The following is a 115,343-nucleotide window of genomic DNA, read 5'->3' on the forward strand; positions in this document are numbered from 1 at the left end:
CGGATTCTGCGCTGGATAAAGTCTTCCTCAGCGAAGCAGAAGCCATTGGCCTGCAGGCGTTAAAAGGTCACCGGGTGGTTGGCGGCATGCGTGCTTCTATTTACAATGCAATGCCGTTGGCCGGGGTGAAGACCTTAACCGACTTTATGGTCGACTTCGAACGTCGTCACGGTTAAGTCCGGCGCCTGCCGTGAGCAGGTAGCCTTCGCTGTTGTCCTTTTGCGTTAAAGCGGCTCCGGCATTATCCCGGGGCCGTTTCGTTTATCAGATTTTGGAGATTTTTGTTCACATGGTGGATTCCCTGACGTTACAACCGGTTGCCTTGGTCAATGGCACCGTCAACTTACCTGGCTCCAAGAGCGTGTCCAACCGTGCTCTGCTGCTGGCTGCGCTGGCGGAGGGGACGACGACGCTGACCAATCTGCTGGACAGCGATGACGTGCGCCATATGCTGAATGCGCTACAGGCATTAGGGGTGAGTTACCAACTGTCAGACGATCGTACCACCTGTACAGTCGAAGGTGTTGCCGGCCCGCTGGTGGCTAACCAACCGCTTGAGCTGTTCCTGGGCAATGCCGGCACCGCGATGCGCCCTTTGGCGGCGGCGCTGTGCCTGGGCAGCAATGATGTGGTGTTGACCGGCGAACCGCGGATGAAAGAGCGCCCAATCGGTCATCTGGTGGATGCCCTGCGTCAGGGTGGCGCGCAGATTGATTATCTGGAGCAGACCGATTACCCGCCATTGCGCCTGCGCGGTGGCTTCCAGGGCGGTGATGTGACCGTGGACGGCAGCGTATCCAGTCAGTTTCTGACCGCATTGCTGATGACGGCACCGCTGGCCAAACAGGACACCCATATCCATATCAAGGGCGAGCTGGTTTCCAAGCCGTACATTGATATCACCCTGCATCTGATGCGCACCTTCGGCGTTGAAGTCAGCCACGACAACTATCGCGTGTTCCACATTAGCGGTAGCCAAACCTATCGCTCACCGGGTGATTATCTGGTGGAAGGGGATGCCTCTTCCGCGTCTTATTTCCTGGCGGCGGCGGCGATTAAAGGCGGTACTGTCCGCGTTACCGGCATTGGTAAAAAAAGCGTTCAGGGCGACACCAAGTTTGCCGACGTGCTGGAAAAAATGGGCGCACGTATTACCTGGGGCGATGACTATATTGAATGCAGCCGCGGTGAACTGCGCGGTATCGACATGGACATGAACCATATTCCTGATGCGGCAATGACCATCGCAACCGCAGCCCTGTTTGCCGAAGGCCCGACCACCATCCGCAATATCTACAACTGGCGGGTCAAAGAGACCGATCGCCTGGCGGCGATGGCGACGGAGCTGCGTAAAGTGGGGGCTGAGGTGGATGAAGGGGAAGACTACATTCACGTGGTGCCACCGGCCAAGCTGAAATTTGCCGATATCGGCACCTATAATGATCACCGTATGGCGATGTGCTTCTCGCTGGTGGCGTTATCGGACACCCCAGTGACCATTCTCGATCCGAAATGTACCGCGAAAACCTTCCCGGATTACTTCGAACAGCTGGCGCGCATCAGTCAATTGGCATAATTCCGCAGTCAGATGCTTTTTTTAAGGCCCTTAATTGGGCCTTTATCGTTTTTAACGCCCGCAGGCTACGGGCGTCCACTATACTTTTGCGCGGACGTACGCTTATTTTCAACAACCAGACAGTTCCAGGGTAACAGTTAGTCGTTTGGCAGCGTATAATGCGCCACCGTGACTGCCCCGACTGGGCAGGCGGCAGGGACGCTTTTAATTATGCTTTCGCATTGTGCTGACGGCAGGTTATGTCCCTGTGAGGTTTTCTACCTGAAGGAGAGAGAAATGACGGCTACAGCTCCGGTGATAACCGTTGATGGACCAAGTGGCGCAGGCAAAGGTACTTTGTGTAAGGCGCTGGCCGAATCCCTTGGTTGGCGTTTGCTGGATTCCGGTGCGATCTATCGCGTACTGGCACTGGCGGCACTGCATCATCAGGTTGATATCACTTCTGAGGAGGCGCTGGTTCCCCTGGCCGCACATCTCGATGTTCGCTTTGTTGCCGAAGGTGGCAAACTGCAGGTGATTTTGGAAGGTGAGGATGTCAGCAATGAAATCCGCACTGAAACCGTCGGCAATACCGCTTCGCAGGCAGCGGCTTTTCCGCGCGTGCGTGAAGCCTTGTTGCGGCGCCAGCGTGCATTCCGCGAGGCCCCGGGCCTGATTGCCGATGGGCGCGACATGGGCACCGTGGTATTCCCCGATGCGCCGGTAAAAATTTTCCTGGATGCCAGTTCTGAAGAGCGTGCGCACCGCCGCATGCTACAGTTGCAGGAAAAGGGCTTTAATGTTAACTTTGAACGTCTTTTAGCCGAGATAAAGGAACGGGACGACCGTGACCGTAATCGGCCTATCGCGCCACTGGTGCCGGCCTCCGACGCCCTCGTGCTGGATTCAACCAGCATGTCGATCGACGAAGTCATCCAGCGTGCGCTGACATATGCACATGAAGTTTTAGCGTTGCCGCAGCAGTAAGCGCGGCGGCGTTATTGGCTTTTTGTCATATTTGTCATGGCAGTATCGAACTATATCGGGTAAAATTTTACCCCTGTAACCTAAACCCTGTCGGCATGGAGCCAATGGCGGGGTATGTGAAACAACCCCATTCGGCGGGATGCTAAATGGACGTTAAACTATAGAACCCTGAAGATTAAACATGACTGAATCTTTCGCTCAACTCTTTGAAGAATCCCTGAAAACAATCGAAACCCGTCCGGGTTCCATCGTTCGTGGCGTTGTAGTTGCTATCGACAAAGACGTAGTACTGGTTGACGCCGGTCTGAAATCTGAGTCTGCCATCCCGGCTGAGCAATTCAAAAACGCACAGGGCGAGCTGGAAATCCAGGTAGGCGACGAAGTTGATGTTGCGCTGGACGCTGTTGAAGATGGCTTCGGTGAAACTCTGCTGTCCCGTGAGAAAGCTAAGCGTCACGAAGCTTGGATCACGCTGGAAAAAGCTTACGAAGAAGCTGAAACTGTCGTCGGTGTTATCAACGGCAAAGTTAAGGGTGGCTTCACTGTAGAGCTGAACGGTATTCGTGCGTTCCTGCCAGGTTCCCTGGTTGACGTGCGTCCAGTACGTGACACTCTGCACCTGGAAGGCAAAGAGCTTGAGTTCAAAGTCATCAAGCTGGACCAGAAACGCAACAACGTTGTAGTTTCTCGCCGTGCAGTTATCGAATCAGAGAACAGCGCAGAACGTGATCAACTGCTGGAAAACCTGCAGGAAGGCATGGAAGTTAAAGGTATCGTTAAGAACCTCACTGACTACGGTGCATTCGTTGATCTGGGCGGCGTAGACGGCCTGCTGCACATCACTGATATGGCTTGGAAACGCGTTAAGCATCCGAGCGAAATCGTCAACGTTGGCGACGAAATCACTGTTAAAGTGCTGAAGTTCGACCGCGAGCGTACTCGTGTTTCCCTGGGCCTGAAGCAACTGGGCGAAGATCCATGGGTCGCTATCGCGAAACGTTACCCAGAAGGCACCAAGCTGACTGGTCGTGTAACCAACCTGACTGATTACGGCTGCTTCGTAGAAATCGAAGAAGGCGTTGAAGGCCTGGTACACGTTTCTGAAATGGATTGGACCAACAAAAACATCCATCCGTCCAAAGTTGTTAACGTGGGCGATGTAGTGGAAGTTATGGTTCTGGACATCGATGAAGAGCGTCGTCGTATCTCCCTGGGTCTGAAGCAGTGCAAAAACAACCCATGGCAGCAGTTTGCAGAAACCCACAACAAGGGCGACCGCGTTGAAGGTAAAATCAAGTCTATCACTGACTTCGGTATCTTCATCGGCCTGGACGGCGGCATCGACGGCCTGGTTCACCTGTCTGACATCTCCTGGAACGTTGCAGGCGAAGAAGCAGTTCGTGAATACAAGAAAGGCGACGAAATCGCAGCGGTTGTTCTGCAAGTTGACGCAGAGCGCGAGCGTATCTCCCTGGGCGTGAAGCAACTGGCTGAAGACCCGTTCAATAACTACCTGTCTATGAACAAGAAAGGTACTATTGTTACTGGTAAAGTCACTGCAGTTGACGCCAAAGGTGCTACAGTTGAATTAGCAGGCGGCGTAGAAGGTTACCTGCGTGCATCTGAAGCCTCTCGCGACCGCATTGAAGATGCAACTCTGGTTCTGAATGTGGGTGACGACGTTGAAGCTAAATTCACCGGCGTTGACCGTAAGAACCGCGTAGTAAGCCTGTCCGTACGTGCTAAGGACGAAGCTGACGAGAAAGACGCAATCGCTACTGTTAACAACAAACAGGAAGAGAGCAACTTCTCTAACGCTATGGCTGAAGCTTTCAAAGCGGCTAAAGGCGAGTAATGACGGGGGGCGGTTTTTTAATCGCCCCGATACGGTAGTTTAGCTGCAAAGCTTGGAGGAACTATGACCAAGTCTGAACTTATTGAAAGACTTGCTGGCCAGCAATCTCATGTACCGGCGAAAGCCGTTGAGGATGCAGTGAAAGAGATGCTAGAACATATGGCTGCTACGTTAGCCGATGGTGAACGCATTGAGATCCGCGGATTCGGCAGTTTTTCTCTTCACTACCGTGCTCCGCGTGTGGGTCGCAACCCGAAAACTGGTGATAAAGTTGAGTTGGACGGCAAGTACGTTCCTCACTTCAAGCCAGGCAAAGAGCTGCGTGACCGCGCCAATATCTATGGTTAGTCACTGACTTCCATAGAGTTGTTGCTTGTACTGAAATATAAAACGGCGCCCCCAGGGCGCCGTTTTTTTTGGCCTGAACGCTGAGATTGACAGGTTGATTCTGCACTTTTCTGCTTGCTAGGTCGCAACATGTTGCTCCTGAAGGTAACGGTCATCGTTATTGTGCGGCGCCTCGCGCACGTCGTTAGATTATGGCTGGTGGAACCTGGTCTTGATGTGAACAATCCCGTGATGTTGGCGGCTTGAATAGCTGCCCCAAACCGGGAGAAACCCTATCAAGACCTCGCTGGATTTGGCGATTATCGCGATTATCTGCGGCACTCTGCCCCTGCTTTTCATGCCGCATCTGCCTGACGCACGAATAATGCTATGCGTCACTCTGCCCATCTGTTGTTACCTGTGGCGCAGGGGCTCCCTTTACCGATTTATGGCATGGGGGGCTTTGGGTTTTCTGTGGGCGATATTCACTGCCGGAAACCTGGTCGACCAAATCAACCGCCTGAGCCAGGGGCCTGTAGTACATGCCGTGGTCGAAGTTAGCAGCATTGCGCTTGCGGCTACGGCACGCAAGCAGACGGTAATGCATATAGAACAGATTAATGGCAGATGGTTGGTGCCATCCATTGCGTTTTCCACACTGTGGCAACCCAAAGAGCAACCTTTGTGCGCCGGACAGCGCTGGCAGATGCAACTGCGCCTGCGGCCTGTACACGGCAATTTAAATGAAGGGGGCTTCGACAGCCAACGTTGGGCTATCTCGCAGCGTCAACCATTAACGGCACAGGTAAAGAGCGCCACACTTTTGGATCCCGCCTGTAGCTGGCGACAGCGTATTATCCGCCATGCCGAAAACAATATTGGTACGGTTCGTTATCAGGCCGTTTTACTGGCTTTGGCATTTGGTGAACGCGGGGCACTAGAGCCTTCACTGCGTTCGCTGATGTTAAAAACTGGTATTGCTCACCTGATGGCCATTTCAGGGTTACATGTGGCGATGGTGGCCATTTTGATTTGGTCTTTGCTGCGGGTAATCCAGTTTTGGTTACCTGCCCACCGAATCGGCTACCGTTTCCCTCTGGTGATCAGTTGGCTCGGTGCATTGGGTTATATCTGGTTGGCTGGCGCACACCCACCGGCGGTAAGAACCGGCCTGGCGTTGACCCTCTGGATGCTGCTACGCATACGGGGCATTCATTGTTCCTCTTGGCAAGTTTGGTTGTGGTGTATCGGCTTGATACTGATTTGCGATCCGCTGGCAGTGTTGTCCGACAGCTTTTGGCTCTCGGCGACGGCGGTGTTGTGCCTGATATTTTGGTTTGAATGGGTCCCCCTCAGTCCCCGTTTTCGCGTGGGATGGTATTGGGCACCGCTGCGTTGGCTGCATATTCAGTTTGGTATCACATTGTTGCTGGTGCCGATGCAAGCAGGCTTGTTTCTTGGCCTCAGTATGACCTCAATAGCGGCCAATCTTTGGGCCGTACCCTTGGTTTCCCTGGTGACGGTTCCGCTGATACTTCTCGCCGTGGTACTGGGGATTTTCCCTCCGTTGAGTACCGGGTTGTGGTGGGCAGCAGACCTCACGCTGGCGTGGGTTTTCACACCATTACACTACCTGCAGAACGGGTGGCTTGACCTTGGCGCAGCATCGCTGGTTGTCAGCATTATGGGCTGGTTGATGGTGATTTTCTGGCGCTTTCATTGGTGGCTGCGCTATGTCTCGGTGCTGGTAACGCTGGCAGTGTGCTGCCTGCTGTGGCGCGAGAAAGCCCCGTCATATCGCTGGCGCGTAGATATGCTCGATATTGGTCATGGCTTGGCCATGGTGGTTGAAAAGAATGGCCGTGCGATATTGTACGATACTGGACCCCGTTGGGAGACGGGCAGTGCGGCCACGCGCAATATCGTCCCCTTTCTTAAATGGCGTGGGCTGCCGGTGGATCAAATCGTCATTAGCCACGATCATTTGGACCATATCGGTGGTCTTGAGGAATTGCAGCAGGCATTCCCGCTGGCGACGGTGAGAAGTCCGCGGCTTGGCGCTGGCCACTTACCCTGCGTCGCGGGGGAAAGTTGGCAATGGCAATCGCTGCAATTCCAGGTGCTGTGGCCACCGAAAGCAGTAAAGACCGCGGGAAATGACGACTCGTGCGTCATACGTATCGATGATGGCAAATACAGCCTGCTGCTGACCGGTGATGCGGAAAAAAGGTCGGAGACTCAGCTGGTACGATATCAGCGAAATATGTTGCGAGCGACAATATTGCAAGTTCCTCACCATGGCAGTAAAACGTCATCCACTCCGCCATTTTTACGTGCTGTAGCGCCGGAGGCGGCAATAGCTTCCGCATCGCGTTACAATAAATGGCGATTACCTGCGGTTAAAGTCGTCGCCAGATATCGGGAAAATGGCATCATATGGCGCGATACATCGCGCTCCGGTCAGTTATCCGTACTTTTTTTCGACAACGATTGGCAAATTAAAGGCTTTCGTGAGCAAATAATGCCCCGTTGGTACCATCAGCGGTTTGGCGTAGAGGGTGATAATGAGTAAAATGGGCCGCTATTTCTTCCGATGCTGGTATTTGCATGATGAATGATAAAGATCTCTCCACCTGGCAGACTTTCCGTCGCCTCTGGCCGATGATCACACCTTTTAAGACCGGGCTGATCGTGGCCGCCATTGCGTTGGTAATGAACGCAGCCAGCGACGCCTTTATGCTGTCTTTGCTTAAACCTTTATTGGATGACGGTTTTGGGAAAACGGAAAGCAGTATCCTGCTGTGGATGCCATTGGCCGTTATTGGCCTCATGGTGGTGCGCGGGGCGACGGGCTTTGTTTCCAGCTATTGCATTTCATGGGTTTCCGGCATGGTGGTGATGCACATGCGTCGTCGTCTGTTTGGCCACATGATGAGAATGCCGGTGTCCTTCTTCGATCAGCAATCTACCGGTACATTACTGTCTCGCATCACTTATGATTCCGAGCAGGTCGCTTCATCCTCGTCCAGTGCACTGGTGACCGTGGTGCGTGAAGGGGCGTCGATCATCGCGCTGTTCACCATGATGTTCTATTACAGCTGGCAGCTTTCGGTGATCCTGATCGTCCTGGCTCCTATTGTCTCTATTGCGATCCGCATCGTTTCCAAGCGCTTCCGTAATATCAGTAAAAACATGCAGAACACCATGGGGCAGGTGACGACCAGCGCCGAGCAAATGCTGAAGGGCCACAAGGAAGTTCTGATTTTTGGCGGCCAGCAGGTTGAAACCGATCGCTTCAATTCGGTCAGCAATCGCATGCGTCAACAGGGTATGAAGTTAGTTTCCGCTTCCTCAATCTCTGACCCTATCATTCAGTTGATCGCTTCGTTGGCTCTGGCCTTTGTTCTGTACGCGGCCAGCTTCCCAAGCGTGATGGAAACCCTGACTGCCGGTACCATCACCGTGGTGTTCTCTTCGATGATCGCTCTGATGCGTCCGCTGAAGTCACTGACTAACGTCAACGCGCAGTTCCAGCGTGGGATGGCCGCGTGCCAGACCTTGTTCTCGATTCTGGACATGGAGCAGGAAAAAGACACCGGTACCCGCGAAGTGACTCGTGCGAAAGGCGACATCGAATTCCGCAATGTTACTTTCTACTATCCAGGCAAAGAAACCCCAGCGCTGCGTGATATCAATCTGAGCATTTCAGAAGGTAAAACGGTGGCGTTGGTGGGCCGTTCAGGATCGGGCAAGTCGACCATCGCCAATTTGCTGACCCGGTTCTATGACGTTCAGGAAGGCGAGATCCTGATGGATGGTCACGATCTGCGCGAATACACGCTTGCGTCGTTGCGCGATCAGGTAGCTCTGGTTTCGCAAAATGTGCATTTATTCAATGACACCATCGCCAACAACATCGCTTACGCGCGTGAGGAACGCTACAGCCGCGAAGAGATAGAGAAGGCCGCGCGCATGGCTTACGCCATGGATTTCATTGAGAAAATGGACAATGGTCTGGATACGGTAATTGGCGAGAATGGCGTAATGCTTTCCGGCGGTCAGCGCCAGCGTATCGCCATCGCCCGTGCCTTGCTGCGTGATTGCCCGATTCTGATCCTCGATGAAGCCACCTCGGCACTGGACACCGAATCAGAGCGTGCTATTCAGGCCGCACTGGATGAGTTGCAGAAAAACCGTACTTCATTAGTGATTGCGCACCGTCTGTCGACGATTGAGAAAGCCGATGAAATCCTTGTGGTTGAGGATGGCCGTATCGTCGAGCGTGGCGAGCATGCCGTATTGATCGAAAAGCAGGGCGCCTATGCCCAGCTGCACCGTATGCAGTTTGGTCAATAATGATCGAACGCATCTGGTCAGGCAGTTCGCTGGTTTATTTGCTGTTATTACCGCTGTCCTGGCTGTATGGCTTGGTCAGCGGACTGATTCGGCTCAGCTACCGTTGCGGCCTGCGTAAAAGCTGGCGTGCGCCGGTACCGGTAGTAGTGGTGGGAAATCTCACCGCTGGCGGCAATGGCAAAACCCCGATGGTGATCTGGCTGGTGGAGCAGTTGCAGCAGCGTGGTTACCGGGTGGGTGTCGTTTCGCGCGGTTATGGCGGTAAAGCAGAGGCGTATCCGCTGTTACTCAATGCGAGTACTACTACCCGGCAGGCCGGGGATGAGCCGGTTCTGATATATCAACGTACCGCCGCGCCGGTTGCCATCTCGCCGAACCGTGCCGAAGCGGTTCAGGCGCTGCTTAAGCAGCACCGACTTGATATTGTGATTACCGATGACGGTTTGCAGCATTACGCCTTACAGCGCGATTTTGAATTGGTCGTGATTGATGGTGTACGCCGCTTCGGTAATGGTTGGTGGTTGCCTGCGGGCCCGATGCGCGAACGCGTTTCGCGTTTGAACAGCGTTGATGCATTGATCACCAACGGTGGCGTGGCGCAACCGGGTGAAATTGCCATGCGATTGCAGGCGCGCGAAGCGGTGAATGTTGCCACTGGCGAACGCCGGCCCGCGGTTGAATTGCTGCATGTGGTGGCGATGGCCGGCATTGGCCATCCGCCGCGCTTCTTCGCCACGCTGGAAAAGCTGGGTGTGGACGTTGAAAGAGAAGTGGCGTTTGCCGATCATCAGGAATACCAACATGACCCGCTGGCGGCGCTGGTAACCCCTGGACAAACGCTGCTGATGACTGAAAAAGATGCGGTCAAATGCCGGGCCTTTGCCCAGCCTAACTGGTGGTATTTACCGGTTGATGCGGTACTTCCCCCCGATCAGGCTGAGCAACTGCTGCAAAACATCGAAGCCCTGCTGAAGCAATAATTCAAACCGCTAGCGCGTGCAGCCCCAAGGCTTGCGCGCAGGCGTCTATCGAGCGCTGCTGTGTTTGCTGATACAGCGATAGCTCATCGATCACCTCGGCTCCCAAAGCCAGTTCAAACGCCGCTTTGCTTGACGTTGCGTTGTATTGCGCATGGCTGGTATCGCCGAGATTCGACTGGAAAATACCCGCGGCACTGACCGGCAAGAAATCTTCATACACCAATGGCTGGAAGCGGATATATTCCTTGGCAATCAACTGTTCCAGCGTGCTGTGCTGATCCAATGAGTCTTTGGCTGCCAGCCCGCATTCGGTCGGGAAATAGCGGAACCAGGCCAACTGCTGCTCTCGCAGGGTGGCATAATCATCCGGAAACGCCTGAAAATTTTGCGCCAGCAGTTGATTGTAGCGATCTGCGTTTTTCTCGTTGGGCGGTGCCTGCAGTGCATCGTTGGTAGCCTGCAGCAGACGATCGTAGAGTGCGCGGCCTTTCGTCGTCAACGCAACGCCGCGCTGTTCTATTTCACCGAAGCGGGCAGTATGGTGCCCGTGAACGGCGCTGCCGTCATGCTCAACGAAATCGACGTTTTCCTCCAGCGCTTTAAAGCTGGTTTGGCGCAGCAGGATAGGGCGGCGACGCGGCGGTGGCCCTTCAATCACCGCTTTGGGAGTGATGCCCCGGCCAGGCATTGCCTGTTGAACCAGGTCGATATTAAGGGTGCGCGGCGTCAGGTGGTTAATGTGCGGGCCTTTGAACGCGACCACGTCAGCAATCAAACGGTGTTGGTCGTGCAACTGCTGATATTCGGCTGCGCTGACCGTCGCCCGGCTGTGCCAACGGAAGGTTTCCAGCGCTTGCTCGACAAATTCGTCGGCCTGGTTCTCGTCCAACCCTCCCTGGGCTTCTTGTAAGGCGATCAGCTCCAGTGCGCGCTCGGTAAATATTCTACGACGCGCCAACAGTTGTTGCGCCAGTTGACGTAGTTCCGGATTATCAATCAGCTCTAGTCGCAAGAGCGAAGTGAACACGCGAAAGGGGCTGATTTGCAGCGCGTCTTCATGCACCGCACGAAATGCGGTGGAGTGGACCGGAACGCCTGCCACGGCCAGATCGTAATAACCGACCGGGGACATGCCCATAACATTAAACAGCCGCCGCAGGGTCGCCAGTTCTTGCTCAGTTCCCACCCGGATAGCGCCGTGACGCTCCATGGCCAGTCGTTCGATTTCGCCGGTAATTTGTAATTGATGAGCCAATGCGGCATCTTCGCGCAGGACCTGTCTGTTAGTTTCCGCTACCAGTTCGAGCAAATCGCCGTACAGAGGTACCTCTTTTTGGTACATCTCTGACATGGCGTGGGAGAATCTGGCGCGGATTTCATTCGGTGAGACGAACTGCTGGGCGGTCATGCGCATAGCTCCTTAATTCAGTATAATCTGAAAAATTATATTTTTGACGGCATAAGTGCTGGCTGAAAGGCCATCTGCCTTGTTTTCACCTCAAGTTTAGCCATGTCGAATGGGTTTTGTTATAGCTTGGGCAAGCATATTAGATTTTTATGCGTTAGCTCTCATTTGAACAGCACAGGGCGGTAACATTGGCCGTCCAGAAGGCAATAACGCCAAGATTTTTACATAAAAAAAGATAAATTAACTCATGCACAATCATAGACATAAAAACAAATTCGAAGTAATGATAAAAATAAGGCAATAAACCTCTTGTGCAAAGAATAGATTTATGAGTAAATGCAAGTCGGCCTGTGATACAGACCTATTTATGTTCGAGTATAGAGTTAAGCAGTTCCTCCAAAAACGTTATCATCTGATTCCGCTTCAAAGACGAACCTTCTAAGTACCTCCCATAAGTAATGTTTCTAAAAACGGCCTAAATTGCCTTATGGCAGGTTTTGTATATATATTTAAAAGGTAAATGTGTAATGTCTAAGAAGACTGGTCAGGTGAAGTGGTTCAACGAAAGCAAAGGTTTTGGTTTTATTGAACAGAACGACGGTGGAAAAGATGTATTCGTACATTTCTCTGCAATCGCGACCGACGGTTTCAAAACTCTGGCTGAAGGCCAGCGTGTTGAGTATACCATCCAGGACAGCCCGCGCGGGCCGGCTGCCGCTAACGTTGTTGCTCTGTAAGAAAACAGGGAATAGCGTAAAACGATCTTAATACAACCATGATGATGCGTTAATGCTGATTCATTGCGGAAGATATTAAGTTCAACAAGCCCGCCGTAGTGCGGGTTTTTTATTTTTTGCTCACGAGAGGTTTGTTACGAAAAACTTTAGGATGGGCTGGTAGCGTCCAACAATAATAAAAATGACGTTGTTAAGGATGCTCAAGTAAAAGGATATAAGTTATGTTTAAAAATACTGTGTTACAAATGGGCCGTGTGAAATGGTTTGATCAGGCCGCAGGCTATGGCTTTATTTCACCGGTAGACGGTAGCGACGAAATCTATGTAAGCCGTCGTTCTATTGCCAATACTAAAAATAAATCATTAAACGAAGGTCAGAACGTCGAGTTCTCGATCTATCGCAGCTCCCACGGGCTGTCAGCGGCAGACGTTATCGCGTTCTGACCCATCCCTTCCTCGCCAGTGCCGGTGCCGCCACCCCAAGCACTGGCGAAGATAAATTCCCCGATATCCACTATTATCAAGCGATTGTTCAATCACTTCGGATATCAGGATGAACACCCCCGTTATTTCTCTTACTGCCGCCCGTGCGCTCCACCTTGCCGCACAGGGGTTGTTAACCCCGATAAAACGTAAAGCCAAGCCCGACGATGTGGTTGCCGCCATTCAGCGTATGGGCCTCCTGCAAATCGATACCATCAGCGTTGTCGCTCGCAGCCCCTATTTGGTGCTGTTCAGCCGCTTGGGTGATTATCAGCCCGAATGGCTGGAACAGGCGCTGGCCGGTAGACAGTTGTTCGAGTACTGGGCACATGAAGCCTGCTTTTTACCCATTGAAGATTTTGGCCTGCTGCGACATCGTATGCTGCAGCCGCAGGGTATGGGCTGGAAGTATTCCGAAGAGTGGATGCAGGACCATCGCACCGCAATTGATGCACTGCTGCAACATATTGAAGCCACTGGCCCCGTACGTTCGGCGGATTTTAGCGCCGAGAAGAAAGGGAACAGCGGTTGGTGGGATTGGAAGCCGGAAAAGCGGCATCTTGAGATCCTGTTTACCGCCGGCAAACTTATGGTGGCTGAGCGACGCAACTTCCACCGCGTTTATGATCTTACGGAAAGGCTAATGCCCCATTGGGATGATAGTCGACACGGGCTGGCGGCCGATCATGCGCGGCATGAGATGCTGACGCGTACCTGTCGCTTCCTGGGGATATTCAAGGCTGAATGGCTGGCAGATTACTACCGACTGAAGCGAGTAGCGCCGAAGGCACTCTTGGCCGGGTTGCAGCAGCAGGGAGAAGTGCTGCCGGTGTTGATCGACGGATTGGAGGGGGAGTTTTACGTACACCATTCGCTAGCCGAAGAACTGCACCTGGCGGAGCAAGGTAAGCTGAAATCAAGCGTAACCACTCTGCTTTCTCCCTTCGATCCAGTGGTTTGGGATCGCCGCCGCGCCCTGGAGTTGTTCGATTTCGATTACCGGTTGGAGTGTTACACGCCAAAAGAAAAACGGCAGTATGGCTATTTCACCCTTCCCGTGTTGCAACGTGGAGAACTGATTGGTCGCATTGATGCAAAAATGCATCGTCGGCAGGGTATATTTGAAATCATCAGTTTCCATCCGCAGACCAAGGTTCGCTTTGGTAAACAGCGTATGCAGGACATTCGGCAAGCCATCACCCGTAGTGCAAAATGGCACGGTGCAAATCAGGTTATTTTGGGTGATATTCCGGCACCGCTGGCGACCGAATGGCGCGAGGGTTGGGAAGTGGAATAACGAACGGCGTTGTCGGCGTGGGTAAAACGAATTCCAGCGCCGCTCGTTACAAGGGGGTGGCCTCAGTTGCTGAAGTTGGCAAACATGGCGATGATCTTATGAATACGTTTGATCATGAGAAATATCTTTTTGTGATCTGAGTCACAAAATTCTACGCCTGTGCCATTGCCAGTTCAATCCCTGCAGCAGATTAAAACGCAACAACAAGGCAGCCGGTGATTAACCTGGCGCATAGCGTTGTGCTATCCTCATCCACTTTCCTTACGTAAGATCTCCACCCTGGAGGAAGCATGGACCACCGTTTACTCGAAATCGTTGCCTGTCCGGTCTGCAACGGTAAGCTCTATTTCAACAAAGAAAACCAGGAACTGGTGTGTAAAGTGGATGGCCTGGCCTACCCGCTGCGTGATGGCATTCCGGTTCTGCTGGAAAATGAGGCGCGGGCGCTTTCATTGGATGAGAAACACGCATGAGTTTCATCGCTATTATTCCAGCTCGTTATGCTTCAACCCGTTTGCCTGGGAAACCACTGGCCGATATTCACGGTAAGCCGATGGTGGTGCACGTCATGGAACGTGCGCGCGAGTCCGGTGCCAGCCGCGTCATTGTGGCGACCGACCACCCAGCCGTCGCCGAAGCGGTGAAAGCGGCCGGTGGTGAAGTTTGCATGACCCGGGCCGATCACAATTCGGGCACCGAACGTTTGGCTGAAGTGATCGAGCATTATGGCTTTAATGATGACGAAATCATCGTTAACGTTCAGGGTGATGAGCCTCTTATCCCTCCGGTCATAGTACGGCAGGTGGCTGAAAACCTGGCGGGCAGCCAGGCTGGTATGGCTACCTTGGCAGTGCCGATCGACAGTGCGGAAGAAGCCTTCAACCCCAATGCAGTTAAGGTGGTTATGGATGCGCAGGGCTATGCGCTCTACTTTTCGCGCGCCACCATTCCGTGGGATCGTGAACGTTTCGCCCAATCCAAAGAGAGCATCGGCGACAGCCTGTTGCGGCATATTGGCATTTACGCCTATCGCGCCGGCTTTGTACGCCGTTATGTCACTTGGGCGCCAAGCCAACTGGAACAAATTGAGTTGCTGGAGCAGTTGCGGGTGCTGTGGTACGGCGAAAAAATCCACGTGGCGGTTGCCAAGGCAATGCCGAGCGTGGGGGTTGATACGCCGGAAGACTTGCAGCGTGTCCGTGACAGCATGAAAAGCTGATCATTGAACGCCGGTGCGCCACACGGCGCGCCGGCGGCATTATCATTTCCCTTCTTATATCCCCATTTTGTTGATCTGCGTTGAAGAATTTATCTGCTTAGCGTTCGATGATAGCTGCGTCTCTTCCTATCTCTTGAGGCTATTTCCTTATGGAGCAGTTACGCGCTGAACTGAGTATTGTGCTGGGTGAGTCTATCAGCCGACTGGAACGCGTCAGCGAGCAGCCTTATGCACACATGTATTCACTGTACGACCAACAGGGGCACGCTATTCCGCTGATGGCGAAAAGCTTTGTCTGCCAAGGGATTGCCCAGCAGGAGGCCTATAAGCTGTCGATGCTGGCGCGCGAAGGCGATATTCGTTTGCCGACGGTGTATGGCGTGGTCTATTCCCAGCAATCACCCTATAAAGAGATCTTGCTGATAGAACGTTTGCGGGGCGTATCCGCGGAAGCGCCGACGCGCACACCGGATCGCTGGAATTCGTTGATGGAACAGGTGGTCGACGGCGTATTAGCCTGGCACCGTATCGACAGCCACGGCTGCGTCGGCACGGTCGACAGCACTCAGGAAAACGACTGGTTCTGCTGGTATCAACAGCGGGTGGAAGTGCTGTGGTCAACGGTCAGCAACCTTAATTCGCCGCAGCTGACGATGGCAGACCGTCGCTTGCTGTATCGCACACGTGAAGCATTGACCCATTTTTTTGTCGGATTTGACGATCCCTGCGTGCTGGTGCACGGCAACTTGTCGCTACGCAGTATGTTAAAAGACCCCAAAAGCGATCAATTACTGGCGATGTTGAACCCTGGAATGATGCTGTGGGCGCCACGGGAATATGAGCTTTTCAGGCTGTGTGAGGCAGGAATGCCCAGTCAGTTGCTGTTTTATTATTTGCAACGTGCGCCGGTGGCGGAATCTTTCCTGGTGCGGCGCTGGTTGTATGTGGTGTGGGAGGCGGTGGGGCGGTTGATTCATACCGGCAAGCTGGATCGGCAACCGTTTGATTATGCTTCCAAACAGCTGCTGCCCTGGCTTGCCGGTTAAGCTTGTTTAGTCGACAGAAACCTCATCGGCCCCTTTAAGCCATTGCCATAGGCTGCCGAGCGTTTCATACCAGGCGCGTTCGCTGTGGCCAAGGAACATAGCCGATGGCACCACGCGATCCCAGATATTCAAACGTGAGCTGATGGCCAATTGGTTGGCCGGTGCCGGGATAGGGTGCAGCCCCTTGGCTTCAAAGAAACGCATCGCCCGTGGCAAATGGTTAGCCGAGGTCACCAGAATAAAGGGCTGTTGCCCGACCAGCTTCGACACCTGCAACGCCTCTTGCTCGGTATCCATCGGGCGATCCAACAGTACCATGTCGCTGCCTGGCACCCCCAGGCTTTCCGCTACCTTCGCCGCCGTCGCCGCGTTACTCAGAGTATTGGGGCCTCCGGCTCCGGTGAACACCATTTTTGCGCCGGGATGCGCGAGATACAGGCGCACGCCTTCCGTGACGCGTGGCAGGCTGTTACCGATCAGGTTGGAACTGGGGGCCCAATCGGGATTAAAGGTATAGCCGCCCCCCAGCACCACGATATACTTTACCGGGTCAGTGCCGCGATAGGTGACATACTCCGATTCGATTGGGCGTAGCAGCCTGTCGGCCACCGGCTGCAGGCTGAAAAGCAGTAAAAACAGCCAGCTCACCGTCAAAATGACCCTGCCGCTTTTTTGCCAACGGGTGAACCACAGCAGCAACAGCGCCAGTCCCATCAACAGCAGCAGCGCAGGTAACGGCATTAAAATGGCGCCAATGAACTTTTTCAGGTTAAACAGCATCAAAAATCAGGTCCTTTTGGGCGAAAAAACGACATCCGGGCACATTCAGGCCGCAAGAAGATTCATTCTAAGCCAGTCTGTGCCAAAATAGCAGGTTTGAATGGGCTGGCGCTTTGCCCCCAACAGAATAAGATCAGCGGAGCCGTTGTCCATGCAGGATCGCAATTTTGACGATATTGCTGAAAAGTTTGCGCGTAATATTTACGGCACCACCAAAGGGAAAATCCGTCAGGCGGTAGTCTGGCAGGATCTGACCACGCTGTTGGCCCAGTTGCCGCAGCGGCCGCTGCGCATTCTGGATGCCGGCGGCGGCGAAGGCCATATGGCCTGCCAATTGGCAGAATTAGGACATCAGGTGTTGTTGTGCGATCTTTCTGGTGAGATGATCCAACGCGCCGCATTACTGGCTGAGCAGAAAGGTGTGAGCCAGAACATGCAATTCATACAAAGTTCAGCACAGGATATTGGCCAACATTTGGAACAGCCGGTTGATCTGGTATTGTTTCATGCTGTGCTTGAATGGATTGCCGAACCTGAAGCGGCACTGCGGGCGTTGTTCGACTGCCTGCTGCCAGGTGGCGCACTGTCATTGATGTTCTTTAATGCCAATGGCCTCTTGATGCGTAACGTGGTGTTGGGTAATTTCCAACTGGTGAACCCCGAGGTCAGAAGGCGCAGAAAGCGTTCGTTGTCACCGCAATATCCACATAGTCCGCCGCAGGTATACGGCTGGCTGGAACAATTGGGCATGCGCATCAGCGGGAAAACCGGCGTGCGGGTGTTCCACGATTACCTGCAAAGCAGGCAGTTACAGACGCAAAAATTTGAAGAGTTACTGGCGCTTGAACAGCACTATTGCCGGCAGGAGCCGTACGTGAGTTTGGGGCGCTATATTCACGTCATGGCGCATAAACCAAACCTGAAGGACGAACTATGAGTGAATTTTCCCAGACAGTACCCGAACTGGTCGCCTGGGCACGGAAAAATGATTTCTCTATTTCGCTCCCTACGGAGCGTCTCGCGTTTTTGCTTGCTATCGCCACATTGAACGGCGAGCGGCTGGACGGCGAGATGAGCGAAGGTGAGCTGGTTGATGCATTTCGCCATGTCAGCAAGGGTTTCGAACAGACGCATGAAACGGTGGCGGTCCGCGCCAACAATGCGATTAACGACATGGTGCGCCAGCGCCTGTTAAACCGCTTCACCAGCGAACTGGCGGACGGTAACGCAATTTACCGTTTGACGCCGCTGGGGATCGGCATTACCGATTACTATATTCGTCAGCGCGAATTCTCCACGCTGCGTCTGTCGATGCAGCTGTCGATCGTGGCGCAGGAGCTGAAACGCGCCGCCGACGCCGCCGAAGAGGGCGGTGACGATTTCCACTGGCACCGCAACGTATTTGCCCCGCTGAAATATTCGGTAGCGGAAATCTTCGACAGCATCGACATGACCCAACGGGTGATGGATGAACAGCAGCAGGGCGTAAAAGATGATATCGCCGCGCTGCTGAACCAGGACTGGCGGGCAGCCATTTCCAGCTGTGAGATGCTGCTGTCCGAAACCTCAGGCACCCTGCGTGAACTGCAGGATACTCTGGAGGCGGCAGGCGACAAGCTGCAGGCCAACCTGCTGCGCATTCAGGATGCTACACTGGGTGGCGCGGAGCTGGGCTTCGTCGATAAGCTGGTGTTCGACTTGCAAAGCAAGCTCGACCGCATCATCAGTTGGGGCCAGCAGGCGATCGACCTGTGGATTGGCTACGACCGCCACGTGCACAAATTTATCCGTACCGCGATCGACATGGACAAGAACCGGGTGTTCGCTCAGCGTTTGCGCCAGTCGGTGCAGAACTATTTCGACAATCCATGGACACTGACCCATGCCAACGCCGATCGCCTGCTGGATATGCGTGACGAAGAGCTGGCCTTGCGCAGCGAGGAAGTGACCGGGGAATTGCCGCCGGATCTGGAATTCGAGGAGTTCAGCGAAATTCGCGAGCAGCTGGCGGCCATGATCGAACAGGCGTTGAAGATTTATCAGGAACAACAGATGCCGCTCAATTTAGGGGCGGTGATGCGCGATTATCTGGCGCAATATCCGCGTGCCCGTCATTTCGATGTGGCACGTATAGTGGTCGACCAGGCAGTGCGCCTTGGTGTGGCTGAAGCAGATTTTTCAGGGTTGCCGGCACAATGGCAGGCAATCAATGATTACGGAGCCAAGGTCCAGGCCCATGTCATCGACAAATATTGAACAAGTAATGCCAGTCAAGCTGGCCAAGGCATTGTCTAACGCGCTGTTCCCTGCGCTGGACAGCCATCTGCGCGCAGGTCGTCACATCGGTATCGATGAGCTGGACAACCACGCCTTCTTAATGGATTTCCAGGATGAACTGGAAGAGTTTTACGCCCGCTACAGCGTGGAGTTGATCCGCGCGCCGGAAGGGTTCTTCTATCTGCGTCCGCGCTCCACTACCCTGATCCCGCGTTCGGTTTTATCCGAGCTGGACATGATGGTGGGGAAAATCCTGTGCTATCTCTACCTCAGCCCGGAGCGTCTGGCGCATGAGGGGATTTTCAGCCATCAGGAGCTGTACGACGAGTTGCTGAGCCTGGCAGACGAAACCAAATTGCTGAAGTTCGTTAATCAGCGCTCTACCGGTTCGGATCTCGATCGCCAGAAGCTGCACGAAAAAGTGCGCACTTCACTGAACCGCCTGCGTCGTCTGGGCATGATCTACTTCATGGGCAATGACAGCAGCAAGTTCCGCATCACCGAAGCGGTGTTCCGCTTTGGCGCCGATGTGCGCAGCGGTGACGATCCGCGTGAAGCACAGTTACGTATGATCCGTGACGGCGAAGCGATGCCGGTTGAAAACAGCCTGTCGCTGACTGATGAAAGCGATGCTGAAGATTCGCAGCTTGATACCACACCGGACAGTGCAGAGGATGAACAGGAATGATTGAACGCGGTAAATTTCGCTCGCTGACGCTGGTCAACTGGAACGGCTTCTTCGCCCGCACCTTTGATCTCGATGAGTTGGTGACCACGCTGTCCGGCGGTAACGGGGCAGGGAAATCCACCACCATGGCGGCTTTCGTCACTGCGCTTATCCCCGACTTGACGCTGTTGCACTTTCGTAACACCACCGAAGCCGGCGCCACCAGCGGCTCGCGCGACAAGGGCCTGCACGGTAAGCTGCGTGCCGGGGTGTGTTATTCCACTCTCGATGTGATCAACTCACGCCACCAGCGTGTCGTGGTGGGCGTGCGCCTGCAACAGGTGGCCGGCCGTGACCGTAAAGTGGACATCAAGCCATTCACCATCCAGGGCCTGCCAACGGCAGTACAGCCGACCGAACTTTTGACCCAAACGGTGGGCGAGCGCCAGGCGCGCGTACTGACACTGCAGGAGTTGAAAGAGCGCGTTGAAGAGATGGAAGGCGTGCAGTTCAAGCAATTCAACTCCATCACCGACTACCACTCATTAATGTTCGATCTGGGCGTGATCCCGAAACGCTTGCGTTCATCGTCCGATCGCAGCAAGTTCTATCGTCTGATCGAAGCTTCACTGTACGGCGGTATTTCCAGCGCCATCACCCGCTCATTGCGCGACTATCTGTTGCCGGAAAACAGCGGCGTGCGCAAGGCCTTCCAGGACATGGAAGCGGCGTTGCGTGAAAACCGCATGACGCTGGAAGCGATCCGCGTGACCCAAAGCGATCGCGATCTATTCAAGCACCTGATTTCAGAAGCCACCTCCTACGTGGCGGCGGACTATATGCGCCATGCCAATGAGCGGCGTATTCATCTGGACGGCGCGCTGGCATTACGCAGCGATCTGTTGGGCAGCCGCAAACAGCTGGCTGCTGAGCAGTATCGCCATGTCGAAATGGCACGCGAACTGGCGGAGCAGAGTGGTGCAGAATCCGATCTGGAAACGGATTATCAGGCCGCCAGCGATCACCTTAACCTGGTGCAGACGGCGATGCGCCAGCAGGAAAAGATCGAGCGCTATGAAGGCGATCTGGAAGAGCTGACCTACCGTCTTGAAGAACAGAACGAAGTGGTGGCGGAGGCCAGCGAACAGCAGGCCGAAAACGAAGCGCGCGCCGAGGCGGCCGAACTGGAAGTGGATGAGCTGAAAAGCCAACTCGCCGACTACCAGCAGGCGCTGGACGTGCAGCAGACCCGCGCCATTCAATATCAGCAAGCGTTGCAGGCGTTGGAACGTGCGCGAGCACTGTGCCAACTGCCGGAGCTGACCGCCGAAAATGCCGAACAGTGGCTGGATACCTTCCAGGCGCGCGAGCAAGAGGCGACTGAAGCCTTGCTGATGCTCGAGCAGAAACTGAGCGTGGCCGATGCCGCGCACGGTCAGTTTGAACAGGCTTATCAGCTGGTGGGGAAAATCGCCGGTCAGGTCAGCCGCAGCGAAGCCTGGCAGTGCGCGCGCGAATTGCTGCGTGACTGGCCATCGCAACAACACCTTGCCGAACGCGTACAGCCATTGCGCATGCGCCTGAGCGAGCTGGAACAACGTCTGCGCTCCCAGCAGGATGCCGAACGCCTGCTGCAGGAATTCTGCAAGCGCCATGGTCAGCAGTATCAGCCGGATGAACTCGATGCTCTGCAACAAGAGCTGGAAGAGCGTCTGGAGTCGCTGTCGCAAAGCGTCAGCGAGGCCGGCGAACGCCGGATGGAAATGCGCCAGGAACTGGAGCAAATTCAGCAACGCATTCGTGAGCTCACCACCCGCGCCCCTGTCTGGTTAGCGGCGCAGGATGCTCTGAGCCAGCTCAGCGAGCAGAGCGGCGAACCGCTGGAAAGCAGCCAGCAGGTGACTGAGTACATGCAGCAACTGCTGGAGCGCGAACGCGAAACCACCGTTGAGCGTGACGAAGTGGCTGCCAGCAAGCGTGCGGTTGAAGCGCAGATCGAACGTCTCAGCCAGCCGGGCGGGGCCGAAGACCAACGCCTGGTTACGCTGGCCGAACGTTTTGGCGGCGTGCTGCTCTCCGAAATTTACGACGATGTCACTATCGACGATGCGCCTTACTTCTCCGCATTGTATGGCCCGTCGCGTCACGCGATCGTGGTGCCGGATCTGTCGCTGGTCCGCGAAATGCTGGAAGGGTTGGAAGATTGCCCGGAAGATCTCTATCTGATCGAAGGGGATCCGCAGTCATTCGATGACAGCGTGTTCGCCGTTGAAGAGCAAGACCGAGCGGTGTTGGTGAAAACCGCCGATCGCCAATGGCGTTACTCCCGTTATCCGGAAGTGCCGCTGTTTGGTCGCGCCGCCCGCGAAAACCGCCTGGAAGTGCTGCACGCCGAGCGTGAAACGCTGGCTGAGCGTTACGCCACGCTGTCATTCGACGTGCAAAAGACCCAGCGTTCGCATCAGGCCTTCAGCCGCTTCATCGGCTCTCATCTGGCGGTGGCGTTTGACGCCGATCCGGAAGCGGAAATCCGCAGCCTCACTTCCCGTCGCGGTGAAGTAGAGCGCGCGCTGAACAACCATGAAGCGCAGAACCAGCAGCAACGCCAGCAATATGAGCAGGCGAAAGAAGGCATCTCCGCGCTTAACCGCCTGATGCCGTTGGTCTCATTGTTAAACGATGAAACCTTGCAGGATCGCGTAGAAGAAATCCGTGAAGAGCTGGAAGAGGCGCAGGATGCCGCGCGTCATATTCAGCAGCACGGCGTTTCCCTGACCAAGCTTGAGCCGTTGCTGTCGGTGCTGCAGAGCGATCCGCAGCAACATGAACAGCTGCAGCAGGATTACATCCAGGCGCAAAGCGTACAGCGTCAGGCTAAACAGCAGGCGTTTGCCTTGATCGAAGTGGTACAGCGCCGCGCGCACTTCGGTTATACCGACTCTGCCGGTATGCAAAACGCCAACAACGATTTGAACGACAAGCTGCGCCAACGTCTTGAGCACGCGGAAGCGGAACGTACCCGTGCCCGCGAGCAGTTACGTCAGTATCAGACCCAGTTTACTCAGTACAGCCAAGTGTTGGCGTCGCTGAAAAGCTCGTATGACGCCAAGCGCGACATGCTGAAAGAACTGAGCCAGGAGCTGGTCGACATTGGCGTACAGGCGGATGCCAATGCTGAAGCCCGTGCCCGTGCACGTCGTGATGAACTGCACGCCGGCCTGAGCAACAACCGCGCGCGCCGTAACCAGTTGGAAAAACAGCTGACCTTCTGCGAAGCGGAAATGGACGGCTTGCAGAAGAAACTGCGTAAGCTTGAGCGTGATTACCATCAGTTGCGTGAGCAGGTGGTGACCGCCAAGGCGGGCTGGTGCGCAGTGATGCGCATGGTGAAAGACAACGGAGTTGAGCGTCGTCTGCACCGTCGCGAACTGGCTTATATGGACGGCGACGAACTGCGCTCGATGTCGGATAAGGCGCTCGGTGCGCTGCGTCTGGCAGTATCGGATAACGAACATCTGCGTGACGTGCTGCGTCTGTCGGAAGATCCTAAGCGTCCTGAACGCAAGATCCAGTTCTATATCGCGGTGTACCAGCATTTGCGCGAGCGTATTCGTCAGGACATCATTCGTACTGATGACCCGGTCGAGGCTATCGAGCAGATGGAAATCGAGCTGGGCCGTCTGACCGAAGAACTGACCGCACGTGAGCAGAAGCTGGCGATCAGTTCCAAGAGCGTGGCGAACATCATTCGCAAAACCATCCAGCGCGAACAGAACCGTATCCGCATGCTCAACCAGGGCTTGCAGGCGGTTTCCTTCGGCCAGGTGAAAAGCGTGCGATTGAACGTCAACGTGCGAGAAGCGCATGCGACCCTGTTGGACGTGCTCTCTGAGCAGCAGGAACAGCACCAGGATCTGTTTAACAGCAACCGCCTGACCTTCTCAGAAGCGCTGGCCAAGCTGTACCAGCGCCTGAATCCGCAGATTGATATGGGCCAGCGCACGCCGCAGACCATCGGTGAAGAGCTGCTGGATTACCGTAACTACCTCGAGCTGGAAGTGGAAGTGTTCCGCGGATCCGACGGCTGGTTGCGTGCGGAGAGCGGCGCGTTGTCTACCGGTGAAGCGATCGGTACCGGGATGTCGATTCTGGTGATGGTGGTACAGAGTTGGGAAGAAGAATCTCGCCGCCTGCGCGGTAAAGATATCTCCCCATGCCGTCTGCTGTTCCTCGATGAAGCGGCTCGACTGGATGCCAAATCCATCGCGACCCTGTTTGAGCTGTGCGACCGCCTGGAAATGCAGCTGATCATCGCCGCACCGGAAAACATCAGCCCGGAAAAAGGGACCACGTATAAGCTGGTGCGTAAGGTGTTCCAGAACCATGAACACGTACACGTTGTGGGGCTGCGCGGTTTCGCTAACGAACCGCCTGCGGCACTGGGTGTCACCGCGGCTGAAACGCCGTAAGCGCAAAAAAGCCCGCTAATAATCTGAAAATAGCCGCCCTGGGGTGGCTATTTTTTTGTACACATGGATGATAGTCCTGCTTTTTTATCCGCTTTTAAACGGGTAGCTTAATGAATTACAGTTATTCATTAGTGCCAAAGGGCAAAATGGCTTTTCTGTTCGTATACTGAAACTAATAAGCTGTCTTAGTTGTATTTTTTGTGAGCATACAGGGGGCAATGGATGTTGCTTAGAAATGGAAACAAGGTACGACGTTTGGCGTTGAGTTGCGCAATGGCATGTGGTCTTGCGTCGTCGCTACCCGTATGGGCAACCGTTCCTGCATTCCCGGTGGCGTCTTCCGGCATGTCAGTTGCGCAAAGTCGTTCGGAATTGCTTGCGGCATTGCCTAAAGGCATCACACCGCATTATCTTTCAACGCTTGCTCCTTTGTACGCAGCGAACCGGATGCAACTGATGTGGCAGGATCGCGAAGCGGTACAGCAATTTCAGCAGCAACTGGCTGAATTGGCAATGTCCGGTGTGCAACCGCAGTTTACGCAATGGGTGAGATTATTGACTAACCCTGCTATTACCGGTGTAGCGCGCGATGTCGTTTTGTCTGATGCGATGTTGGGCTATTTGCAGTTCGTTTCGTCGATCGGCGCCAATGGCAACAGCTGGCTGTACAGCAACATTCCCTACAAGCTCGGTTTGCCGCCGAATACGGTGATTAACCAGTGGCAGTTGGCGGTGCGTCAGGGTAAAACGGTGCCGTATGTCAACTCGCTGGCACCGCAGCACCCGCAATACGCCAAGATGCATCAGGCATTACGCGACATGCTGGCTGATGGACGCCCATGGCCGCAGATGGCCAATGGCCCGAGTTTGCGCCCCGATCAACTGAGCGATGATATTCCTGCCTTGCGCGAGATCCTGGCGCGCAACGGTATGCTGACCACTTCTGCCGCGCCGGCAGAGGCGCAGGAGCCGCCTGCGGTATTGACCGGTTCGCGCAATGAGCCAGACGATGGTGGCTTATCGGTAGATGAAGAGAAAAATCGCGAGGCCCAGAGTGCGGTAGTCAGCCCGGCTGCCGCGCCGGTAAAAGACTTGGCGCCGTCACCGCAATCGCCGTTCAGTCAGCAGCAGGAGAGTCCGGTCACGGTCACGGACAATCGCTATACTGCCGATTTGGTTGAGGGCGTTAAACGCTTCCAGAAATGGCAAGGGTTGAGCGCTGATGGCGTGATTGGCGTACGCACCCGCGAATGGCTTAACGTGACGCCGCAAATGCGAGCTTCGCTGTTAGCCTTGAACATCCAGCGTTTACGCATTCTTCCCGGCCGTGTTGACACCGGAATTATGGTCAACATTCCTAACTACTCGTTGACCTATTACCTGAACGGCAATGAGGTGCTTTCGTCACGGGTGATCGTAGGGCGGCCCAGCCGCAAGACGCCGTTGATGAACAGTGCGCTGAACAATGTGGTAGTTAACCCGCCGTGGAACGTGCCGACCACGCTGGTGCGCGAAGACATTGTGCCGAAGGCGATGCGTGACGGCAGCTACTTCCAAAAACACGGTTATACCGTGCTTTCCGGCTGGAGCAACGATGCTGAGGTGATCAACCCGGCAATGATCGACTGGAATATGGTGTCGGCCCGTAACTTCCCGTACCGGATCCGCCAGGCTCCGGGAGCGACCAACTCGCTGGGGCGTTTTAAATTCAACATGCCGAGTTCGGACGCCATCTATTTGCACGACACGCCGAACCATAACCTGTTCCAGAAAGACATTCGTGCCCTGAGCTCGGGTTGCGTGCGGGTCAACAAGGCTTCGGATTTGGCGAATATGCTGTTGCAGGATGCGGGCTGGAACAATACCCGTGTTTCCTCCACCCTAAAACAGGGAAATACCACCTACGTAAATATCCGCCAGCATATTCCGGTTAAATTGTATTATTTAACCGCCTGGGTCTCTGATGATGGAAAGCCACAATTCCGTACAGATATTTACAATTACGATGATACGGTGAGATCGGGTGCACAAATTTTGGCTCAGGCCGAAAAATTAATGCAATAAATGCAGTAATTATAAATAAATAACGGTCAGAATATCGGGCCATGGTGCAGGCACTCATTCCGTGAGTGCCTGCAAACCGCGGGATATCACGGGTTGACTCAATCAGTGTGGGCGGTTATGGTTCAGGCAGTGCGCTGTTTTGTGCATATATTTTGATATTCTTGCCGGGTTTAACAGAAACATGGACAAAATTGATCATCATCGCCGTAAGTGGCTGGCGTTAGGTAGCGCCGCTGTGGGCATAGCGCTGCTCCCTGGGCAAGCCTTTGCCAGTCTTTCTACTTCGCGCCCGCGTATTCTTGTCGTTAATAATATGCATACGGGCGAATCCTTGAAAGCCGAATTCTTCGACGGCAAGGGATATAATAAAGACGAATTAGTTCGTCTTAATCATCTCTTCCGTGATTATCGAGCCAATAAAGTCAAGTCGATCGATCCTCGTCTATTTGATCACCTCTATCGCCTGCAGGGTCTGTTGGGCACCAACAAACCGGTACAGCTGGTTTCAGGTTATCGTTCCCTGGATACCAACAATGAGCTGCGTGAGCGCAGCCGCGGTGTGGCCAAGCACAGCTATCATACCAAGGGCCAGGCGATGGACTTCCATATCGAAGGCATCCAGTTGAGCAATATCCGCAAAGCGGCGTTAAAAATGAGCGCCGGTGGTGTAGGATATTACCCACGTAGCAACTTTGTACACATCGATACCGGCCCGGTGCGGACCTGGTAATCGCTGTGCACCATAAGTGAGTAGCGCCAGCCCATCAGGGTATGGCGCTGTTGTCGTTGGAGCCTTATGAAATACCAAATTATTCCCGTTACCGCTTTTAGTCAGAATTGCAGCCTGATCTGGTGTGAGAGTACCCAACAGGCGGCGTTGGTCGATCCCGGCGGCGAAGCGGAAAAATTAAAGGCCGAAATTGCCAGGCAGGGCGTGACGGTCACGCAGATCCTGTTGACGCACGGCCATCTCGATCACGTAGGGGCAGCGGCTGAGCTGGCGGAACACTATCAGGTACCGATCTACGGTCCGGACAAGGAAGACGCTTTCTGGTTGGATGGTCTGCCTGCACAGAGCCGGATGTTTGGTCTGGAAGAGTGTGCGCCTCTGACGCCAACTCGCTGGCTGGAAGAAGGGGACAGCGTGCAGGTGGGTGAAATGACGCTCATGGTGCTGCATTGCCCGGGACATACGCCTGGTCATATCGTGTTTATTAATGAGCAGGCGCGGTTGGCGCTAGTGGGTGACGTATTGTTTAACGGTGGCGTGGGTCGCAGTGACTTCCCACGCGGCGATCACCAGGCATTAATCAACTCGATCCGCACCAAGCTCCTGCCACAGGGGGATGACATGGCGTTTATCCCGGGGCACGGACCGATGTCTACCTTCGGTCAAGAGCGTGAAACCAATCCGTTCCTGCGAGAAGAACCGGCCATCTGGTAAGGTTATTTCCCGGCAGAAATAACTAAGGGGCGCATTTAGCGCCCCTTTTGCTTATTTGAAACCGTAACCTTTACAGCACGGCGACGATGGCTTCGCACAGAGGCGCCATATTGTCTGGCGTCATGCCTGCGACGTTAACCCGGCCGGAGTTAACGGCGTAAACGCCAAATTCGTCACGCAGGCGCAGCACCTGTTCTTTGGTCAATCCGCTGAACGAGAACATGCCGTTCTGATTAATGATAAAGCTGAAGTCCTGCTCTGCGCCTTTCTCCTGCAGAGTATTCACGAACAGCTGACGCATGCGGTGAATACGTTGACGCATATCGGTCAGCTCCTGCTCCCACAGGGCGCGCAGCGCATCATCACCCAGGATGGTCGCAACCACCGCAGCACCGTGTGACGGCGGGTTGGAGTAGTTGGCGCGAATGGCGGCTTTCACCTGGCTGAAGGCGCGGTCAGCGGTATCCGCATCTGCAGCCACCAGAGTACAGGCGCCGACGCGTTCGTTGTATAGGCCGAAATTCTTCGAGTACGAGCTGGCTACGATCAGTTCCTGATGCTTGGCGGCGAAAATACGCAGGCCCTGCGCATCTTCTTCCAGACCTTTCGCGAAGCCCTGATAAGCAAAGTCGAACAGCGGCAGCCAGCCGTTAGCCACAGACAGCTCGGCTAACTGAGCCCACTGCTCAGACGTAGGGTCAATGCCGGTTGGGTTATGGCAGCAACCATGGAACAGGACCACATCGCCTGCCTGAGCCTGTTTCAGGCTGTTCAGCAGGCCATCGAAGTCCAGCGCATGATTGGCCGCATCGTAGTAGGCATATTCCAGCACTTCCAGGCCGACGGCGCCAAACACATTTTTATGGTTCGGCCAGCTTGGGTTGCTGATCCAGATGCGTTTAGCGCTGGTCTGGTTGGCGATGAAGTCAGCTGCCACACGCAGGCCGCCGGTGCCACCAGGCGTTTGCGCGGTGCGCGCACGCTTGTCTGCAATGATTGGACTTTGTTTGCCGAACAGCAGCTCTTGCGTGCAGTTGGCGAAAGCGGGGATGCCCTCAATGCCGAGATAGTTTTTGGTGGCTTCATTTTCCAGCAGATACTGCTCAGCTTTTTTCACGCTGGTCAGCACTGGCGTTTTGCCGGTTTCGTCTTTGTAGACGCCAATGCCCAAATTGATTTTGTTCGGGCGCGCGTCGGCGCGGAAAATGTCGGTCAGACCCAGAATCGGATCGGCAGGTGCAGCAGTGATTTTTTCAAACATGTCAGGTGCTTCCATGGCTCGGAGTTAAGCAGACAGAAGCATCAGGGTAGCGCCAGTTATGCGCTTTGCCAACCGTTTGCGAGAAAAACACAGCGATCTTGTGAAGGGCGCAGATTCAGCATAAAAAATGAGGAAGAAGGGGACATTGGCAGGATAAAAATTTACGCGTAGCGCAAAAACAAAAACAGGGCCGAAGCCCTGTTTTTTAACTTAGCCGACGGTGAACCGCCGTTAAGTGAGACAACTTAGAACTGGTAAACCAGGCCAACACCTACGATATCATCGGTAGCGGTGCCAGTGGCTTTAGTGAACTCGTTGTCGTCCAGCAGGTTGATTTTGTAATCAACGTAGGTAGACATGTTTTTGTTGAAGTAGTAAGTGGTACCAACAGAAACATATTTAACCAGATCTTGGTCAGTACCTGCGCCAGGGACGTTCAGGTTCTTACCTTTAGACTGCAGGTAAGACACTTCTGGACGCAGACCGAAGTCGAACTGGTACTGTGCAGTCACTTCGAAGTTCTGAGTTTTGCTGGCGAAGCCGCCGCAATCGGTAGAAGCATTACAGGTTGAGCTGAAGTTGCCGCCGCCGAATGGAGTCATGTTACGAGTTTCTGCGTACATAGCTGCCAGGTAAACGTTGTTAGCGTCGTATTTCGCGCCAACGGTCCATGCATCAGCTTTGTCGCCACGTTCGTTAGAACGCAGTTTTTGATCATCGGTACGGTTGGAAGAAGCGTATGCTGCACCTACGCTGATGCCTTCGCCGATGTCATAAGTAGAAGACAGGCCCCAGCCGTCGCCGTTTTGTTTCTTGATGTCACGGTCGTCGTTCTGGTTTTTACCTTGGTACTGAACAGCGAAGTTCAGACCGTCAACCAGACCGAAGAAGTTGTTGTTACGGTAAGTAGCAACGCCGTTGGTACGGCCAGTCATGTAGTTGTCGGTAATGGTGTAAGTATCGCCACCGAACTCTGGCAGCATATCTGTCCAGCCTTCTACGTCGTACAGTACGCCGTAGTTACGGCCGTAGTCGAATGAACCGTAGTCAGCAAATTTCAGACCAGCGAAGCCCAGACGAGTCTTGGTGCCTTCGGTGCCTTGAGATTCAGAGTGGTTAGCCTGAACGTTGTATTCCCACTGGCCGTAACCGGTCAGTTGGTCAGTAATCTGGGTTTCACCTTTGAAGCCGAAACGAACATAGGACTGATCGCCATCATTGCCTTTGTCGTCTGAGAAGTAGTGCAGACCGTCAACTTTACCGTACAGATCCAGTTTGTTGCCGTCTTTGTTGTAGATTTCAGCAGCGTTAGCTGCACCAGCGGCTAACAGAGCTGGGATTACCACTGCAAGAATATTGCGCTTCATCATTATATTACCCTCATTGGTGTTATTCGGACACCTTTGCCACTGCCGCCAATAATTCTTTTGGAACTATTGTTGATAGATTGGTGTCGTCCTGTGTCTGCACGCAGTGTTCCATTCACGGGCGGGTTAATCTAGAACGAAAATGCTACCAATGTCCCAATGAGGTTTCAAAAAGAAAGTATTTGTAACAAAATGTAATTTTGAGGGAACTTTGTGACGCAGGTCAATATTAAAAAATGCGAAAGGCCAGCTAAGCTGGCCTTGGTTTTGTAACTAAATTAATTAGAAAATGTATTATCTGATTAATTAAAAGGTTGCATTACGTGGTGTGCGAGGGAACGGAATTACGTCGCGCACGTTTTGCACACCGGTGACATAGGCGATTAAACGCTCAAAACCTAAACCGAAGCCGGCGTGTGGCACGGTGCCGTAACGACGCAGGTCACGATACCACCAATAATCTTCTTTATTCAGGCCCATGGCATCCAGACGCTGATCCAGCACGTCCAGACGTTCTTCACGCTGAGCACCGCCGATGATCTCGCCGATGCCTGGGGCCAACACGTCCATCGCCGCAACGGTTTTACCGTCGTCGTTCATACGCATATAGAAAGCTTTGATGTCTTTCGGGTAGTTTTTCACCACCACCGGCGCTTTGAAGTGTTTCTCGGCCAGATAACGCTCATGCTCGGAAGACAGATCGATACCCCAGGAAACCGGGTTCTCGAAAGTCTGGCCAGAGGCGATCAGAATTTCCACCGCTTCGGTGTAATCAACCTGAGCGAAGTCGGAAGAAACAAAACGCTTCAGGCGGTCAATCGCATCTTTGTCTACGCGTTCTGCGAAGAACTGCATGTCATCCATACGCTCGTTCAATACGGCCTGGAACACATACTTCAGCATTTTCTCTGCCAGTTCCGCGATATCCTCGAGGTCAGCAAAGGCGACTTCCGGTTCGATCATCCAAAACTCGGCCAGGTGACGGCTGGTGTTGGAGTTTTCGGCACGGAAAGTCGGGCCGAAGGTGTAAACTTTCGACAACGCACAGGCATAGGTTTCGCCGTTCAACTGGCCGGAAACGGTCAGGAACGCTTCTTTACCGAAAAAGTCCTGGCTGAAATCGACAGCGCCTTTATCGGTGCGCGGCAGGTTTTCCAGATCCAGCGTGGAAACGCGGAACATTTCGCCGGCGCCTTCGGTATCGGAAGCGGTGATCAGCGGGGTGGAAACCCAGAAGAAACCATTCTCGTGATAGAAGCGGTGAATAGCCTGCGCCAGGGTATGGCGAACACGGGCAACGGCACCGATCAGGTTGGTACGTGGGCGCAGGTGCGCCACTTCGCGCAGATATTCGATGCTGTGGCGTTTGGCCGCCATCGGGTACGTGTCCGGATCGTCAACCCAACCGACCACTTTAATCTCAGTCGCTTGCAGTTCGAAACTCTGACCTTCGCCTGGAGAGGCGACCACTTTGCCTGTCACTTCAATCGAGCAACCGGTGGTCAGATGTAACACTTCATCCTGATAATTCGGCAGAGAATTATTAACGACGGCCTGTAACGGATCAAAGCAGGAACCGTCATAGACGGCCAGGAAGGAGATACCAGCTTTAGAATCTCTCCGGGTACGCACCCAACCGCGCACGGTGACTTCACTGTCAACCGCAGCACGGCCTTGCAGTACGTCGACTACAGGCACTACGCTCATAGATTTCTCTCTTAATAATTTGGTTTAGAAATAGCTTACAACCCAAGAATATGGGGATGTTGCTATGTTACTTGCCGCGGTGCAGAGCACAAGTAGAAATCGCCGGATTGGAGCAACATTTCTTGGCTCTGGGCGAAAAGGGAGCACGGCGAAGTCTCTTATAAAGAAGAAAAAAGCCGGCGTGAGGTCTTCAGCCGGCTTTTTCGCGTTGGCAGGGCGGTGTGGCTTAGCTGGCTTTCTTCACCAGCGGTAAATCGAAGGCCTTGCGTAACGCTTTCACAAAGGCCTGATCCTGGCAGATGGTCTTGCCCGGGCTGTCGGACAGTTTAGCCACCGGCTTGCCTTTGCATTCGACCAGCTTGATCACGATGTTCAGCGGTTTAACCCCCGGGATATCGCAGGTCAGACGCGTACCTATGCCGAACACCAGATTGACGCGTTGGTAGAAACGGCGATACAGCGCCATCGCCTTGTCCAGATCCAGATTGTCGGAGAACACCAGCGTTTTGCTCATCGGGTCGATGCCGAGCTTCTGATAATGCGCAATGGCTTTCTCGCCCCATTCGAACGGATCTCCCGAATCATGGCGCAGGCCCTGATAACGCTGGGCGAACTGCGGACCGAAATCACGCAGGAAGGCGTCCATGGTGATGCAGTCGGTCAGCGCGATGCCGAGCTGGTCCGGATATTCATCCAGCCAGGCTTGCAAAGCTGCACGTTGGCTGTTGGCCAACACCGGGCTGATTTGCTGGTGCGCCTGGAACCATTCATGAGCCTGAGTACCCACGGGCGCCAGAGCAAGCTGGTGGGCCAGATCGTAGTTGCTGGTGCCGACCAGATAAGGAAATTCGTCTTTCAAGGTGCTGACAATCGCCTGCTGCACACTCTGCGAGAAACGACGGCGGGTGCCGAAGTCCATCAGTTTGAAGCGAGAAATGTCCACGTCAGCGCTCATGGCTTTAAAATGCTCGAGTTTGCTGCGCAGATGAGCGACGGCCATCTCAGGCGTGACTTCCGGGGAGCGGTGACGGTGCACCACCTCACTGATCACTGCCAGCAGTGGGACTTCCCACATGATCACTTCACGCCAGGGACCGGCAATGCGGATGTGCAACTTGCCCGCATGATCTTCGATCTGAACCTGTTGCGGATCGTAACGAAACTCGCGCAGCCAGTTCAGGTAATCCTCGCGGAAGAAAGGCAGCCCGGAGAGATAGTTGAACTCAGCGTCTGTTAGCGCCAATTGGCTCATCAGTGCGATCTGGGCACGGATCTCGTCGGCATATTCGCCAAGCAGCTCGTCACCGCGGCAGCGGAATTCCGCTGCCACGCTGATAGCAGGATAGCGATGGAACACTGCTTGCTGCATATGAAGCTTGTAGGCATCAGTATCAAGCAGTGATGTCAAAATCGGGGAGGCGTATTGAGTCATATCGCGTTACTGCATCCTCGTCAGGCGCGTGTCCAAATCCGGATAATCATAAAAAAGTGGGGGGAGTATACCCGGATTATCCTGTTATTGAAGCTGCATCACACCACAATTCATCGGAGCCGGTCGAGGATTAAACGTGCCTTTATCTCTGCTTGCAATCAGGATACCGACAGAAAAGTCAGATAAGTCTGTAAGGTGAATGACTTAGCCTAATTAGTCATAAAAATTATAATGTTAATTATTTTAAACAACAATTCAGATAAAACCGTTCTGGGTATGAATGCCTATCTGGTCTTTGCCGTTTTTCTTGCAAAAATAAAGCGCTTCATCTGCCTGTTTGATTGCTGCCGGCAACAAGCGGATATCGCGGACCTGGGCAATGCCACAACTGGTGGTGAAGCGGACGTTTTGCCCATCGGTTAGTGTCAGGCTGAACTTGTGCGTACGCTCGCGTAGCTTGGACATCACTTCCTGCGCATTTTCCAGCGTACAGTTACCGAGGATCACGGCAAATTCTTCACCACCGTAGCGACAGAAAATGTCGCTGGAGCGGAAGGTGCTTTGCAGCAGCTTGCCAAATGCCACCAGCACCAGGTCGCCTACGTGATGGCCGTAGGTGTCATTGAGGCTTTTAAAATTATCAATGTCGATCAGACAAAAAGCGAGTGGGTAGCTGCCGGCAGCCAGCGATTCGCACTCCAGGAAGAATTTGCGCCGGTTATAGATATTGGTGAGAGGATCGAGATAGGAGCTGGCTTCCAGCTCTTTAATCAGCAGGTGTTTCTCATTTTCCAGCGTTACCTTTTCCAACTGGTACTGTTTAAGCTGTTTGATAGCGTCGCTGATGGCTATCAACTCCTGGCCGTAGAACACTTCGTTGCGAGCGATATTCATATCGCCGTGGGACAAGCGCAAAATATTATTATGCGTTTTCGTCAGCCAGCGGCTGATATTTGAACAGTAAACCAGCGTAGGCAGGAAGATAAATAGCGCAATCAGACCCGCCAGCGAAATCATGCCGTCAATGGCGGTTTGGCTGTCATAAATCTTGCTCTGCGAGGCGGTGGTCTCCATTTCGAAACTGCGCTGATAGAGCCGTTGCGAGAGCTCACTCAGGTTTTTAACATAGGGATAAATAGCGTCTGTAGGGTAGGCGGTATGCGTGTTTACGGCGGTATATAATCCTTCGGTAATGATTTTGATCTGCTGAGCTGACAACTGCCCCAGGATCTCATTCACCAGTGCAGTAGTTTTCACGTCGTTATAGGTAAGTTTCATAAAAATCAGCCGAGTACTCAACGCATTCAATACGCCGGTGAGCTGAATTGCTTTCAGATAAGCGTCTTTGCGCGCCAGTCGATTAGTATTGACGTCAATAATCTGATCGATGAGTTCCGTCAACGACATGTTCAGCCGGTTATTTAATCGCACTGCCTCAAGAAACATAAATGAATCGGCATCGACCATGCGGTTATCGTAACTATAGCGGTAGTAACTTTTACTGGCCTGGGAAATATAGTAAGCGCTATTGATATTGAACAGATTGGCATTGGCTTCGGTCACCTGCGAAAGCTGCAGGTTGTCATTATTGAGCAATTGTTCCATCAGATTGAGCATGGAAAGCGCGGCAATTTTTTGCCTGATGCCGAGCCGTTGCGAGATTTCGCTGTCGATGTGCGGTCGGAAGTGGGCGATTTTCTCCCGCGCTACGCGATCCGCGTCTTGCCACTGATGTGGGGTGATACGTGGGTCGATCAGGCTTAAACGTTTAAGGCGATGTGCCAATAATGTGGCCTGAAAAGCCTCTGAAATCTCTTTGGCTCGGGTAATTTTGTATAGATTGAGTTGGTTGTCGCGATACTCGGTGTCAGCTTCCGACAACTCGTCGGAAATAAACAGGGCAAATGAGGACATCAGGGCAAAGGTAAAAAAATAGATCAGATATTTTACTTTCATATGCACTACGCGTCCTTGAGCCCGATCCGCTAATTATATCACTGAGTCTCTCGACCTGTCTTGGCTATACCCAATAAGGGAAGATTGCCTGCAAAGTGCCGTTGAGCAGGGAAGGCTGCCCCGTGAGATAGGGTAAGTTCGCACTTTTGACGCCGATGTTCTCATCTGGAAAACGTACAACTCCGCAGGGCATCTTTAGCATTTAATGCTGATTTTGATGCCGCATCAGGTGAAGGAGCCTGATGGCGTGGGCAATTCTTCGACAGGATTACGATCCACCTCCGATTTCTCCGCTCCTGTGGCCTGGTCTCTCTGGGTTTTTTTTGTAGCTGTGATACAGTTTATTTACAATCAGGCTCATCGAAATTTCTGCTCTTTTCCGACGGCGAAATAGGCGAATGATGAAAGCCTGGCACCTGTAACTCACTGATACGTCAAAGGGTTTTTATGACACAACAGCCACAGGCGAAGTATCGCCACGATTATCGCGCGCCAGATTACACCATCACTGATATTGACCTGAATTTTGAGTTAGATGCAGAGAGCACTCGTGTCACTGCCGTCAGCAAAATCAAACGCCAGGGCGCTGCCGATGCGGCGCTGGTGCTGAACGGTGAAGACCTGACGCTGGTGAGTATTGAGATCGACGGTCAGCCGTGGACAGTCTATCAGTTGCAGGATAACAAACTGGTTATCGAGCAATTGCCAGCACAATTTACCATGACTATTGTCAATGATATCCACCCGGCCAAAAACACCGCGCTGGAAGGGCTGTATCTGTCTGGCGAAGCGCTGTGTACCCAATGTGAAGCTGAAGGCTTCCGCCACATTACTTATTATCTCGACCGCCCGGATGTGCTGGCGCGGTTTACCACTCGCATCGTGGCCGACAAGGCGCGTTACCCGTTCCTGCTGTCAAACGGCAACCGCGTGGGGCAGGGCGAACTGGAAGACGGGCGTCACTGGGTGCAGTGGCAAGATCCTTTCCCAAAACCCTGTTATCTGTTTGCGCTGGTGGCCGGTGATTTCGACGTGCTGCGCGACAGCTTTACCACCCGTTCCGGTCGCGAAGTGGCGCTGGAGCTGTTCGTTGACCGCGGCAACCTGGATCGCGCCGATTGGGCAATGACCTCCCTGAAGAACTCGATGAAATGGGACGAAACCCGTTTTGGCCTGGAGTACGATCTCGACATTTATATGATCGTCGCGGTCGACTTCTTCAACATGGGCGCGATGGAGAACAAAGGGTTAAATATTTTTAACTCCAAATACGTGCTGGCGAAAGCCGAAACCGCCACCGACAAGGATTACCTGAATATCGAGGCGGTGATCGGCCACGAATATTTCCACAACTGGACCGGCAACCGCGTGACCTGTCGTGACTGGTTCCAGCTCAGCCTGAAGGAAGGGCTGACGGTATTCCGTGATCAGGAGTTCAGCTCCGATTTGGGCTCGCGTCCGGTCAACCGTATCGATAACGTGCGCGTTATGCGCGGTGCGCAGTTCGCCGAAGATGCCAGCCCAATGGCGCATGCTATTCGTCCGGACAAAGTGATCGAAATGAACAACTTTTACACCCTGACGGTGTACGAGAAAGGTTCCGAAGTGATCCGCATGATGCATACGTTGCTGGGAGAAGAACAGTTCCAGAAGGGGATTCAGCTGTATTTCGAACGTCACGACGGCAGTGCGGCGACCTGCGATGATTTCGTTCAGGCGATGGAGGATGCGTCCAACGTTGACCTGTCGCTGTTCCGCCGCTGGTACAGCCAGTCTGGTACGCCGTTACTGACGGTTCGTGACGAATACGACGCCGAGCACCACCAGTACCGCCTGCACGTCAGCCAGAAAACCGCGCCGACCGCCGATCAGCCGGAAAAACTGCCGCTGCACATCCCGCTGGATATTGAACTGTACGATGCACAAGGTAATGTGATTGCCCTGCAGAGAAACGGCTCGCCGATCAATAACGTGCTTAACGTCACCGAAGCGGAACAGACCTTCGTGTTTGATGGCGTGGCGCACAAGCCGGTACCGTCCCTGCTACGTGAGTTCTCTGCACCGGTTAAACTGGATTATCCGTACAGCGATCAGCAACTGACCTTCCTGATGCAGCATGCTCGCAATGAGTTTGCCCGTTGGGATGCGGCACAGAGCCTGCTGGCGACCTACATCAAACTGAACGTGGCCAAACATCAGCAGCAGCAGCCGTTGTCGCTGCCGCTGCACGTTGTTGATGCGTTCCGCGCCGTATTGTTGGACGAGAAGTTGGATCCGGCGTTGGCTGCACAGATCCTGACGTTGCCTTCAGAAAGTGAAATTGCCGAGCTGTTTGCCACTATCGATCCTGAAGCGATCGCCGTGGTACACGAAGCGATCGTCCGCTGTCTGGCGAAGGAAATGGCCGATGAGTGGCTGGCGGTTTATCACGCTAACAAGACCGACGGCTACCGGGTTGAACATACTGATATCGCGAAACGTGCGCTGCGCAACGTGTGCCTAGGTTACCTGGCCTTTGGCGATGAAGCGCTGGCTGACCGATTGGTGACGGAGCAGTATCGCCAGGCGGATAATATGACCGATTCGCTAGCGGCACTGGCCGCTGCGGTGGCGGCGCAATTGCCTTGCCGCGACGCGCTGCTGGCGGCCTTTGACGAACGCTGGCACCAGGATGGTCTGGTGATGGACAAGTGGTTTGTGCTGCAGGCGACCAGCCCGGCGGCGGACGTGCTGACCAAAGTGCGTGGGTTGCTGAAACACCGTTCATTCAGCCTGAGCAATCCAAACCGCACGCGCTCATTGATTGGGGGCTTTGCTTCTGCCAACCCGGCGGCGTTCCATGCGGCGGATGGCAGTGGCTATCAGTTCCTGGTGGAAATCCTCAGCGATTTGAACCAGCGCAACCCGCAGATTGCTGCTCGCCTGATCGAACCTTTGATCCGCTTGAAACGCTATGATGCTTCACGTCAGGCATTAATGCGCAAAGCGCTTGAACAGTTGAAAGGACTGGAGAATTTGTCCGGTGACCTGTTCGAGAAAATCACCAAGGCGCTCGACGCGTAAGTCTAAAAAGGGACGGCATGCCGTCCCTTTTTTAATTTGCTGCGCGGCGTGTGGCCTGGCTTAAGGAGGAGGGCGGAGACAATACTCTGTCCAGCACTTCGGCTTCCAGCTCTGCCAGTTTGACCGACCCTTTGCGTCGTGGGCGCGGCAGGTCGACGGTCAGATCCAAGCCGATACGACCTTCCTCAATCAAAATCACGCGATCCGCCAGCGCAATGGCTTCACTGACGTCATGCGTCACCAGCAATACGGTGAAACCGTGCTGTTGCCACAACCCTTCAATCAATCCCTGCATTTCAATCCGCGTCAAGGCGTCAAGCGCCCCCAAAGGTTCGTCCAACAGCAACAGGCGTGGACGGTGGATCAGCGCACGTGCCAGAGCCACTCGCTGTTTTTGTCCTCCGGACAAGGCCGCCGGCCACTCGTTGGCGCGGTCGGCCAGCCCGACGGCTTCCAGCGCTTGCAACGCATCGGCACGCCAGTTGCCGCGCAGGCCAAGGCCCACATTGTCGATCACCTTTTTCCACGGTAGCAGGCGGGCGTCCTGAAACATTAAGCGGGTATCGTCTCTGGCGCTGGCAAGGGGCGCATTCCCGCTCAGCAAGGCGCCGCTGGTGGCTTTTTCCAGTCCTGCCATTAGACGCAGCAGCGTGCTTTTACCGCAGCCACTGCGGCCGACCACGGCGACAAACTGTCCCGCGCTGATGCGCAATTGAATATTGTCCAGCACGGTGCGGTTACCGTAGCGCTTGGCAATGGACTCCAGCGTGACCGGCGTCCCTTGGGGAATTCGAGCGGGAGTCGTCATAGCGCTTCTCCTTGTTTCAGTTGATAGGCCGGGTGCCAGCGCAACCAGACGCGTTCCAGCAACTGTGCGCTGACGTCCGCCAGCTTGCCGAGCAGGGCATAAAGCACAATCGCCACCACCACCACGTCGGTCTGCAAGAATTCACGTGCGTTCATCGCCAGATAACCGATACCCGAATTGGCGGAAATGGTTTCGGCCACGATCAGCGTCAGCCACATAAAGCCCAACGCGAAACGCACGCCAACCATAATCGACGGCAGAGCGCCTGGCAAAACCACCTGAGCAAAGAGCTGGAAACCGCTCAGGCCGTAGCTGCGCGCCATTTCAAGCAGGCCGTGATCGATATTCTTGATACCGTGATAGGTATTCAAATAAATGGGGAACAGCGTGCCTAACGCCACCAGAAAAATCTTGGCAGATTCATCGATACCGAACCACAGGATCACCAGCGGGATCAGCGCCAGATGCGGCACGTTGCGGATCATCTGCACGGAGCTGTCCAACAGGCGCTCGCCCCAACGCGACAGACCGGTGATAAAGCCCAGCACCAGCCCAATGCTGCCGCCGATGCTAAAACCGATCAGTGCACGCCAACTGCTGATCGTCAGGTGTTGCCACAATTCGCCGCTTTTGGTTAGCGTCCAGAAGGCGGTGATGACCGCGCTCGGTGCCGGCAGAATACGGTTTGACAGCCACCCCGCCTCGACGGAGATTTGCCAGATAACCACCAGCGCTACCGGCAATGCCCAGGGAGCCAGCCGGTGCAATATGCGTTGTGTACCCTTCGCCATAAGGGGGCTCCTCAGCTTTGCGACGCTTTTTGCGGAATATAGATATTGGCCACCACTTCTCCCTGGGCCTTGACCGGTTTGCGCTGCGTGGGGATTTGATTTTCCACCAGGTCAAGATGGGGGAACAGCAGTTCGCCGACGCGATAGGCTTCTTCCAGATGCGGGTAGCCGGACAGGATAAAGGTATCGATGCCCAGATCGGCATATTCCTGCATGCGCGCCGCCACCGTCGGGCCGTCGCCGACCAGGGCAGTACCGGCCCCGCCACGGACCAAGCCCACCCCGGCCCACAGATTGGGGCTGATCTCCAGATTGTCTTTTTTGCCGCCGTGCAGCGCTGCCATGCGTCGTTGCCCTACAGAGTCAAAGCGGGCAAATGCCTTTTGTGCATCGGCGATGGTTTTTTCATCCAGATTGGCAATCAGTCGGTCTGCTGCACGCCAGGCTTCTTCGGTAGTTTCACGCACGATCACGTGCAGGCGAATGCCGAAGCGCACCTTGCGACCTTTAGCCGCCGCTTTGGCGCGGACCTCGGCAATTTTTTCTTTCACCTGCGCCGGGGGTTCTCCCCAGGTGAGGTACATTTCAACCTGTTCGGCGGCCAGATCCTGCGCAGCGGCAGAGGATCCGCCGAAATACAGCGGCGGACGCGGTTGTTGCACCGGCGGGTACAGCAGCTTTGCCCCCTTCACCTGAATATGCTTGCCATCGAAATCGACGGTTTCCCCTTCCAGCACCTTTCGCCAAACGTGGGTGAACTCTGCCGAAGCCTCGTAACGTTCTTCGTGATTCAGATGCAGCCCTTCCGCCGCCAGCTCCTCGGGATCGCCGCCGGTAACCAGGTTGAACAACGCTCGACCATTGGAAAGACGATCCAGCGTCGCCGCCTGGCGAGCCGCCAGGGTGGGCGAAATTATGCCGGGGCGCAAAGCCACCAGGAACTTCAGCCGCTGAGTAACAGGAATTAACGATGCGGCCACGAGCCAGGAGTCTTCACAAGAACGGCCGGTGGGGATCAACACGCCGCCGAACCCCAGCCGATCGGCCGCTTGGGCAATTTGCTGCAAATAGCCGTAATCGACGCTGCGCGCGCCTTCGGTGCTGCCGAGATAGTGGCCGTCGCCATGGGTTGGTAAAAACCAGAATACGTTCAGGCTCATCGTCTATTCTCCAAAATTATTGTGCGCTCGGGCGCCAGATGCGTTGCGAGATATCGACCTTCACGGGCACCAGACGGTTGGCGTAAAACAGATCGGCGGTTTGCTGCTGGGCGGCAATGGTGCGTGCGTCCAGCGGTTTGATGGCGGTCGGTGGACGGTGATCCAAATAAGACGAGATCACTTTTTCCGGCAGCCCCATGGCGTTCGCCAGCAGCGTGACGCTTTGCGCCCGGTCGCTTTGAGTCAGCGCATCCGCTTTGGTCAACTCATCGAGCACCTGCTGAATAAACGGCCCGTTAGCTTCGGTATAAGTGCGCACCGCCAGATAGAAGGAGCCGGTTTGATTCAAATCGGTGCCGTCACCCAGCACCCGCACGCCGCCCTGCAACAAGGCTGCGGAATAGTACGGGTCCCAGATGGTCCAGGCATCGACGTTGCCCTGCTGGAATGCAGCGCGGGCATCTGCCGGCGTCAGGTAAACCGGTTGGATATCGGTGAATTTCAGTCCGGCTTTTTGCAGCGAACGCAGCAGCAGGTTGTGGGAACTGGAGCCTTTCTGGAAGGCGACCTTGTGGCCTTTCAAATCAGCGACGGTTTTGATCGGGCTATTTTCCGGCACCAGGATCACTTCCGCCTTGGGTTTAGGTGGCTCTACGCCGACATACAGCAGATCCGCCCCGGCGGCCTGGGCAAAGATCGGCGGAATATCGCCGGTGCTGCCCAGATCGATACTGCCGACGTTCAAAGCCTCAAGCATCTGCGGGCCTGCAGGGAATTCGATCCAACTGATTTTGGTGGTGGGGAAACGCTGTTCCAGCAGGCGGTGTGATTTTGCCAGTACCAGACTGACCGATCCTTTTTGATAACCGATACGAAACTGCGCCGGATCCTGTGCGCTGGCGGAATTGATCCACGCCAGTGAGATGATGCCGGCCAAAGCGCCAGTGCCAAGCCAACGGCCAAGTGATGAAAGTCGCGTCATTCTCTTTCCTTATATAGAGCGTGCTGTCAGGCGGTTTGACGTGCAAACAGAGACGGGGAGAGTTTTGCCTGGGGCGGTTTACGGCGACCGAGTGCCAGGTAGAAGCTTTCCAGGGCTTCTTCCAACCGCGATGCCAGCCCGTCGGACAGCGTGATATCTTCACCGCTCAACACCACCTGGCTATCGTCGGCGAACACCCCGTGCAGCACTTCCTGAGCTTTCAATGCCGTCAACACCGGCTTAAGGGCATAGTCCACTGCCAACATATGACCAATAGAACCGCCGGTGGCCAGGGGTAACACCACCTTATGGTCAAGCGCTCGCTCCGGCAGCAGATCCAGCAGGGTTTTCAGCGCACCGGAAAACGAGGCCTTATACACCGGCGTAGAGACCAACAGGCCGTCGGCCAAAGCCAGTTGCTCGGTAAAGGCTTTTATCGCCGGGCTATTGAAATTGGCGTACAGCAAGTCTTCTGCGTCAAAGTCGTGCAGGGTGTAGGAGATCACTTCTACGCCTTGCTGCTGCAACCAATTCTTACTCAAGGAAAGCAGGGCCGCTGAACGTGATGGGATGCGAGGGCTGCCGGACAGTGATATAACGCGCATTACCACTCCTTATAACTAAAAGTTAGGTTTAATTAAAAAATCGTCGAGAAGTGTTTTAAACCTATCAGCAAAGGGGCGGGTTACTTAAATCTCATTTTTTGATTTTGATATGCGTAAATGCGGATTGGCGGGGCATTGGCTCCCCGTCAGGGGAAACGATTGCGTTAAAAACGCTTTTTTTGCTTTTAATCAATTCCAATTGGCCAAGGGATACCGGATAATACGCCCCCGGTTTGCAACCGGGAAATCAGGAGAGTACATGTACTACCCCCTCATCAGAAAAGCGTTGTTCCAGCTCGATCCCGAGCGTGCGCATGAATTGACTTTTCATCAGCTCCGCCGCGTCACCGGCACCCCGTTAGAATTTGTTATTCGCCAGTCTGTGCCGACCAAGCCAGTAAGCTGCATGGGGCTCTCTTTTAAAAATCCTTTGGGTTTGGCCGCCGGCCTGGATAAAGACGGCGAGTGCATCGACGCATTCGGTGCCATGGGCTTTGGCTTTGTCGAAGTTGGCACCGTGACGCCACGCCCACAGTCAGGCAATGACAAACCGCGTCTGTTCCGCATCGTGGAAGCGGAAGGCCTGATCAACCGAATGGGCTTTAATAACCAGGGCGTGGATAATCTGGTTGAAAACGTTAAGAAATCCCATTTCGGCGGTATTCTGGGGATTAATATCGGTAAGAATAAAGATACCCCGGTCGAGCAAGGAAAAGACGATTATCTGATCTGTATGGATAAAGTTTATCCGTATGCCGGTTATATCGCGATTAACATTTCGTCACCCAATACGCCGGGGTTACGATCCTTACAGTACGGCGAAGCGTTAGACGATCTTTTGGCCGCCATTAAAAATAAGCAGCAGGAATTGCATGCGCGCCATCACAAATATGTACCGGTGGCGGTAAAGATCGCGCCGGATCTTTCAGAAGAAGAATTGATCCAAATAGCCGACAGTTTGGTGCGCCATAATATTGATGGTGTGATCGCGACCAATACCACGCTGGATCGTAAATTGATCCAGGGGCTGAATTATTGCGAGCAAATGGGGGGCCTGAGTGGTCGTCCGCTGCAGGCGAGCAGCACCGAAGTGATCCGTCGTTTGTCGCTAGAGCTGCAAGGGCGTTTACCGATTATCGGCGTTGGCGGAATTGATTCCCTGATGGCCGCACGGGAAAAAATGGCGGCCGGTGCTTCGCTGGTACAAATTTATTCCGGATTTATCTTCAAAGGTCCGCGCCTGATTAAAGATATCGTTAACTACATCTAATATTTTTCCTTTCATTTTCAGCCGGGGGTTTATTTCTTCCCCCGGCTCGTCTATATTTTGTCCACTAGCATAAATATCGTTCGCGGAATTATCCGATGTTTAAGCGACTTGAGTGGTGATAAAATCACCTTTTAGGGTAAATACGGCGTGGCATGGGCAGCGAGAAGGATAAGACATGAAGATAAAACCTGACGATAATTGGCGTTGGTATTTTGACGCCGAACACGATCGGCTAATGCTGGATTTAGCCAATGGGATGATCTTCCGCTCGCGTTTTCCTGCCAAAATGTTAACGCCGGATGCCTTTGATGAGTGTTCTTTCTGTGTGGATGACGCGGCGCTTTATTTTAATTATGAAGAGCAGTGCAAACAGATAAAGCTCAGCCATGAACAACGCGCCGAACTGGTATTAAATGCCCTGGTGGCCTATCGCTTCCTGAAACCGCTGATGCCGAAAAGCTGGCATTTCTCGCAGCAGCATTACCCGTTGCAGCCGAAAAATGGCGAATTAGCGGCGGTGAAGGTGATGGAGAGCGGCGTTGAAGCGCGTCTGCTGGTGGTGGAAGCCGGTGATAACGCCAGCCTGTGCCTGCTGGCGCAAAACCAACTCTCCGTCGCTGGTCGCACTATGGTTCTGGGTGACGCCATCAAAGTGATGCACGATCGCCTTAAACCCTGCGCGCAAGATGAAACCTCCGCCCCGGCTTACGACAGGGCGGTATAACGGCGATTACGCCAGCGTCAAATCGCTTTTTGGAATACAGCTGCAGCAAAGGATGGTGCCATTGTTGGCTACCGCACTTTTCTTCAGCGGCGCCACTTCGCCACTGACCAAGGTGATGCGACAACTTCCGCAAATTCCCGCACGGCATGAATAAGGCACGCGGAGCCCTTGCTGTTCCAACTGCTCCAGTAAGATTTGCTGATTATTGCCGGTAAACACCGTTCCCGCGTATTCGATAGTGACGCTATGTTCACTGTCCTGTGGTGCCTGCACGCTCTCAACCACTTTTCCAGCGCCATACGGGCGTGGCGGCTTGGTGGATAACACTTCTACTCTATCGCCGACGCGGATAATACCGCTGCTGCGCGCCACCATATTCTGGCCAAAATCGATATCGCCGTTATCAGCCGTGCGGAATTTCTGCAGAGTGCTCAGCGGTTCGCCGCTTGGGTGCTTGCGCCCCCGCTCGGTGCTGACGGTGGTCAACACGCAGCGGCTACAGGGTTTGACCAGATCAAACATCACGTCACCGACGCGGATCACCTGCCAACCATCCTCGGCCCAGGCATTCGCGCCGGTGACCACCAGATTGGGGCGGAACTGCTCAAGCTTGATGCTGCCGGGGCAACGCTGCTGCAAATCGTTGAATGAGGCTTCGTTGATCAGCAAATAAGGATAGCCGTCGGCGAAAGAAAGGGGGATTTCCGGGTGTTTTTTCACACGGCGGGTCAGCTCGGGGCCAAGCCAACGCAGCTGCACTTCACGCTGGAAATAACCGCTCAGCCAGCTGTTAATCGCTGCCGGCGCAATCAGGGCGGTGAAATGATTGCCCCAAACTTCGGTCGGTTGCGCCTCAGGGGCGAAATCGCTGAAGCGGATGGCGGCGCTTTCTCCGTCCGGCGCGGTCAGGAATAGCCCATCGGGCAGCAGAGCCGGGGTGAACATCACCATTTGCGGATATTGGCGCGCGGTAATAAAGGTGCCATCCGGTTCGGTGATCATAAAGGTACGGTCGAAAGCCAATCCACTGCTGGAAGCCTGCGCGTGCGAAAGCTGCAAACCACGAAGCGATTTCACCGGATGAACGTAAATTTTCGAAAGCGTAATCACCCTTATCCCCGTGCGATTATTAAATAGAAGGGAGCAACTTTATGACAAGCGGTCTGGATTAGCTATAATGCGCAACAATTTTCTTTTTGGTGATAAGTACGATATGAACTCTCTGTTTGCCAGCACGGCGCGTGGACTGGAAGAACTGTTAAAAAGCGAACTGGAAGCGCTGGGCGCTCACGCCTGTAAAGTAGTGCAGGGTGGGGTACATTTTCAGGGTGACGATCGTCTTCTGTACCAAAGCTTGCTGTGGAGCCGTCTGGCCTCACGTATTTTGCTGCCGCTGAATGAATTCCGCGTGCACAGCGATCTGGATCTGTATCTGGGCGTGCAGGCGATCGACTGGACCAACATTTTCGGCGTGGATAAAACCTTCGCCGTGCATTTCAGCGGCGTGAACGAAGAGATCCGCAACAGCCAATATGGTGCGCTGAAGGTTAAGGACGCCATCGTCGACAGCTTTACTCGCAAACTCGACCAGCGTCCGACGGTTGCGAAGCAGCAGCCGGATATTCGCGTCAATGTGTTCCTGCAGCGCGATATGGCCAGCGTAGCGCTCGATCTGAGCGGTGAAGGCCTGCATCAACGTGGCTACCGTGATCTGACCGGCCAGGCACCGCTGAAAGAGAGCCTGGCGGCGGCGATTGTGCAACGCTCCGGCTGGCAACCGGGGACTCCGATGCTTGATCCTATGTGTGGCTCGGGGACGCTATTGATCGAGGCGGCGATGATAGCATCCGATCGCGCTCCGGGTCTGCACCGTCAACATTGGGGCTTTACCGCCTGGAATGGCCATAACGTCGATCTGTGGCGCGAAGTGATCACCGAAGCGCAGGTGCGTGCACGCCGTGGCTTGCAAGAAACCACCTCACGCTTCTTCGGTTCTGATATCGATCGTCGGGTGATTGAAATGGCGCGCGGCAATGCCCGTCGTGCAGGCGTTGCCGAACTGATTACCTTTAACGTCAACGACGTCGCCAAACTGACCAATCCACTGCCGGAAGGCCCGACGGGCACCGTAGTGTGCAACCCGCCGTACGGCGAGCGTCTGGAAAGTGAACCGGCGCTGATCGCCCTGCATAATATGCTGGGCCGCATCATGAAGAGCGCATTCGGCGGTTGGCAGTTGTCATTGTTCAGCGCATCGCCGGAACTGCTGAGCTGCCTGCAGCTGCGTGCCGAACGCCAGTTCAAGGCCAAAAATGGTCCGCTGGACTGCGTGCAGAAAAATTACCAACTGGCGGAGAACCCACAGGGCTCCGGCGGTATTCAGGTCGCGGAAGATTTTGCCAACCGCCTGCGCAAGAACCTGAAGAAGCTCGACAAGTGGGCCAAACAGCAGGGCATTGAATGTTATCGCCTGTATGATGCTGACCTGCCGGAATACAACGTGGCGGTAGACCGCTACGGCAGCAAGGTGGTGGTACAAGAGTACGCGCCGCCGAAAACCATCGATGCGCAGAAAGCGCGTCAACGTCTGTTCGATGTGATCAATGCCACGCTGGCGGTGCTGGAATTGCCGTCCAATCAGCTGATCCTTAAAACCCGTGAGCGCCAGAAAGGCAAAAACCAGTATGAAAAACTGGCACAGAAGGGCGAGTTCCTGCTGGTGGAAGAGTTTAACGCCAAGCTGTGGGTTAACCTGACTGACTATCTCGATACCGGCCTGTTCCTCGACCACCGCATTGCTCGCCGCATGCTGGGTGAGATGAGCAAGGGCAAAGACTTCCTCAACCTGTTCGCCTATACCGGCACCGCCAGCGTACACGCCGGATTGGGTGGCGCGCGCAGTACCACCACGGTGGATATGTCGCGTACCTATCTCGAATGGGCAGAGAAAAACCTGCGCGTTAACGGCCTGACCGGCAAACAGCACAGATTGATCCATGCGGATTGCCTGTCATGGCTGCAAAATGCCGACGAACAATTCGACGTGATCTTTATCGATCCGCCGACCTTCTCCAACTCCAAGCGGATGGAGAACACTTTTGACGTTCAGCGCGATCACCTGGTGCTGATGCAAGATTTGAAACGGTTACTGCGTCGTAACGGGACCATCATGTTCTCGAACAACAAGCGCGGTTTCCAGATGGATATGGCCGGCCTGAGCGCCCTGGGTCTGGAGGCGAAAGAAATTACCGCCCAGACGCAGTCGCAGGACTTTGCCCGTAACCGTCAAATTCATAACTGCTGGCTGGTTACCCACGCCGGCGAAGGAAAATAATTACTATGTCGTTAATCAGCATGTCCGGTGCCTGGCTGTCCTTCAGCGATGCGCCGCTTTTAGATAACACCGAAATTCATATTGAAGACAACGAACGCGTTTGTCTGGTTGGGCGCAACGGCGCAGGTAAATCCACGCTGTTGAAGATCCTCGGTAAAGAAATTCCGCTGGACGATGGCCGGGTGATTTACGAGCAAGATCTGATCGTTGCGCGTCTGCAACAGGATCCCCCGCGCAATATCGGCGGGACAGTATTCGATTTCGTGGCCGAAGGCGTGGCCGAACAGGCGGAACACCTGAAGGCCTATCACGCGATTTCGCACCTGGTGGAAACCGATCCGAGCGAAAAAAACCTGACGCGTATGGCGCAGATTATGGAAATCCTCGATCACCAGGGGCTTTGGCAACTCGACAGCCGCATCAGCGAAGTGTTGCTGCAGCTGGGCCTGAACGGGGACGCGGAGCTTTCCTCGCTGTCCGGCGGTTGGCTGCGTAAAGCGGCGCTGGGGCGTGCGCTGGTCAGCTCTCCACGCGTATTGCTGCTGGACGAACCGACCAACCACCTGGACATTACCACCATCGACTGGCTGGAAGGCTTCCTGAAAGAGTTCCAGGGCAGCATCGTGTTCATTTCCCACGACCGTTCCTTTATCCGCAACATGGCGACGCGCATTGTCGATCTCGACCGTGGCAAGTTGGTGTCCTGGCCGGGCAATTATGATCTGTATCTGCTGAGCAAAGAAGAAGCGCTGCGGGTAGAAGAGCTGCAAAACGCCGAATTCGACCGCAAGCTGGCGCAGGAAGAAGTGTGGATCCGTCAGGGCATCAAGGCGCGTCGTACCCGTAACGAAGGCCGCGTACGTGCGCTGAAGGCGTTACGTAACGAGCGTTCAGAACGTCGTGAAGTGATGGGCACCGCCAAAATGCAGGTTGAAGAAGCGGTACGCTCCGGCAAGATCGTGTTCGAGATGGAAGACGTCAACTATCAGGTCGGCGGCAAAGTGCTGGTGCGCAATTGCTCCGCTCAGGTGCAGCGCGGCGACAAGATTGCCCTGGTCGGTCCGAACGGCTGCGGCAAGACGACCTTGCTGAAGCTGATGCTTGGCCAGTTGAAGGCCGACAGCGGTCGCGTACACTGCGGCACCAAGCTTGAAGTAGCCTATTTCGACCAGCACCGCGCCGAACTGGATCCGGAACGCACGGTGATGGACAACCTGGCAGAAGGCAAGCAGGAAGTGATGGTCAATGGCCGTTCCCGCCATGTACTGGGTTATCTGCAGGACTTCCTGTTCCACCCGAAACGCGCCATGACGCCGGTGAAAGCATTGTCAGGCGGCGAGCGTAACCGTCTGTTGCTGGCCAAGCTGTTCCTGAAGCCAAGCAACTTATTGATTCTCGATGAACCAACCAACGATCTTGACGTCGAAACGCTGGAGCTACTGGAAGAGTTGATCGATGGCTATCAGGGCACCGTGCTGCTGGTGAGCCACGATCGTCAATTCGTCGACAACTCCGTGACCGAGTGCTGGATCTTTGAAGGCAACGGCGAGATCAGCACCTTTGTCGGCGGTTATTACGATGCGCACCACCAGCGCGCAACGGCAAAACCTATTCGTCAGGTTGCGGCTGAACAGAATAAGCCGGCGGCGGAGAAAAAGGCTGAACAGCCCAAGAAACCGGCGGCTAAACTGAGCTATAACTTGTTACGCGAACTGGAACAGTTGCCGCAACGCCTTGAACAGCTGGAAGCGGAAATTGAAGCACTGCAGGCGCAAATGAGCGATGCTGATTTCTTCACGCGCCCTCACAGCGAAACACAACAGGTGTTGACGGCGCTGGCCGCCGCCGAAGGGGCGTTGGAAGAAGCCTTCGCCCGTTGGGAAGAGTTGGAAGCGATGAAAAACGGCTAACCGTTGAGAATACCGTCCGCGCGCTGCTGCGGACGGTATTGCCGTAACGGTGAGCAACGTTGTTAAGGAGGATTATGGTGTGTTCCCACGAGAATCACGAGCAGCACAGTCACGCAACACACGCAAAACAGCAACAGGACAATCTGATGCTGTGTCCACAATGCGATATGTTGGTGGCATTGCCGCCGCTGGCATATGGTTCAAAAGCGGTATGTCCACGTTGTAAAACGACTCTCAGCTCCCGCTGGCAGGAACCGCGCAAGCGGCCAATTGGCTATGCCCTCAGCGCATTGTTCATGCTGCTGCTGGCGAATATTTTCCCGTTTATCAATATGCGCGTTGCCGGCCTCGGTAACGAAATCAAACTGATCCAGATCCCGCAGGTGATGGTGGCGGAAGACTACGCCAGCATGGCCACGTTGTTTATGGTGTTCGTACAGTTGATCCCTGCGTTCTGCATGGTGGCAATCATTGTTCTGTGTGCCCGAGTGCGTATCCCCCTTGGCCTGAAAGAGTGGATGGCCAAGATGCTGTTCCAGTTTAAAACCTGGTGCATGGTGGAGATTTTCCTCGCAGGGGTGTTGGTCAGCTTCGTCAAGCTGATGGCCTATGGCGATATCGGTATCGGCAGCAGCTTTGTGCCTTATTGCCTGTTCTGCCTGCTGCAGGTGCGTGCCTTCCAATGTGTCGATCGCCGCTGGTTATGGAATGACATTGAACCTGCACCGCGGCTGGATCGTCCAATGCAGGTTGGGCACATCGGGTTGCGCCAGGGCCTGCGCTCTTGCCAATGCTGTACGGCGATTCTGCCGGCCGAGATGACCCGTTGCCCGCGTTGCCACACCAAAGGTTATGTCCGTCGTCGCCACAGTTTGCAATGGACATTGGCACTGCTTGTCACCTCTATCATGCTGTATATTCCGGCTAATCTGCTGCCTATTATGGTTACCGAAGCCCTGGGCAACAAAATCACCTCTACCATCATGGCCGGGGTGATCCTGCTGTGGGGCGAGGGATCTTATCCGGTGGCCATGGTGATCTTCATCGCCAGCATCATGGTGCCTTCGTTGAAAATGTTGGCGATTGGCTGGTTGTGCTGGGATGCTAACGGCAGGCATAAACCCCGGGCTGACAGCGAACGGATGCACCTGATTTATGAAGTGGTTGAATTCGTTGGCCGCTGGTCAATGATCGACGTGTTTGTGATTGCCGTGCTTTCGGCATTGGTACGGATGGGACAATTGATGAGTATTTATCCTGCTACTGGCGCACTGCTGTTCGCCATGGTGGTGATCCTCACTATGTTTGCTGCCATGACGTTTGACCCCCGGCTGACCTGGGATCGCGTAAATGAAACAATAAAAAAGGAGCCGCAAGGTGACGGAAAATAATCATAGCGTCGCGGACGTTGAAAAGATCAAGCGCTGGTCGCCGGTGTGGATTATCCCCATCGTCACTGCGCTGATCGGCGCCTGGATCCTGTTTTACCATTTCAGCCACCAGGGGCCTCAGGTGACGCTGGTCACCACAACCGCTGAAGGGCTGGAAGCGGGTAAAACCAAAATCACCAGCCGTAGCGTTGACGTCGGTGTAGTGGAAACCGTGACCCTGAGCGATGACCTGAGCAAGGTGGTGGTGCAGGCTCGGTTAAACTCCGGCATGGAGAAATTGCTGCGCGAGGATACCGCCTTCTGGGTGGTGAAACCGCAGATTGGCCGTGAAGGCATTTCCGGTCTGGGTACGTTGCTGTCTGGTGCTTACATCGAGCTGCAGCCGGGCAAAAAAGGTAAAGAGAAAAACGATTACCAACTGCTGGATGCACCACCGTTGGCTTCTCCGGACGCCAAAGGTTTGCGCATCATACTGGACAGTGAGAAATCGGGTCAGTTGAATGCCGGCGATCCTGTATTGTTCCGTGGCTACCGCGTTGGCTCGGTAGAGACCAGCTATTTTGATCCGAAAATGCGCGCCATGCGCTATCAGCTGTTCGTCTCCGCTCCTTACGACCAACTGGTGACCAGCAACGTTCGCTTCTGGAAAGACAGCGGCGTGGCCTTCGACATGTCCGCGCAGGGGATGCGGGTAGAAATGGGGTCTCTGGCTACGCTGTTCAGCGGTGGCGTCAGCTTTGACGTGCCGGACGGTTGGGATCGCGGTGAGCAGGTAAAAGAGAAAACCGAATATCAGCTGTTCGATAACCAACGCAGCATCCAGGATTCGTTGTACACCGTACACAAAGATTACCTTATGTTCTTCTCCGACTCGATCCGTGGCCTGCAGCCGGGTGCGCCAGTTGAGTTCCGCGGTATCCGTTTGGGGACCGTGGCGCAAGTACCATTCTATAAAGAAGGTATGATGCAGCGTCTGGATAACGACTACCGGATCCCGGTGCTGATCCGCATCGAACCCGATCGTTTCCAAAAACAGTTGGGCGGCAATTTCGATATTGAAGGCCATCTGAAAGATGCTGAATCTCGCGGTATGCGTGCTGCGCTGAAATCTGCCAACCTGCTAACCGGTTCACTGTACATCGATCTGGATTTCTATCCGCAGGAGAAACCGTGGAAAGGGCCGCGTGAGCTGTTTGGCTATCCGTTGATGCCGACCACGAGCGGCGGTTTGGCGCAGATCCAACAGAAACTGATGCAGACCTTGGATAAGATCAACGCGATGCCATTGAATCCGATGATCAACGAAGCGACCAAGACCCTGGCGGAAAGTCAGAAAACCATGAAGTCGACGCAACAGACCATGAAATCGTTGAACGACATCATCGCCAGTAAAGAGATGAAGGCACTGCCGCAGGATATGCAAAAAACGCTGCAGGAGCTGAATCGCAGCATGAAAGGCTTCCAGCCAGGTTCACCGGCCTACAACAAGATGGTCGGCGATATGCAACGTCTCGATCAGGTGCTGCGTGAGTTGCAGCCAGTGCTGCGCACCCTGAATGAAAAGAGCAACGCGCTGGTATTTGAAGCCGCGGGCAGTAACGATCCTCAGCCGAAGAAGGCCAATAAATGATGAAATGGATTCCTGTAGCCCTGGCGCTGGTACTCAGCGCCTGTAGCAGCACACCACAGAAAACCTACTACCAACTGCCGGCGCTGGGTGCGCCGACACAGGTGAGCGGCGGTGAGACTTCTCGCCAACTGTGGTTGGAACACGTCACCGTGGCGGATTATCTGGCGCAGAACGGCGTGGTTTATCAAACCAATGATGTGCAGTACGTTATTGCTCAGAATAATCTGTGGGCCAGCCCGCTCGACCAGCAGCTGCAGCAAACGCTGGTCACTAACCTGAGCAGCGCATTGCCGGGCTGGGTGGTCTCCTCCCAGCCGATGAGTAGCGATCAGGATGTGTTGAACGTGACGGTCAGCGGTTTCCATGGTCGTTTTGATGGCAAGGCGATTATTCGTGGCGAATGGGTGCTGAGTCATCAAGGCAAGCTGACCAAACGGCCATTCAGCCTGGAGCTGAAACAGGGCGAGGATGGTTACGATGCGTTAGTCCGTACCTTGGCGCAAGGCTGGCAGCAAGAGGCGCAGTCCATCGCCTCGCAGGCCGGTCGTTTTTAGTCATAATTTGGACTAAAAAGGTCTAATCCCTTCCGATGAAAAATATTAAAACTTTTCGTCGGGAGGGATTTTTATTTTATTTCAATCAGTTAACCTCTTTCCCGGCATATCAGCCACTTAGCCAATTCTGCGTGTGTAGCTCACAAATATGACATTGGCGTGAATTTTGCGCATTGATCTTCCCTTCATTTAGCGCTATTGCTTATACGTGGCTGCACAAAAAGCAGCCATTGTTTTCTTTCCACCAGACCAAATATGAGGGAAACGAGGCATGAAGAGACAGAAACGCGATCGTCTGGAAAGGGCGCATTCACGAGGTTATCAGGCAGGTATCTTAGGGCGTTCTAGGGAATATTGTCCCTACCAATCATCTGTGGACGCCCGGTCTCAATGGCTGGGAGGTTGGCGAGAAGCCATGGAAGACAGGGCTGTGACCGCTTAAGCGGCTCTCTGTCAAAAAAAAGGAATAACCTCCGCTCCGGGCGGAGGTTTTTGTTTAAACGGTCTTATCCCTGCCAGCGTTTCAGCAAGATACTCGCATTCACGCCGCCAAAGCCAAAGCCGTTCGACAGCGCGTAGTTGATGGTCATTGGTTGCGCTTTATTGGCCACCAAATGTAACCCCTCGGCCGCCGGGTCTGGATTATCCAGATTCAGCGTGGCTGGTGCGATCTGATCGCGCAATGCCAGCGCCGTAAATATGGTTTCCAGCCCGCCTGCAGCCCCGAGTAAATGTCCCGTAGCGGATTTGGTCGACGTGATGGCTATGCTGCCCCCGGTACCGAACAGGTGTTTAATGGCGTTGATCTCACCCAAATCACCGACGGGTGTTGAGGTCGCGTGGGCATTTAGGTGCTGAATTTGCTCCGGTGTGACACCGGCCTGTTTCAGCGCAATTTTCATTGCGCGATAGGCGCCGTCACCGTCTTCAGCACCGGAGGTCATGTGGTAGGCATCGGCACTGGTACCGTAGCCGACAATTTCTGCCAGTGGTGTGGCACCACGCGCCAGCGCATGTTCCAGCGTTTCAATAACCAACATGCCGGCACCTTCCCCCATGACAAAACCGTTGCGGGCACTGTCGAATGGCCGGGAGGCTTTTTCTGCCTCTTCAGGTGACGTCGTGGACATGGCGCGCGCTGCGGCAAAGCCCCCGAGGCTGACGGTGTCGATTGCGGCTTCTGTACCGCCACACAGCGCGATATCGGCCTCATCGTTACGAATCATGCGTACCGCATCACCAATAGCCTGGACGCCTGCTGCACAAGCGGTAACGGGGGCGCCGATCGGGCCCTTGAACTGGTGCTTAATAGACACATGACCGGCCGCCAGATTGACCAGGAACGAAGGAATGGTAAATGGCGAAAGGCGTTTGGCTCCCCGGCTGTCGGTGGTGCGCACCGCGTGAGCAATCGCCGGAAAGCCACCAATACCGGAGGCAATCACGGTTGCGGTGCGCTCCTGCTTATCTTCCGTATCCGCTGTCCAGCCTGCCTGACGAATGGCCTCATCGGCCGCCGCCATCGCCAGCAGAATAAAGCGGTCCATTTTCTTTTGGTCTTTTGGCGGTACGGAGCTGTCGGGATCAAAACCTGCCTCGGCATCCTGCTCCAGTGAAGGCACCTGCCCGCCGATTTTAACCTGCAGGTCGGCAACGATCTCTTCCGGGAGCGGACGAATACCGGACTGGCCATTCAGCAGACGCTGCCAGATAGCCTCTACGCCGCATCCCAGTGGCGAAACGGCGCCCATGCCGGTAATGACTATACGACGACTGTTCATAGTGACTCCTTGGATGATTCGGGGGGGAATGCAGAAAGGTTCTGCTGCATCAGGGCCGCGCGTTGGCGCATACCGTCGGTCGCTGCCGGCCCTGGCGCTAAGGTAATATTATGCAGCGCGATAGGCTGCCGGGTAATGCTGTCGATCAGTTCTACGCGTATTGGCTGCCCGGTACGGCGGTCGACCAGTTCCGCGCTAATGCCGTCATCGGCCAGATGGGTATTTCCCCAATGGAACAGGGCCGCGAGCACTGGGAAGAAATCCTTGCCGCGTTCGGTGAGCAGATACTCATACCGTATCGGCCGGGTTTGATATCGCTGCTTATGCAGGATACCGCTTTCCACCAGGTATCTCAGGCGGCGGGTCAATATGGTGGGCGAAAGCCCCAGGCTTTGCTGGAATTCATCAAACCGCGATAGGCCATGGAACGCATCGCGAAGAATCAGGATACTCCACCATTCTCCCACGCGGTCCAGTGAGCGGGCTACTGGGCATGGCATGTTGTCAAAACGGGTTTTCTGCATGGCATACCTCCTGGTAACTACAATAATTGTAGTTACTATTTAGCCGCCATGAACCTGGGGTTTAAAGCACAGGGCATACTAGCGGCGGGGAAATAAAACGGCGACCGGGAAGGGCCGCCGTGACTGCGATTAGAACGCAGCAGTGTCCTTGAACAGGCCCACTTTAAGATCGCTGGCGGTGTAAATCACCTGGCCGTCGACCAGAACTTCACCATCTGCCACACCCATAATCAGCTTACGGATGATCACGCGTTTGAAGTTGATGCGGTAGGTGACTTTCTTCGCAGTCGGCAATACCTGGCCGGTGAATTTAACTTCACCCACGCCCAGCGCACGACCTTTGCCTTCGCCACCCAGCCAGCCGAGGTAGAAGCCTACCAACTGCCACATGGCATCCAGACCCAGGCAGCCTGGCATCACTGGATCGCCGATAAAGTGGCAACCGAAGAACCACAGGTCAGGATTGATATCCAGTTCCGCTTCCACATAGCCTTTGTTGTGGGTACCACCGTCTTCGGTCATCTTGACCACGCGGTCCATCATCAACATGTTACCTGCCGGCAACGGCGGGCCGCCGGCGCCAAACAGCTCGCCACGGCCGGATGCTTCGAGGTCTTCTTTCGTATAGGAGTCGCGTTTTTCTACCATGTTCTCAGTAAACCTTATTTTAATGAAGGGCGCAGATTAGCTTACACGTGTACGCTGAACAAGTCCGATCAGCCGTGGTTGAACCAGTTGAGCCAACGAAGTGGCCACGGCCAGCGCCGGCGTTCCTGCGGATTCACCTGTGCAATCCGTTCCTGAATCGCAGCCAACAGATTAGGTTGCTGTTCATCAGAGTAAGGATAACCGGTGAGTAATGGCAAGGCCTCTGCGGCGCTGTCGACGGCCCACAGATGGAATTGCCCCTCGCGCACCGCATCGACTACGTCCTGGCGTAGACACAGGTGGCGCACGTTGGTAGCGGGCATGATGATGCCCTGTTTGCCTGTCAAACCGCGACGTTGGCAAACTTCGAAAAAGCCTTCGATCTTCTCGTTGACGCCGCCAATAGGCTGTACATTGCCGAATTGGTCGACGGAGCCGGTTACCGCAATTTGCTGGGTAATTGGCTGCGACGAGAGTGCACTGATAAGCGCACATAACTCGGCCAGTGAGGCGCTGTCGCCATCCACTTCGCCGTAAGATTGCTCAAACACGATTGAAGCCGAGAAGGGCAGCGGCTGGTCCAGTTCCAGTTCGGAAATCAGGAACGCCTGCATAATCATCATGCCTTTAGCATGCAGATTGCCGCCAAGTTCGGCTTTGCGCTCGACGTCGGTAAATTCGCCATCGCCAAGATGCACCACACAGCTGATGCGAGATGGTTCGCCAAAGCTGCGTGGGTGGCCAGGATATTCCAACACCGACAGGCCGTTGATCTGGCCGACGACTTCCCCCTCGGTTTCAATCAGGATTTGGCCCAGCTCAATTTCATCCTGCATCCGCTCTGCGAGGTAGCTTTCACGCCACTCGCGGGCATTCAATGCGGCTTCGAATGCTTTGGCGGTGATGCTCTCTTCCTCGGCATACAGCGCCGCTTCAGAAAGTTGTTGGCTGATCCACAGCGGGGAGAGCGGCAGATTGCCCTGATCGCCGCTGTGACGCACGGCTTGAACCATTAACGGATACCAGGCATCGGCGGCCAGCGGTGGTAATTGCTTCTCGTCGATAAGGGCATTGACGTAGCCACACCATTGCACCATGTCATCGATTTCGGTGAGTTGCAGATCTTCTTCGTATTCGCCGTAGACCGCCTGCTCGCTCAGCTCCGGCTCGATATCATGGAAATCGGCCAGACCGTGGCGATCGCCCACAACGATTAGCCGTAATTCCAACGGCATCGGGGGAATGGCAATCGGCAGCGGTCGCGTTTCATCCGGGGAAACCCAATGGAATTGGCGCTGGGTGATCATTTGCTTCAACCGCAGCCACAGTAACGGCTGAGCCAGCAGGGAACGTGCCGACAGGATCAGCACGCCACCGTTGGCTTTATGCACCAGGCCAGGTTGCAAGCTGATTTCATTGTTGTGGATCCTGACGCAGCCAAACAGCTGCTCCGGCTCAATCCACTCCTGAAACACACAGGCGCCACCGGCCGCAAAGGCTTCATCACCCTGGCTTGCGGGTTCAACGCTGACTTTGCTGCCCTGGATCACATAGTGACTGCCCTTAAACGCGGTATTCTGCGGTTGCAGTTGCTCAACTGCCTGGGCTATCAATGCCAGATACTCACGCGTTTCCTGCGCTTTCAACAGCATGAAACGCGGTGGCGACTGTGGATGGCAAAACAGCGTCAGTGCATTTTCCAGCCGAGGCTGAATGGAAGCAAAGGACACGGGCGCCAACTGCGCGGCGGTATCAAATATCGCTTGATAAGGCGTAACGTCCGGCAACAGTGATTGCCATTCAAGTCGGTTATTGGTCAAAGTGTTAGATGCAATCGTCAAAAAGGGAAAGGGCGATTATACAAGAATAATGACAGCTTGATACATGCAGAGTCGTAGTTGGTGTCAGGGAGTTTGACATCGCGCGATGACTGTGCAAAAAACAGTCTAAAAGCGGGGGAATTGCCGGGGAAATTCGGCGTAAAGCTGTTATGCTTAATTAAAGTTACGCGGTCACTGAAGAGCTCACGATGAAATATCAGCAACTGGAAAATCTGGAGAGCGGTTGGAAATGGAAGTACCTGGTGAAGAAGCACCGGGAAGGGGAAGCTATTACCCGCCACATTGAAAACAGCGTTGCTCAGGAAGCCATTGAAGAGCTGCTGAAGCTGGAAAATGAGCCGGTAAAAGTGCTGACGTGGATTAGCCACCATATGAATCCGGAACTGGATAACCGGATGAAGCAGACGATCCGCGCACGGCGTAAACGTCATTTTAACGCAGAACACCAACATACGCGTAAAAAATCTATCGATCTGGAGTTTTTGGTTTGGCAGCGTTTGGCCGGCCTGGCTCGTCGCCGTGGCGTGACTTTGTCAGAAACCGTGGTTCAGTTGATTGAAGATGCGGAACGTAAAGAGAAGTATGCCAGTCAGATGTCATCGCTGAAACAGGATTTAAAAGCCATTCTCGGTAAAGACGAACAGTAAGTCCCCGTTCCGTGATTCCTTGAAAGGGGGCACGTAGCCAGTTACGCTGATTTTGAGCGAAAAAAAACCCCGCATAGCGGGGTTTTTTACTAAGAGTGGTAGCTTAGCCTTGTGGCTGAGTTACAACGTCTTTGATACCTTTAACTTCGATCTCTACGCGACGATCTGGTGCCAGGCAATCGATCTGTGCTTTGGTAGCACGGCCAGCTTTGTAGCCACAGGTGTTACCAGTGACGGAATCAGCTTCGCCCATACCACGTGCAGAGATTTTGTCTGAAGGAATACCTTTAGATACCAGGTAGTCAACAACGCTTTGAGCGCGTTTTTCAGACAGTTTCTGGTTGTACTGGTCAGAACCAACGGCGTCGGTGTAACCCAGAACTACAACAGAACCATCTTTAGGATCCATGGAGCTCAGCTGAGTGTACAGCTGATCCAGAGCCTGTTGGCCTTCTGCTTTCAGAGTGGATTTGTTGAAGTTGAACAGCACGTCAGACTTCAGAGTGAAACGCTTGGTTTCAACAACTGGAGCTGGAGCCGGAGCTGGTGCTGGAGCAACAACATCATCCTGACCGAAACGGTAAGAAACACCCAGGCTCAGCATGGTGTTGTCTGGACGTGCGCCGACAGTACCTGCATCACCGATGTTGCTAACGAATTGGTAGTCCAGGCGAGTAGCCCAGTTTTTGGTCAGTGCGTACTCAACACCCACTGCAGCCAGCGGAGAAACGCCAGTGTCGTGGTCGCTCAGACGAGTGCCATTGCCGTAGTTAGCTTTGGAATCTGCACGCCATACCATACCACCCAGACGAGTGTAGATGTCCAGATCGTCGATGATTGGGTAGCTCAGTTTAGCTGCCAGTTGAACGCCCTGTGCTTTGAAAGCACCGTTGTTCACGCTGCCTTTGTAAGGCATACGGCCAAGCCAGTCATAGCCCAGCTCGAAGCCCAGGTATTGGTTCGCCTGGTAACCCAGGAACGCGCCAGCACCCAGTTGATCTTTATGGGTCGGACCATTGCCGATACCATTCTGGTAACCGTTGCCGTAGAAACCAGTGTCATGGTACTGGGACCAGCCCAGTTTAGCACCGGTGTACCAGGTATTATCTTTTGGGGCGGCTTGCGCTACGGTAGCGAAACCAGCCAGTGCCACTGCTAATGCGATAGCTGTCTTTTTCATTTTGCGCCTCGTTATCATCCAAATAGGCAATGAGCTTTAAAGCTGTTTTAAGCCCTTGGTTAAATTCCTTCGCCAAGGTTTGAGCCCTCGTTTGTTACTCGGCCAGTTTATCTGGCGTTATAGAGCAACCTTGGCGATGTAAAGTCTACAACGTGGCGCGAAAGTTACAAGTGTGATGTGATAAAGCTCTAAAAAAAAACGCGGAATCGTACATATTTACTAACATTAACCGGCAAAAAAACGAGCATTTTGACGTTCGTTTTGGGCCGCGGAACCGCAGCCGCACTCGCTTTGCCCCTGATCCCATAAAGGTTCCCTTGAGGAACGATGAAAATGATGGGAAAAATCCTAAATTTACTTAATGATACAAAGAAGAGTGAATTTTTAGGGTGGAACACTGTCCGTGAACCGGGTTTATGTCACGTTGAGGACGCATAATGAACCCATAAGCGTTCCCTAATTCTGCCGCACGTCTTAATTTTAGACGATCTTCTTCCGTAAGATCGGGTAACCAGCCGAGTACGACACTGTAATTTCCCGTCAGTAACGCTTTTTCCATCGCTTCGACCGTGTCCAGCGGACTGATTTGGCTCAGCTGCACCACTTTTCCAACCGGCAGGCCGGACTGCTGTAGCCACCGTTTGCTCAGCTTTTGCTGTGGAGTCAGCCATAACAACCAGCGCGACTGCATGCCCAACTGCTGTAGCAAAGGCAGCAACAGTTGCGCCACTGCGGGCTGATGCTCGCTGTAAACAAGTTCACTGATAAGGCCATTCTTGTTGCCGGCATCTGTGTTTTCTGCAGCATTGTTCACCGCAAAAGAGGTGTGGCTGAAATGGGTTTTGTAGAGTGATTGAGTACGCATAAAGTATCCCGCCCGTAGTGTCACTGTATGTTTATACAGTACATCCAGTTGCCATTAAGATCAACCCAAATCTTCGTGGCACCTCGCATAATCGCGATCATTTTTTATACGATCAACTTTTATGATTGGCATGACCACGGATAGTGCGTATTTTTCTAATTACTTGTTCGCGTTAGTTTTATTTCATTGATACGGGAAATGATAGAACGATAACCTACACCAGGAGAACGTTATGAAAGGGACATCAACGGGAAGGATCGCACAGGCCAAAGCCTGTTTTTACGCATTGGGCGGTATCACCACACGCTCACAGTTCGGAGGCTATGGCATACTGGCTGACGGCATCATGTTTGCCGTGATCGCCGAAGGAGAGCTTTATCTCCGCGCTACGGAAGGGCTGGAATCTGTCTTCCGTTCGCGCGGCATGGTCAATATGGTCTACTCCAAACGCGGGGTGCCAATTACCATGCGCTATTACTGGGTGGATGAAGCCATGTGGCGAGACAGGGAGGAGCTGATAGGATTGGCCTGGCAAGCCATCCGGGAGGCGCGGCGGGAGCTTGAGGTTAAAGCTGACAATCAGAGTCGATTAAAAACCTTACCGAATATCGACATCAATATGGAGCGCCTGCTGTGGCGAGCCGGTATTCGTAATGTTTATGATTTACGGCTCAATGGGGCTAAGCGCAGCTATCTGAGGCTGTTGCAACAGCAAAAGAATTTAGGGCTACGGGTGCTGCTATCATTGGGTGGGGCTATTGCCGGTTACCATCATGCGGCCTTGCCTTCGCAATTGCGCAGTGAACTGACGCAATGGTTCGAACGTACCATGATGTTGCTGAGCCACGGTCACAATCCAACAATAAGGGGCCTGATAAATAGCCCCGAATGATTATGCCGATTTACCTATTTGCGTATTAAGCATCGTCAGTTCCGGCAAGAGTTCAATCACCAACCCAATCTGCTGCAGTACCAATTGATCTTTACTTTCCGGCTCCGGCGTTGCGTGTTGAATACGTTCTGCCAAGCTTTCTAATGCCTGAGTGATGCGCTGGTTGTCCTGCTCCTCCTGGTGCAGGGCACCATCGACATAGCAAACGGCATCATTCAGCAGATCCAAGGTCGCAGGGTTATTCAGGCGTTCACGGTGTGCACCGAGCGCAGAGATATAGCTCAATAAGGTGTGGTTCAAACAAAGCAGGCGGAATGCAGCGTCCTGAATAGCCTTATTAGCCTTGGGATCGGCAGACATATTTGAAATCACCGATGCCAGCTCTGCATCACTGTTGTGCGCATCCCGACGAGCAATACGATACGCAAGGCCGTTGTCTTTGCCCTGATGGTATTGCACCAGAATGGCATCAAGATACCGGCAATTAGCGTTCAGCGTTTTACTGACCACCGTCGGCAATTGACGGAATTTCCAGTCAGGCCAGATAAAGCTGACCGCGGCCCAAGCGATGGCGCAACCCAAAAGCGTGTCGTATACGCGCGGTGCGGCGACTTCGAAACCTTCGCCCAGTAGGTTAAAGCACAGCAATACCAGCAGGGTGATAAACATGGTGGCGTGTGCGTACTGCACGGTGCGGAAAGCAAAAAATAAAACGCCGCTAATCACAATCAGCACCAGTTGGCCTTCCACCGAGGGCACAAAATAGAGGATTGGCAGCCCGACAAGAATACCGGCCAGTGTGCCGATTATCCTCAAGGCCAGCCTGCGGCGAGTGGCGTTGTAGTTGGGTTGGCAGACAAACAGGCTGGTTAACAGGATCCAATAACCATGCTGCATCCCTGTAAATTGAATAAAGGCATAACCAATACACAGCACCACAGACATGCGAATGGCATGGCGGAACAAGGCCGATTGCGGCGTCAGATGGCGGTTGATGCGCAAGCGAATATCGCTCCAGCCGGTGAGCCGGTCATCCGACAGGCTGTTCTCTTCCACCTGGCCGTTGGCCAATGCCTGTTCGGATTCAATATTTGCCAGCTGTGCGTCAATCGCGCGCAAATTTTTCAACAGGTGCGAAAGCGCCTTGGTCAACTCGCGATTTTCCGGGGTCAGGGTAACGCGAGCCAAAGCTTCATCAATGCGAGCAAAGGCAGGTTCGAAGCGAATGTTATGCTGATACTTTTGCCGCATCAAAATCGACTGGGCCAACTGCTGGCAGGCGCGAGCCTGCATGCTGAGCAAGCGCTGAAAGCGGAACAGGATATCGCTATGACGGAATTGTCGGCTTAGCGCCTGGTATTGAACGTGCGCGGAGCTGGCGCGTTCATGGATGTCCTGCGCAACGAAGTAATAATGCAGTGTCCGGCGGGTGCCTCGTTGGCCGCGATCGCCTTTTAACCGCGTCAGCAATGAAGCTTTGGTTTGGTTGAGGATAGTCACCAGCGTGCTGTTGGCCATGGCAACGTCCATCCAGGGCAGGTCTGCATCCTGTTCGGCGTCGGGATCAAACAGATTGGCTTTGGCGTCCAGATAATTCGCCAACTGGTCGTAACAACGCGCCAGGTTTTCCTGTAAAGGGCGGATAGGGAAGATCAGATGTCCTATCAGCGTCAGCAGGTTGTACCACAGGGCACCAATGATCAGCAGCATAGGCTGTTGATACCAGGCGTCATACATCGAAGTGCCGAGCATGGTGTAAACCGCAATCAACAAGGCACCAAATGCAATGGTGGCATAACGTTGCCCCAGAGCACCTAACAGAATAAAGCCGCAGGTGGAGGTCGTCAGGCCAAGCGCGAACAGCCAGGGGTAGGGAAACAGCAGTTCAATGGAGGCGGAGGCAACAAAGAAACACACCAGCGTAATCAGCAAGTTGCGTAGTCTGCCGGTCAGGCGGTCGTCCAAATCGGTCAACGCCGCCGCCACCACCCCCAGAGTCAGGGGAATAGTGAGTTTCGGAATACCGAGCCACCAGGGGACGGCGGCTGCGCCGGCCAGCGCAATAAAAATACGCAGGTCATAAAGCAGGTTGCTGTTGTAGGCATAACGGCGTATTGCTGGTGCAAAAGAGAGCACAAAAAACTCCTCGGGCGGAGAAAAAATTAACGCTGCTGATACTGACGACGGGCATTTTCAGTTCTGGCCTGTTGCGCCATTTCTACTGAGACCACGCGACGCCCAACCGGCCACAGGGCAATGGCGGCGATTTTGAAATTGGCAATGCCCACCGGAATGCCAATAATAGTTACGCACTGCACAATACCGGCGGCGATATGCGACAGGCAGAGCCACCAGCCGAACAGGATCAGCCAGACAATATTCAGCAGCGAGCCGCTGGCGGAAAGCAGCGCATTACTTTTTTCCGGATAAAGCTCATTAACGTGAATAGCTTCATTACCGAACGGCAGTAACGACAGCTTGGTGATCTCCCAGCAGGAGCGAGTCAGTGGCAGGGTGATGATCAACAGCACGCTAAATACCGTAGCGATCAGCCAGCCCAGGGTAGTGACAAAACCGCCCAACACAAAATTAAGAATATTCAGTACAGTACGCATAGTCGTCATTCTGCTCTAATGATGGCCAAACCGCGATGCGGTTGCGTTTGCTATCAAAACGCAAAATCTATTCTACCCTTTTTTTAGCGCTAGAGTGCCACTGCTTATCGCAGGTAAACTGGCAGATATCCGTTATTTAATCTCAACATAGTCATGGCGCGAAGATATGGAACTTAAAGCGACATCGCTGGGGAAACACCTGGCTCAGCATCCTTATAACCGCGTGCGGTTGCTGCACGCCGGGGTCGAGGTGAGCGGTGAAAAGCATGAATACCTTATTCCTTTCAATCAGTTGATTCAGGTTAGATGCAAGCGCGGCATCGTCTGGGGCGAGCTGGAGTTTGAGCTGCCGGATGAAAAAGTGGTGCGCCTGCACGGGACTGAATGGCAGGAAACTCAGCGTTTCTATCATTACCTCCAGCAGGCCTGGCAGCAATGGAGCGCGGAGATGAGCGAGGTCAGCGCCGGCGTTTTGCAGCAACAGGTCGAACATATTCAGCGAATTGAGCAGCAGGATAAGTGGTTCAAGAAATCCGAACTGGGCAAGTTGCAGCAACAGATTCGCCAGTCTTTCGGTGCTTTGCCCATGCCGGTTGCACGGCTGGAGGAATTTGACAACTGTCGGGAAGATTATCAACTCTGCCGCCAATGGCTGCAGCACGGGTTGCACAGCGTGGAGCAGCGTAACCGGCAGTGGACCGAACGGATGCTGGAGACGCACCAGGATTTCTTCCAGAGCATAGAAAGCTCACCGCTGAACGACTCGCAAAGTCGCGCCGTAGTTAACGGTGAAGACTCGGTCTTGGTATTGGCCGGAGCAGGCAGCGGAAAAACCTCGGTATTGGTGGCGCGCGCGGGCTGGCTATTGCGCCGTCAGGAGGCCGAACCCGGGCAAATACTGCTGCTGGCATTCGGTCGCCAGGCGGCGGAAGAGATGAACGAACGCATTCAGGAACGGCTGGGCGGCGTGGCTATCCAGGCCAAAACCTTCCATGCACTGGCACTACAGATTATCCAACAGGGCAATCGCAAGGTGCCGGCGATCAGTAAGCTGGAAACCGACAGCAAGGCTCGCCGGGCTTTGCTGATTACCCATTGGCAGCAGCAGTGCGCAGAGAAAAAAGCCCAGGCTAAAGGCTGGCGTCAATGGTTGATTGAAGAGTTGGAATGGGAAGTGCCCGAAGGCGATTTTTGGCAGGACAAGCGCCTGGCGGAGCGGTTGGCCGGCAGACTCGAACGCTGGTTGGGCCTGATGCGCATGCACGGCGGTAGCCAGGCAGAAATGATCGAACAGGCGGATGAAGAAATCCGTGACCTGTTCTCAAAACGCATTCGCTTAATGGCCCCTTTGCTCAAGGCCTGGAAAGGGGCGTTGAAAGAGGAAGGGGCGGTGGACTTCTCAGGCCTGATCCACCAGGCGGTCAATATCTTGGAGAAAGGTCGGTTCGTCAGCCCGTGGAAACACATCCTGGTGGACGAGTTCCAGGACATTTCACCCCAGCGTGCGCAATTACTGGCAGCGTTGCGTAAACAAAATAAACAAACCTGTCTGTTTGCGGTAGGTGACGACTGGCAGGCCATTTACCGCTTCAGCGGGGCCGAGCTGACGTTGACCACCGCCTTTGCCGAGAACTTTGGCGAAGGTGCCCAGTGTGCGCTCGATACCACTTACCGTTTCAATGATCGTATCGGCGAGATCGCGAACCGTTTTGTGCAACAGAACCCGCATCAGCTGAAAAAACCGTTGAACAGCCTGAGCAAGGGTAATAAGAAATCGGTGATTTTATTACCGAATGAGCAGCTTGAAAATTTGTTGGACAAGCTGAGCTGTTATGCCAAGCCGGATGAGCGAATTCTGGTGCTGGCACGCTATCACCATTTGAAACCGCAGGCGCTGGCAAAAGCGGCGACCCGTTGGCCAAAACTGACCCTCGAGTTTATGACCATTCACGCCAGTAAAGGGCAGCAGGCGGAGTACGTGATCATCGCCGGTTTGCACCAAGGCAGCGACGGTTTTCCGGCGGTCGCGCGTGAGTCGGTATTGGAGGATGTTTTGTTGCCGCAGCCGGAAGATTTCCCGGATGCCGAAGAGCGGCGACTGCTGTATGTAGCGCTGACTCGCGCCAAGCATCAGGTCTGGTTACTGCAGGATCGTGAACGTCCGTCGGTCTTCGTTGAACAACTGCAGGATCTCGGCGTTCCTGCTCAGAAGAAGCCTTAAAATTAAGGCCTGGCGGAAACCAGGCCGCGAGCGTTACTTCAGACGATCCTGCAAATAGCGCTGATAATCAGGAATAGCAATTTCCACTTCACGTTTGAAGAGCGAGGAATCGATCAGGAAATCCGCCGTTGAGCGGTTGGTGGCGACGGGAATGTTCCATACCGTCGCCAGACGCAGCAGCGCTTTCACATCCGGATCGTGGGGAACCGCATTGAGGGGATCCCAGAAGAAGATCAGCATATCTATTTTGCCCTCGGCAATCAGCGCGCCGACCTGCTGATCGCCTCCCATCGGGCCGCTTAACATGCTCTGCACCGGAATGCCGCTGGCACGCTGGATCAGGTTACCGGTAGTGCCGGTGGCGTACAGTTGATGATGCTCAAGGACGGATTTGTTTTCTTCAACCCAGGCAAGCAGGGCTTGTTTGCGGTGATCGTGTGCCACCAGCGCAATGTGTTTACGCGCGGCGATAGTGCGGGTAGTAAATTCCATCTCGATGTCCTTCGCTAATCAGGGGATGTGCGACAGATTACTGAAACTGTTTTTCACTGCCTAGCGTTTACACCTGAAAATGCGAAGAAAGCGCGCCTTTAAATAAAGGCGCCGGTAATCTTAACGCACGGGCTGTTTATTCGCCCAATGGAGGAAACGCTTTTGCGTTTCTTTGTCCGCCTGCTGGAACCAGTATTGCAGCATCTGTTCGGAAACGTTTTCACCCTTCAAAGTGACCGTGGGGGAGTTCAGCGCGGCACTGGCGAGCGGAGAGGAAGGCGTAGTCGCGCGCACCTGGGTGAAAGCCGGCACCGAGGCCGGGCGGTTTTGACTGTTGTAGTCCGCCATGACTTTTTCCAAATCGACGCTGAGCGTGGCGCCATCGGCATGCAGCACGTCGTGTTTCATCGCCAGCGCGTTACCGTTCTTATCAATCACTTGATAGTTGAGCGTTTTATCGAATCTTTGGCCATCACGTACATTTTCAATGCGTGGCAGCTCAATGGCAACGGAGCTGACATTCTGCGTACTGAAGGTCGCGATCAGCGGAGGGGAGGTATAGGCAGTTTGTTCGTGCTGCCCTGAACGTACAGACTTGGCCACTTTAAACAGCAACTGATGTTGCCCGCCATCCAGCTCCAGGCTGTCGGCACCTTTTAACAACGCTCCTGTCATTTTCTTGCCGTCGACCACCAGCAGATCGATGTCCGGGGAGAGTTTCAGGGTCGTAGCCACGGCAGGCATGCTGATACTGATGCTGAGCAGCCCCGCAACCATCAGACCAAATTTCATGGTTATCTCCTTATAAGTGGCATCGCTATTAGTGTTGAACACGCCATAGATTGTGTCAAAGTTTTTCAGCATTACGGTTTGGTTTACAAATGTACACATTTATTTTCATTTGGACATTTATTTGAGCCGGATATGCTGGCAGTGACAGCATCAGACCGCAAAAGTGGCCGGGAGTTTCCGCATGGTTGCGTTTAGCCGATTTAAAGCCGATAGAGTACACTCGGAACAGGGAAATCGCCCGTTGATGATTGGAGCCGAAGATGCAAGACCATGAGATTGCCGACCTGCTCAAGCAGGTGAAAACCATTGCGCTGGTGGGTGCCAGTGATAATCCGTCCCGGCCCAGCTTTGGTGTCATGGCTTATCTGCTGTCACAGGGATATCAGGTAACGCCGGTCAGCCCCAAGCTGTCAGGGCAAACGTTGCTTGGCCAACAGGCCTATGCCACGCTGAAAGATATTCCGCACCCGGTGGACATGGTTGATGTGTTCCGTAATTCAGAGGCGGCGTATGGCGTAGCGCAAGAGGCGATTGCGATTGGTGCCAAAGCGTTATGGCTGCAAATTGGCGTCATTAATGAACAGGCCGAGGCATTGGCGCGTGAGGCAGGATTGAAGGTGGTAATGGACCGTTGCCCTAAAATCGAGCTTCCTCGCCTGGGTCTGGAGCGCTGAAAGCCGGTAAAAGAAAAGGCCTGACAAATGCCAGGCCCTTATTGGGTGTTTCTCAGGCCTGGCTAATCAGTTGCGCAGGCGCGGGGCTTGGAGCTGGTGACGGATAGATTCCGCCAACTCGTCCAGTGAAGGTTGTTCAGGATGGGCATCCTGGGCTTCGCCGTCCAGCTGTGCTTCTGCCAGATAGGTATGCACCGGTTGGCCTTCTTCGTCCTCCATCACCACGTGGTACCAAGGGGCGAAACGTAGATCGGTATTCGCCGCTATTTCATCAGCTTTAGGCTGTTCCATGGAGTATTCAGGGTCGATATCAATTACCACCCCCAAGTACCCCAGCAGCTTATGCCGAACCTGTTGTCCGATACCGAATTTGCTGGCAATCATGATGACCTCCTGAGAAACAGTGCCTTGCTCTCTATATGAGGGCAAAACAGCGTATTTCAAGTTACATCACCCGACACGCAAACCCTTTCAAATACAGCCCTTCAGGGTAAGTCGCAATTACCGGGTGATCGGCAGCCTGACGATACTGCTCTATAAATTGTACATCACGCCCGGCATCTACAGCGGCATCGGCCAAAATTTTCTGGAACAAATCGGTAGGCATCAGACCGGAGCAGGAGAAGCTCAGCAAAATACCGCCTGGATTCAGCAACTGAAGCGCTAACATGTTGATATCTTTATAGCCACGGCAGGCACTGGCCAACTGGTTTTTATTCTCGACGAACTTCGGCGGATCCATAATGATCAGATCGAATTTTTCACCCTGCGTGCGGTAGTTGCGCAGCAGTTGGAACACGTCATCGCGCACAAACTCGGCCTTGCTCAGATCCAACCGGTTCAGTTCAACGTTCTGCTTGGCGATATCCAACGCCGCTTGCGACGTATCTACGCTGATGACCTGTGAGCAACCACCCATCAATGCAGATACCGCGAATGCGCCGGTATAAGAGAAGCAGTTAAGCACGCGGCGGCCGGCGGAATAGTTACGGGCAGCCAGGCGGCTGTCGCGCTGGTCGAGGTAAAAACCGGTCTTATGGCCCTGCTGAATGTCCACCAGCAACTTCATGCCATGCTCGGTGATCGGCAACAGAGCAGGGGGCAGGTCACCCAATACCGGCCCTTGCGCCAACGGCAGGCCTTCTTTTTTACGCACCGCGACGTCTGAGCGATCGTAAATGGCGCATTCCGGGTAGCAATGCTGCAAGGCGGTAATCAGCGCAGCACGCTGATACTCGGCGCCGGCAGAAAGCAATTGCAATACCAGGAAATTCTGGAAGCGATCGATGGTGATGCCCGGCATGCCGTCGGATTCACCGGCGATCAGACGGTATCCGTCCAACCCGTCGCGCTTCGCAACCCAATCACGCCAGCTTTGTGCCTGCTGTAAACGGCGGATGAAGAATTCGATGTTAACGTCTTCATCCTGCTGGAAAGTCCAGACACGGGCACGGATTTGCGATTCAGGCGAGTAGGCGCCGCGCGCCAGCCATTTGCCCTGCGCGTCGTGAATATCGATGGTTTCGCCGGACAGGGCTTTACCTTCAATACGTTGAACGGCACCGGAGAAGACCCATGGGTGGCGACGGAGTAAGGACTTTTCACGTCCTTTGGCGAGAAACAGGCGTACGGTCATAATTAAGAATGCTGCCAGCTAGGTAAAAAGAGTGACATTGCCGTGCGAACGCACAGAAAATGCCATAAACGAAATTCGATAAGGGGCCGATTATGACACAAGTTTGTATTGCTGCGTATGTCTATGGCGTGGTGCAAGGGGTAGGGTTTCGCTACAACACCCAGCATCAGGCGACGGCGTTGGGGTTAAGCGGATATGCGCGCAATCTTGATGACGGCAGCGTCGAGGTGGTGGCCTGCGGCGAGCAACCGCAGGTGGATAAACTGGTGGAATGGCTGAAAAGCGGCGGTCCGCGTAGCGCACGTGTCGATCGCGTGCTGGTGGAACCGCGCGGTACGGCAGATTATCAAGGCTTCAGCATTCGCTATTAGCGTCTCAGATGCATTTTACCGGCTTCGGCAAACCGGCGATTTTTGTTGCCTGTTTGGCCGGGCCTTTGGGGAACAGGCGATAGAGGTAGCGGCTGTTGCCTTTCTCCTCTCCGTACTTCTGCGCCATAGCTTTGACCAGCATGCGGATCGCCGGTGAGGTATTAAATTCCAGGTAAAAGCCGCGCACGAAGCGCACCACTTCCCAATGCGCTTCGGTTAGCGTGATTTCTTCCTGCTCGGCCAGCAGCGGCGCCAGGGCCTCGTGCCAGTCGGCGCTGTTTTTCAGGTAACCCTGTGCGTCAGTTTCAATAACCTGACCTTGATACTCCAACATACTGCCTCGGTAACGGGTAATTCAGAACGGCCGCCAGTTTAGCAAACTTTTACCGCCGCAAAAAATAAAGCCCCGCCGGAGCGGGGCTTTGGGTATGACTCAGACGCCGAATCAGTTGCTGCGCGCGAAGCCCAGAATGCTCAACAGGCTGATGAACATGTTGTACAACGATACGTACAGGCTGACGGTGGCGCGAATGTAGTTAGTCTCGCCGCCGTGAATAATGTTGCTGGTTTCCCACAGGATGGCGCCGGCGGAGAACAGGATAAACAGTGCGCTAATCGCCAGGTGCAGGGCCGGGATCTGCAGGAACAGATTGGCGATCACCGCCACCAGCAGTACTACAAAACCGGCCATCATCATTCCGGACAGGAACGACATATCCTTGCGGGTGGTCAGCACGTAGGCCGAACAGCAGAAGAACACCACTGCGGTGCCTCCCAGCGCCAGCATGATCAGGTCGCCGGCTCCGGTATTAATAAATGAACTGAGGATGGGGCCCAGGGCATAACCCATAAAACCGGTCAGGGCGAATGCCGCCAGGATGCCTGCAGGGCTGTTAGCCAGCTTGTGGGTCAGGAACATCAGCCCGTAGAAGCCGACCAGCATCAGCAGCAGGCCCGGTGCCGGCAGCCCCAGCATGGTGCTGGCGGTTGCGGTGAGCGCCGAGAAAGCCAGCGTCAGTGAAAGCAGAAAATAGGTGTTACGCAGAACCTTATGCGTACTCAGCAATGAGTCGCGCGAGGAGGATGAGACGACAATACGGTCCATAATGATCTCTCTTAGTCAGGTCATCACAAAATTAGTGACGATGATAGGCAGCGCAAGCGTTTGATTAAAGTTTGTTTACCAATCTTTACCCTTAGTTATCATTGCTGCAACCTTGAGCCGGAGTTGGCGGTTTCTTCAACGCTCAAGCGTGAGGTGCTGGTTTTTCGTTCGGTTGAACGGCCTTGGGCTTTACAAGCGGATCAGCTCTGTTTATAGTTCGCCTCGTTGCGGAGGGGTGGCCGAGTGGCTGAAGGCAACGGTCTTGAAAACCGTCGACGGGAAACCGTTCCAGAGTTCGAATCTCTGCTCCTCCGCCATAAATTATGACCCCGTGCTCTCTGAGCGCGGGGTTTTTTATTGGGTTTGAAAAACGGCAATCGCCGCCGTGGACCCATAAAAAAACCGCCCCGGCTGGGACGGTTTGTCTGGCAAAGCAACCGCTAACGCACCAAATGCAGGAAGTGCAGGTGCTTCTCGTACTGGTCGAGAATATCGTGAATGATCTGTTCTTGCGTCCAGCCCATCACATCGTAATCCTGGCCCCCTTCCTTCAGATGAACCTCACCGCGATAGTATTTATGTTCCTCGTCGCGTTCCTCATCTTTCAACCCCGCCAGAGCAAAGGCCGGTTGAATGTAAGCGCGCAGGCGCACTTCATAGACAAAGTTCAGATCTTCCCCTAAATCGACTTCGAAACGGATGCGATCGTCTTGCGAATCGTCAATCGAGGAGGTGGTATTTTGCTTGGCCAGTTCGGCTTCAACCAGCGCCATCGCCGGTTGAACCACTTCTCCGACAAAGCGTTTTACCTGAGAACGTTTCGGGAAATAGGCAATATTACGCAAACGCCGCTGCCATGAGATCGGGTTGCGCGCGGCGGTCGGCGCAATCGTGGTCATCATCTGGCTGTCGCGTTTGTAGGCGTCGATACGTAAGGCTTTTAACAACCCGTAGATTGAGACCAGCAGGATCATCGAAAACGGCAGGGCGCTGGCAATAGTCACGGTTTGCAATGCGCTTAAACCGCCGGCAATCAACAACGCAATCGCCACCAGACCCATCAGGGAAGCCCAAAAGATCCGCTGCCATATGGGGGTTTGATCCGAACCGCCCGAAGCCAGCGTATCAACCACCATCGCCCCAGAGTCTGCCGACGTGACGAAGAACACCACGACCATCGCCATGGCGATAAACGACAGAATATTAGAGAACGGGAAGTGCTCCAGGAAGTTGAACAACGCCAGGGCTACGTCGTTTTGCACCGTATTGGCCAGATCGCGCGCCCCTTCGTTCATGATCAAATTAATGGCGCTGTTGCCGAAAACGGTCATCCACAGCAGCGTAAAGCCCGCTGGTACGAACAACACGCCGGTAACGAATTCACGGATGGTACGTCCGCGTGAAACGCGGGCGATAAACATGCCGACGAACGGTGACCAGGATAGCCACCAGCCCCAATACAGCAGAGTCCAGCCCCCCAGCCAGTTGCTGGATTTCGGCTCGTAAGCGTAAAGGTTAAAGGTTTTATTGACGATATCGGAAAGATAGCCGCCGGTATTTTCAACAAAGGATTTCAGCAACAGCACGGTCGGGCCGAGCGTACCCACCAGGACCAGCAGCAGCACCGCCAGGCCGAGGTTCAGTTCGGACAGAATACGGATGCCCTTATCCAACCCGGAAACCACCGACAACGTTGCCAGCCCGGTGATCACCACGATCAGCACCACCTGCACCGTTGCATTGATCGGCAAGCCGAACAGGTGATTAAGCCCGGCGTTAACCTGCAACACGCCGTAGCCCAGGGAGGTCGCGACGCCGAATACGGTACCTATTACCGCAAAAATATCGACTGCGTGGCCAATCGGCCCGTATATGCGATCGCCGATGATGGGATAAAGCGCGGAACGCAGCGTCAAGGGCAGGCCATGACGGTAGCTGAAGAACGCCAGGATCAGCGCCACGATGGCATAAATCGCCCAGGCATGCAGGCCCCAGTGGAAGAAGGTTAGGCGCATGGCCTGTTTAGCCGCTTCCACTGTTTCCGGTGTCCCGGTCGGGGGAGAAAGGTAGTGCATCACCGGTTCGGCGACGCCAAAGAACATCAGACCAATGCCCATACCGGCAGAAAACAGCATGGCAAACCAGGAAACATAGCTGAAGTCTGGCTGGGCGTGGTCCGGCCCGAGCTTGATATTGCCGTAACGCGATAAACCCAGATAGGTCACGCTCAGCAGGATCAGGGCGACCGCCAGAATGTAAAACCAGCTGGCGTTAGTGAAAATACCCTGTTGCAGCGCCTTGAACTTACGATCGGCTAACTCAGGATAGAAGGCGGCAAAGGCCACCAGGACGATGATTAAAGCGGCAGATATAAAAAATACCGGAGGATTGATATGGCTACGACGTGCCACAATTTCAGTGTCGTTTTGGCTCATAGAATACCTTCTTGCTAGTCCGTTAGGGAATGGGATAGTCCGTTAAAACAACTCCATAAAAAGAGGGGCAAACAGGCTGCCCAGGAAATTAAACTCCGCGAGTATATAGAAAAATCGGGGCAATTTACATTTTTATGGTCAAAAAGGCTGTTTTAAGTGGTTTTGTTAGACGTTTTAGCTATATAAAAAACATTGCGATGAGAAAGGGTAATTCACTCTTTTTGCAGGGAAAAACCGGTGCAGAGGATCTTGCATGGCTTTCACTATGACAAAATGCGGGCAAAAACAGGATCAGGCTGCGGGCAGGGTTTCTGAGGCAGTTCAAGGGGGTTTTAGCGGCAGGTAGAGCAGATCATGATAGAAATCCCTATAACAGTGGCCTGAACCCGGAGGGATCTGCCGTTTACTATTGATCCGATCAAGCCAAGGGTTAAAATAGATCCATTCGCTCGCGTTTAACGTTTTCATGGAGATAAAGATGAGCTGGTATCAAATAGCGTTATGGACCATGATCTTTCTGAAGTCCGGTGCCTTTCTGGTGTTCGTTTGGTGGTGGATGTTCAAACGCGCAACCAAGCCTTATGTCCGCCCGCAAGATGTTGTGATTGACGAAACGCCGGATGATGACAATCTGACCATGGAAGAAGTGATGAAGAAACACGGTATTACCCGTGTGGAAAATCAAACGCAATAAGCCCCGTTCTTTTCAGATTCGGTCTGCGAACTATCCCTGTGGAAATGCGGCAATGCCTGCAAGCCGGGGATAGCTCCCCAGCCTGCAGTCATCAATTCAGCGCCGTTTTCTCCCCAACAGCCATGCCATAAAGATCAACGCCACCACCGCAATGCCGATTGCCGGGGCCATATAAGGCTGTAGCATCGCCAGCAGCGGCACCGGGCCACCCAGGCGCAATACGGTCACGTCCGCAGCGCTGACCTTCACTGCGGGATTGCCGTACTGCTGCAGCACATAATTGCTGATAGCGGCGATCTGCTGGTCGTTCAACGGATTGACGTACGACAGCGGGCCAAAGTTCGGCATCAGCACGTGCTGATCGCCCACCTTTCGCTCGACCCCGAACAGTATGGCCGAGATCAGGTTGGCCGGATTGCTTGAACCGGTGGCGGTATTATTGAACAGCGAAGGATAAGCCTGGTTTTTGCTGCCGCTGCCGTCCGGTTGGTGGCAACTGGCGCAGTTGCCGCTGAATAACGCTGCGCCGTCGGTAACGGTGTTGTTGGCATTGGCCGGCTGCAACCCGCGCAGCTGAGGCTCAACGTTCAACGGCTTGCCGTAACTGTCGGCCGGCTGGCTATCTTTCGTATCTCTGATCGGCGCGGTGCTTTTCAGGTAAACGGCAATAGCCGCCAGATCGTCATCGGAAAAATATTGCAGGCTGTTTTCGATGGCTTCCGCCATGCCACCGGCGGCCTGGTTTTTGCCGACCACCCGACCGGTTTTCAGGTACTGCACCAGTTGCTGGTTGCTCCAGCCGCCGATACCGCTGATCGGGTCTGACGTGATATTGGGAGCGTACCAGCTGCCGACCATGCCACCCGCAAGAGCCTGACTGCTGTCTTCAGCCATCAGCAGGTTGCGCGGGGTATGGCAGGTGTCGCAGTGCCCAGGTCCGTTAACCAGATAAGCCCCCCGGTTCCATTGCGCGCTTTTGGCCGCATCGGGTGCAAATCGGCCGTCTTTGAGAAACAGCAGATTCCAGGCGGCCATGCTAAAGCGCAGGTTGAACGGGAAGGGCAGGTCGGTCAGCGTATTTTTCTGATCGACCGGCTTCACGCCGTGCATAAAGTAGGCATACAGCGCCTTGATGTCCTCATCGCTCAACCTGGTATAAGAGGTATAGGGCATGGCGGGATAGAGGTGGGTGCCATCGGCACGGATCCCGTCCCTGACGGCACGAGCAAACTGCTCTTCGCTATAACTGCCAATGCCCTCCGCGTTTGATGGGGTGATGTTGGTTGCGTAAATCACGCCCATGGGGGAACTGATACCATAGCCGCCGGCAAAGGGGGTACCGCCTTCGGGTTTAGTATGGCAGGCCTGGCAGTCCGAGGAGATAGCAATTTGCTCGCCTTTTTTAATCAACGCCGCACCGCTTAACTCTCCGTTATCCGCCGCCTGCACGGCGCTGCCGCCGAGCAACAGCAGGGATAATAGCGTCAGTTTCGCCTGTTTTTTCATGGTTTCACCGCCAGTGCCCGCGCAATGTCATCGGCGGCCTTGATGCCCAGAGCTGCCATGGTCAAGGTGCTGTTCACCACGCTGGCGGAAGGAATTGCGCCGCCGCCCGGCAACCAAAGGTTGGCATGGTCATGGGTGCGGCAGTTGCCATCGACCACCGAGTCTGCTGGGTTATCGCCCATGATGGTGCCGCCCATGATGTGGTTATTGGCATTCAGGCTGGTGGTGATGTTGAACTCTTCGGCGTCGAACAGTTGGCCGATATGTTCCAATTGCTTATGTGCGGCCTCTGCGCCTTTACGCACGTAATCGCCGACATCGTAGTGGATGTCCGGGCAAGGCAAACCGTGGGCATCTTTGCGGGTTTTACTCAGCGTCAGGCGGTTATTGGGGTCTGGTAACGGTTCCAGGCTGATGGACAAATCGACGCCGTAGGCGGCGCGGCGGCGTATTTCGGCATCCAATTCTTTACCGACCAAGCCTTGTTCCAGCGCCTTCTGGGTGGCAGGCACGACCCGGTTGATGTTGTTGAGGATCATCTTATTGGCCGAGTAGTCTTTGCGGAACTCACCGTCACGTGGGCCGACCAGGCAGCTGCTCTGCGCCGGGCCACGCCCGAGCCACAGCGGCTCTTTCGCCAGGAAAGTACAGTGAAAACCGGAGTGATCCATCATGTTACGACCGACCTGATCGGAAGCGTTGGCGATGCCGTTCGGGTTGCGATCGTTGGCCGCCATCAGCAGCAGGCGAGGCGTTTCTATGCCGTTACAGGCCAGAGCGAAAGCCTTGGCCGTGGCCTGGTGAGACTGCTTTTTGTTGTCAAGCCAATGCACCGCAGTGACCCGATTTTGCTCATCGGTATCTATCTTGTAGACCACCGCTTCCGCCAGCACCACCGCACCTTTCATTTCAGCACGTTCAACATGATGAATGCCGTTGTACATGGCGCCGATGGGGCAAATGGGCTGGCAGTTGTTGTTACCGCAGCAGGTTGGACGGCCCTTCCACGGGTGGGTACTGCGCCCCTGTGGGATCGGGACTGAACGGTAGCCGTGCGGGTTAACCACTTCGGCAAAACGAATATCGCCATGCGCCCAGGGCACCATATCCATCGGGTAGGGTTTGCTGCGTTCAACCGGCGACTGCTGCTGCGGATCGTTGGGGCCCGCCACGCCAATTTCCTCTTCGGCCCGGCAATAGTACGGCTCAAGTTCATCATAGGAAATCGGCCAGTCGCGGCCAACGCCGTACAGGGTTTTCATTTGGAAATCGCTGGGCAGGTGGCGCCAGCAGGACGCGGCCCAGTGCCAGGTGGTGCCGCCGACGGTACGCAGATACCCTTGCTTGAAGCTGCCTGCGCTCGGGCCGCTCAGGGCGACATAGTTGTTTTCAGGAAAATAGAGCGGAGCGGTGGCAAACTCGGATTGCGGGTACAACCCTTGATAATCGGAGCCGGCGCGGTTATCAAAAGGCATATTGCGCCAGTTTTCTACGGCCTGGGCGCGTTCAATACGCAGGCCTGCTTCCAGCACCAGCACAGAATAACCCTGGCTGACTAATTGATCGGCCATCATGCCGCCCACAATGCCGGAGCCCACGATCACGATATCGGCCGAGGCGTTGCCATCGGCAGTAAATTCAGGTTTTTTCATCAGAAGACTCTCAGATCACAGGGAAGCGTTGACCGCTGGAGGGGGAGCGGTCCACCACAACGGGCCATTGCCGCAGTAGGTGGGAACGATCAGTGCGTCGCTGGCGGGGCGGTACATCAACGCGTCTTTATAGGCAATCAGCTCAGCCGTTTGGCCGTGGCCGACGGTGCCGGTATACCAGGCGGTGATAATGGCAGTCACCAGGGCCTGTAAGCCAGCCTGAATGGCCAGTTGTTGCAGCTGTTTTGCGCTTTGACCCGACTGTAACAATCCACCAAGCTGCTCAACCTGCGTGGCGAACTGATCATTCTGATTATGTAAGGCCGTAAAAATACGCGCCGACATCCCCTGATCGATGTCTTCATGTTCGCTCAAGGTCTGGGATATTTTGAAGAAACGAGCAAACTGCAGCGGGTTGGCCGCCGCGGTATGTTGTTCTGCCAGGCTGAGGAACGGGTAACTGAGCAATGACGTTGCCAGCAGGGTTGAGGCCAGCCCCAGCAGCACTTCCCGTCGACTGAAACCGGTTCCATTTTTGGTCGGTAACTCACCATCGTCTGATAACAAATTTTCCATGTGTTTTTCTCACAAAACAGGTGTTATTGCCAAAGCAGGCAAAAGAGAAGGAGTAAAGAGAGATAAAAAATAATCAACAATGGGATAAATGCATTGTTTACGGTTCTGTATCTAATAATTTGGCGGGATATTAACTTGCCGATAACTTTTCGGCAATAAACTTGCTCAAACGCCCTGATAAAAAAGCACAGAAAGAATAAAAAAGACCGGAGGTGTGGCCGCTTGGCGGGAGAGTGAACGGTGCCGTGGCGGGTATTCAAAGATAATTAATGACGGTAAATAACATTATTTCCGCTATTAGGACGGGTTTAAAACGGGGTATTAATAAGTAATGTTTATATTTAAATCACAGACGCCGTCATTATATTGACCAAAAAAAACCCGCCGTAGCGGGTTATTGGTCATTATTTTAGCTCTTGCAACCCATCAGTTCTGGCAGCACGCCCGGTTTGGCTTTCAGCGAAGCCTGTACGTCGTCGGGCAGACCAGCCCAAATAATCAGCCCGGTGCGTTTCTCGATTTCATTCACCGTGACGCGATATTGGCAGAAATCGGCATTTTTCGGGGTGTTTTGGTCAAACAGAAACGCCGCATAGTGGTTCACTTCCGGGCTGTTATTGATAAAGATGACCTTCCAGTAAGCGCTGGGAATGGTGTGCGCTTTCTGGGTGCCCGGCAATTTTCCCATATTGCGTTCGTACAGTGGGCCGGTCACGGTATACACCGAACTGATATCCGCCCGGTCAATCAGCTTGCGTTCCTGATCTTCCAGCCGTGCCCAGGAGCCCTGGTTAAGATCGGCCATCTGCGGGGTGATATTGGAAAGGTAGTTCAGTGATTCCCAGTCAGAGACGCCCGCCAGTGAGGCCAGCGGCGCCTGATGCCCGCGGTCAACTTTCAGTGCCGCGTTGGCACCGGTATAATCTGCCGGTACCAATGTATCTGCCGGGTTCAGTGCCGGATCGGCCTTCCAGTTACGGGTTTTCCCGCTGGCCGGCGAGTCTTTGGTGATGTGATAAGCCACCCAGTTGGCGAACTTGGTGGTGCTGTTGTTGTTCAGCGTATAAGCATGGCGGACGATGGACACGTTACTGCTGCCACCGGTGGGGCAACCGACCGCGCAGTTGTCGATAGATTCCAATGCCTCGGCGGAAGCCTGGGCGGTAAACAGGACGGTTACCAGAGCTAACATCTTGTTAAAACGCATATTCATATCCTCAATAAGTTATAATAATACTGTATGTATTTACAGTGTTTGTAACTTATCGCAGTGAAACGAATACAACAATGCAACACATTCACGTTACGAATGTGTCAGCATTGGTACAGCAAGGTGGATTAAAACAGCCTGTAAATGGCGGGCTACAAAGCCTTAAAAACGCCAAAAGGCACGCGAGCACAATATCAGCATGGGGTAGATCTCAAGGCGGCCGAGCAGCATCGCCGCGCACATCAACCATTTCGCCGCATCGCTAAGCGTGCCAAACCCCGCGGCAGTTTCGCCGAAGCCCAACCCCATGTTATTGATGCAGGCGGCCACGGTGGCGAAAGAGGTCACCAGATCATAGCCCATCAGGTTCAGCAGCCAGATGAAGAAGCAGCTGAAAAAAACGTACAGAAAGAAAAAGCTCCAGACCGACCGTAACACCCGATCGTGAATCGGCGCGTTGCCGACCTTGATGGTGTAAACGGCATTGGGATGCACCAACTGGTTGATCTCATGCCGGCTTTGTTTGTACATGATCAGAAAACGCAGCGCCTTGATGCCGCCGCAGGTGGAGCCCACGCAGCCACCGAAAAAGCTCGCCGCCAATAACAACATAATGGTGTGAGAGGGCATTTTGGCATAGTCGGCGGTGGCCAAACCGTTATCGGTCATCATCGAACTGGTGAGAAAGAAGCCATGCACGAAGGAGTCCTTGGCGCCGTACATGCCGGAACGGTAAAGCTCGAGGCAAACAATCGCCACGATAATCGACAGCACCAGCAGGAAGAAGCGCAGCTCCGGGTTTTTATACAATGGTTTCAGGCTGCGGCGGCCTACGGCAACGAAATACAGGGTGAAGTTTACCGCGGCCAGAATGGAGAAAATACCGCCAACCATTTCGACTGCCGAGCTGTCGTAATAGCCCAGGCTCTCGTTGCGGGTGGAAAATCCCCCGAGCGATACGGTGGAAATCCCATGGCAGAGGGCATCGAACCACGGCATGCCGGCAATGCGGAAAGCCACCGTACAGGCCAGCCCCAGACCGAGATAGATCAGCCACAGGTTTTTCGAGGTATCGGCCAGCCGTGGCGTCAGTCGTTCTTCTTTGAATGGTCCGGGCATTTCCGACTGATAAAGCTTGGCGCCACCGATACCCAGCAGCGGCAGCACGGCCACGGCTAACACAATGACGCCGAGGCCGCCGATAAAGTTGAGCTGGGAACGGTAGTAGAGAAAGGATTTAGGTATGCCCGAGACATCGTTAAGTACCGAAGCGCCGGTGGTGGTGATGCCGGACACGCCTTCGAACATCGCGTCCGTCAGGCTGACGTTCAGCGTGTCATCGAGCCACAGCGGCAGGGCGCTGATCATCGAAAACAGCAGCCAGAACATGACGATAATCAGAAAACCGTCCTGGGTACGCAATTGTACTTTGGCCTGACGGGTGCTGAACCAGCCTAACCCACCGAGCGATCCGGCAATCACCAGGGTATAGAAAAAGGAGAAAACGCTTTTTTCTTTATAGAGCAGCGCCACCAGCAGAGGTGGAATCATTGACAGGCTGTAAAGGAAAACTAAAAAACTGCAAAGATGAATAACGACCAATATCTGCTTATTCTTGACCATAATACTTGCGCCCGAGTTGCCTGACGGCAATGAGTCAATTTATTCTTTAAGCCTGAAAGAATAAGGCAGGCGATATAAAAATAACGTAAAAATTCATATCGCCTGAAAGGGTTGGCACGTTTTTTAATCGCAATGGCGATTATTCCAACAGGGTGTTTACGGTGCGACGCACGTATTGCGTCATTTGCGCCAGATCCTCGGGGGACACAGGCCCACCGCCGGCACGTACCACCTGCTGTTCTATTTGAGCAATTTCCTGCTCGACCTTATTGGCAATCTGTACCTTGACGATCTTATCCACCGACGAGAGCAGCACCTTCAACACCACTTTCAGCGCCACATTCTCGCAGAACGAATCGTAGTGATGAACCGCAGGCGGTGCTGCGGGGGGCTCGGGTGCGCGCGGGGCCATAGCCTTGAAACTGTCTACATTTTCAATAATAAGATCCATGTCTCTTATTAGTTCATCAAAATCTTTAGACACTGACTTATTTCCCTTCGCTATGCGCAAAAACAGAACGCCCGTCATCAGGGCAAAGGCCGGTGATTGGCGGGCAGAACGAATTTCGACCGTGACGTTCAGGTAGTGAATGGCAGGCTGAGCGGCATTTTAACCTTGCCGGGGGTTGGCAACAAGATGGGGCCGCAGGAATCCGCGGCCCCATCGGTCAGGTGATAGCTTAACTTTTCAGCTTGGCGGTGATTTTCGCTACGTGTTCACCCTGGAAGCGGGCAATGGCCAGCTCTTCCGCACTGGGCTGGCGCGAACCGTCGCCACCGGCAATGGTGGTTGCTCCGTAAGGGGTGCCGCCGCGGGTTTGTGAAACGTCAAACAGCTCGGGTGCTCCGTAACCGATAGGCACAATAATGAAACCGTGGTGCGCCAGCGTGGTCCAGGTTGAGCTGATGGTGTGCTCCTGACCACCGCCGGTACCGGTGGAAGAGAATACGCTGCCTACCTTGCCGTACAGCGCGCCGGAAGCCCAGAGCCCGCCGGTTTGATCGAGGAAGGTCCGCATTTGGCCCGCCATGTTGCCAAAGCGGGTTGGGGTACCGAAGATGATGCCGTCGTAATCGGCCAGTTCCTGCGGGCTGGCGACAGGAGCCTGTTGATCTTGCTTGCCGCCGGCTTTGGCAAAGGCTTCTGCCGGCATGGTTTCCGGCACGCGTTTCAGGGTAACTTCTACGCCACTGACCTTGCGTGCGCCTTCCGCTACCGCGTTCGCCAGGGTTTCAATATGTCCGTACATTGAGTAATACAGCACCAAAATTTTCGCCATGTTCCGTTCTCCGCTGTGGTGGATGAAAGAGATGCTTCCTAAGCATAGGAGTGAATGCGGAACTTGGCCTTGTGGCCTTATCTCATCCCGGCTATCGCCAGCAGCGCACCGAAGGCAATCAGCAGGCCACCAAATACCCTGTCTATGCCTTTACGCAGGCGCAGCAGTCGCGCATTGATGCCCGGCGCGGAAAACAGCAGCGCAACGGCGCTGAACCACAGGATATGGGCCAGGGCGATAAACAAGCCGTAGCCGATTTGCACCGCCAACGACGTCTGTGGATTAACCACCTGCATAAACAGGCTGACGACAAAAATGGTGGTTTTCGGGTTCAGCGCATTGGTTAAGAAGCCGGTTTTCAGCGCGGCGAAATCGCTGGCGGCGGTGGGGGGCGCGCCGGCAGAAACCGTGGCAGCACCGGCATTACGCAGCATGCTGACACCCAGGTAAATCAGGTAGGCAGCGCCAATCATCTTCAACAGGGTGAATAGCCACAGCGATTGCTGGATCAGCACGCCGACGCCGATCAGGGTGTAGCTCACGTGGATCAACACCCCGGCGCCAATGCCGCAAGCGGTCACCACGCCGGCACGACGGGAAAGCAACAGGCTGTTGCGCGACACCATGGCGAAATCAGGCCCTGGGCTAATGACGGCAAGTAAAGTGATGGTGACGACAGCGATGAGTTCGGTCATAGTAATCCTGTAGATGAATCAGAAGAGAGTGGCTGATTTATAAAGGGAATAGCCGACGGTGACAAACGATGAAAACTGACGATTTCGGTGAGAAAAACTCACGCAAAATAAGCCGGCCACTGTCATTGGGCGGATTGCGATGCTTTGAAGCGGCGGCCAGGCTGGAAAGTTTCACCCAGGCGGCGAACAGTTTAAACCTGACGCACGGGGCGGTGAGTCGTGCGGTCAGGGCGCTGGAGGATGAGCTGGGTATTGCGTTGTTTGAACGTCGTCATCGGCGGGTGTATCTGACGGCCGCCGGGCGGACGTTGTTTCAGGCGTCGCAGCAGGCATTCGGCATCCTGGAGCAGACTGCGCAACAACTGCGGCAGCAGGCACAGGACGCACCGCTGGTATTGTCCTGTGAGCCGACGCTATTGATGCGTTGGCTGATACCCCGCCTGCCTGCGTTTCAGTTGGCGCACCCGGACATCCATCTGCAGTTGGTCGCGGGCGGCGGGCCATTTTCGTTTCACGACGGCATCAGCGCCGCCCTACGGCGCAACGATTTTGACTGGGGCGATAAGCTGCACAGCCAGTGGCTGTTCAACGAGCAAGTCGGGCCGGTATGCAAGCCAGAAATGCTGCCGCGTTTTATCGCCCTCCACGCCGGTCAGCCGCAGTTGAGCCGCGATGCGGTGCTGTTACATTCGGCCACCCGGCCTGATGCCTGGCGGCATTGGGCTCAGCAGCAGAGTGTGTCGCTGGAAGGCTGTCCAGAGCAGCGTTTCGATCACTTTTACTTCAGTTTGCAGGCGGCAGTGGCGGGGATAGGCGTCGCTATCGGCCCTTGGCAGCAGGTGCGGGATGATGTGGCCGGTGGGCTACTGAGCGCCCCCTTTGGTTTCACGTCGGACGGTAGCGGTTATTGTCTGCTGACGCCGCAAGAAATCAGGCCGGGCAGCGCGCTGGCCCGGCTGGCTGACTGGCTGAAACTCAGTGCAGACGCTTGAGATTTTGCTCCAGGCGCTGGCGTTGCCAACGGCTGAAGAAGTCGCGTAACAGCAGGGTGCGCGTCGCGCGCATAATCACCGCGATACTCATGCCGGCCATGGCCCACAGCGACCACAGATATTGCGGATGAGTAAACCAGTTAATGGCGAACAACAGCACTGCGATAAATGCGAACCTCACCATCATGCGCAGCAGCCTGCCTTCTTCCTCCACCTGTCGGCGAATCGCCTGCTCGGCCTGGCTGCTGTCGCTGTTTTCCTGTTGCGGCGGCTGGTTGAGATCGCCAATCTGTAACTCCAGCGCCGCGGCTATCGCGGTCAGGGTTTCCAGGCTGGCCTGCTCGCCATTTTCAAGGCGCTGAACGGTACGGGTGCTAAGCCCGGCAATGCTGGCCAATTGTTCCTGAGACCAGCCTTTTTCCAGCCGTAGTTGCCGGATGCGGTAAGTTTGCATTGCACGCTCCAAAAATGAACCTTCATTGAGGCCAAGTGTAGGAGTTGAGGCCGTTGACTGCCACGACAGGCGCATGACATCTGTACGACAGCCAGGTGACAACCCGCTGGGTATGCGGGTTAGAAGGTGACGTTGCGGATAAAGCGCAGCGGAAAATCGGTGCGGTTGGCGTAGGCATAGTGCTGATCGCTGTTGAACACCTGGGTTTGGCCGGCGTCCAGCGTCAGGGTTTGCTGTTCCAGCACCAGCGTCAGGCTGCCGGTAATCACGTAGATTATTTCACTCCAGCCTTCGGCATCCGGCACAGAATCGTAGTGCTCGCCGGGCATCAGCGTCCATTCCCAAAGCTCAACCCGCTGTCGAGCAGGCACGCTGGCGGCAAACAGAGCCTGACTTGCCGGCTGTACGCCTTGCCATGCCAATTCGCCGACCAAATGGCTGCCGCGCGCTTCGGGAGCCTGGATCAGATCGGTGAAGGCGATATTCAATGCTTCGGCCAATTTGTCCAACACCGCCAGGCTGACGTTGCGGTCACCGGCCTCGATGCCGGCCAGCATGCGGCGGCTGACGCCGGATTTTTCCGCCAGCATCACCTGGCTTAGCCCCGCCTGCTGGCGATAGCCACGCAGGTTGCTGCTCAGGTATTGCAACACCTTGGGCGCTTCATGTTTACCGCTGTTCACCGTATTGCTCATCCCAGGGCTTTACCTCATACTGGCAGGAACTGTGCATTATATTGCACCCAGCAGGAAGGGCAAGCCGGTGTCTGCGGTAAAAAAATCCTCTATTTTCACTTTCATTCCCACGATAAAGCGGCAGGAAGCGGTGCTGATTTTCATCACCATGATCTGGGGCGGAACCTTTCTGGCGGTCCATCTTGCGATGCAGGTCAGCGGGCCGTTCTTCTTCGTGGGTTTGCGCTTCGCTGCGGCTACGCTGGTGCTGACGTTATTCTCCTTGCGCAGCTTACGCGGATTGACCTGGTACGAGCTGAAAGCGGGCGTGTTTATCGGTATCGCCATCATGTTCGGTTACGGCCTGCAAACCGTGGGGCTGCAAACCATCAGCAGCAGTCAGTCGGCGTTCATCACCGCCATGTATGTGCCGATGGTGCCGTTATTGCAGTGGTTGGTGCTCGGGCGCTTCCCCGGCGTTATGGCCTGGGTCGGCGTGTTATTGGCCTTCAGTGGCCTGATGCTCTTGGCCGCGCCAAGCAGTGCCGATATGGCGCTTAGCATCGGCGAGATCCTGACGTTGATTGGCACGCTGGGCATGGCTGCCGAGATCATTTTGATTGGTGCCTATGCGGGCAAGGTTAACGTTAAGCGGGTGACGGTGGTGCAATTGGCGACGGCCTCGCTGGCTGCGTTTCTGATGATGGTACCGACCGGCGAGTCGGTACCGCCTTACAGCAATTACCTGCTCTACAGCGCAGTCGGTCTGGGGCTGGCCAGCGCCATCATTCAAGTGACGATGAACTGGGCGCAACGAAGCGTTTCGCCGACCCGTGCCACGGTCATTTATGCCGGCGAGCCGGTGTGGGCCGGGCTGGTGGGGCGCATTGCAGGCGAGCGTTTGCCGGGTGTAGCGCTATTGGGTTGCGCGCTGATCGTATTGGGCGTGCTGGTCAGCGAAATGCGTATTCGACGTAAAGCAAAGGCGGCGTTGGTTGAATAAGGCCCGGCAAGCCGGGCCGCGGTGCTAACGGGTAGCGCTGTCCGCCAGTGGCAAGATTTTACGGTTGCGCAATAGCGCATTGAGGATAATGGCACCGAAAGTGGCGGTGCCAATGCCCCCCATGGTGAAGTTGCCGAGGGTTAACGCAAAGTCCCCTGCACCCAACACCAGCGTTACCGCCACCATAATCAGGTTGCCGTTATCCCCCAGATCAACCTTGTTCTGCACCCAGATGCGCGCGCCGGCGACGGCAATCAAGCCGAACACCACGATCGAAGCACCACCCAGCACCGGCCCGGGAATAGTGTGGATCAATGCACCGAACTTGGGTGAAAACCCCAGCACAATCGCCACCGCTGCGGCGGCGACAAACACCAGCGTGGAGTAGATTTTGGTGACCGCCATCACCCCGATATTTTCGGCATAGGTCGTCACTCCGGTGCCCCCGACCGAGCCGGAAAGCATTGTCGCCAACCCGTCGCCGACGAAGGCGCGACCGATATAAGGGTCAAGATCCCGGCCGGTCATGCCCGCTACCGCTTTCACATGCCCGAGGTTTTCCGCCACCAAAATGATCGCTACCGGGGCAATCAGCAGCATGGCATGCAGGTTAAATACCGGGGCGGTGAATTGCGGCAGACCGAACCAAGGGGCCAGGCTCAGTGCGCTGTAATCCACCGGTTTGCCGAGGCCAAAACCGTTGGTCGCCACGACGTAAATCAAATAGGCGGCGATCAGGCCAACCAGGATCAGCAACCGCTGCATCAGCCCGCGGGTAAAAACCGCCACCGAACCGATACACAAGATAGTGACCACCGCCATCCAACTGTCAAAATGGGAGGCTGAAACGCTGCGCACCGCAATGGGCGCCAGGTTGAGGCCAATAGCCATGACCACCGCCCCTGTCACTACCGGCGGCATCAGCCGCTCTATCCAACGGGTGCCAACGCTCATCACCACGAAACCGATCAGCAGATACACCAGCCCGCAGGCGATGATGCCACCGAGCGCCAGGGCAATATTGGGGTTGGCGCCCTGGCCGCTGTAACCGGTCAGGGTGATGACCAGCCCGACAAATGCCGCGCTCGAGCCGAGATAGCTCGGTACCCGACCGCCGACCACCAGAAAAAACAGCAGCGTGCCGATACCGGACATCAGAATGGCCAGATTGGCGTCAAAGCCCATCAGCAAAGGCATCAGCACCGTAGCACCAAACATCGCCACTGCATGCTGCAAACCCATCACCAACGTCTGGGTCACTGGCAGCCGTTCATCGGGCGCAACAACCGCACCGTCCAGATTGCCTTGCTTCAGCCGCCATTGGGGAAACCAGGTATTCGCCATCGTCATCTCCAAAATATTGAGGTGCAGGTTAGGGTTACAGATGCGAGCGTTGCGGCTACGCGCCGATCATTGTTTCAACAGCGAGTGATAACGCCGATCAAAATAGGCCAGGCCGTGGCTGTGGTCATTGCGGGCCAACGCCACCGCCTGACAGAACAGAATGTCGTGGGTGCCGACGCTGACAATCTGGCTGATTTGGCAATCGAAAGAAGCCAGCGCGCCGTGCAAAATCGGGGCGCCGGTCACCAGCGTAGACCAGCGAGCGGCGGAGAATCGCATGTCCATCGGCGTTTTGCCGCCGAACAGATTCGACAGCGATTCGTGCTCTGCCGCCAGCGTATTGACGCACAGCGTTTGGTTTTGCTTGAACACCGCATACACCGACGCCGAGCGGTTCAGGCACACCAGCAACGTGGGGGGCGTGTCGGTGACGCTGCATACCGCAGAGGCGGTAAAACCGGCGCGGCCTGCGGGACCGTCGGTGGTAATGATATTCACCGCCGATCCCAGGCGGGCCATGGCATCGCGGAAGTCTTGTTTTTCTACGTACGCTGGTTGCAGCGGTGCATCGGCAAACCCTGTTTGGCTTTGCATAAGGTATCTCCGGGCTAGAGGGCGAGGCTGCTGCTGGCGTTCGGCGTTTTCAATAGCCAGTCCAGCAGGGTGCGGTTGAAAGTTTCGCTGTCGGTCACGCTCATCGCGTGGCCGCCGTAGGTCATCTGCGCCAGCTCGCCGTTGGGCAGGCTTTCCGCCAGCTGATGCGAACAGAGATAGGGCACCAGCAGATCGTCGCGCGCGCACAAGGCCAGGGTTGGTGTGGTGATGTCCGCCAGGTGAGGGCGGAAATCGGTATTGATCAATGCATTCAGGCGGCGCAGCAGGTTTTCTGTGCCCTGAAAATGCGCGGTTTGGTGCTGCAACTCTTCACCTAGCAAGGCTTCGTGCTGCGATAGCCAGTCGGCGGGGAACAGAAACAGCGGTTGGGCGCGCACATAGGCTTCAACGCCGCTGTTAAGCAGCAGATCCTGTCGGACGTGGAAGCAGCGCCGGGTCTGGCTGTCCAGCGCCGGCCAGCCGTTGACCACCACCAGTTTTTCCAGCAACTGCGGCTGGGTGAGCGCCAGTTGCAGGCCAATCATGCCGCCCAGCGCGTGGCCGACGAAATAACAGCGTTCGATACTGAACGAACGCAGCAGTTGCGCTACTTCATCCGCCATATCGGCCATGCTATAGCCGTCCGGTACCACGCCTTTGCTGCGGCCGGTGCCATAGTGATCGTAAATGACCACCCGGAAATGCCGGGTTAGCGCATCAATCTGCGGTTGCCAGAAGCTACCCGAGCCACCGAGGCCTGCGGACAGCACCAGCGTCGGCGCCAGTGGCGTATCTTTTCCCAAAATCTCAAAGTACATGCTCGATCCTCAATGGCTCAGCGGCCGATATGGGCCACTGTGGCGATTTCAATCAATGCGTCCGGCTTCACCAGCCCGCACTGAATGCAGTAGCGGGCCGGTTTATCGCCGGGAAAATACTCGGCATATACCTGATTGATGGCGGCATAGTTTTGCCAGTCGGTGAGAAAGATCGAGTTAAAGGTCACGTCGTCCATGCTTCCACCGGCGGTTTCGATCACGCTTTTGATGGTCTCCAGCACGTGGCGTGTTTGTGCCGCGGCGTCACCGACGTGAACGACGTTATTGTCTTTATCGAAGGCCAGCGTACCCGAGACGTACACCACGCCGTCGGCCAGGGTGCCCGGAACAAAGGGAGCCAGCGGTTTGCCGGTGCCCGGTGGAGTGATCACTGTTTTTGGCATTGTCGCGCTCCTGGTGAAGGTTGTTTTGGGTTTAAACAGGCAAGATTCATGCCGTCTGGCTAAGCGGAGCGGCGAGAACGTCACAGAAACTGTCGACGTCCGACACCCAGCCGAAAAAGGTTTCGATGTTGTACAGCGCCGCCTGCTGGGCGAACGCCGGGCCGGCCTGGTGGGTGGCGTCGGCCAGCACAATGCCGAAATACTCGAGGAAAAAGCCGTCGCGCAGCGTGGATTCCACACAAACGTTGGTGGCGATGCCGGTAAACACCAGATGGTGAATGCCGTAAGAGCGCAGCAGGCTGTCGAGCTGGGTGTTGAAAAAGCCGCTGTAGCGCGGTTTCGGCAGCACGATATCGCCAGGCTGTGGTTGCAGTTCATCCACCAGGTCGTAGTCCCAATCGCCTTTGGCCAGCAGCTTGCCCATCAGTTCCGGGCGCTGGCGCATGGTTTTCAGCGCGTTGGACTTGTGCCAGTTAGGCGAGCCTTCACCGCCGGCTTCGACGTACTGGTTGTCCCAGCCGTTCTGGAAAAAAATCACCTTAATGCCCGCGGCGCGCGCGGCAGTGATGGCGCGCTTGATGTTGGCGATCACCGGCGCGGTGGTCGAAACGTCGAACCCGGCCAAATCCAAATATCCCCCCTGCGAGGCGTAGGCATTTTGCATATCGACCACGATTAATGCGGTTTCCTGCGGCGCAAAGGCGATGGCCTCAGGACGGGCGGGCAGGGTGACCGTCGCTCCGCCTTGCGGTGACTGGCGGCGTACCACTGGTTGGCTTTCAACAATTTTCATCATGCCACCTCACGGCTTGCTGCAGTTTGTGGGCAAACGTCTGCCCGGCTTTTCATCAGGGGTTGAATGCGTTCGCCGAAGTCTTCTACGCCTTGCACGAAGTCGTCGAAAGTCAGCAGCACGCCTTCGGTGCCGGGCACGGTGGCGATTTCATCCATCATTCGCGCCACGTTGGCGTAGGAGCCGACCAGCGTACCCATGTTGATGTTGACGGCGGAAGTGGGGTCGGCCATTTGGCGCACATTGGTGTCAGCGCCGGATTTAGTGTCTTTGCCGCTCTGCTCGGTGAGCCAGGCCAGGGCTTCGGTATCGGCCCCGGCTTTATAGCTTTCCCATTTGGCGCGGGCAGCCTCGTCGGTTTCATCCGCAATGATCATAAACAGCACGTAGCAGGCCACGCTGCGTCCTTCGGCATCGGCGGCAGTTTTCAACCGGGCAGCCGTCGGGGCGAAAGCGGTGGGGGTGTTGACGCCTTTGCCGAAGCAGAAGTTGTAGTCGGCGTATTTGGCCGAGAAAGCCATGCCCGCATCGCTTTGACCAGCGCAAATCACCTTGATGTCCGCCTGGGGTTGCGGGCTGACGCGACAGTCATCCATCTGGAAAAACTCGCCCTTGAAATCGGATTTTCCGGTGCCCCACAGATCGCGTAGCACCCTGACGTATTCCGCCAGATAGTCGTAGCGACGACCAAAGTACTCGTCACCCGGCCACATGCCCATCTGCTCGTATTCCGGTTTCTGCCAGCCGGTCACCACGTTCAGGCCAAAGCGTCCACCGGAAATAGAATCAATGGTGGAAGCCATACGCGCGACGATGGCCGGCGGCATGGTAAGGGTGGCGGCGGTGGCGTAAATCTTGATGCGTGAGGTTACGGCAGCCAGCCCGGCCATCAGGGTGAAGGACTCCAGGTTATGATCCCAGAATTCGGTTTTTCCGCCGAAGCCGCGCAGTTTGATCATCGACAGGGCGAAATCAAAGTTGTAGTGCTCGGCCTTCTGCACGATGGTTTTATTGAGTTCAAACGTTGGTTTGTACTGTGGGGCATTGCTGGAAATCAGCCAGCCGTTGTTGCCGATCGGAATAAATACGCCAATTTTCATTTGAATACCTCGGGTCAGTGAAGGGGACAATCACAGGCTGCTTGCCTGAACCAAAGCAAACCCGATGCCATGTTTTAAAGTTGTTTATTTATCAATTTGTTATGGTTTACTTGGCGCCCGGTTATTGAGTGGATGGTCCAAAACAGACCATGTGGTCAAAATTATCTGCACAAAAAACAGGCGCACCTGCTCATTAAAGGTGCAAAAGATCCCCCGGAAGGGGTAGGTAAAAGCGTGGGTTTCATACCAGGGCTTTGCTATGCTGGCCGGAGTCAGATTGTGCCAAGGAGCCGCAGTGAAGCCACAAGCCGTTAAACCGCCCACGCGCCGCTCGCGTGCGGTAGCTGCAAAACGCAGTACCATCATGGATGCGGCGCTGGAGTTCTTCTCGCTGTACGGCATTCACGGCACCAGTCTGGATCAGGTGGCGGAGCGCGCCGACGTTTCCAAAACCAACCTGTTGTACTACTTCCCCTCCAAAGAAGAACTCTACGTAGCGGTGCTGAAAGGCATTCTCGATGTCTGGCTGGCGCCGCTGAAAGCGCTGCGCGCCGATCAGGAGCCGTTGCAGGCCATTCGTGAATATATACGGCTGAAGCTTGAGGTTTCGCGCCATCATCCGCAGGCTTCACGGCTGTTTTGCCTGGAGATGATCCAGGGAGCGCCGTTGCTGAAACAGGAATTGCAGGGCGGGTTGAAGATGCTGGTGGACGAGAAGTCCGCCATGATCGAGCGCTGGATTGACGAAGGTCATATCGCGCCGATAGAGCCGCATCACCTGATTTTTATGCTGTGGGCGACCACTCAGCACTACGCCGATTTTTGGGTCCAGATAGAAGCGGTAACCGGTAAAACGTTAGAAGATGAGGCGTTTTTTCAGCAGACGGTAGAGAACGTGCAGAGGGTGATTATCGACGGAATACGGCCGCGCTAGGCGCCAGGAGAGGGGATATTCAGGGGGATAGCGAACTATCCCCCTGTGGGGTTAGGCAGCTTTCTTCTTACGCAGGAATACGTAAGACAGGCCCAGGATCACAAACCACAACGGCGTGACGATCAGCGCCTGGCGGGTGTCATCGCGCAGCGTCAGCAGCACCAACACAAACACGAAGAACGCCATACAGACCCAGCACATCAGTTTGCCGGCCGGCATCTTGTAAATCGATTTCTGGTGCAGCGCCGGACGCTTCTTGCGATAAACCAGGTACGAACACAGGATGATGGTCCAGACAAACATGAACAGGATCGCCGAGACGGTGGTCACCAGCGTGAACACGGTCATGACGTTTGGGATCAGGTAAATCAACACCACACCGCCCAGCAGGCAGATACAGGAGAAGGTCAGCCCGTTAGCCGGCACTGCCCGCTTGGACAGATTGGCGAACGACTTGGGCGCATCGCCTTCCTGCGCCAGCCCGAACAGCATGCGGCTGGTGGAAAACACCCCGCTGTTGGCGGAAGAGGCGGCGGAGGTCAGCACCACAAAGTTAATCACGCTGGCTGCCGCCGGCAGGCCAATCAGCACGAACAGTTCCACGAACGGGCTCTTGTCGGCAACCACAGAACTCCATGGCGTGACCGACATGATAACGATCAGGGCGAACACGTAGAACATGATGATGCGGATCGGAATGGAGTTGATGGCGCGTGGCAGCACTTTTTCCGGATCTTTGGTTTCAGCCGCGGTGGTACCAACCAGTTCGATACCGACAAAGGCGAACACCGCAATCTGGAAACCGGCGAAGAAACCGCTGATGCCTTTCGGGAACATGCCACCGTCATTCCACAGGTGTGAGAACGACGCGACGGTACCGGTAGGCGATTGGAACTGCATGGCGATCATGACCAGCCCGGCGACGATCAGCCCGACAATGGCAACGATTTTGATCATCGCAAACCAGAACTCCATTTCGCCAAACATCTTCACCGTCGCCAGGTTAAGGCCCAGCAACAACAAGACGCACAGCAACGAGGCGATCCATTGCGACAATCCCGGGAACCAGAACTGGGCATAGGCGGTGATCGCTACCACGTCGGCAATACCTGTGACCACCCAGCAAAACCAGTAGGTCCAGCCAGTAAAGAAACCGGCCCAGGGGCCGAGCAGGTCGGCAGCGAAATCGCTGAAAGATTTGTATTCCAGATTGGAGAGCAGCAGCTCGCCCATCGCGCGCATCACGAAGAACAGCATAAAGCCGATGATCATGTACACGAAGATGATGGAGGGGCCGGCCAGACTGATGGTTTTGCCGGACCCCATAAACAGACCCGTACCGATGGCGCCACCGATGGCGATCAGTTGAATATGTCGGTTAGTTAGGTTTCGCCGTAGATGATCTTCTGACGCAGGCGCGGCGTCTGTGGCTATTTTAGAGTGATCTACCATCTGATGATGTCCTGTTTTACCTGTCATGAGTGAAATAGCGAGCTCTGAAGTGGCTCTTTTTTATACGATTATCCGGTTGGCCCGGCTTTAGTAAGGTAGTGCAATAACGCCACCTTTGTGCAACATGTTTACAACATTTATGCGAGGGATAAAAGTCGATTGTTCTTTACACCGAGGAGGCAAATCGGACGTCTTGGGGGCGGAAGATTACTCCTCGTCGTAGCAGATTAACAGCCCTGATCTGACTTATCTTGTTGATATAACAGGGTCTTGGAAATATCGCATGAGAAAAACTAATGGGTGTAAGCGTTTGACGTCGAGGGGGCTGAAGAGAATAGTTTACGTCGTTGGGTGGTGAGCTCCGTCGGTAGAGCAGTTGACCCTCAAGCAATGGGGCACAGGTTCGAACCCTATACGACCCACTAACAAATCAGATGGTTAGCGATAATTTTTATCTTCTGACTTTTCCGGTGAGGGCAGATTTGGGACGCGCTTCGCAGAAATCACATCAATTCAGCCTGAATGTTCAGTTGAGTGATCTGGCGCAAGTTAGGCCTGACTCTATCTATTTATCGAGACACTACGGCGCTTATTCCCTGCAAAATTGATAATGGAACTTTTAAAGGGATAAATCTGCTTACGCAGGGCTCAGGGCGTATCAATTAAGTGAATGTGCTCACGGCTTTCATGGAATAACCGCCGACAAAGAATACGGTAACAGTCTCGGTCGAACTCATCGGCCGGGAAACTGAGTTTTTCGGCGGCAGACAGCGACGGTGCCGTACCGAGGTAGAACCAGTTGCTGATGACATGAAAAGCTTTAAGTGGCCCTTGTCGTTCCTCAATGGCGATCCTGCCGGGGAATGGCCAGTGCCGCACCTGGGCCTGCTCCAGGGCGCTAAGCAGCCTGCTTTGGTGCGCTTGTGGGGTCTCTTTACCGCAGCATACTCCCGCGCATTTGCCTAATTGATGGCGAAAGCAGGGTTGTCCGGGGCGTCCTTTTTCAATATCCAGGTACGTCAGGCAGAGCTGCTCTCGATCGGCAATGTCGATCAGAAAATCGACGGCCGCCGCACGCCGCAGAAACAGGCCGTACAAGTTAGGCGTCCGGGAAAAGTCTAGCGCATCGCTGTATACGATTCGCGTTTGGGAGTCCTGTACCTGCAGCGCGCATAGCCGGCGGATTTTACGCAGCCGCTTGTTGTAGAGCGGGCTTTGCTGTTTCACCAGGGAGGATTCAAGCAGCAGCGCACCGATCTCCCCCACGGTTTCGATGCAGGTTATGCGGCGGGTGGCGGCAAGCAACCGAGCTTCGCGCGGATTGCGTAGATGAGACTGAACGCGGCGGCGAATGTTGACGCTCTTGCCTATGTAGAGGGGATGGGCGCCGTTGTCGCCGTGAAAGAAATAAACCCCGCAGCTCTGCGGCAGGTTGGCGACCTCACCGGTCAGATGTTCAGGGTATTGATACATGGATTATCAGAAACTCACTGCTTATAGGGAAGTGGGGTATCACGCCAATGATAATATTTTCTTATTATAATTCACAGCCGGCTTTCAGCTAACGCTAAGAGTTGAGATTTGTTATCATTTGCGAAAATTTTTTCTATAGGGAGATAGAGATGCGTAAAGCGTTAATAATGGCTCTGGGTGTGATGGTACTGTCAGGCTGTGCGGGGCAACAGGACGACTACGAGTCGCGTAACAAGGCCTCTGCAGACCAGGCCGGTGGCAAAGAGTGGAAGGCATTCGTTGCGCCTTTATCCGTCAAAACACAATCGCCGGGCGAGCGAGAAATGAAGCGCGCAACCCGGCAGAACTGATTTACGATAAAGCCCACTTGCGTGGGCTTTTTGCATTCTGAACAGGCACCCGTCAACAGCGGATAGGGCGGTTCTAAAAGGAAGGGAATCATGAGAAAAGTTAATTCAGGATCGGAAACTCGCCTGTCGGCAGTATTGCTCGTTATCGCAACGCTGTTGTTAGCAGGTTGCTCGGGGACGGGCACTGCGGCTAAACCTGAGGTATCTGGAGGCGAAGTCGATGATCTTTTCGCAGGATTGCAAGGTAAAACGGCGCCAGCACCTGGGCAAGAGATCAACCGATATATCGCGCAGATCGCAGCGGCTATTCAACGTCATTTTCAATATGACAGCGTCTACGCCGGCAAGGAATGCTCATTACGACTCAAGTTGGCTCCGGATGGCATGCTGTTAGATGTCCGGGCTGAAGGCGGTGATCCCGCACTTTGCCGTGCGGCTGTAGTGGCAACCGCAAATGCCAGCTTTCCCAAACCCCCGACACCGGCGGTTTACGCTGTGGTTAAGAATGCCGCGTTGGAATTCCGTCCTCAATAATCGAGAGCGGCCATTAAAACAGCTGACCGACAGACATCAGAGCCACGGCCCACACCCCGGCAGACAGCGCACTGGCGCAATAGACCTGCTTGCGCGGCAGGGCAATCATGCCGGCAACCAATGGCACGGTATAGCGCATCACGGCCAGAAAGCGCGATACAAACAGCAGCGGGATCCCGTTGTTCTGTAACGCGGATTGCGCCTTGTTCAATGCGCCACGGTATCTGACCGGCAGCCAGTTCCCGCTTTGGCGCTTTTGAAGCCATGCGCCGCAATGGAAAGACAAAACGGAGCCGAGCAGGGCACCCAGGGTTATCGCCGCCCAGACATGAGCATCGGCCAGCACCGGCTTGCCGGCGACAATGCCTAACATCAACGTCACCGATGCGGGCGGCAGAACCGAAGAAATGAAAATGACCGACTTGCCCAATGCAAACAGAAAAATAAGCAGCAACAGGAGACCGGGCTCCGGGCCGTATTTGGTGATAATAGCGGTTAATGTCTCCATGGATGACCCCCAGAAAATGTAGGGTCAGTGTCTCATTCACCGCTTCAATATAAGCTAAATCGAATGGGCTTCAGCCCAGGCTTACCCACTCACCTGAGCCTGACGCTCGGCGCTCTGCGTAGCCCACCCTTTGAGTGCAAAAATCAGCGCGGCGCACAGCAAAGAGAAAATTGCCAGTACGATCAGGCCGGCATGCGGGCTATCGAAGCGCAGTTCTGCCTCGGTACGGATTAGCGGCGCCAGGAAACTGAACAGTGCGCCCAGCGTGGTGCAAAAACCGATGCCGGCCGCCAGCGCCGGGCCTGAAAGTATCTGCGCCGGTAAGGTCCAGAATATCGGCTGCACCGCCAGGAAGCTGACGGCGCAAAAGCACAACGCAATAATGGCAACAGTCGGCCCGGCATAGGACGAAACAACCAATCCCAGTGCGGCAATCACCATGCAGCCGATGGCGATGGGCAAGCGGCGGGAGGTTTTGCGGTCGGCATAACGCGGGATGTAATAGACCCCAAATGCAGAAACGGCCCAGGGAATTGCCGCTACCAGCGATGCCTTAAACCCGATATTGGTGCCCATCAGCGAGGCCACCTGCGAGGGCAGGAAAAACAACAGGCCATACACGCCGACCTGAATGGTGCCGTAAATAAACGCCAGGTGCCAAACCTTGGAATTTTTCAACGCCTCTTTCACGCTGCTGGCCTCGGTATTTGTTTGCTCCAGGGCCAACTGTGCCACCAACGCCTGCTTCTCTTCCGGGTTAAGAAATCGCGCCTTGGCCGGGCTGTCGTCAAGATAGAAATAGGCGAAGATCCCCAACACGACGGCCGGTAAACCTTCCAGAACAAACATCCAGAACCAACCTGGCTGCCCCAGCACGCCGTGCATTTCGAGCAACGCACCAGAAATGGGCGAGCCCAGGGTCAAGGCCGCGGGAACCCCGAGGACAAAGATACCTATCACTGAGGCTCGAACCTTATTGGGAAAATAAAGGGAAGCCAGCAACAGGATACCCGGGTAGAAGCCAGCCTCGGCCAACCCCAACAGGAAGCGCAAGGCGATAAATTGATATTCGTTGCTGACGAAACCGGTGCAGGCGGACAAGGCCCCCCACACTGCCGTGGTGGCGCTAAGCCAGACTTTTGCCCCTAGTTTGTTCATCATCAGGTTGGCTGGAATGCCGAAGATGGCGTAAGCCGCGAAGAAAATCCCTGCACCCAATGCGAAGGCGGATTGCGACAGGCCAATATCCACCGACATTGCCTCCTTGGCAAAGCCTACGTTTACCCGATCGATAAAGGCGACGAAATACAGAGAGAACATCATGGGGATTAATCTGCGCCACGTTTTTTTAATCGCTGAATTGAGCGCGGAACTGGTGTTGGTCGTATTACTCACGGGGCTACCCTCTCAAACAGGTTGAATGACTGGGGCCGGCGGTGTAACGCCGGCAGCTTGCCTGCACCTATTGCCACTGCGGAACATTCACCGTCGGTTTTCAGTTTTCACTCAAAGGTCTAAAGGACTAATGGTCAGGCCTTTGTGGGCAAAAAAAAGCAGCAATGAACGCTATCCTGTCCTGTGCAGCCACGGTAAATCTGTTGGTAGAAACCAAAAATTGACAATTGGTTAACCTGAAATTCACACATGGCCGGTCGTGATTCAAGCCTGCTGATGAATATCTGTGCGCGTAATCACTGAATGACAAGCTTTGAATTATCACCGCGATTAATGAAGGCAAAGTCTGGTCTTCGAGGGTAGAGTGGCCACCCATGACAGATAAATTGAAAGAGAAAAGACGCCATGCTAAAGGTGATTGCTGAAGATTTTATCAAGCACGACCGTATTGAAACGGTGTTGCCGCTGTATCGCGAATTGGTAGAGAAAACCCGTCAGGAGGCGCTCTGCCTCTCCTATGAGTTGTTGATTGACCATCAGGATCCGGGGCATTTTATTTTCGTCGAGGAGTGGCCCGATCGGGCAGCGTTGGACACGCATTGCCAAACCGAGCATTTCAAGCGCCTGGTGCCTTTAATCAATCAGCACCAGAGCAAGCCTTGTACCTTTTTGTTTATGCAGCCTTTTCCCTCAGACGAAGGTTAACCAGGCAAAAAAATCCCCGCAGAGCGGGGTCAATGGCTTCTCAATTGCGGTCTTGTAGTGATTAAAAATTAGACTGCGAATGATTGCCATTCCCTCAGAATGCTCTTAAAAGACTTTTGCTGCCAACCGCACCTGATCTACCCAGCTTTGTTGGTAATCAAAGCTGGGGGCCTCATGTTGCGTCATCCCATGACGAACGATGGCTTTTACCGCCTGGGTAGCCAGCGGGTTCTTCTGGGCGATTTGCACGGCGATCAGCCGTGCCTCTTCCAGAGCGCTTCCCTCGCTGATCCGTGAAATAACACCGTGCCGCCAGGCTTCCTCCACGCCTATCACGCGACCGGTCAGTAACCAGTCGAGGGCGATATAGGGGGAGATGCGCACCGGCAGGCGCGAACATCCGCCTTGTGCCGCAATCAGCCCCAGCCCGGTCTCCGGGAAACTGAATTGCGCATCCCGCCCGGCGACGATCAGGTCACAGGCCAGCGCTATCTCGAACCCTCCGCCGAAGGCGATACCGTCCACGGCGGCGATAATCACCTTGGTGAGTCGCGCATGCACCAGGCCGGCAAAGCCATTCGGATCGACCACCGGAAGTTCGCCCTGCTGAAAGGCTTTGACGTCCATCCCGGCCGAGAACACCTGAGGCTGACCGGTCAACAGGATCACCCGAACCTTTTCATCCTGCTCGGCCTGTTGCAGGTAGCGTTGGATCAGGCGAGCCATCGCCAAATTGATGGCGTTCTTTTTTTCCGGCCGGTTCAGGGTAATCACGGCGATGCCGTCCTGTTGTTCATACAGCACCGGTGGCGGCAGGTCAGTCATGGCTTTTTTCTCCCTGGAAGAACACCAGCGTAAGCAGCAGGGCGATGGCGCCCAACGGCAACGAAAACAGCGGCAGGTAATAAGCGGGCAAGGTATACAGCGTCAGGCCGCCGAGCATGCCCCCCGCCGCAATGCCGGCATACAGTACCGAGCTGTTCAGCGACACGGTCAGCGCGCCAAAACGTTTGGACAGCGACAGCAAGTGGTGCTGAATAGGCACCAGATACATCCAGCCGGTAATCCCCCATACCAGAAATATTGCCAGCACCCACCAGGGTGAGGTGACGTAAAAGGCCAGAAGGAACAATGAAAGGGTTTGAATCGACACGGAAAACAGCAGGACAAATTTACTGCCGAAGGTATCGGTTAATAAACCGGAAACGAAATTGCCGATGACGGCCCCGATGCCGAACACCAGTAACGCGAGGGGCAAAATCGCCTCCGGGCCCAACTGAGTATTCTTCAGTAATACGCTCACATAGCTGTAAACAATGTGTTCGGAGCAGACGGCGAAGAAGGTGATCAGCAGCGTGGTCAGCACTGCCTTTTGTCGCAGTGGGGCCAACCGCTCTTTCAGCGAATGTTTCCCCGGCGCGGCGATGGCGTTCAGCGCCAGCGAAAGCCCCAGCAGCGCAACGGCACCTAACAGGGCGATCAGCAGGAAGATCTCCCGCCAGCCGATCAGCTTGGCCAGGAAGGTGCCAAAGGGAATGCCCAGCGCGATAGCCAGCGTCATGCCGCCATACACAATCGATATCGCCAGTCCGCGGCGTTTTTCCGCCACCAGCCCGACTGCGGCGGCGGCGGCCTGCGGCGTGTAGCAAGCCGCCCCCAGCGCCGCCAGTACGCGCCCCGCGGAGATTTGCAAAAAGCTGTCGGCATAGGCGCAAACCAGGTTACCGGCGATAAACAACACCAGTGCCAACTGCAAGATATGTTTGCGGTTGAGGTTGCCCAGCAGCCAGGCGGTCAGCGGAGCGAACACCATGTAGGCCAGGGCGAAGACCGAGATTAACTGCCCCGCTTGCGCAGGGCTGACGGCAAAGGTGCCGGAAATCTCGTCAAGTATGCCGGCGACGATAAACGCATCGGTACCGATGGCAAAGGTGCCGGTCGCCATCAGACACAGCGTAAGAAAATGGCCGTTGTAGTCCGTCAACTTCATCCCGCTCTCCGTAACGCATTGGCGGCCCAGATTTTGCTTAGCGCCGCCAGGAAATATTCCACGTCCTCATGAGTATGGGCCGAGGTCGGCGTAACCCGCAAACGTTCGCTGCCGGCCGGCACCGTCGGGGCATTGACCGGTTGCACGTAAATATCGTACTCATCGAGCAGTTGTTTGCTGATGTGTTTGTTGCGGTGTGGATCGCCGACCAGCACCGGTAGAATATGGCTGTCCTCCGAGACCAGAGGAATACCGGCGGCACGCAGGCCGGATTTCAGGTGATCGATTATCGCCAGCAGATGTTTGCGTTGGTTGTCATGCTCAAGGTTGTATTTGAAGCTGGCCAGCGCCGCCGCCACCACCGGCGCGGGGGAGGAGGTGCTGAAGACGAACGCCGGTGCCCAACTGCGTACGGCTTCTACCACCGCGCGCGGTGCGGCGATATAGCCACCGGCAGCGCCGTAGGACTTACCAAAGCCCCCCTGAATAATGGTGATCTTGTCCAGCAGGCCCAGTTGTTCGGCATAACCCAAGCCCCGCTGGCCGTAAACGCCGGCGGAGTGGATTTCGTCCAGATAGGTCAGCGCCTGATGTTTCTCCGCCAGCGCGACAATCTGTGCCAGCGGGGCAAAGTCGCCGTCCATCGAATAGAGCGACTCGAAGGCGATCAGCTTGGGACGCTGCGGATCGGCTTCCTGCAGCAGCTCGGCCAGGTGCGCAACGTCATTGTGGCGAAAGATTTTCTTCTCCGCCTTGCTGTAGCGAATGCCGTAAATCATCGAAGCATGGTTCAGCTCATCAGAAAAGACGATCAGATTGGGAATGGCGTCGCACAGCGTCGAGAGCGTGGCGTCATTGGCCCCAAAGCCGGTGGTGAACAACAGCGCGGACTCCTTGCCGTAGGCTTTGGCCAGCAAGCTTTCCAACTCGCTGTGGTAGATCGACGTGCCGGAAATACTGCGTGCCCCGCAGGTACCCAGCCCGACACTGTTTACCGCCTCGGTGGTGGCCAGAATCACCTTGGGGTGATGGCTCATCGCCAGATAGTCATTGGAGCACCAGACGTTCAGACGGCGCTCACCCTGTTGCCCGTGGCTGGTGGCCCAGGGTTTATCCAGCACGCTGCGTTCCAGATTGAGGAACTCACGGAACCGGCCCTGTTTTTTGGTTTCGGCCAGTTTTTCTTCAAGAATGTTCAATACGCTCATACGGAATTCCTTACATTAGAGGGCTTTAATCACCAATGAAACACCCTGGCCGACACCGACACACATCGTCACCAGCGCATTGCTTAATTGCCGGGTATGCAGCTCCAGCGCGCTGGAAAGCACCAGACGCGCGCCGGACATGCCCAGCGGATGCCCGAGGGCGATGGCACCACCGTTCGGATTGACTCGCGTATCGTCGAAGTCGATGCGCCAACTTTGCAGCGTCGCCAACACCTGCGCGGCAAATGCCTCATTAATTTCAATGACGTCGAAATCATTCAGCGTAAAACCGGTACGTGCTAACAGACGCTCGGTCGCGGCGATCGGCCCAATGCCCATCAACGCGGGGGCAACGCCGGCGCTGGCGCTGTCGCCAATTTCCGCCAGCGGCTGGAGTGACTTGCGCTTGACATAGCGACCGCTGGCCAGCAACAGCACGGCGGCACCGTCATTGATACCTGAGGCATTCCCGGCGGTGACCGAGCCTTCGGGGGTGAAGGCCGGCTTCAGCGCCTGCAGTTTTTGCAGCGTGGTCTGGCGCGGGAACTCGTCCTGCGCGAAGGATTGGCGGGTTTTGCGATCGACCTGAACATCCAGCGCGGTGATCTCCCTGGCCAATCGGCCATTTTCGATAGCCCGCCAGGCCTTTTGCTGCGACGCCAGGGCAAAATTATCCTGATCCTCGCGGGATATGCGGTATTGCTGCGCGACGTTTTCGGCCGTGATGCCCAACGGATCGCTGCCATAGCGTTGCGCCAACTGAGGGTTGACAAAGCGCCAGCCCAGCGTGGTGTCGAACAGTTTGATCCCCTTATCGAATGGCGTTTCGCCTTTGCTCATCACATAGGGCGCGCGGCTCATGCTTTCGACACCGCCGGCCAACACCAGATCGCTAAGGCCGCTTTTGATTTTTGCGCCGGCATAAATCACGGCGTCCAGCCCGGAGGCGCACAGCCGGTTAAGGGTAATCGCCGGTACTCCCTGATCCAGACCGGACAACAACGCCGCCATGCGCGCAACGTTACGGTTGTCTTCACCGGCCTGATTGGCACAGCCCAGCACCACCTCATCAACATCTGCCTCGCTTTCCGGGTGTCGTTGCAGCAACGCCCGAATAATCGAGGCCGCCATATCGTCCGGGCGGGTTAATGCCAGACTACCGCCGTAGGCGCCGATCGCCGTGCGCGTACCGTCGATCAGATAGACCCCATCGTCTTTAATCGTCATCATTTTTCCTTAGGGCGCGACGGCCAGCTCGGGCCTTGTGGTGTGAAGCAACGAGTAATGCGGGTAATAGCGGGCGGAATGCAGCAGTTGCGCCATATTATCCAGCGTCGATTTCACGTTTTTCTGCCCGAGCTGAGCCAGCCAGGCAAAAATGCCGTCGGCATAGTTGACGCCGGCCACGGCGGCGATATCGATGTCTTCTCGGCTACAAACCCCGCTCTCCACCATGATCACCGACTCATTGATCAGGCTGCTCAGAACCCGCGCGACGATCAGGCCTGGGGAATCTTTAACAAACTCCACCTGCGGGATCACCGCGTGCAGCAGCGTGAGGAACAGCGCTTTATTCGTCTCGGTAGCCTGTTGGCTGTGGGCCGCCACCAGAAAAGCGGTGTTGGCGTAGTTCAGTGCAACGTCGATCACGAAGGTATCGAGGCCCGCTAAGTCGGCAAGCTGATTGGCCGTTCGCCCATCGGTGATTTTGACTGCCAGACTGTCATTCACCTGGATAAACCGTCCCAGAACCGGGTGTTCCGGCTGACGTGTTATTGGGAGGGGCGCCCAGGTCGCGAGGGCATGCTGTTGCAGCAGATCGAACAGCGGATGTTCGCCAAAAAAATGCAGCGAGCTCAGCGTACCGCCGCCGGCAGCCGGTGGGGTGGCTGTGTCAGCCGAGGGAGAAAAAAAGGAGCGGCCGTTTTTCTTCCCCAACAGCCCGGCATCCACCAGCGAACGTTGCAAATGGCCGGGGGTGTAGCGGGGGTCATACTGCATGTCCTGCCAAATCTGGCTGCTGACCTGATAATTAATGTCCTGACCGATAAAATCAGTCAGTTCCAAAGGCCCCATGCGAAAGTGGCCACCGGCCTTGAGCGCACGGTCGATTTGCGGTGCCAGCGCCACGTTTTCTTCCAGCAGGCGAAAACCTTCCAGATAAAAAGGCCGCGCCATGCGATTGACGATAAAGCCCGGCGTGGCTTTGCAGACCACAAACTGTTTGCCTATCGCCGTGACCAACTGCTGGCAGCGTAAGGTTGTGACCCGGGCGGTAAAATAGGACGGGATAATTTCGATCAGCTTCATCAGCGGTGCCGGGTTGAAGAAATGCAGGCCGATAAAGCGCGAGTTATTTTCTATGCCCGCGGCCAGTTTATTCAACGACAGCGAAGAGGTATTGGTGGCGATAATCGCCTCTTTTTTTACCGTGGCGGCAATGGCCGCGAGGATCTCATGCTTGGTGGGTTCATGTTCCGCAATGGTTTCAATCACCAGGTCACTGTCGGCGATAGCGTCGAAAACAGGCGAGAAAACCAGGTTGGCCAAGATCTCGCCTTTTTTCTGTTGGCTTATTTTTCCGTTATCGATTTTTTTATTCAGGTCACCGACAATATAATCACGTGTCTGATTCAAAGAATGAGCGCTGCGATTATAAAGCAGGGTTCGTATGCCGTTCAGTGCCAAAAGATAGGCAATACCTCTGCCCATGGTTCCGGCGCCAATCACGGCGACCGAATTTATTACCGTATTATTCTCTGCCATAAAAATCCCCGTGAGTATTCTTCTGCTTTGCAAAATTCGCAAATGCTTATATTTTATTTGAATTTAAAAAGCACCAGGTGCCTATGGCGAAGGTAATTGGCAGCGGAGTGACTGTCTAACGGTAGAAGTGACAGGTTTACAATAAACAGGCTTTATGTTATTCGCGAAATTCTTAGCGCCGGTGCAATATAAAGTCGTTATTTATTAATAATGACAGGGGAATAGCTGTTTTTGTTATAGCCATGGTATTTTTTATTATATGAAACGGCTGTTGTCGCCCTGAGCCCTCCACTATAGTTAACCTCACTTAATGATTGCGGCGCTGTGCTCTGGAGAACCCGTGTTATGGACACTCACTTTCAGCCTTTGATGGATGATCTGCTTGGCAGCCTGTCTGACCGCGACCTTTTTTTAAACCGTCTGGCACCTTGCGCTCAGGCGCTGGGCTTCGAGTACTTCTCTTATACGGTCTTTTCCTGCTACCCGGCCAGCCGGCCCAAGATGCTGATAGAGGGCAATTATCCTGCGCAATATCTTGAGGACTATCGCAAATTGCGGATCTACCTGCAGGATCCGATGATCGAGCAGGCCCATCACTCTACGCTGCAATTCTATTGGGACGAGCCGTTCTACCGGGATAAACCGGAGCTGTGGTGGCGCATGGCGCAGTACGGCATTCGTGAAGGCTGGTCGCAGTCCGTCAAGGATTGCTACGGCCGGTTGGGCATCCTCACTTTTGCCGGTAAGAGTATCCCCACTCAGTCCCCGCAGGCCGGGGCACGTAACGAAACTTTCTTTCTGTGGCTGGCGCAGACCGCCCACAAGACGCTGCGCGAAGCATTAATATCGGTAAACGACGAGGCAATAAAGGATGTGCTGACGCTGCGTGAGAAAGATATTTTACGCTGGTGCAGCGAAGGCAAAACCTCGGAAGAAACGGCGCTGTTAATGGGCTTGAGTGAGCGCACCGTAAATTTCCACATCGGTAACTCGATTAAAAAGCTGTCGGTGGCCAAAAAAACCGCCGCTACCGCAAAAGCGGTGTATTTACAGCTGATTTAGCCGCCTTTGAAATAATTATTCGGCTAGCCGTTAGACGGGTTGTGTTTATATTTTGTTAAATAAGGAAATATCCCACTCAGTATTTACCGCCGATCACAAAAGCGCGACAAAGCGGTTCACCCTTATCCTCCCCGGCAGTACCCTGTGGGCACCACGGTTACATAGAAGGGATGTGATATGTATAAGACCATATTAGTGCCGATCGATATTGAAGAAGATCTGTTGACCGAGCATGCGCTGGAGCATGTGGTGTACCTGGCGAAAATGTCCGGTGCCAAAGTGCACTTTTTCCATGCGCTGCCGGACGCCTCGGCATTCGTTACCGCTTACTCGTTCGGCATCAAAGAGTTTGAGAACAAGGCGGAAGTGAAGGCGGTGGATAAGCTTAAGCAGATCATGGCGGAAATCGACCTTCCGCTGGAGCGGCTGGATTACACCGTCAGCTTCGGTTCGCCACGCGATCAGGTACTGGAACTGGCGGAGGAAATCGAAGCCGATCTGATCATCATCGGCTCGCGCCGACCGAGCGTGAAAACCTATCTGCTGGGTTCCAATGCGGCGGCCATTGTTCGCCATGCCAATATTTCGGTGATGGTTGTCCGGTAATCCTTTCAAATCAGGCCCGCAGTTTAACGCTGTGGGCCTGCCTCATTATTAAACGTTAGCGACAGAGAGCCGCAATCTCCTCATACAACGCCTGCGGGATGGTGACGCCGTGCTGTTCGCTGTATTGCCGTTGTTGAAAGCGCCGTTCACCCGGAATGCGCGCCCCTTGCTCGCTCATATCAGCAAACAAGGCTTCCGCCCTGGCCAAATGCGCCACCTTATCCGGCCCCAGAAAACGATCGGGATCCATGGCGATGATCAGCTCGCCGCCGTAAGGGGAGGAGCCGGTCTGCCGATCGTAGGCCAGCGATTCCTTACTGGTCATATCGCCAATCAACGGCCCGGCAAGCAGTTCAACCATCGCCGCCAGCGCCGAGCCTTTATGACCGCCAAAGGTCAGCATCGCACCTTGCAACACGCTTTGGGCATCGGTAGAGGGTTTCCCCTGTTGATCTATGCCCCAGCCTGGCGGCAACGGGGTACCGGCACGACGATGCAGTTCAATCTCGCCGCGTGCGGCGGCGCTGGTGGCCATATCAAAAATAAAGGGGGGCCGCTGCGGCCGCGGCCAGCCGAAGGCGATAGGGTTGGTACCGAACAACGGCCGGCTTCCCCCTGCTGGCGTGACCCAGGCATGGCTGGGCGTGCAGGCCAACGCCACCAGGCCTTGATCGGTTAAAGGTTCGATATCGGCCCATAGTGCCGAGTAATGCACACAGTGGTTAATGGCCAGCGCGGCAATGCCGTTGGTGCGTACCTTTTCGACAAAAACCGGCAGCGCCGTGCGATAGGCCAGCAGCGAAAAAGCATCGTGGGCGTCGACCCGCAAGATCGCCGGGGCCTGATCAATCAGCGTCGGACGGGCATCGGCGGAAACTTTGCCCGCCAATAGCGAACGCACGCAGCCAAGCACTCGGTACAAACCGTGCGAAGCGCAGCCGTCACGTTCACCGGCCGTCACATTTTGGGCGACGGCATCGGCGTGTTCGGCGCTGAATCCGTTACTGCGCAATGCCTTCAGCGCCAGCTCATAGGCTTGCTCCAACGTCAGCCTCTGGGTTTGCGTCATCAGATATCTCCTCTGGATTTACTCTTCTTCATCACCGGCAAAATTCGCCCGAGGTAAACAGGTATAGGCGCCCCAGTAGTAGATCGCCAGCGCAATGACTGCGACGGTGATGGTGTCCCATGGGTGACCGATAGCGTTGATGCCGCCAAAACTGCCGAGATAAGAAGCGATGATAATCAGCGCATAGAAGGCGATCAGCCACAGCGAGGACCAAATCTGCTGTTTGAGGCTGACGGCGTGGGTCGGCACCTTATTTTTGAACAGGATATAGACCACAAACATCAAGATTTGCAGGCCGAGCAGCCAGGAGACGGTATTCCAACCGGACCAGTAGACGATCAGCGCCGAGATGATAAATGACACCGGACCGAGCACGCAGAAGCCGCGCACGAAAAATGGTCGCGGCAGCTCAGGGGCATTGCGGCGCAGGCCGGCGGCGGTGACGGGCGCAATCGCGTAACTCAGGACCAGCGCGGCGGAAACCACGCCGATCAGCTTCTCCCATGAAGGGAAGGGCAGCGTCCAGAAGATCGACAAGGCGAAAGTCAGCCAGAGAGCAGGACGCGGAATGCCGGACTCGCCGTCGACGCGAGTGAATATTTTAAAGAAGGTGCCGGCGCGCGCCCAACCGTATACCACGCGTGGTGTGGCGTTCATATAAATGTTGCCGGTGCCGCTCGGCGAGATAATCGCATCGCTCACCACCAGAAAAGCCAGCCAGCCCATGCCCAGGGTGATGGCGATATCACGGTAGGGCAGCGAAAATTGCTGGCTGATCCCGGCCCAGCCGCCGCTCAGCATCTCGCTGGGAATACTGCCGAGGAAAGCCACCTGCAGCAGCACGTAAATGAGCGTGGACAACACCACCGACAGGATCAGCGCGATAGGAATGGTGCGCTGCGGGTTTTGCACCTCGCTGGCAACCGAGATAATCGGCGTCAGGCCCAGATAGGCGAAAATAATCCCCCCGGCGGATATGGCGGCTTCGACGCCGGCGGAGCCAAAGGGGGCAAACCCCTGGCTGTGCAGGTTTTCGGGTTTGAAGAAACTGAACAACACGACGATTACCAACAGCGGCACCACAAATTTAATCACGCTGATCAGGTTGTTGGATTTGGCAAAGGTTTTGACGCTGTAGTAGTTCAGCGCGAAGAAAAAACACAGCAGCAACAGTTGGACCAGCCAGCCGATCAGCGTCGGATCGCCGGAGCCCGGTTGGCTCAAAAAAGGAAACCAGGCGGCGGCGTATTGACGGGCGGCCACGATCTCAATGGATATCAGGCTGGAGAACGCGATCAGGGTAATAAAGCCCAGCAGATAGCCCATCAGTTCACCGTGGGAAAACACCGGATAGCGGATAATACCGCCGGCGCGCGGCAGCGCTGCGCCCAGCTCACAATAGACAATGCCGAGCAGCAACACCGCCAGGCCGCCGATCAGCCAGGAGTAAATACCGGCCGGGCCGGCAATGGAAGAGACGTGGCTGGCGGCGAACAGCCAGCCGGAACCAAAGATTGCGCCCAGGCCGATAAACGTCAGATCGGTGAGCGTAAGCTGCTTCTTGAATTTGCCTCGGGTTGTCATGGAATGACCCTTTTGTTATTAGGTGGCAGACAGATGCGATTTGGTCAGTCGTTGGCTGGTGAGCGGAGAGGTTCACGGGTGTAAATCCCGTTAACCAGCCGCAGCAGGCCCAGTGGATTGCTGTCTTGCAGCTGCGGGGGCAGCAATGCAGGGGGGTAATTCTGCAGGCAGACCGGGCGCAGAAAACGTTCAATAGCCAGCGTACCCACCGACGTACCGCGTGCGTCGCTGGTGGCCGGATAAGGCCCGCCGTGCACCATGGCATCGCAGACTTCTACCCCGGTCGGATAACCGTTAAACAATACCCGCCCCGCTTTTTGGGCCAGCCGTTGGGCCAGCGGTTCTACGTCGGCCAGATCCTCGTTTTCTGTCAGCAGCGTGGCGGTCAGTTGCCCCTGCAGGCTGTCCAGTGCGGCGGTCAGCTGTCGACGATCTTCCACTTCAACCAGAATGGCTGCCGGGCCAAACACTTCCTCTTGCAGCAGCGGGTTTCCGCTGAGCAGCAAATCGAAATCGGCCTGATAGAGCTGTGCCGTTGCTAAATGCGGGCGCTCTTCGCGATGACCGGCCAGGTGACGGATGCCGTTTTGCTCATCAAGAGCAGCCAATCCGCGGCGGTAATTGGCCAGCGTGCCGGCATTGAGCATGGCTTGAGCAGGCGCGGCGTTGACCTGTGCGGACAGTTCGCGCACAAATTCGCTGAATGCTTCGCCGCGTTGCCCGATGATCAGCCCAGGCTTGGTGCAGAACTGGCCGCAGCCGAGGGTGAAGGATGCGACCAGCTCGCGGGCGATCTGCTGCCCACGGCGGGCTAAAGCCTGCGGCATAATGATTAGCGGGTTGATGCTCGACATCTCGGCAAATACCGGGATCGGTTGGGCGCGCCGCTGGGCCAAATCGAACAAGGCCCGGCCGCCCCGTAGCGATCCGGTGAAACCCACCGCCTGAATGGCCGGATGCTGCACCAGTTCCGCGCCAATGTGGTCCCCGTAAATCATGTTGAAAACTCCGGCCGGGATCTGCTGTTGTTCTCTTGCCCGTTCGATGGCCAGCGCGGTCAGTTCTGCGGTGATCATATGGCCGCTGTGCGCCTTGAACACCACCGGACAGCCTGCGGCCAACGCGGCCGCGGTGTCTCCGCCTGCGGTGGAGAATGCCAATGGGAAATTGCTGGCACCAAACACCGCCACTGGCCCGAGGGCGGTGCGATACTGCCGCAGATCCGGGCGGGGCACCGGCGTTCGTTGAGGCAATGCGCTGTCTATGCGCACGCCATGCACATCCCCACGGCGCAGCAGGGTGGCAAACAGTCGCATTTGGCCGCTGGTTCTGGCCCGTTCGCCGCTCAGTCGGGCTAATGGCAGGGCGGTTTCCTGCATGGCGAAGCCGAAGAAATCCTCATCCAGAGCGTCTAATTGGTCGGCAATGGCCTCAAGAAAGTCGGCTCGACGCTCGGCGCTGAGCTGAGAATAGGCCGTGAATGCTTGTGCGGCGGCATCGGCGGCGGCGGCGGCTTCTTCGTGACTGGCCGAGAAAAAAACGTGGCCGGTCGGCAGACCGTTGTCGGCGCGCAGGCTGACAAGCTGGGCCTCGCCGCTGGCACGGCGTTGACCGCCGATAAACTGTTGGCCGCTGATGGTATGGGCGTTGGACATGGGTTCCCCCGTTGGGTCAGTGACAGAGCCCGGCAGGCCGCCGGGCGTGAGTGGCGATCAGAGGCCGACATCCGGCAGCGCAGGGCGGTTGGCCAGCGCTTTTTTGACCACTGCGGTGACCTCGGCCAGGGTATCGCCCTGCAATGCCAGACGTGGCGGACGGGTAATGGCGCTGCCGCGACCCACCAACTCTTCACACAGCTTGATGCACTGCACCAGATCGGGACGCGCATCCAAATGCAGCAGCGGCATAAACCAGCTGTACAGCGCCAGCGCCTCCTCGAAGCGTTTTTGCTTCGCCAGACGGAACAAGGTTTCGCCTTCACGCGGGAAGGCGTTAGACATGCCGGAGATCCAGCCTTCGGCGCCGACGGCGATGCTTTCCAGCACCACGTCATCCAACCCGGCGAACAGCACAAAGCGATCGCCCACTTCGTTGCGCAGATCGATAAAGCGACGGGTGTCGCCAGAGGAATCCTTGAAGCAGACGATATTTTCGCAATCGACCAGTGACGTCAGGATGTCCGGCGTCACGTCGTTTTTATAAATCGGCGGGTTGTTGTAGACCATGATCGGCAGATCGGTGGCGGTAGCGACGCTGCGAAAATGCGTTGCGGTTTCATGGGGTTTGGCTGAATAGACTAACGCCGGCATTACCATAATGCCGTCGACGCCGACCTTCTGGGCTTCGCGCGCCATATTGCGCGCAAAGGCGGTGGTGAACTCGGCGATACCGGCAATCACTGGGACCTGACCCTGAGCTGCGTCGCGTGCCACTTCAATCACCGACAGTTTTTCCTGAACGGTCAACGAGGTGTTCTCACCCACAGTGCCGCACACCACCAGGCCCGAAACGCCGTCTTTGACCAGGTTTTTAATCACCGTGTGGGTGGCGTCGAGATCCAGAGAAAAATCGCTGCGGAACTGGGTGCTGACCGCCGGGAATACGCCGCTCCAGCTAATGGCTTTATGGCTCATAGTGTTTTTCCTGTCGTCCAAGTTTGTTAATCAATGGTGAATTATTGGTAAAATCCAATCACAGATTGACCTGTATTGTTCGCAGGGGCTTGACGGTTTTCGCCGAATGCCATGACGAAATTGGCACAGTGAGGCGGGGTTTCAGACGAGAAGGAACCTGATGCACAAGGCACCATAGCGATTTTTTTACTAATATAAATCAGTGTATTAAAGGGTTATGGTGGTGCGGAAGTCGCGCGGCGTTGAACCGGTCATGGCTTTGAATTGACGGCTGAATGCGCTGTGATCGGTGTAGCCGCACTGCAAGGCGATGTCGGTAATCGGCATATCGCCGGCCAGCAGTTCGGTGGCTTTTTCCAGCCGCACCTTGTGGATCATCTGGCGCGGCGTGAGATGAAAAATGCGTTTGCAGTAACGTTCAATCTGCGCCACGGAAAGTGCAGTGAGCGTCGTCAGTTCCTCAAGTGCGATCGGCCGGGCGTAATGCTGGCGAATGTAGACATCGATGGCCGCCAGCCGCTGATAGGCTGGGTGATTGGCCTTGGCTTCCTGCAGATCGTGCGAAATGCCGGCCATGCCGATGATTTTGCCCTGCGCATCGTACAGCGCCAGCTTTTGCGTCAGGCACCAACCGGTCTCACGTCCGTTATACAAGTGCATTTCCAGCTGATCCTGGATCAGCTCCCCGTGACGCAGCACGCGGAGATCCTGCTCGGTATACCCCGATCCGAGCTGGGCGGGGAAAACGTCCGCCGAGGTTTTGCCCAGCAGCGGCGCGACGGTTTTAAACCCACAGCGTTTGGCCAGCGTCAGATTGGCGAACAGATAACGGGCTTGCACGTCTTTGATGAAGAACACCACGTTGGGCATGGCATTGAACAGCGGGGCGATCAACGCCAGGGAATTAAGCAGGTCGCGCAGAGTATTCGGCCGTTGCTGTGCCAGGCCGTCGCACCAGCGGGACAGTTGCTCAACGGCGAAAACGTCATCTTCCTGTTCATCGAAAGCGGGCCTGGTGTCAGTGATAACCTGATGGCGTTGAGTTAATCGCATGGCAATACCTTTCCCCGCTGGATGGCACAGAATCTGGAGTGGCCGGGCCGGCCATGTTGACGCGCCTCATCAATATTAACTTTCTTGTAACTTTTCAAGCGCAGCCGTCAATTATGCGGATCACCGCAAACTTTTTCCCTCCGTGACACATTCCACGCAGAAAAAAATCGCATCTTTCGCACAAGTCTGGAAATAACATAAAAGTAACGATTTGATAAATAACTCATTCTTATGGCTCATCGCTTTTCTCTGTTCGGCGTTAACCGGATATCCAATTAAGGATTGTGCTGATTTCTGCATGTGCCGAGCCGAAATGTATCAAGCCGCCGCTGACATATTCGGTCAGTCTAACGCCAACGGTAACATTTCATTAACTCAGGAGGCTCCGATGGCACTTTCTTCGCATTTCACCGCGCTGCGGGCGATCGATTCCCATACTGCCGGTGAACCTACCCGGTTGATCATCGAAGGGTTTCCCGATTTGGGTAGCGGCAGTATGGCGGAGCGCAAAGCCCGATTTGCCCAAGATTATGATGATTGGCGCAGCGCCATCATTCTGGAGCCGCGCGGCAATGATGTGCTGGTCGGGGCTTTACTCTGCCAGCCCTGTTCGCCGCAGGCCGCTGCCGGGGTGATTTTCTTCAACAACGCCGGCTATTTGGGCATGTGCGGCCACGGCACCATTGGTCTGGTGACCTCATTGGCCTATTTGGGGCGAATTGGCGTGGGAGATCACCTGATTGAAACGCCTGTCGGTACGGTAAATGCCAGACTGCATGAGGATGGCAGCGTGACGGTGGAAAACGTACCGGCCTATCGCTACCGCCGCCAGGTAAGGGTGGAGGTGAGCGGCTATGGCCCGGTGGTGGGTGACATTGCCTGGGGTGGGAATTGGTTTTTCCTTATCGGTGAACATCACCTGGCGATCGATACGCAAAACCTGGACGCGCTCACCGCTTTTTGTTGGGCGGTGCGGGTGGCTCTGGAGTCTGCGGGGATTTATGGCGAAGACGGCGGGGTTATCGATCATATCGAACTGTTTGCCGCCGATCCGCAGGCGGACAGTCGTAACTTCGTGCTTTGCCCGGGTAAAGCCTATGATCGCTCACCCTGCGGGACCGGCACCAGCGCCAAACTGGCCTGTCTGGCGGCCGACGGCAAACTGCAACCGGGTGAGATCTGGCGCCAGGCGAGCGTGATCGGCAGCCAGTTCAGCGGGTATTACCAACGCAACGGCGATCGGGTAACGCCGTTTATCCGTGGGCAAGCCTATGTATGCGCTGACAGCCAACTGCTGTTGGATGAGCGCGATCCTTTCGTTTGGGGTATCCGCTGATGGCTGCCGACAGGCGTGCTGAAGCGATCGTGGTGGGGGCCGGCATTATTGGTGCCGCCTGCGCCTGGCGCCTGGCGCAACAAGGGCTGCAGGTGCTGCTGGTGGATAATCAGCGCGCCGGTGCGACCGCCGCAGGCATGGGGCACCTGGTGTGTATGGACGACAACCCTGCCGAGCTGGCCTTAAGCGCCTACTCACTGCAGCTGTGGCGCAGCCTGGTGGAACGACTGCCGGAAAACTGCGCCTGGCGTGGCTGCGGTACGCTGTGGCTGGCAGAGCGGGACGATGAAATGGCGATTGCCGAAGCCAAGTGCCAACGTATGGCGGAGTATGGCGTGGCCAGCGAAATACAAAGTGCCGCACAGGTGGCAGGCCTGGAACCTATGCTACGCCCCGGTTTGGCGGGCGGGCTGCGAGTGCCGGGCGATGGCATCGTCTATGCACCTAACGTGGCCCGCTGGCTCGTGAACGACGCCGGGTCGGCAATCAGAGTCATTACCGGGGAGGCTTGCGCGTTGGAAGAACGGGCCATCGTGCTGGCGAGTGGTGAGCGTCTGACGGCACCGGCAGTGGTGCTGGCCTGCGGTCTGCAGGCCAACAGGCTGCTGGAACAGCCCATACTGCGGGCCAAAAAAGGGCAGTTGGCGATTACCGATCGC

The 115,343-nt window shown here is 55.0% G+C and carries 104 protein-coding genes and 1 tRNA gene (2 of these 105 cut by a window edge); 47 read left to right on the forward strand and 58 right to left on the reverse strand.

The window, feature by feature from the left end; translation table 11 throughout:
* From serC to lpxK, 8 genes are all read left to right on the forward strand, one after another.
* Window positions 1-176: the final stretch of a 3-phosphoserine/phosphohydroxythreonine transaminase gene (serC, locus tag NR114_RS02445; RefSeq protein ID WP_046373996.1), read on the forward strand. The gene continues 910 nt to the left of window position 1, outside the view; the window shows 176 of its 1,086 coding nt (coding positions 911-1,086); its start codon lies beyond the left edge, outside the window; the stop codon is at window positions 174-176.
* 113 nt (window positions 177-289) lie between these two features.
* Window positions 290-1,576, forward strand: a complete 1,287-nt coding sequence (aroA, locus tag NR114_RS02450; RefSeq protein ID WP_020826128.1) for a 3-phosphoshikimate 1-carboxyvinyltransferase — start codon at window positions 290-292, stop codon at window positions 1,574-1,576.
* 276 nt (window positions 1,577-1,852) lie between these two features.
* Window positions 1,853-2,542, forward strand: a complete 690-nt coding sequence (cmk, locus tag NR114_RS02455; protein WP_020826129.1) for a (d)CMP kinase — start codon at window positions 1,853-1,855, stop codon at window positions 2,540-2,542.
* A gap of 181 nt (window positions 2,543-2,723) precedes the next feature.
* Window positions 2,724-4,397, forward strand: a complete 1,674-nt coding sequence (rpsA, locus tag NR114_RS02460; protein ID WP_020826130.1) for a 30S ribosomal protein S1 — start codon at window positions 2,724-2,726, stop codon at window positions 4,395-4,397.
* Window positions 4,398-4,460: 63 nt separating this feature from the next.
* Entirely contained in the window at window positions 4,461-4,745 is a 285-nt protein-coding gene (ihfB, locus tag NR114_RS02465; RefSeq protein WP_004942652.1) for an integration host factor subunit beta, read from the forward strand.
* A 286-nt stretch (window positions 4,746-5,031) separates the two neighbouring features.
* Window positions 5,032-7,296 (forward strand): ComEC family protein, encoded by a 2,265-nt coding sequence (locus NR114_RS02470; RefSeq protein ID WP_256814039.1) that lies wholly within the window; start codon window positions 5,032-5,034, stop codon window positions 7,294-7,296.
* Between the two features lie 35 nt (window positions 7,297-7,331).
* Window positions 7,332-9,080, forward strand: a complete 1,749-nt coding sequence (gene msbA / locus NR114_RS02475; RefSeq protein ID WP_020826133.1) for a lipid A ABC transporter ATP-binding protein/permease MsbA — start codon at window positions 7,332-7,334, stop codon at window positions 9,078-9,080.
* Entirely contained in the window at window positions 9,080-10,060 is a 981-nt protein-coding gene (gene lpxK / locus NR114_RS02480; protein WP_116690813.1) for a tetraacyldisaccharide 4'-kinase, read from the forward strand. Before msbA ends, lpxK begins: the two co-directional genes overlap by 1 nt.
* Window position 10,061: 1 nt before the next feature.
* On the opposite strand, the gene NR114_RS02485 is transcribed toward lpxK, so the two are convergent.
* On the reverse strand, window positions 10,062-11,468 hold the full coding sequence (locus tag NR114_RS02485; protein WP_020826135.1) for a VOC family protein: 1,407 nt from the start codon (window positions 11,466-11,468) through the stop codon (window positions 10,062-10,064).
* 527 nt (window positions 11,469-11,995) lie between these two features.
* Between NR114_RS02485 and NR114_RS02490 the strand changes: the two genes are divergently transcribed.
* From NR114_RS02490 to NR114_RS02515, 6 genes are all read left to right on the forward strand, one after another.
* Window positions 11,996-12,205, forward strand: coding sequence for a cold-shock protein (locus NR114_RS02490; RefSeq protein ID WP_020826136.1), 210 nt, complete (start codon window positions 11,996-11,998; stop codon window positions 12,203-12,205).
* A 221-nt stretch (window positions 12,206-12,426) separates the two neighbouring features.
* Window positions 12,427-12,648, forward strand: coding sequence for a cold-shock protein (locus tag NR114_RS02495; RefSeq protein ID WP_006320799.1), 222 nt, complete (start codon window positions 12,427-12,429; stop codon window positions 12,646-12,648).
* Between the two features lie 109 nt (window positions 12,649-12,757).
* Entirely contained in the window at window positions 12,758-13,984 is a 1,227-nt protein-coding gene (locus NR114_RS02500; RefSeq protein WP_234529622.1) for a winged helix-turn-helix domain-containing protein, read from the forward strand.
* Between the two features lie 290 nt (window positions 13,985-14,274).
* Window positions 14,275-14,457: a Trm112 family protein gene (locus NR114_RS02505; protein ID WP_006320791.1), complete on the forward strand. Its 183-nt coding sequence runs from the start codon at window positions 14,275-14,277 to the stop codon at window positions 14,455-14,457.
* Window positions 14,454-15,203: a 3-deoxy-manno-octulosonate cytidylyltransferase gene (gene kdsB, locus NR114_RS02510; protein ID WP_020826139.1), complete on the forward strand. Its 750-nt coding sequence runs from the start codon at window positions 14,454-14,456 to the stop codon at window positions 15,201-15,203. The genes NR114_RS02505 and kdsB overlap by 4 nt, the downstream gene beginning before the upstream one ends.
* Window positions 15,204-15,352: 149 nt before the next feature.
* Window positions 15,353-16,249 carry a YcbJ family phosphotransferase gene (locus NR114_RS02515; protein WP_129940236.1) on the forward strand — a complete coding sequence of 299 codons (897 nt, stop codon included), beginning with the start codon at window positions 15,353-15,355 and terminating at the stop codon, window positions 16,247-16,249.
* 6 nt (window positions 16,250-16,255) lie between these two features.
* Here NR114_RS02515 and elyC read toward each other — a convergent pair whose 3' ends face one another.
* Complete coding sequence (elyC, locus tag NR114_RS02520) at window positions 16,256-17,029, reverse strand: envelope biogenesis factor ElyC (protein ID WP_020826141.1); 774 nt, start codon at window positions 17,027-17,029, stop codon at window positions 16,256-16,258.
* 151 nt (window positions 17,030-17,180) lie between these two features.
* Here elyC and cmoM point away from each other — a divergent pair, with 151 nt between their 5' ends.
* The 7 genes from cmoM to NR114_RS02555 all read left to right on the forward strand — a co-directional run bounded on the left by cmoM (window position 17,181) and on the right by NR114_RS02555 (window position 27,950).
* A complete protein-coding gene (gene cmoM, locus NR114_RS02525) occupies window positions 17,181-17,966 on the forward strand; it encodes a tRNA uridine 5-oxyacetic acid(34) methyltransferase CmoM (RefSeq protein WP_020826142.1) in 786 nt (261 codons plus the stop codon).
* Entirely contained in the window at window positions 17,963-19,285 is a 1,323-nt protein-coding gene (gene mukF / locus NR114_RS02530; RefSeq protein ID WP_020826143.1) for a chromosome partition protein MukF, read from the forward strand. The genes cmoM and mukF overlap by 4 nt, the downstream gene beginning before the upstream one ends.
* The gene (mukE, locus tag NR114_RS02535; RefSeq protein ID WP_041414390.1) at window positions 19,266-19,994 is read left to right on the forward strand and encodes a chromosome partition protein MukE; all 729 of its coding nucleotides are present in this window, start codon (window positions 19,266-19,268) and stop codon (window positions 19,992-19,994) included. The genes mukF and mukE overlap by 20 nt, the downstream gene beginning before the upstream one ends.
* Complete coding sequence (gene mukB / locus NR114_RS02540) at window positions 19,991-24,442, forward strand: chromosome partition protein MukB (protein ID WP_020826145.1); 4,452 nt, start codon at window positions 19,991-19,993, stop codon at window positions 24,440-24,442. The genes mukE and mukB overlap by 4 nt, the downstream gene beginning before the upstream one ends.
* Before the next feature lie 222 nt (window positions 24,443-24,664).
* Window positions 24,665-26,506, forward strand: a complete 1,842-nt coding sequence (gene ldtD, locus NR114_RS02545; RefSeq protein WP_130015494.1) for a L,D-transpeptidase — start codon at window positions 24,665-24,667, stop codon at window positions 26,504-26,506.
* 181 nt (window positions 26,507-26,687) lie between these two features.
* Window positions 26,688-27,236, forward strand: coding sequence for a YcbK family protein (locus NR114_RS02550; RefSeq protein WP_020826147.1), 549 nt, complete (start codon window positions 26,688-26,690; stop codon window positions 27,234-27,236).
* Between the two features lie 66 nt (window positions 27,237-27,302).
* Window positions 27,303-27,950: an MBL fold metallo-hydrolase gene (locus NR114_RS02555; protein ID WP_234531069.1), complete on the forward strand. Its 648-nt coding sequence runs from the start codon at window positions 27,303-27,305 to the stop codon at window positions 27,948-27,950.
* A 70-nt stretch (window positions 27,951-28,020) separates the two neighbouring features.
* Here NR114_RS02555 and NR114_RS02560 read toward each other — a convergent pair whose 3' ends face one another.
* From NR114_RS02560 to NR114_RS02580, 5 genes are all read right to left on the reverse strand, one after another.
* Entirely contained in the window at window positions 28,021-29,211 is a 1,191-nt protein-coding gene (locus NR114_RS02560; protein WP_234531068.1) for an amino acid aminotransferase, read from the reverse strand.
* Window positions 29,212-29,456: 245 nt separating this feature from the next.
* The gene (ompC, locus tag NR114_RS02565; protein WP_020826150.1) at window positions 29,457-30,581 is read right to left on the reverse strand and encodes a porin OmpC; all 1,125 of its coding nucleotides are present in this window, start codon (window positions 30,579-30,581) and stop codon (window positions 29,457-29,459) included.
* A gap of 303 nt (window positions 30,582-30,884) precedes the next feature.
* On the reverse strand, window positions 30,885-32,285 hold the full coding sequence (gene asnS / locus NR114_RS02570) for an asparagine--tRNA ligase (protein ID WP_234529400.1): 1,401 nt from the start codon (window positions 32,283-32,285) through the stop codon (window positions 30,885-30,887).
* Between the two features lie 226 nt (window positions 32,286-32,511).
* A complete protein-coding gene (gene pncB / locus NR114_RS02575; RefSeq protein WP_020826152.1) occupies window positions 32,512-33,717 on the reverse strand; it encodes a nicotinate phosphoribosyltransferase in 1,206 nt (401 codons plus the stop codon).
* Window positions 33,718-33,972: 255 nt separating this feature from the next.
* Window positions 33,973-35,673, reverse strand: a complete 1,701-nt coding sequence (locus NR114_RS02580) for a GGDEF domain-containing protein (protein ID WP_256813983.1) — start codon at window positions 35,671-35,673, stop codon at window positions 33,973-33,975.
* Between the two features lie 447 nt (window positions 35,674-36,120).
* Between NR114_RS02580 and pepN the strand changes: the two genes are divergently transcribed.
* Entirely contained in the window at window positions 36,121-38,736 is a 2,616-nt protein-coding gene (gene pepN / locus NR114_RS02585; RefSeq protein ID WP_234529398.1) for an aminopeptidase N, read from the forward strand.
* A gap of 31 nt (window positions 38,737-38,767) precedes the next feature.
* On the opposite strand, the gene ssuB is transcribed toward pepN, so the two are convergent.
* Genes ssuB through ssuE form a run of 5 tightly spaced genes read right to left on the reverse strand, consistent with a single transcriptional unit; the run spans window position 38,768 to window position 43,082 of the window.
* On the reverse strand, window positions 38,768-39,544 hold the full coding sequence (ssuB, locus tag NR114_RS02590; RefSeq protein ID WP_048761932.1) for an aliphatic sulfonates ABC transporter ATP-binding protein: 777 nt from the start codon (window positions 39,542-39,544) through the stop codon (window positions 38,768-38,770).
* Window positions 39,541-40,335, reverse strand: a complete 795-nt coding sequence (gene ssuC, locus NR114_RS02595) for an aliphatic sulfonate ABC transporter permease SsuC (RefSeq protein ID WP_187962611.1) — start codon at window positions 40,333-40,335, stop codon at window positions 39,541-39,543. The genes ssuB and ssuC overlap by 4 nt, the downstream gene beginning before the upstream one ends.
* A gap of 11 nt (window positions 40,336-40,346) precedes the next feature.
* Window positions 40,347-41,495 (reverse strand): FMNH2-dependent alkanesulfonate monooxygenase, encoded by a 1,149-nt coding sequence (gene ssuD / locus NR114_RS02600; RefSeq protein WP_020826157.1) that lies wholly within the window; start codon window positions 41,493-41,495, stop codon window positions 40,347-40,349.
* A 16-nt stretch (window positions 41,496-41,511) separates the two neighbouring features.
* Window positions 41,512-42,477, reverse strand: a complete 966-nt coding sequence (locus tag NR114_RS02605) for a sulfonate ABC transporter substrate-binding protein (RefSeq protein WP_020826158.1) — start codon at window positions 42,475-42,477, stop codon at window positions 41,512-41,514.
* Between the two features lie 26 nt (window positions 42,478-42,503).
* The gene (gene ssuE, locus NR114_RS02610; protein WP_234529397.1) at window positions 42,504-43,082 is read right to left on the reverse strand and encodes an NADPH-dependent FMN reductase; all 579 of its coding nucleotides are present in this window, start codon (window positions 43,080-43,082) and stop codon (window positions 42,504-42,506) included.
* A 259-nt stretch (window positions 43,083-43,341) separates the two neighbouring features.
* Between ssuE and pyrD the strand changes: the two genes are divergently transcribed.
* Both pyrD and NR114_RS02620 read left to right on the forward strand, forming a co-directional pair.
* Window positions 43,342-44,352 (forward strand): quinone-dependent dihydroorotate dehydrogenase, encoded by a 1,011-nt coding sequence (gene pyrD, locus NR114_RS02615; RefSeq protein WP_020826160.1) that lies wholly within the window; start codon window positions 43,342-43,344, stop codon window positions 44,350-44,352.
* Window positions 44,353-44,527: 175 nt separating this feature from the next.
* Window positions 44,528-45,076, forward strand: a complete 549-nt coding sequence (locus tag NR114_RS02620; protein ID WP_020826161.1) for a cell division protein ZapC — start codon at window positions 44,528-44,530, stop codon at window positions 45,074-45,076.
* Between the two features lie 6 nt (window positions 45,077-45,082).
* Here NR114_RS02620 and NR114_RS02625 read toward each other — a convergent pair whose 3' ends face one another.
* Complete coding sequence (locus NR114_RS02625; RefSeq protein WP_020826162.1) at window positions 45,083-46,186, reverse strand: YcbX family protein; 1,104 nt, start codon at window positions 46,184-46,186, stop codon at window positions 45,083-45,085.
* Window positions 46,187-46,289: 103 nt separating this feature from the next.
* Between NR114_RS02625 and rlmKL the strand changes: the two genes are divergently transcribed.
* The 6 genes from rlmKL to rmf all read left to right on the forward strand — a co-directional run bounded on the left by rlmKL (window position 46,290) and on the right by rmf (window position 54,337).
* Window positions 46,290-48,410 carry a bifunctional 23S rRNA (guanine(2069)-N(7))-methyltransferase RlmK/23S rRNA (guanine(2445)-N(2))-methyltransferase RlmL gene (rlmKL, locus tag NR114_RS02630; RefSeq protein ID WP_104410963.1) on the forward strand — a complete coding sequence of 707 codons (2,121 nt, stop codon included), beginning with the start codon at window positions 46,290-46,292 and terminating at the stop codon, window positions 48,408-48,410.
* A 5-nt stretch (window positions 48,411-48,415) separates the two neighbouring features.
* A complete protein-coding gene (locus tag NR114_RS02635; RefSeq protein ID WP_256813984.1) occupies window positions 48,416-50,320 on the forward strand; it encodes an ABC transporter ATP-binding protein in 1,905 nt (634 codons plus the stop codon).
* A 74-nt stretch (window positions 50,321-50,394) separates the two neighbouring features.
* Complete coding sequence (gene pqiA / locus NR114_RS02640; protein WP_020826165.1) at window positions 50,395-51,711, forward strand: membrane integrity-associated transporter subunit PqiA; 1,317 nt, start codon at window positions 50,395-50,397, stop codon at window positions 51,709-51,711.
* Window positions 51,698-53,341, forward strand: coding sequence for an intermembrane transport protein PqiB (gene pqiB / locus NR114_RS02645; protein ID WP_020826166.1), 1,644 nt, complete (start codon window positions 51,698-51,700; stop codon window positions 53,339-53,341). The genes pqiA and pqiB overlap by 14 nt, the downstream gene beginning before the upstream one ends.
* Window positions 53,338-53,895, forward strand: coding sequence for a membrane integrity-associated transporter subunit PqiC (gene pqiC / locus NR114_RS02650; RefSeq protein WP_044549599.1), 558 nt, complete (start codon window positions 53,338-53,340; stop codon window positions 53,893-53,895). The genes pqiB and pqiC overlap by 4 nt, the downstream gene beginning before the upstream one ends.
* A gap of 271 nt (window positions 53,896-54,166) precedes the next feature.
* The gene (rmf, locus tag NR114_RS02655; protein ID WP_071827009.1) at window positions 54,167-54,337 is read left to right on the forward strand and encodes a ribosome modulation factor; all 171 of its coding nucleotides are present in this window, start codon (window positions 54,167-54,169) and stop codon (window positions 54,335-54,337) included.
* 64 nt (window positions 54,338-54,401) lie between these two features.
* Here the strand turns inward: rmf and fabF are convergent, their stop codons facing one another.
* The 4 genes from fabF to NR114_RS02675 all read right to left on the reverse strand — a co-directional run bounded on the left by fabF (window position 54,402) and on the right by NR114_RS02675 (window position 58,668).
* The gene (gene fabF / locus NR114_RS02660; RefSeq protein WP_048761940.1) at window positions 54,402-55,676 is read right to left on the reverse strand and encodes a beta-ketoacyl-ACP synthase II; all 1,275 of its coding nucleotides are present in this window, start codon (window positions 55,674-55,676) and stop codon (window positions 54,402-54,404) included.
* Complete coding sequence (locus NR114_RS02665) at window positions 55,673-56,200, reverse strand: helix-turn-helix domain-containing protein (protein ID WP_115059242.1); 528 nt, start codon at window positions 56,198-56,200, stop codon at window positions 55,673-55,675. The genes fabF and NR114_RS02665 overlap by 4 nt, the downstream gene beginning before the upstream one ends.
* 129 nt (window positions 56,201-56,329) lie before the next feature.
* Entirely contained in the window at window positions 56,330-56,848 is a 519-nt protein-coding gene (fabA, locus tag NR114_RS02670; RefSeq protein WP_012006178.1) for a bifunctional 3-hydroxydecanoyl-ACP dehydratase/trans-2-decenoyl-ACP isomerase, read from the reverse strand.
* Between the two features lie 68 nt (window positions 56,849-56,916).
* The gene (locus NR114_RS02675; protein ID WP_170868509.1) at window positions 56,917-58,668 is read right to left on the reverse strand and encodes a Lon protease family protein; all 1,752 of its coding nucleotides are present in this window, start codon (window positions 58,666-58,668) and stop codon (window positions 56,917-56,919) included.
* A 209-nt stretch (window positions 58,669-58,877) separates the two neighbouring features.
* Here NR114_RS02675 and matP point away from each other — a divergent pair, with 209 nt between their 5' ends.
* On the forward strand, window positions 58,878-59,336 hold the full coding sequence (gene matP / locus NR114_RS02680) for a macrodomain Ter protein MatP (protein WP_041415290.1): 459 nt from the start codon (window positions 58,878-58,880) through the stop codon (window positions 59,334-59,336).
* Between the two features lie 103 nt (window positions 59,337-59,439).
* Here the strand turns inward: matP and ompA are convergent, their stop codons facing one another.
* Window positions 59,440-60,516, reverse strand: a complete 1,077-nt coding sequence (ompA, locus tag NR114_RS02685; RefSeq protein ID WP_020826172.1) for a porin OmpA — start codon at window positions 60,514-60,516, stop codon at window positions 59,440-59,442.
* A 358-nt stretch (window positions 60,517-60,874) separates the two neighbouring features.
* Window positions 60,875-61,381: an SOS-induced cell division inhibitor SulA gene (sulA, locus tag NR114_RS02690; protein WP_046373977.1), complete on the reverse strand. Its 507-nt coding sequence runs from the start codon at window positions 61,379-61,381 to the stop codon at window positions 60,875-60,877.
* 232 nt (window positions 61,382-61,613) lie between these two features.
* On the opposite strand from sulA, the gene NR114_RS02695 reads away from it, so the two are divergent.
* The gene (locus NR114_RS02695; RefSeq protein ID WP_234529341.1) at window positions 61,614-62,273 is read left to right on the forward strand and encodes a TfoX/Sxy family DNA transformation protein; all 660 of its coding nucleotides are present in this window, start codon (window positions 61,614-61,616) and stop codon (window positions 62,271-62,273) included.
* Here NR114_RS02695 and yccS read toward each other — a convergent pair whose 3' ends face one another.
* Window positions 62,274-64,409: a YccS family putative transporter gene (gene yccS, locus NR114_RS02700; RefSeq protein WP_234529345.1), complete on the reverse strand. Its 2,136-nt coding sequence runs from the start codon at window positions 64,407-64,409 to the stop codon at window positions 62,274-62,276. It lies immediately after the preceding gene.
* Between the two features lie 26 nt (window positions 64,410-64,435).
* Window positions 64,436-64,888 carry a YccF domain-containing protein gene (locus NR114_RS02705; RefSeq protein WP_020826176.1) on the reverse strand — a complete coding sequence of 151 codons (453 nt, stop codon included), beginning with the start codon at window positions 64,886-64,888 and terminating at the stop codon, window positions 64,436-64,438.
* A gap of 166 nt (window positions 64,889-65,054) precedes the next feature.
* Between NR114_RS02705 and helD the strand changes: the two genes are divergently transcribed.
* Complete coding sequence (helD, locus tag NR114_RS02710; RefSeq protein ID WP_234529346.1) at window positions 65,055-67,109, forward strand: DNA helicase IV; 2,055 nt, start codon at window positions 65,055-65,057, stop codon at window positions 67,107-67,109.
* Window positions 67,110-67,142: 33 nt separating this feature from the next.
* Here helD and NR114_RS02715 read toward each other — a convergent pair whose 3' ends face one another.
* Both NR114_RS02715 and NR114_RS02720 read right to left on the reverse strand, forming a co-directional pair.
* Window positions 67,143-67,601: a methylglyoxal synthase gene (locus NR114_RS02715; RefSeq protein WP_020826178.1), complete on the reverse strand. Its 459-nt coding sequence runs from the start codon at window positions 67,599-67,601 to the stop codon at window positions 67,143-67,145.
* Window positions 67,602-67,721: 120 nt separating this feature from the next.
* Entirely contained in the window at window positions 67,722-68,393 is a 672-nt protein-coding gene (locus NR114_RS02720) for a DUF2057 family protein (protein WP_122078283.1), read from the reverse strand.
* Window positions 68,394-68,653: 260 nt separating this feature from the next.
* On the opposite strand from NR114_RS02720, the gene NR114_RS02725 reads away from it, so the two are divergent.
* Window positions 68,654-69,067, forward strand: a complete 414-nt coding sequence (locus tag NR114_RS02725; protein ID WP_046373973.1) for a CoA-binding protein — start codon at window positions 68,654-68,656, stop codon at window positions 69,065-69,067.
* A gap of 66 nt (window positions 69,068-69,133) precedes the next feature.
* On the opposite strand, the gene hspQ is transcribed toward NR114_RS02725, so the two are convergent.
* Both hspQ and rlmI read right to left on the reverse strand, forming a co-directional pair.
* Entirely contained in the window at window positions 69,134-69,451 is a 318-nt protein-coding gene (hspQ, locus tag NR114_RS02730; RefSeq protein ID WP_020826181.1) for a heat shock protein HspQ, read from the reverse strand.
* Window positions 69,452-69,512: 61 nt separating this feature from the next.
* Entirely contained in the window at window positions 69,513-70,703 is a 1,191-nt protein-coding gene (gene rlmI / locus NR114_RS02735) for a 23S rRNA (cytosine(1962)-C(5))-methyltransferase RlmI (RefSeq protein WP_044549619.1), read from the reverse strand.
* Between the two features lie 92 nt (window positions 70,704-70,795).
* Here rlmI and yccX point away from each other — a divergent pair, with 92 nt between their 5' ends.
* Complete coding sequence (gene yccX / locus NR114_RS02740; protein ID WP_020826183.1) at window positions 70,796-71,074, forward strand: acylphosphatase; 279 nt, start codon at window positions 70,796-70,798, stop codon at window positions 71,072-71,074.
* A gap of 4 nt (window positions 71,075-71,078) precedes the next feature.
* On the opposite strand, the gene tusE is transcribed toward yccX, so the two are convergent.
* Together tusE and yccA are read right to left on the reverse strand one after the other, a co-directional pair.
* Window positions 71,079-71,408: a sulfurtransferase TusE gene (gene tusE / locus NR114_RS02745; RefSeq protein WP_020826184.1), complete on the reverse strand. Its 330-nt coding sequence runs from the start codon at window positions 71,406-71,408 to the stop codon at window positions 71,079-71,081.
* 111 nt (window positions 71,409-71,519) lie between these two features.
* Window positions 71,520-72,179 carry an FtsH protease modulator YccA gene (gene yccA / locus NR114_RS02750; protein ID WP_004942825.1) on the reverse strand — a complete coding sequence of 220 codons (660 nt, stop codon included), beginning with the start codon at window positions 72,177-72,179 and terminating at the stop codon, window positions 71,520-71,522.
* Window positions 72,180-72,408: 229 nt separating this feature from the next.
* Here yccA and NR114_RS02755 point away from each other — a divergent pair.
* A tRNA-Ser gene (locus NR114_RS02755) sits at window positions 72,409-72,496 on the forward strand.
* Between the two features lie 123 nt (window positions 72,497-72,619).
* On the opposite strand, the gene NR114_RS02760 is transcribed toward NR114_RS02755, so the two are convergent.
* Complete coding sequence (locus tag NR114_RS02760) at window positions 72,620-74,614, reverse strand: choline BCCT transporter BetT (protein WP_020826185.1); 1,995 nt, start codon at window positions 74,612-74,614, stop codon at window positions 72,620-72,622.
* Between the two features lie 478 nt (window positions 74,615-75,092).
* Here NR114_RS02760 and NR114_RS02765 point away from each other — a divergent pair, with 478 nt between their 5' ends.
* Window positions 75,093-75,308: a hypothetical protein gene (locus NR114_RS02765; RefSeq protein ID WP_020826186.1), complete on the forward strand. Its 216-nt coding sequence runs from the start codon at window positions 75,093-75,095 to the stop codon at window positions 75,306-75,308.
* Window positions 75,309-75,404: 96 nt separating this feature from the next.
* On the opposite strand, the gene NR114_RS02770 is transcribed toward NR114_RS02765, so the two are convergent.
* The 8 genes from NR114_RS02770 to NR114_RS02805 all read right to left on the reverse strand — a co-directional run bounded on the left by NR114_RS02770 (window position 75,405) and on the right by NR114_RS02805 (window position 83,850).
* Entirely contained in the window at window positions 75,405-76,814 is a 1,410-nt protein-coding gene (locus tag NR114_RS02770; RefSeq protein WP_256813985.1) for a cytochrome c, read from the reverse strand.
* A complete protein-coding gene (locus tag NR114_RS02775; protein ID WP_046373969.1) occupies window positions 76,811-78,466 on the reverse strand; it encodes a GMC family oxidoreductase in 1,656 nt (551 codons plus the stop codon). Before NR114_RS02775 ends, NR114_RS02770 begins: the two co-directional genes overlap by 4 nt.
* A 15-nt stretch (window positions 78,467-78,481) precedes the next feature.
* A complete protein-coding gene (locus NR114_RS02780) occupies window positions 78,482-79,042 on the reverse strand; it encodes a sorbitol dehydrogenase family protein (protein WP_048761961.1) in 561 nt (186 codons plus the stop codon).
* 409 nt (window positions 79,043-79,451) lie between these two features.
* Window positions 79,452-80,249, reverse strand: a complete 798-nt coding sequence (locus NR114_RS02785; RefSeq protein WP_234529348.1) for a DNA/RNA non-specific endonuclease — start codon at window positions 80,247-80,249, stop codon at window positions 79,452-79,454.
* Window positions 80,250-80,414: 165 nt separating this feature from the next.
* Window positions 80,415-81,875, reverse strand: coding sequence for a TrkH family potassium uptake protein (locus NR114_RS02790; RefSeq protein WP_020826191.1), 1,461 nt, complete (start codon window positions 81,873-81,875; stop codon window positions 80,415-80,417).
* Between the two features lie 139 nt (window positions 81,876-82,014).
* Entirely contained in the window at window positions 82,015-82,326 is a 312-nt protein-coding gene (locus tag NR114_RS02795) for a hypothetical protein (protein ID WP_020826192.1), read from the reverse strand.
* Window positions 82,327-82,555: 229 nt separating this feature from the next.
* Window positions 82,556-83,155, reverse strand: a complete 600-nt coding sequence (gene wrbA, locus NR114_RS02800; protein ID WP_115059229.1) for an NAD(P)H:quinone oxidoreductase — start codon at window positions 83,153-83,155, stop codon at window positions 82,556-82,558.
* A 77-nt stretch (window positions 83,156-83,232) separates the two neighbouring features.
* A complete protein-coding gene (locus tag NR114_RS02805) occupies window positions 83,233-83,850 on the reverse strand; it encodes a LysE family transporter (protein ID WP_256813986.1) in 618 nt (205 codons plus the stop codon).
* 68 nt (window positions 83,851-83,918) lie between these two features.
* Between NR114_RS02805 and NR114_RS02810 the strand changes: the two genes are divergently transcribed.
* Complete coding sequence (locus NR114_RS02810; RefSeq protein ID WP_130015506.1) at window positions 83,919-84,842, forward strand: LysR family transcriptional regulator; 924 nt, start codon at window positions 83,919-83,921, stop codon at window positions 84,840-84,842.
* Here NR114_RS02810 and NR114_RS02815 read toward each other — a convergent pair.
* The gene (locus NR114_RS02815) at window positions 84,826-85,296 is read right to left on the reverse strand and encodes a helix-turn-helix domain-containing protein (RefSeq protein WP_256813987.1); all 471 of its coding nucleotides are present in this window, start codon (window positions 85,294-85,296) and stop codon (window positions 84,826-84,828) included. The two genes, NR114_RS02810 and NR114_RS02815, sit on opposite strands and share 17 nt — an antisense overlap.
* Window positions 85,297-85,415: 119 nt before the next feature.
* Window positions 85,416-85,991, reverse strand: coding sequence for a helix-turn-helix domain-containing protein (locus tag NR114_RS02820; protein ID WP_020826197.1), 576 nt, complete (start codon window positions 85,989-85,991; stop codon window positions 85,416-85,418).
* 67 nt (window positions 85,992-86,058) lie between these two features.
* Here NR114_RS02820 and NR114_RS02825 point away from each other — a divergent pair, with 67 nt between their 5' ends.
* On the forward strand, window positions 86,059-86,973 hold the full coding sequence (locus NR114_RS02825) for a DMT family transporter (RefSeq protein ID WP_046373961.1): 915 nt from the start codon (window positions 86,059-86,061) through the stop codon (window positions 86,971-86,973).
* Window positions 86,974-86,997: 24 nt separating this feature from the next.
* Here the strand turns inward: NR114_RS02825 and rutG are convergent, their stop codons facing one another.
* From rutG to rutA, 6 genes are all read right to left on the reverse strand, one after another.
* Entirely contained in the window at window positions 86,998-88,317 is a 1,320-nt protein-coding gene (gene rutG / locus NR114_RS02830) for a pyrimidine utilization transport protein G (protein WP_128864175.1), read from the reverse strand.
* Between the two features lie 66 nt (window positions 88,318-88,383).
* Window positions 88,384-88,911 (reverse strand): NADH-dependent FMN reductase RutF, encoded by a 528-nt coding sequence (gene rutF, locus NR114_RS02835; protein WP_020826200.1) that lies wholly within the window; start codon window positions 88,909-88,911, stop codon window positions 88,384-88,386.
* A 14-nt stretch (window positions 88,912-88,925) separates the two neighbouring features.
* Window positions 88,926-89,729, reverse strand: coding sequence for a pyrimidine utilization protein D (rutD, locus tag NR114_RS02840; protein WP_115059216.1), 804 nt, complete (start codon window positions 89,727-89,729; stop codon window positions 88,926-88,928).
* A gap of 17 nt (window positions 89,730-89,746) precedes the next feature.
* Entirely contained in the window at window positions 89,747-90,133 is a 387-nt protein-coding gene (gene rutC / locus NR114_RS02845; protein ID WP_115059214.1) for a pyrimidine utilization protein C, read from the reverse strand.
* 46 nt (window positions 90,134-90,179) lie between these two features.
* Window positions 90,180-90,926, reverse strand: a complete 747-nt coding sequence (rutB, locus tag NR114_RS02850) for a pyrimidine utilization protein B (RefSeq protein WP_149573147.1) — start codon at window positions 90,924-90,926, stop codon at window positions 90,180-90,182.
* Window positions 90,926-92,026, reverse strand: a complete 1,101-nt coding sequence (rutA, locus tag NR114_RS02855) for a pyrimidine utilization protein A (RefSeq protein ID WP_116690786.1) — start codon at window positions 92,024-92,026, stop codon at window positions 90,926-90,928. The genes rutB and rutA overlap by 1 nt, the downstream gene beginning before the upstream one ends.
* 259 nt (window positions 92,027-92,285) lie before the next feature.
* Here rutA and rutR point away from each other — a divergent pair, with 259 nt between their 5' ends.
* Window positions 92,286-92,960 (forward strand): HTH-type transcriptional regulator RutR, encoded by a 675-nt coding sequence (gene rutR / locus NR114_RS02860; RefSeq protein ID WP_176983823.1) that lies wholly within the window; start codon window positions 92,286-92,288, stop codon window positions 92,958-92,960.
* A gap of 51 nt (window positions 92,961-93,011) precedes the next feature.
* On the opposite strand, the gene cycA is transcribed toward rutR, so the two are convergent.
* A complete protein-coding gene (cycA, locus tag NR114_RS02865; RefSeq protein WP_020826206.1) occupies window positions 93,012-94,412 on the reverse strand; it encodes a D-serine/D-alanine/glycine transporter in 1,401 nt (466 codons plus the stop codon).
* A 648-nt stretch (window positions 94,413-95,060) separates the two neighbouring features.
* On the reverse strand, window positions 95,061-95,885 hold the full coding sequence (locus tag NR114_RS02870) for an endonuclease (protein WP_234529355.1): 825 nt from the start codon (window positions 95,883-95,885) through the stop codon (window positions 95,061-95,063).
* 149 nt (window positions 95,886-96,034) lie between these two features.
* On the opposite strand from NR114_RS02870, the gene NR114_RS02875 reads away from it, so the two are divergent.
* Both NR114_RS02875 and tolA read left to right on the forward strand, forming a co-directional pair.
* Entirely contained in the window at window positions 96,035-96,235 is a 201-nt protein-coding gene (locus tag NR114_RS02875; RefSeq protein WP_020826208.1) for a hypothetical protein, read from the forward strand.
* A 90-nt stretch (window positions 96,236-96,325) separates the two neighbouring features.
* Window positions 96,326-96,769 (forward strand): cell envelope integrity protein TolA, encoded by a 444-nt coding sequence (gene tolA, locus NR114_RS02880; RefSeq protein ID WP_116690783.1) that lies wholly within the window; start codon window positions 96,326-96,328, stop codon window positions 96,767-96,769.
* A 13-nt stretch (window positions 96,770-96,782) separates the two neighbouring features.
* On the opposite strand, the gene NR114_RS02885 is transcribed toward tolA, so the two are convergent.
* Entirely contained in the window at window positions 96,783-97,277 is a 495-nt protein-coding gene (locus tag NR114_RS02885) for a DedA family protein (protein WP_122078397.1), read from the reverse strand.
* An 81-nt stretch (window positions 97,278-97,358) separates the two neighbouring features.
* Complete coding sequence (locus NR114_RS02890; RefSeq protein WP_082100052.1) at window positions 97,359-98,597, reverse strand: MFS transporter; 1,239 nt, start codon at window positions 98,595-98,597, stop codon at window positions 97,359-97,361.
* 480 nt (window positions 98,598-99,077) lie between these two features.
* Between NR114_RS02890 and NR114_RS02895 the strand changes: the two genes are divergently transcribed.
* On the forward strand, window positions 99,078-99,377 hold the full coding sequence (locus NR114_RS02895; RefSeq protein ID WP_046373950.1) for a putative quinol monooxygenase: 300 nt from the start codon (window positions 99,078-99,080) through the stop codon (window positions 99,375-99,377).
* Between the two features lie 105 nt (window positions 99,378-99,482).
* Here NR114_RS02895 and NR114_RS02900 read toward each other — a convergent pair whose 3' ends face one another.
* From NR114_RS02900 to NR114_RS02920, 5 genes are read right to left on the reverse strand one after another with little or no spacing between them, the layout of a single operon-like run.
* Entirely contained in the window at window positions 99,483-100,202 is a 720-nt protein-coding gene (locus tag NR114_RS02900) for an enoyl-CoA hydratase-related protein (protein ID WP_129982502.1), read from the reverse strand.
* Entirely contained in the window at window positions 100,195-101,367 is a 1,173-nt protein-coding gene (locus NR114_RS02905) for an MFS transporter (protein ID WP_020826214.1), read from the reverse strand. Before NR114_RS02905 ends, NR114_RS02900 begins: the two co-directional genes overlap by 8 nt.
* On the reverse strand, window positions 101,364-102,575 hold the full coding sequence (gene hemA, locus NR114_RS02910) for a 5-aminolevulinate synthase (protein WP_187962631.1): 1,212 nt from the start codon (window positions 102,573-102,575) through the stop codon (window positions 101,364-101,366). Before hemA ends, NR114_RS02905 begins: the two co-directional genes overlap by 4 nt.
* A 15-nt stretch (window positions 102,576-102,590) precedes the next feature.
* Entirely contained in the window at window positions 102,591-103,802 is a 1,212-nt protein-coding gene (locus tag NR114_RS02915; RefSeq protein WP_187962958.1) for an acetyl-CoA C-acyltransferase, read from the reverse strand.
* 9 nt (window positions 103,803-103,811) lie between these two features.
* The gene (locus NR114_RS02920; protein ID WP_187962632.1) at window positions 103,812-105,341 is read right to left on the reverse strand and encodes a 3-hydroxyacyl-CoA dehydrogenase NAD-binding domain-containing protein; all 1,530 of its coding nucleotides are present in this window, start codon (window positions 105,339-105,341) and stop codon (window positions 103,812-103,814) included.
* A 345-nt stretch (window positions 105,342-105,686) separates the two neighbouring features.
* Between NR114_RS02920 and NR114_RS02925 the strand changes: the two genes are divergently transcribed.
* Both NR114_RS02925 and NR114_RS02930 read left to right on the forward strand, forming a co-directional pair.
* Window positions 105,687-106,403, forward strand: coding sequence for an autoinducer binding domain-containing protein (locus NR114_RS02925; RefSeq protein ID WP_256824817.1), 717 nt, complete (start codon window positions 105,687-105,689; stop codon window positions 106,401-106,403).
* Window positions 106,404-106,580: 177 nt separating this feature from the next.
* Window positions 106,581-107,009, forward strand: coding sequence for a universal stress protein (locus NR114_RS02930; protein ID WP_020826219.1), 429 nt, complete (start codon window positions 106,581-106,583; stop codon window positions 107,007-107,009).
* A gap of 55 nt (window positions 107,010-107,064) precedes the next feature.
* Here the strand turns inward: NR114_RS02930 and NR114_RS02935 are convergent, their stop codons facing one another.
* The 5 genes from NR114_RS02935 to NR114_RS02955 form a co-directional block, all read right to left on the reverse strand.
* Entirely contained in the window at window positions 107,065-108,078 is a 1,014-nt protein-coding gene (locus NR114_RS02935; protein ID WP_174574041.1) for an Ldh family oxidoreductase, read from the reverse strand.
* An 18-nt stretch (window positions 108,079-108,096) separates the two neighbouring features.
* Complete coding sequence (locus NR114_RS02940; protein ID WP_234530420.1) at window positions 108,097-109,662, reverse strand: APC family permease; 1,566 nt, start codon at window positions 109,660-109,662, stop codon at window positions 108,097-108,099.
* A gap of 44 nt (window positions 109,663-109,706) precedes the next feature.
* Entirely contained in the window at window positions 109,707-111,317 is a 1,611-nt protein-coding gene (locus tag NR114_RS02945) for an aldehyde dehydrogenase (NADP(+)) (protein WP_234530419.1), read from the reverse strand.
* Between the two features lie 57 nt (window positions 111,318-111,374).
* Window positions 111,375-112,295: a dihydrodipicolinate synthase family protein gene (locus tag NR114_RS02950; RefSeq protein ID WP_020826223.1), complete on the reverse strand. Its 921-nt coding sequence runs from the start codon at window positions 112,293-112,295 to the stop codon at window positions 111,375-111,377.
* Window positions 112,296-112,502: 207 nt separating this feature from the next.
* Window positions 112,503-113,348 carry an AraC family transcriptional regulator gene (locus tag NR114_RS02955; RefSeq protein ID WP_020826224.1) on the reverse strand — a complete coding sequence of 282 codons (846 nt, stop codon included), beginning with the start codon at window positions 113,346-113,348 and terminating at the stop codon, window positions 112,503-112,505.
* Between the two features lie 388 nt (window positions 113,349-113,736).
* On the opposite strand from NR114_RS02955, the gene NR114_RS02960 reads away from it, so the two are divergent.
* Both NR114_RS02960 and NR114_RS02965 read left to right on the forward strand, forming a co-directional pair.
* Complete coding sequence (locus NR114_RS02960; protein WP_234530418.1) at window positions 113,737-114,684, forward strand: 4-hydroxyproline epimerase; 948 nt, start codon at window positions 113,737-113,739, stop codon at window positions 114,682-114,684.
* A protein-coding gene (locus NR114_RS02965) for an FAD-binding oxidoreductase (RefSeq protein WP_234530416.1) crosses the window boundary here: on the forward strand, window positions 114,684-115,343 show its 5' portion. Its footprint extends 465 nt past the window's final position; 660 of the gene's 1,125 nt are visible here — the first part of the coding sequence; its start codon is at window positions 114,684-114,686; the stop codon falls past the right edge of the window. Before NR114_RS02960 ends, NR114_RS02965 begins: the two co-directional genes overlap by 1 nt.

This window comes from Serratia sp. Ser99 (assembly GCF_024519545.1).
Classification (GTDB): Bacteria; Pseudomonadota; Gammaproteobacteria; order Enterobacterales; family Enterobacteriaceae; genus Serratia; species Serratia liquefaciens.

What these genes read in the sequence shown, in the direction of transcription:
- rlmI (WP_044549619.1), bottom strand. Translation starts at nt 70,703, where the DNA reads ATGACCGTACGCCTGTTTCTCGCCAAAGGACGTGAAAAGTCCTTACTC.
- NR114_RS02940 (WP_234530420.1), bottom strand. Translation starts at nt 109,662, where the DNA reads ATGACAACCCGAGGCAAATTCAAGAAGCAGCTTACGCTCACCGATCTG.
- NR114_RS02805 (WP_256813986.1), bottom strand. Translation starts at nt 83,850, where the DNA reads ATGACCGAACTCATCGCTGTCGTCACCATCACTTTACTTGCCGTCATT.
- NR114_RS02905 (WP_020826214.1), bottom strand. Translation starts at nt 101,367, where the DNA reads ATGAAGTTGACGGACTACAACGGCCATTTTCTTACGCTGTGTCTGATG.
- kdsB (WP_020826139.1), top strand. Translation starts at nt 14,454, where the DNA reads ATGAGTTTCATCGCTATTATTCCAGCTCGTTATGCTTCAACCCGTTTG.
- helD (WP_234529346.1), top strand. Translation starts at nt 65,055, where the DNA reads ATGGAACTTAAAGCGACATCGCTGGGGAAACACCTGGCTCAGCATCCT.
- rmf (WP_071827009.1), top strand. Translation starts at nt 54,167, where the DNA reads ATGAAGAGACAGAAACGCGATCGTCTGGAAAGGGCGCATTCACGAGGT.
- NR114_RS02760 (WP_020826185.1), bottom strand. Translation starts at nt 74,614, where the DNA reads ATGAGCCAAAACGACACTGAAATTGTGGCACGTCGTAGCCATATCAAT.
- fabA (WP_012006178.1), bottom strand. Translation starts at nt 56,848, where the DNA reads ATGGTAGAAAAACGCGACTCCTATACGAAAGAAGACCTCGAAGCATCC.
- cycA (WP_020826206.1), bottom strand. Translation starts at nt 94,412, where the DNA reads ATGGTAGATCACTCTAAAATAGCCACAGACGCCGCGCCTGCGTCAGAA.
- cmk (WP_020826129.1), top strand. Translation starts at nt 1,853, where the DNA reads ATGACGGCTACAGCTCCGGTGATAACCGTTGATGGACCAAGTGGCGCA.
- fabF (WP_048761940.1), bottom strand. Translation starts at nt 55,676, where the DNA reads ATGAACAGTCGTCGTATAGTCATTACCGGCATGGGCGCCGTTTCGCCA.
- NR114_RS02705 (WP_020826176.1), bottom strand. Translation starts at nt 64,888, where the DNA reads ATGCGTACTGTACTGAATATTCTTAATTTTGTGTTGGGCGGTTTTGTC.
- ompC (WP_020826150.1), bottom strand. Translation starts at nt 30,581, where the DNA reads ATGATGAAGCGCAATATTCTTGCAGTGGTAATCCCAGCTCTGTTAGCC.
- NR114_RS02795 (WP_020826192.1), bottom strand. Translation starts at nt 82,326, where the DNA reads ATGGATCTTATTATTGAAAATGTAGACAGTTTCAAGGCTATGGCCCCG.
- sulA (WP_046373977.1), bottom strand. Translation starts at nt 61,381, where the DNA reads ATGCGTACTCAATCACTCTACAAAACCCATTTCAGCCACACCTCTTTT.
- NR114_RS02925 (WP_256824817.1), top strand. Translation starts at nt 105,687, where the DNA reads ATGGACACTCACTTTCAGCCTTTGATGGATGATCTGCTTGGCAGCCTG.
- NR114_RS02870 (WP_234529355.1), bottom strand. Translation starts at nt 95,885, where the DNA reads ATGTATCAATACCCTGAACATCTGACCGGTGAGGTCGCCAACCTGCCG.
- NR114_RS02515 (WP_129940236.1), top strand. Translation starts at nt 15,353, where the DNA reads ATGGAGCAGTTACGCGCTGAACTGAGTATTGTGCTGGGTGAGTCTATC.
- NR114_RS02900 (WP_129982502.1), bottom strand. Translation starts at nt 100,202, where the DNA reads ATGACTGACCTGCCGCCACCGGTGCTGTATGAACAACAGGACGGCATC.
- rutG (WP_128864175.1), bottom strand. Translation starts at nt 88,317, where the DNA reads ATGGCGAATACCTGGTTTCCCCAATGGCGGCTGAAGCAAGGCAATCTG.
- NR114_RS02770 (WP_256813985.1), bottom strand. Translation starts at nt 76,814, where the DNA reads ATGAAAAAACAGGCGAAACTGACGCTATTATCCCTGCTGTTGCTCGGC.
- NR114_RS02950 (WP_020826223.1), bottom strand. Translation starts at nt 112,295, where the DNA reads ATGAGCCATAAAGCCATTAGCTGGAGCGGCGTATTCCCGGCGGTCAGC.
- NR114_RS02810 (WP_130015506.1), top strand. Translation starts at nt 83,919, where the DNA reads ATGAAAACTGACGATTTCGGTGAGAAAAACTCACGCAAAATAAGCCGG.
- NR114_RS02920 (WP_187962632.1), bottom strand. Translation starts at nt 105,341, where the DNA reads ATGGCAGAGAATAATACGGTAATAAATTCGGTCGCCGTGATTGGCGCC.
- NR114_RS02915 (WP_187962958.1), bottom strand. Translation starts at nt 103,802, where the DNA reads ATGACGATTAAAGACGATGGGGTCTATCTGATCGACGGTACGCGCACG.
- ssuE (WP_234529397.1), bottom strand. Translation starts at nt 43,082, where the DNA reads ATGCGCGTTATATCACTGTCCGGCAGCCCTCGCATCCCATCACGTTCA.
- ompA (WP_020826172.1), bottom strand. Translation starts at nt 60,516, where the DNA reads ATGAAAAAGACAGCTATCGCATTAGCAGTGGCACTGGCTGGTTTCGCT.
- NR114_RS02495 (WP_006320799.1), top strand. Translation starts at nt 12,427, where the DNA reads ATGTTTAAAAATACTGTGTTACAAATGGGCCGTGTGAAATGGTTTGAT.
- lpxK (WP_116690813.1), top strand. Translation starts at nt 9,080, where the DNA reads ATGATCGAACGCATCTGGTCAGGCAGTTCGCTGGTTTATTTGCTGTTA.
- NR114_RS02635 (WP_256813984.1), top strand. Translation starts at nt 48,416, where the DNA reads ATGTCGTTAATCAGCATGTCCGGTGCCTGGCTGTCCTTCAGCGATGCG.
- NR114_RS02555 (WP_234531069.1), top strand. Translation starts at nt 27,303, where the DNA reads ATGAAATACCAAATTATTCCCGTTACCGCTTTTAGTCAGAATTGCAGC.
- rutC (WP_115059214.1), bottom strand. Translation starts at nt 90,133, where the DNA reads ATGCCAAAAACAGTGATCACTCCACCGGGCACCGGCAAACCGCTGGCT.
- NR114_RS02775 (WP_046373969.1), bottom strand. Translation starts at nt 78,466, where the DNA reads ATGAAAAAACCTGAATTTACTGCCGATGGCAACGCCTCGGCCGATATC.
- NR114_RS02935 (WP_174574041.1), bottom strand. Translation starts at nt 108,078, where the DNA reads ATGACGCAAACCCAGAGGCTGACGTTGGAGCAAGCCTATGAGCTGGCG.
- NR114_RS02890 (WP_082100052.1), bottom strand. Translation starts at nt 98,597, where the DNA reads ATGTTCTCTCTGTATTTCGTCGCCTTTATCGATCGGGTAAACGTAGGC.
- rutB (WP_149573147.1), bottom strand. Translation starts at nt 90,926, where the DNA reads ATGAAAATTGTTGAAAGCCAACCAGTGGTACGCCGCCAGTCACCGCAA.
- tusE (WP_020826184.1), bottom strand. Translation starts at nt 71,408, where the DNA reads ATGTTGGAGTATCAAGGTCAGGTTATTGAAACTGACGCACAGGGTTAC.
- pqiC (WP_044549599.1), top strand. Translation starts at nt 53,338, where the DNA reads ATGATGAAATGGATTCCTGTAGCCCTGGCGCTGGTACTCAGCGCCTGT.
- NR114_RS02505 (WP_006320791.1), top strand. Translation starts at nt 14,275, where the DNA reads ATGGACCACCGTTTACTCGAAATCGTTGCCTGTCCGGTCTGCAACGGT.
- NR114_RS02820 (WP_020826197.1), bottom strand. Translation starts at nt 85,991, where the DNA reads ATGAGCAATACGGTGAACAGCGGTAAACATGAAGCGCCCAAGGTGTTG.
- NR114_RS02815 (WP_256813987.1), bottom strand. Translation starts at nt 85,296, where the DNA reads ATGCAAACTTACCGCATCCGGCAACTACGGCTGGAAAAAGGCTGGTCT.
- mukE (WP_041414390.1), top strand. Translation starts at nt 19,266, where the DNA reads ATGTCATCGACAAATATTGAACAAGTAATGCCAGTCAAGCTGGCCAAG.
- hspQ (WP_020826181.1), bottom strand. Translation starts at nt 69,451, where the DNA reads ATGATTGCCAGCAAATTCGGTATCGGACAACAGGTTCGGCATAAGCTG.
- NR114_RS02620 (WP_020826161.1), top strand. Translation starts at nt 44,528, where the DNA reads ATGAAGATAAAACCTGACGATAATTGGCGTTGGTATTTTGACGCCGAA.
- NR114_RS02785 (WP_234529348.1), bottom strand. Translation starts at nt 80,249, where the DNA reads ATGCGTTTTAACAAGATGTTAGCTCTGGTAACCGTCCTGTTTACCGCC.
- NR114_RS02715 (WP_020826178.1), bottom strand. Translation starts at nt 67,601, where the DNA reads ATGGAATTTACTACCCGCACTATCGCCGCGCGTAAACACATTGCGCTG.
- pqiA (WP_020826165.1), top strand. Translation starts at nt 50,395, where the DNA reads ATGGTGTGTTCCCACGAGAATCACGAGCAGCACAGTCACGCAACACAC.
- rlmKL (WP_104410963.1), top strand. Translation starts at nt 46,290, where the DNA reads ATGAACTCTCTGTTTGCCAGCACGGCGCGTGGACTGGAAGAACTGTTA.
- asnS (WP_234529400.1), bottom strand. Translation starts at nt 32,285, where the DNA reads ATGAGCGTAGTGCCTGTAGTCGACGTACTGCAAGGCCGTGCTGCGGTT.
- NR114_RS02895 (WP_046373950.1), top strand. Translation starts at nt 99,078, where the DNA reads ATGCTAAAGGTGATTGCTGAAGATTTTATCAAGCACGACCGTATTGAA.
- NR114_RS02875 (WP_020826208.1), top strand. Translation starts at nt 96,035, where the DNA reads ATGCGTAAAGCGTTAATAATGGCTCTGGGTGTGATGGTACTGTCAGGC.
- rpsA (WP_020826130.1), top strand. Translation starts at nt 2,724, where the DNA reads ATGACTGAATCTTTCGCTCAACTCTTTGAAGAATCCCTGAAAACAATC.
- NR114_RS02725 (WP_046373973.1), top strand. Translation starts at nt 68,654, where the DNA reads ATGCAAGACCATGAGATTGCCGACCTGCTCAAGCAGGTGAAAACCATT.
- NR114_RS02665 (WP_115059242.1), bottom strand. Translation starts at nt 56,200, where the DNA reads ATGCAGAAAACCCGTTTTGACAACATGCCATGCCCAGTAGCCCGCTCA.
- rutD (WP_115059216.1), bottom strand. Translation starts at nt 89,729, where the DNA reads ATGTACTTTGAGATTTTGGGAAAAGATACGCCACTGGCGCCGACGCTG.
- wrbA (WP_115059229.1), bottom strand. Translation starts at nt 83,155, where the DNA reads ATGGCGAAAATTTTGGTGCTGTATTACTCAATGTACGGACATATTGAA.
- NR114_RS02960 (WP_234530418.1), top strand. Translation starts at nt 113,737, where the DNA reads ATGGCACTTTCTTCGCATTTCACCGCGCTGCGGGCGATCGATTCCCAT.
- NR114_RS02930 (WP_020826219.1), top strand. Translation starts at nt 106,581, where the DNA reads ATGTATAAGACCATATTAGTGCCGATCGATATTGAAGAAGATCTGTTG.
- NR114_RS02490 (WP_020826136.1), top strand. Translation starts at nt 11,996, where the DNA reads ATGTCTAAGAAGACTGGTCAGGTGAAGTGGTTCAACGAAAGCAAAGGT.
- NR114_RS02500 (WP_234529622.1), top strand. Translation starts at nt 12,758, where the DNA reads ATGAACACCCCCGTTATTTCTCTTACTGCCGCCCGTGCGCTCCACCTT.
- yccA (WP_004942825.1), bottom strand. Translation starts at nt 72,179, where the DNA reads ATGGACCGTATTGTCGTCTCATCCTCCTCGCGCGACTCATTGCTGAGT.
- pyrD (WP_020826160.1), top strand. Translation starts at nt 43,342, where the DNA reads ATGTACTACCCCCTCATCAGAAAAGCGTTGTTCCAGCTCGATCCCGAG.
- ldtD (WP_130015494.1), top strand. Translation starts at nt 24,665, where the DNA reads ATGTTGCTTAGAAATGGAAACAAGGTACGACGTTTGGCGTTGAGTTGC.
- NR114_RS02720 (WP_122078283.1), bottom strand. Translation starts at nt 68,393, where the DNA reads ATGAAATTTGGTCTGATGGTTGCGGGGCTGCTCAGCATCAGTATCAGC.
- hemA (WP_187962631.1), bottom strand. Translation starts at nt 102,575, where the DNA reads ATGAGCGTATTGAACATTCTTGAAGAAAAACTGGCCGAAACCAAAAAA.
- yccX (WP_020826183.1), top strand. Translation starts at nt 70,796, where the DNA reads ATGACACAAGTTTGTATTGCTGCGTATGTCTATGGCGTGGTGCAAGGG.
- NR114_RS02560 (WP_234531068.1), bottom strand. Translation starts at nt 29,211, where the DNA reads ATGTTTGAAAAAATCACTGCTGCACCTGCCGATCCGATTCTGGGTCTG.
- NR114_RS02605 (WP_020826158.1), bottom strand. Translation starts at nt 42,477, where the DNA reads ATGACGCGACTTTCATCACTTGGCCGTTGGCTTGGCACTGGCGCTTTG.
- NR114_RS02790 (WP_020826191.1), bottom strand. Translation starts at nt 81,875, where the DNA reads ATGGTCAAGAATAAGCAGATATTGGTCGTTATTCATCTTTGCAGTTTT.
- cmoM (WP_020826142.1), top strand. Translation starts at nt 17,181, where the DNA reads ATGCAGGATCGCAATTTTGACGATATTGCTGAAAAGTTTGCGCGTAAT.
- rutR (WP_176983823.1), top strand. Translation starts at nt 92,286, where the DNA reads ATGCTGGCCGGAGTCAGATTGTGCCAAGGAGCCGCAGTGAAGCCACAA.
- NR114_RS02695 (WP_234529341.1), top strand. Translation starts at nt 61,614, where the DNA reads ATGAAAGGGACATCAACGGGAAGGATCGCACAGGCCAAAGCCTGTTTT.
- pncB (WP_020826152.1), bottom strand. Translation starts at nt 33,717, where the DNA reads ATGACTCAATACGCCTCCCCGATTTTGACATCACTGCTTGATACTGAT.
- ihfB (WP_004942652.1), top strand. Translation starts at nt 4,461, where the DNA reads ATGACCAAGTCTGAACTTATTGAAAGACTTGCTGGCCAGCAATCTCAT.
- aroA (WP_020826128.1), top strand. Translation starts at nt 290, where the DNA reads ATGGTGGATTCCCTGACGTTACAACCGGTTGCCTTGGTCAATGGCACC.
- ssuB (WP_048761932.1), bottom strand. Translation starts at nt 39,544, where the DNA reads ATGACGACTCCCGCTCGAATTCCCCAAGGGACGCCGGTCACGCTGGAG.
- NR114_RS02550 (WP_020826147.1), top strand. Translation starts at nt 26,688, where the DNA reads ATGGACAAAATTGATCATCATCGCCGTAAGTGGCTGGCGTTAGGTAGC.
- elyC (WP_020826141.1), bottom strand. Translation starts at nt 17,029, where the DNA reads ATGCTGTTTAACCTGAAAAAGTTCATTGGCGCCATTTTAATGCCGTTA.
- NR114_RS02485 (WP_020826135.1), bottom strand. Translation starts at nt 11,468, where the DNA reads ATGACCGCCCAGCAGTTCGTCTCACCGAATGAAATCCGCGCCAGATTC.
- NR114_RS02955 (WP_020826224.1), bottom strand. Translation starts at nt 113,348, where the DNA reads ATGCGATTAACTCAACGCCATCAGGTTATCACTGACACCAGGCCCGCT.
- NR114_RS02580 (WP_256813983.1), bottom strand. Translation starts at nt 35,673, where the DNA reads ATGAAAGTAAAATATCTGATCTATTTTTTTACCTTTGCCCTGATGTCC.
- NR114_RS02945 (WP_234530419.1), bottom strand. Translation starts at nt 111,317, where the DNA reads ATGTCCAACGCCCATACCATCAGCGGCCAACAGTTTATCGGCGGTCAA.
- ssuC (WP_187962611.1), bottom strand. Translation starts at nt 40,335, where the DNA reads ATGGCGAAGGGTACACAACGCATATTGCACCGGCTGGCTCCCTGGGCA.
- mukF (WP_020826143.1), top strand. Translation starts at nt 17,963, where the DNA reads ATGAGTGAATTTTCCCAGACAGTACCCGAACTGGTCGCCTGGGCACGG.
- tolA (WP_116690783.1), top strand. Translation starts at nt 96,326, where the DNA reads ATGAGAAAAGTTAATTCAGGATCGGAAACTCGCCTGTCGGCAGTATTG.
- NR114_RS02765 (WP_020826186.1), top strand. Translation starts at nt 75,093, where the DNA reads ATGAGCTGGTATCAAATAGCGTTATGGACCATGATCTTTCTGAAGTCC.
- mukB (WP_020826145.1), top strand. Translation starts at nt 19,991, where the DNA reads ATGATTGAACGCGGTAAATTTCGCTCGCTGACGCTGGTCAACTGGAAC.
- rutF (WP_020826200.1), bottom strand. Translation starts at nt 88,911, where the DNA reads ATGCAAAGCCAAACAGGGTTTGCCGATGCACCGCTGCAACCAGCGTAC.
- NR114_RS02780 (WP_048761961.1), bottom strand. Translation starts at nt 79,042, where the DNA reads ATGGAAAATTTGTTATCAGACGATGGTGAGTTACCGACCAAAAATGGA.
- ssuD (WP_020826157.1), bottom strand. Translation starts at nt 41,495, where the DNA reads ATGAGCCTGAACGTATTCTGGTTTTTACCAACCCATGGCGACGGCCAC.
- msbA (WP_020826133.1), top strand. Translation starts at nt 7,332, where the DNA reads ATGATGAATGATAAAGATCTCTCCACCTGGCAGACTTTCCGTCGCCTC.
- matP (WP_041415290.1), top strand. Translation starts at nt 58,878, where the DNA reads ATGAAATATCAGCAACTGGAAAATCTGGAGAGCGGTTGGAAATGGAAG.
- NR114_RS02885 (WP_122078397.1), bottom strand. Translation starts at nt 97,277, where the DNA reads ATGGAGACATTAACCGCTATTATCACCAAATACGGCCCGGAGCCCGGT.
- rutA (WP_116690786.1), bottom strand. Translation starts at nt 92,026, where the DNA reads ATGAAAATTGGCGTATTTATTCCGATCGGCAACAACGGCTGGCTGATT.
- pepN (WP_234529398.1), top strand. Translation starts at nt 36,121, where the DNA reads ATGACACAACAGCCACAGGCGAAGTATCGCCACGATTATCGCGCGCCA.